Genomic DNA, 115,343 nt, shown 5'->3' on the forward strand with positions numbered 1-115,343 from the left:
GCCCGTGCTGGCGTTGCGCGGAGTCTCCAAGCGCTTCGGTGCGGTCCAGGCCCTCACCGATGTCGAGCTTGAGATCAATTCCGGAGAGGTGGTCGCCCTGGTCGGCGACAACGGCGCCGGAAAGTCCACGCTGGTCAAGACGATCGCCGGGGTTCACCCCATCGACGAGGGTGTCATCGAGTGGGAGGGCAGGCCGGTCAGCATCCACCGGCCGCAGGACGCCCAGCAGCTCGGTATCGCCACCGTCTACCAGGACCTCGCCCTGTGCGACAACCTGGACGTGGTGGGCAACCTCTTCCTCGGACGGGAGCTGATCCGCTTCGGCAGCCTCGACGAGGTCACGATGGAAAAGCGCGCCCGCGAACTCCTCAGCACCCTGTCGATCCGGATCCCCAGCGTGCGGATCCCCATCGCCAGCCTCTCCGGTGGCCAGCGCCAGGTCGTCGCCATCGCCCGCGCCCTGATCGGCGACCCCAAGGTCGTCATCCTCGACGAGCCCACGGCAGCCCTCGGCGTCGAGCAGACCGCACAGGTCCTCGACCTGGTCGAGCGGCTGCGCGAGCGGGGCCTCGGGGTGATCCTGATCAGCCACAACATGGCCGATGTGACCGCCGTCGCGGACACCGTCCACGTGCTGCGGCTGGGCAAGAACAACGGTGCCTTCCCGGTCAAGGGCACGACGAACGAAGTGATCATCGCGGCGATCACCGGCGCCACGGACAACGCCGTGACCCGTCGGCAGGCGCGCAACGTGGAGGCGGCCAAGTGAGCAGCGACAACAGCACCCTCGACACGTCGAAGCCGGCGGACGAGGTGCCTCCTCCCGCGGTCGAGGCGGTCGACCCGCGGCTGCTGATCCGCGAAGAGGGGCTCCGGGGCTACCTCACCGAGTTCAAGCGCCGCCTCAAGGGCGGCGAGCTGGGATCACTGCCGGTCGTCGTCGGCCTGATCATCATCTGGACGATCTTCCAGGTGAAGGACAGCCTGTTCCTCAGCTCGAACAACATGGTCAACATCAGCTACTTCCTGTCCGCCACGGGCATGATCGCCATCGGCCTGGTGTTCGTCCTGCTGCTCGGCGAGATCGACCTGTCGGTGGCCTCGGTCAGCGGCCTGTCGGCGGCGATCTTCGCGATCTTCGCCACCACCCACGGGATGAACCCGTGGCTGGCCGTCCTGCTGACCGTGCTGACCGGTATCGGCATCGGCGCGATCCACGGCTTCTTCTTCGCCAAGATCGGCGTACCGGCGTTCGTCGTCACCCTGGCCGGCAACCTCGGCTGGAACGGCCTGATGCTCTGGGTGCTCGGCTCCACCGGCAGCCTCTCGATCCAGGACCACGGCCCGATGCACCTCCTGGGCCAGCGCTCCTTCTTCATGAACCAGTCGATCGCCGGCGCGTACGTCCTCGCCACGGTCGGCGTGGCCGCGCTGCTGGTCAGCTCGCTCGTCGAGCAGTACCGCCGCCGACAGGCCGGCGTCCCGTTCCGGCCCACCAGCGAGATCCTGCTGCGCGTGGTGGCCCTCGCGGTGGTCTCCTACGTGGCCGCGTACGTGCTCAACAAGTCCTCCGGCGTGCCCAACGCGCTGGTGATCTTCCTGGTCGCCCTGGTGGTCTGCGACTTCGTGCTGCGCCGCACCACCTTCGGCCGCAAGGTCTTCGCGGTCGGCGGCGGCATCGAGGCCGCCCGCCGCGCCGGCATCAGCGTCGCCGCGATCCGGATTGCGGTGTTCGCCATCTCCGGCGGCTTCGCGGCCATCGGCGGCCTGTTCCTGGCCGGCCAGACCTACACCGCCACCCTGCAGGCCGGACAGGGCAACCTGCTGATGCTCGCCATCGCGGCGGCCGTCATCGGCGGCACCAGCCTCTTCGGCGGCCGCGGCAACGTCTGGTCGGCGCTGCTCGGCATGCTGGTCATCCAGTCCATCCAGACCGGCCTGGACCTGCTCAACATGAGCACCTCCATCCAGTACATGATCACCGGCGCGGTGCTGCTCGCCGCGGTCGTCATCGACTCGGTGTCCCGGCAGACCCAGAAGACCTCCGGCCGGGCCTAGGCCCCGCCGGCGGCCCGACGGCGCGCCCCCACCGCACCACCCCGACCGCCGGGCGGACCTGGATTTCAGGACCGCCCGGCGGTTTTGCCTGCCGGTACGTCCTGCTCCGTGCCCCGCCGGCGCCGGGATCCGGGCCGGGATTTGGGCCGGGATCCGCGGCGGGTGACATTCCTCGCACGGGTCGGCCGACGCGCCGGTAACCGGAACATTAGACTCATCCGAAGGCCGGACCGGCCCAGGCCCGGCGATGCGACAGAGGAGGAACGGGTGGCAGTGCTGACCCGTATCAACGGACCCCGCGACCTCGACCGACTCGGCCAGGCCGAGCTGGTGGAACTGGCCGGCGAGATCCGTGCCTTCCTCGTCGACGCGGTGTCCAAGACCGGTGGGCACCTCGGCCCCAACCTCGGTGTCGTCGAACTGACCATCGCACTGCACCGGGTGTTCCACTCCCCGAAGGACCGGGTGCTCTTCGACACCGGGCACCAGGCGTACGTGCACAAGCTGCTGACCGGCCGGCAGGACTTCACCGGACTCAAGAGCAAGGGCGGCCTGTCCGGCTACCCGTCGCGGGCGGAGTCCGAGCACGACGTGATCGAGAACAGCCACGCCTCCACCGTGCTGGGCTGGGCCGACGGCCTGGCCAAGGCCAACGAGCTGCTCGGACGGGACGACCACGTGGCCGCCGTCATCGGCGACGGCGCGCTCACCGGAGGCATGGCCTGGGAGGCGCTGAACAACATCGCCGCCGCCAGGGACCGGCCGCTGGTCATCGTCGTCAACGACAACGAGTGGTCCTACTCCCCGACCATCGGCGGCCTCGCTAACCACCTCGCCACCCTGCGCACCACCGACGGCTACGAGCAGTTCCTCGCCCGCACCCGCGAGCTGCTGGAGCGCACCCCGCTGATCGGCCGGCCGCTCTACGAGACCCTGCACGGCGCCAAGAAGGGCCTGAAGGACTTCATCACCCCGCAGGGCATGTTCGAGGACCTGGGCCTGAAGTACCTCGGACCGATCGACGGCCACGACATCGAGGCGGTCGAGTCCGCCCTGCAGCGCGCCAAGCGGTTCCGTGGCCCGGTCATCGTGCACTGCATCACCGAGAAGGGCCGCGGCTACCGGCCCGCCGAGCGCGACGAGACCGACCGCTTCCACGGCATCGGCCCGATCCACCCCGACACCGGACTGCCGGTCGCCGCCGCCGGCGCCGACTGGACCTCGGTCTTCGGTGACGAGATGCTCGAACTCGGCAGGGAACGCGACGACATCGTCGCCATCACCGCCGCCATGCTGCACCCGGTCGGCCTGACCAAGTTCGCCGCCGCCTTCCCGCACCGGGTCTACGACGTCGGCATCGCCGAACAGCACGCGGCGACCTCCGCCGCCGGCCTGGCCACCGGCGGTCTGCACCCGGTGGTGGCGGTCTACGCGACGTTCCTGAACCGGGCCTTCGACCAGGTGCTGATGGACGTGGCGCTGCACCGGTGCGGGGTCACCTTCGTCCTGGACCGGGCCGGCGTCACCGGCAGCGACGGCGCCTCGCACAACGGCATGTGGGACATGTCGATCCTCCAGGTCGTCCCCGGCCTGCGGATCGCCGCCCCGCGCGACGCCGAACAGGTACGGGCGCAGCTGCGTGAGGCCGTCGCGGTCGAGGACGCCCCGACCGTGGTCCGCTACTCCAAGGGCGCGGTCGGCCCCGCGGTCACCGCGCTCGGCCGGATCGGCGGCATGGACCTGCTCCGCGGCCCCGCCGACGGCACCGAGCACCCCGACGTGCTGCTGGTCTCGGTCGGCGCGCTCGCCCCGATGTGCCTGGAGATCGCCGGCCTGCTCGACGCCCAGGGCATCACCAGCACGGTGGTCGACCCGCGCTGGGTCAAGCCGGTCGATCCCGCGCTCCCTGAACTGGCCGCCCGGCACCGGCTGGTGGTCACCGTGGAGGACAACGGGCGGGTCGGCGGCGTCGGCGCCGCGATCGCCCAGGCGCTGCGCGACGCCGAAGTGGACGTGCCGCTGCGCGACTTCGGCATCCCGCCGCGGTTCCTCGCGCACGGCTCCCGCAAGGACGTCATGGCCGGCATCGGCCTCACCGCCCCCGACATCGCCCGCCAGGTGACCGGCGTGGTCGCCACCATCGACGGCCGGTTCGCCGACGAGGCGGAGCCCGGGGCCGCCGGACCGGCGGTGCCCGCCGACGGCGCCGAGGGCGCCGGGCGGCCGGACTCCGCGGCGGAGACCGCCCGCGACTGACCGGCCGCGACCGACCGCCTGCTGTTGTCGGCCGCGGCGGCCGAGCGCGCCGGCGGCCGGCCGGGGCGGCGGCCGGAGACCGGCGGCCCACGACCGGCCCGGGGCGTCACCCGGCGACCAGGGGGTCCACTCGAAAGGGTGGACCCCCTTCGCCATGGGCGTACGCGCAGGCGCGCCTGTAGGGGTGAGGCGACCCACCGCAGTGGAGTAACGCCTGCCGCCTCGAGCCCGGAGCCGGCCGACCCACCCTGGAGGTGCGCCCGTGACCACCGACACGCAGGACAACCCCACGACCCCGCATCCCCCGCCGCGGGGGCTGTTCCGCACCAAGAGCGTCGAGCAGTCCATCGCCGACACCGAGGAGCCCCGGCACGGCCTGCGCAAGACCCTGTCCGCGCTCGACCTGATGGTCTACGGCGTCGGCGTCATCGTCGGCACCGGCATCTTCGTGGTCACCGGCTCGGTCGCCAGGCAGTTCGCCGGCCCGGCCGTGGCACTGGCCTTCATCGCCTCCGCGGTCGTCTGCGGACTGGCCGCCCTGTGCTACGCCGAGTTCGCCTCCACCGTGCCGGTGGCCGGCTCCGCGTACACCTTCGGCTACGCCTCCATCGGGGAGCTGCCCGCCTGGATCATCGGCTGGGACCTGGTCCTCGAACTCGCCCTCGGCGCGGGCGTGGTGGCCGGCGGCTGGTCCGGCTACGTGGCCGAGCTGCTGTCCCACTTCGGCATCGACGTCCCCACCCGGCTCAGCCACCGGGGCGGCCACTTCGGCTTCGACATCCTCGCCTCGGGGCTCGTCCTGGCGCTCACCGGCATCGTGCTGGCCGGTATGAAGCTGTCCGCCCGGATCACCGGCCTGGTCGTCGCGGTCAAGGTCACCGTCGTACTGGTGGTGATCTTCGCCGGACTGTTCTTCATCACCGGCAGCAACTACTCGCCGTTCCTGCCGCCGTCCAGGCCCCACCCGGCCGGCGACTCCCAGCTGCACGCGCCACTGGTCCAGCTGCTGTTCGGCTTCACCCCGTCGTCCTTCGGCGTGATGGGCGTCTTCTCCGCCGCCGCGGTCGTCTTCTTCGCCTTCATCGGCTTCGACATCGTCGCCACCGCCGCGGAGGAGACCCGCAACCCCCAGCGCGACATGCCCCGCGGCATCCTCGGCTCCCTGGTGGTGTGCACCGTCTTGTATGTGTCGGTGTCGCTGGTGGTCACCGGCATGCAGAAGTACACGCGGCTGGATCCCGACGCTCCGCTGGCGTCCGCGTTCAAGTCCGTCGGCGCGCCCTTCTGGTCCGGTCTGATCAGCTTCGGCGCTGCGGTCGGCCTGACCTCGGTGGTGATGATCCTGCTGCTCGGCCAGACCCGGGTGTTCTTCGCGATGAGCCGTGACGGACTGCTGCCGCGGGCCTTCTCCCGGGTGCACCCCAGGTTCGGCACGCCCTACCGCACCACCGTCCTGCTGGGAGTGGTGGTGGCGCTGATCGCCGGCTTCTTCTCGGTGGGGCAGCTGGAGCAGATGGTGAACATCGGCACCCTGTTCGCGTTCGTCGTGGTCGCCGTCGGGGTGGTCGTGCTGCGCCGCACCCGGCCCGATCTGCACCGCGCGTTCCGGGCGCCCTGGGTGCCGGTGCTGCCCGTGCTGTCGGTGTGCGCCTCGCTGTGGCTGATGCTCAACCTGAGCGCGGAGACCTGGCTGCGGTTCGCCGCCTGGATGCTGCTCGGTCTCGCGGTCTACTTCGGCTACGGCCGCTCGCACAGCAGGCTGGGCCGCGGCGCCGGCCGCTGACCCCGCCGCTCCCGCCGAGCCCGCCCTCCCCGCGGGCCGTACGGGACCGGGCCCCGGCGCCCGCCGCCGGGGCCCGGCTTCGTGGAACGGACGGGACCGGTGGTAGAAATGCGCGGAGAGCAGTGCGGGATGATCGAGGTGGCGTAGTCATGACGGAGTCCAAGGGACCCGACAACCAGGACGGTACGGCGGTCCCTGGCAAGAAGAAGCGCGGCGGCCGGCTCCGGCGCCTGCGGCCGTACGCGTTCGCGGTGGTGTCCGTGGCCGTGGTGTTCGGCGTCTCGGCGGTGATCGGCGCGCACGTCCGGGCGGGCAAGGACGACAAGGTGAGCGAGCCCGCGAACGCGGTCGGCCCCGCCGCGGTGCCCACCGGCCCGGCCGACACCGCCTCGCCGACGCCGAGCGCCGCCGGCCCGAAGCTCGACATGCCGGTCCACCCGTCGGTCCCGGTCACCGTGACGATCTACGAGGACCTGCGCAGCCCGGTCTCCAAGGCGTTCGCCGACACGTACGGGCCGGTCCTGACACAGCTGCTGACCACCGGCCAGATGCAGATCCACTACCGGCTGGTCACCTCCTCCGACCGCAAGTACGGTGGCACGGGCTCGCTGGAGGCGGCCAACGCGGCGGCCTGCGCGCAGGACCAGGGCCGTTTCACGCAGTTCGTCGACCAGGTGTTCAAGAACCAGCCGGACCCGCAGACCGACTCCCTGGCCAAGGAGAGCGTGCTGAAGGAGCTGGCGCTGAAGGCCCACAAGATCCAGATGGGCAAGTTCGAGCCCTGCCTGGAACAGCACGACCACCTCGGCTGGGCGAAGAAGTCGCAGACCGACTACGCCGCCTCCGGTCTTGGCGCCCTGCCGGTGGTGCAGGTGAACCACACCACGATCAAGGACGTGGAGTCCTCGCTGACCCCGCAGAAGCTGCACAGGCTGGTGCTGGCGGAGGCCAAGCGCGTGATCGCCCTCCAGGACACCCCCTCCGCCACGCCCACCACGACGGGCTGACCCCTCGCCGATCCCCGCCGGGCGGTGCGCCCGGCTGCGCCGCTCCTCCGCGGTCGGGACGTTCACACCTTCAGCAGATGGCGCGACGCGTCTCGCCACTTTTGTGGCGAAACCGGGTACTGAAGGCATGTGACATCCGACCACAGAGGAGCGGCGTGTGCGTCGAGACCGGTGTTGGAGCTTTCCGCGGAGGCGCCGCCGACGGTCCGGTGGCCGCGGGGGCGAGCCGTCGGGGGTAACCGGAGCCCCGGGGGGTGCCGTCGGCGGTATCGGTACGGTGGGGCGGGTGCCCGCGGCGGGTGCCCGGTGGGGTGGGTGCCCGCCGGTGGGTGCCGTCGGGCGTCAGCGAGCCGTTGGGTGGGTGCCCGGCGGGGTGGGGGCGCCCTGGGGCGGGTGCCCGGTGGCGGTGGGGTGCCCGTGGGCGGGTGCCGTACGGCGTGGGGGTACTCATTCGTGGGTGCGGTTGGGCGTTGGGGCGCCGTCCGTCCCCCTTTTTTTGCCGCCTTCTCGCCTCCGGGCGCTTGGGTCCGGTGTCGACGGTCGACCGTGCTCATTCGCTCGTTCCTCGCTCGCTCCGCGCGCTCTTCCTTTCGACACCGGCGCGCCCTTCGGCTCACCGGCTACCCGGCGGACCGTCGAGCGGGTCGGTACCCCTGCGGGGTGCCGTACGGCGCCAGGCTGGGCAGCCCAGCCCCCGGAGCTCGGCCCCCTCGGGTGCCCTGACGCCCGACGGCACCCCCGTGGGGCACCGATACCGCCTGGGGTTCGGCCGGTAGCCGGTGAGCCGAAGGGCGCGCCGGGGGGGCACATGAACCGGTCGAGGCAAGGCGTCAGGGGCGCGTCGGGAGACGGCGACTGTGGACGGGCCATTCGGCTGGGGATATCGGGGCATCGCGGCTTGCCCGGGGAGTCGGCCGAGCTGGTCCGGACGGCGATTCGCGAGGTCGTGAGCCGTTGTCCGGCGGGCGGCTTGGTGGGCCTGTCGTGCGTTGCGGACGGGCCGGACGCCTGGTTCGCCCGGACCGGGATCGACCATGGCGCACGCCTCGAAGTGGTCGTGCCGGCCCGCGAGTACCGCGCGTCGCTGCCCGAGTGGCACCACGACACCTACGACGCCCCTCCCGCGCCAGGCGTCCGGAGTGCACGGGACCGGCCTTCAGCAGTCCGATCCCATGCGTACAGGGTGGGAAGCGAGGTGCTGGTCGGCTTGGCCGACGAGGTCGTCGCGGTATGGGACGGCCTACCGGCTCGTGGCTACGGGGGCACCGCCGACGTGGTGCGGCACCCCGCGTACCCGGGCGGGCCGGGCTCTCCCGGCCCGCCCGGGGCCGACCGGATCCCGCCCGAGGGGGAGGAGCCCGGCCCGCCGAGGCACCGCAGGGAGAGCCCGGCCCGCCCGGGTCCGGAGGGCCGGGCCCCGGGATCCGCTACGCGGGAACGCTCGCCACGCCCGGTGCGAGGAACGCCTTGCCGTTCACCCGTTCGGAGACGCCCTCGCGGTCGAGGTAGGGGGTGATGCCGCCGAGGTGGAAGGGCCAGCCCGCGCCGGTGATGAGGCACAGGTCGATGTCCTGGGGCTCGGCGACGACGCCGTCGGCCAGCATCAGGCCGATCTCCTGGGCCACCGCGTCCAGTACCCGGGTGCGAACCTGGTCCTCGGTGAGGACGGTGTCGCCCTGCTGGAGGAGGGCGGCGACCTCCGGGTCCAGTTCCGGTGTGCCGGAGTCGTAGACGTAGAAGCCGCGCTTGCCGGCCTTGACGACGGCCGCGAGGTTCGGCGAGACGGTGAAGCGGTCCGGGAAGGCGCCGTGCAGCGTCTGCGAGACGTGCAGGCCGATGGCGGGGCCGACCAGTTCCAGCAGGACCAGCGGGGACATCGGCAGGCCGAGCGGCTCCACCGCCCGCTCGGCGACGGCCACCGGGGTGCCCTCGTCGATGACGTTCTGGATCTCGCCCATGAAGCGGGTCAGGATCCGGTTGACGACGAACGCCGGGGCGTCCTTGACCAGGACCGCGGTCTTCTTCAGCTGCTTGGCGACGGCGAACGCGGTGGCCAGCGACGGGTCGTCGGTGGACTCGCCGCGGACGATCTCCAGCAGCGGCAGCACCGCGACCGGGTTGAAGAAGTGGAAGCCGACGACCCGCTCGGGGTGGTCCAGCTTCGCGGCCATCTCCGAGACCGACAGCGAGGAGGTGTTGGTGGCCAGGATCGCGTCCGGCCGGACCACCGCCTCCAGTTCCGCGAAGACCTGCTGCTTGACGCCCAGTTCCTCGAAGACGGCCTCGATCACGAAGTCCGCGTCACCGAACGCGGTCGCCTTGTCCAGGTGGCCGGTGACCAGCGCCTTGAGCCGGTTGGCCTTGTCCTGGGCGACGCGGCCCTTGACGAGCAGCTTGTCGATCTCGCCGTGCACGTAGCCGACGCCCTTGTCGATCCGCTCCTGGTCGATGTCGGTCAGTACGACCGGCACCTCCAGCCGGCGGGCGAAGAGCAGGGCCAGCTGGGAGGCCATCAGGCCCGCGCCGACCACGCCGACCTTGGTGACCGGGCGGGCCAGCGTCTTGTCCGGCGCCCCGGCCGGGCGCTTGGCGCGCCGCTGCACCAGGTTGAAGGCGTAGAGGCCGCTGCGCAGTTCGCCGCCCATGATCAGGTCGGCCAGCGCCAGGTCCTCGGCGGCGAAACCCTGTTCCAGGTCGCCGTTCCGCGCCGCCGCGATGATGTCCAGCGCGCGGTACGCGGCCGGGGCCGCGCCGTGCACCTTGCCGTCGGCGATGGACCGGCCGCGGGCCACCGCCTGGTCCCAGGCGGCGCCGCGGTCCACCTCGGGCCGTGCCACCTCGATCTCGCCCTTGAGGACGGCCGCGGTCCAGGCCAGCGACTGCTCCAGGAAGTCCGCGGCCTCGAACAGCGCGTCGGCGATGCCGAGTTCGTAGACCTGGGGGCCCTTGAGCTGGCGGTTCTGGTTGAGTGAGTTCTCGATCACGACGGTGACCGCGCGGTCGGCGCCGATCAGGTTCGGCAGCAGGGTGCAGCCGCCCCAGCCGGGGACCAGGCCGAGGAAGACCTCGGGCAGCGAGAAGGCCGGCACCGAGGCGGACACCGTGCGGTATGTGCAGTGCAGGCCGACCTCGACACCGCCGCCCATCGCGGCGCCGTTGTAGTAGGCGAAGGTCGGCACGGCCAGCGACCGCAGGCGCTTGAAGACGTCGTGGCCGCCCTGGCCGATGGCCAGCGCGTCCTTGTGCTCCTTGAGCAGTTCGACGCCCTTGAGGTCGGCGCCCACCGCGAAGATGAACGGCTTGCCGGTGATGCCGACACCGGCGATCACGCCGTCGGCCGCCTCCTGCGCCACCTGGTCGACGGCGGCGTCGAGGTTCGCCAGCGACTGCGGGCCGAAGGTGGTCGGCTTGGTGTGGTCCAGGCCGTTGTCCAGGGTGATGAGCGCGAAGCGGCCCGCGCCCGGCAGGTCCAGATGGCGTACCAGGGCACTGGTGACGACCTCGCCGGGGAACAGCTCGGCCGCCCCCTTCAGCAGCTCGGTGGTGGAACTCACTTGCCGCTCCCGTCGAAGTGGGGGTTCTCCCAGATGACCGTGCCGCCCATGCCGAAGCCGACGCACATCGTGGTGATGCCGTAGCGCACCTGCGGCTGCTCCTCGAACTGCCGGGCCAGCTGCGTCATCAGCCGCACCCCGGAGGAGGCCAGCGGGTGGCCGAAGGCGATGGCGCCGCCGTACCGGTTGACCCGCGGGTCGTCGTCGGCGATGCCGTAGTGGTCCAGCAGCGACAGCACCTGCACCGCGAACGCCTCGTTGACCTCGAACAGGCCGATGTCGTCGATGCCCAGGCCCGCCTTGGCGAGCGCCTTCTCGGTGGCCGGGATCGGGCCGATGCCCATCACCTCCGGCTCGACGCCGGCGAAGGCGTACGACACCAGGCGCATCCTGACCGGCAGTCCCAGCTCCTCGGCGACGTCCTCGGCGGCCAGCAGCGAGGCGGTGGCGCCGTCGTTGAGACCGGCCGCGTTGCCCGCGGTGACCCGGCCGTGCGGCCGGAACGGCGTCTTGAGGCCGGCGAGCTGCTCCAGCGTGGTGCCCGGCCGCATCGGCTCGTCGGCGGTGGCCAGGCCCCAGCCGGTCTCGCCGGCCTCGGGGTCGGTGCGGCGGATCGCGATCGGCACCAGGTCCTGCTGGATCCGGCCGTCGGCGTATGCCTTGGCGGCCTTCTCCTGGCTGTGCACGGCGAACTCGTCGGCGCGCTGCCTGGTCAGCCGCGGGAAGCGGTCGTGCAGGTTCTCCGCGGTCATGCCCATGAACATCGCGGACTCGTCGACCAGCTTCTCGGAGACGAACCGCGGGTTGGGGTCCACGCCCTCGCCCATCGGGTGCCGGCCCATGTGCTCCACGCCGCCGGCGACCACCAGGTCGTAGGCGCCGAAGGCGACGCCGCCGGCCGTGGTCGTGACCGCGGTCATCGCGCCGGCGCACATCCGGTCAACGGAGAAGCCGGGCACGGTGGTCGGCAGTCCGGCCAGGATGGCGGCGGTACGGCCCAGGGTCAGCCCCTGGTCGCCGATCTGCGTGGTGGCCGCGACCGCGACCTCGTCGATCCGGGCCGGGTCCAGGTCCGGGTTGCGCCGCAGCAGCTCCCGGATGCACTTGATCACCAGGTCGTCGGCGCGGGTCTCGTGGTAGATGCCCTTCGGGCCCGCTTTGCCGAACGGGGTGCGGACGCCGTCGACGAAGACGACATCCCTCACGCTACGCGGCACGATGGCTCTCCCTCTGCTTGGTGTTCGCTCGTCGGCGCGACCGGGGGAATGGTGAACGAGCGGGGCGACGTGACTCCGGGAAGTGAACGCGTTCCCCCGCCATGCTACTCGTCGGTAACCCGCGGGGACAGCCCGGCTCGGTGAAGCGGCGCAGGTCACACCGGAGGTGATGTTACTCCGGGTTACTCGGGGTCGGCCGGGCGGTCAGGGCGGCCGGCAGGACCGGGGTGATCAGGGCCGTCTGCCAGGGGCGCGCGCCGAGCGCGGCCAGGGTGGAGGCGATGATCTCGGGGGACGGTTCCGAGGGCGGTGACCAGCAGATACGGCGGACCGTGTCCGGCGAGACCAGGTTCTCCTGCGGGAGGTTGAGCTCCTCGGCGAGGGCCGAGACGGCGGCTCGGGCCGCGGACAGCCGGGCGGCGGCGGCCGGATCCTTGTCGGCCCAGGCGCGCGGCGGCGGCGGACCGGTGTACGCGGCGGCCGGCTGCGGCAGGTCCCGCTCGGGCAGCGCGCGGGCCCGGTCGATCGCGGCCTGCCACTGGTCCAGCTGGCGGCGGCCCATCCGGTGGCCGAAGCCGGGCAGTGTGGCCAGCGCGTGCACGTTCGGCGGGTTCTCCAGCGCCGCGGTGACGATCGCGGCGTCGGTCAGCACCCGGCCCGGCGAGATGTCCCGCTCCCGGGCGGCACGGTCCCGGGCCAGCCACAGTTCGCGCACCACGGCGATCTGCCGGCGGCGGCGCACCTTGTGCATCCCGGAGGTACGGCGCCAGGGGTCGACCCGGGGCGCGGGCGGCGGGGCGGCGGCGATGGCCGCGAACTCCTGCAGCGCCCACTCCAGCTTGCCCTGGACCCGCAGCTCCTCCTCCAGCGCGTCCCGCAGGTCGACCAGCAGCTCCACGTCCAGCGCCGCGTACCGCAGCCAGGGGTCGGGCAGCGGGCGGGTGGACCAGTCGACCGCCGAGTGCCCCTTCTCCAGAACGAAGCCGAGGACGTTCTCCACCATCGCGCCCAGGCCCACCCGGGCGAAGCCGGCCAGCCGCCCGGCCAGCTCGGTGTCGAAGAGCACGGTGGGCCGCATGCCCAGCTCGTCCAGGCACGGCAGGTCCTGGGTGGCGGCGTGCAGCACCCACTCGGTGTCCGCCAGCGCGTCGCCCAGCGCGGTCAGGTCGGGACACCCGACGGGGTCGATCAGCGCGGTTCCCGCCCCGGCGCGGCGCAGCTGGACCAGATAGGCCCGCTGGCCGTAGCGGTAGCCGGAGGCGCGCTCGGCATCGATGGCGACCGGACCGGAGCCCGCGGCGAAGGCCGCGACGACACGTGCGAGGTCCTCCGGGCTGGCGGTCACCGGCGGGATGCCCTCGCGCGGGTCCAGCAGCGGGACCGGCGCCGCGGTTGTCTGGGTTGCGGTCTCTCTCGCGTCGGTCACCCGTCAAGGGTAGCCGGGTAGGGCCTGGCCGGTGCTTCTCTACGCGACGCCGCGTAGAAGCGACGGCCCGCGCTTCATGCCGAGCGCCCGCCGGCGGAACGTTCCGCCGACGGGCGCGCGCCCGGCCCCGGGGCGGGGGTGCGGGCGGTGGTACGAGCCGGGCGGACTCGGCGGCCCCGGACGGCTCGGACGTCCGGGGGCGGCGCGGTGCCGCTCATGTGCTGTTCACGTGCTGCTCGGCGCCGTGCGGCGCCTGCTCGGGCCGCCCGCTACGGCTCCGCGCGGCGCGGCTTCGGGCCCCCGTGCCGTGCGGCGCCGCCCGGCGCGGCGCGGCGCGGCTTCGTACGGCTCCGCGCCGCCGGTTGCCGCTCAGTGGATGATGCCGGTCCGCAGCGCCACCGCCACCATCCCGGCACGGTCGCCGGTGCCCAGCTTGCGCGCGATCCGCGCCAGGTGGCTCTTCACGGTCAGCGCGGACAGGCCCATGGAAACGCCGATCGCCTTGTTGGACTGGCCTTCCGCGACCAGCCGCAGCACCTCCACCTCGCGGCCGGACAGCTCGCGGTAGCCGCCCGGGTGGCCGGGCGCCCCCGGCGGGCGGCGCTGCATCCGGGCCGCGGTGGCGCCCAGCGGGGCGAGGCCCGGTCGGCCGGCCAGCGAGCCGGGGCTGTTGCGGGTGCCGGTCACCACGTAGCCCTTGACGCCGCCGGCCAGCGCGTTGCGCACCGCGCCGATGTCGTCGGCGGCGGACAGCGCCAGGCCGTTGGGCCAGCCGGCGGCGCGGGTCTCGGCGAGCAGGGTCAGGCCGGAGCCGTCGGGGAGATGGACGTCGGCGACGCAGATGTCGCGGGGGTTACCGACCCGGGGACGGGCCTCGGCGATCGACGAGGCCTCGATCACATCGCGGACCCCGAGCGCCCACAGGTGTCGGGTGACAGTGGAGCGGACGCGGGGGTCGGCCACGACGACCATGGCCGTCGGCTTGCTGGGACGGTAGGCGACCAGGCTCGTGGGCTGCTCGAGAAGAACGGACACCGGGCCTCCTGTGGCAAAGGGGACTGAAACGGTCACAGTCTCCTTCGGCAGCAAACGCTCCGGGCTTTAGGGAAAGATCACGATTTATTGAGTAACAATTCCGGCAAATCGGACGGCCGATCGAACGGACGCACTGTCAGGGCACGGGCGTGCGTGCAATCGCCCGCCCGCCCGGCGCGCCTTCTTGCGTCCCGCGCTGCCGCCCCTACCGAAGGACCGCCCCCGACCGACCCCCGACCGGCTTCCGATCGACGCCGGCTGATCCGCCGGCCCGTTCCCGCCCCGGCCCCCGTCCCCGTACGCCCCCAAGTGACCGGTCCGCGGTTCAGGTACGCCGCTTGGGCAGCGGCAGCACCCCGGCCGCGCCCCGCGGCGGCACCTCCGGGCCCTCCGCGGGCGGCAGCCCGGCGCACGCGCACAGCAGGTCGCACCAGGCCACCAGATGTGCCGCCGCGTCAGGACCCGTGCCGCCCGGCCGGTCCCGCGGCGTCCACGACGCGCGGATCTCGATCTGCGTGTCGTCCCGCCGGTCCCCGATGGCCCCGAAGTAGTGCGACGAAGCCCGCGAGATCGTACCGCTGGGCTCCTGGTAGTCCGCGCCGCGCGTGGCCAGCGCGCCCGTCAGCCACGACCAGCTCACCTCGGGCAGCAGCGGGTCGCCGGCCATCTCCGGCTCCAGCTCCGCCCGCACCAGGGTGACCAGCCGGAAGTCGCCGTGCCAGGCGTCGTGGCCGTCCGGCTCGTGCAGCAGCACCAGCCGCCCGTCGGCCAGCTCCTCGCCGTCGGCCAGCACGGTGGCCTCCAGCGCGTACGCGTACGCGGCGAGCCGACGCGGCGCCGCGACCTCCTCGATCCGGACCTCCGGCCGCAGCCGCGCGGTGCGCAGGCTCTCCACCGCGTGCCGGAAAAGGAAGGGGGCCTCGTCGCCCAAGTGCCCGGTAACCGCTGCCATGCCCGGAAGACTAGGACCCGCGAGCCGCTCGCGCCCGCAGCAACACCCGACCGGGCCCGACCGGTCCGGCCACCGTGCGAAGATTCGGGGTGTGAGTGCGCACCAGCAGACCGCTGCTTCCCCTTTCGTCCGCGCCTGCCGGGGCGAGTCCGTGCCGCACACCCCGGTGTGGTTCATGCGGCAGGCCGGGCGGTCGCTGCCCGAGTACCTGAAGCTCCGCGAGGGCATCCCCATGCTCACGTCGTGCACGATGCCCGAGCTGGTCACCGAGATCACCCTCCAGCCGGTGCGCCGGCACGGCGTCGACGCGGCCGTCTACTACAGCGACATCGTGGTGCCGCTCAAGGCCATCGGCCTGGACCTGGACATCAAGCCCGGCGTCGGCCCGGTCGTCGCCGCCCCGATCCGCGGCCGCGCGGACCTGGCCCGGCTGCGCGACCTGGAGCCCGGCGACGTCTCCTACGTCACCGAGGCGATCGGCCTGCTGACCGCCGAACTCGGCCCGACGCCGCTCATCGGCTTCGCCGGCGCGCCCTTCACCCTCGCCAGCTACCTGGTCGAAGGCGGCCCCTCGCGCAACCACGAACGCACCAAGGCCCTGATGTACGGGGAGCCCGACCTGTGGCGCGACCTGCTCGACCGGCTCGCCGACATCACCGCCTCCTTCCTGAAGGTGCAGATCGAGGCGGGCGCGAGCGCCGTCCAGCTCTTCGACTCCTGGGTCGGCTCGCTCGCCCCCGCCGACTACCGGCGCTATGTCATGCCGTCGTCGGTCAAGGTCTTCGACGCGGTGGCCGGCTACGGCGTGCCGCGCCTCCACTTCGGCGTCGGCACCGGTGAGCTGCTCGGCCTCATGGGCGAGGCGGGCGCCGACGTGGTCGGCGTCGACTGGCGGGTGCCGCTGGACGAGGCGGCCCGCCGGGTCGGCCCCGGCAAGGCGCTCCAGGGCAACCTCGACCCGGCGGTGCTCTTCGCCCCGGCCCCGGTCGTCGAGGCCAAGGCCCGGGAGGTGCTGGACGCCGCCGCGGCCAGTGGCACCGGCCACATCTTCAACCTCGGCCACGGCGTGCTGCCCAGCACCGACCCGGAGGCGATCACCCGCCTGGTCGACTTCGTGCACCGGTCGACGCAGGTCTGAGCCTCACTCGGCGGCCGGCGGCTTCGCGGCCTCCTCCCCGTCCGGCTCCGCCGGGTGGCGCGGCAGCGGGACCGGGACCGGGACCCGCCGGGGCGTGCCGTCCGGGGCCCGCAGCGACGGACCGCTGCCGGGACCCGCGGGCAGCCGGCGCCGTACCACCCGGTAGAGGAACCAGCCGAGCGCCGCCACCGCCAGGAACGGCAGCGTCAGCGACAGTACGACCAGCACCACCCGCACCGTCACCGAGAACCCGTGCCAGCCGTCGCCCAGCGCGTGGCCGACCGAGGCCCAGAAGCCGTCGTGCCCGGCCGGCGCCGGCGGCACCGTCCGCGCCGCCGGCTCGGTCAGCCGCAGCGTGATCGTAAACAGCTCCGTCCGCGCCTTCAGCGACGCCTGCTGGGCCTCCAGCGCCTCCAGCGCCGACTCACGGGTGCTCAGCTCGCCCTCCAGCGAGACGATGTCGCTCAGCCGCGTCGCCCGGTCCATCAGCGCGCGGACCCTGGCCACGCTGGCCCGCTGCGAGGCGACCCGGCTGTCCACGTCGACCACCTGGCCGGTCACGTCCTCGACACTCGCGGTGCGGCTCAGCAGCGTGCCGAGCCCGGCCAGCCGGGCCACCACCTGGTCGTAGGCGGCGGCCGGCACCCGCAGCCGCAGGGTGGACGCGGTGTGACCGCCGACGGCCGTGGTGTCCTCGCCGCCCACGTAGCCGCCGGCCTGCACGGCGTACGCGCGGGCCTTGTCGAGCCGACCCTCGACGTCGCGGGTGCGGATGCTGAGCTCGGTCGTGCGGACCAGGTACGCCGCCTGCGCCTGCGCCTGCGCCTGTGCCTGGGTCTTGGCGCCGGGCGCGCCTCCGGTCGCGGCCGGGGCGCTCCCCGCGTCCTCGCCGTCGGCGGAATCCTGGCCGCCCGCCGCGGTCCCGGGCGCCACGGCCGGCGCCTTCGCCGCCGACGCGGCGCTGTCGGAACTCGCGCCGCCGGAGGAGCCGCACCCGGCCAGCGCCAGCGCGCAGGCCAGCAGCAGGGCGCCGGCCGCGCCCACCCGGCGCTCCCCGCGCCTTCTGCCCCATTGCTGGAATTGCTGGAAAACGGACGACTTCACCATCTCATCCCCCCGGGATCAGGGCCGTTGTACCTCTGACGCCCATTGGACGTACCACGCCGGAGACCGGTTGCCGCCGCCCGGTCCCGAAGGGGTCACGTTCGGAGCTCGATCCGGAGTCTGGGACAGTGGACGGCATGAGCCAGACGCACGGAGTGGCGGGCGGGCAGGGGCACGTGGTGGTCGTCGGCGGCGGGATCTCCGGTCTCGCCGCCGCGTACGACCTGGCGCGTGCCGGGGCCCGGGTCACGCTGCTGGAGGCCGGCGGCCGGCTCGGCGGCAAGCTCTGGGCGGACGAGATCACCGGTGTGCCGGTCGACCTCGGCGCCGAGTCGCTGCTGGCCCGCCGGCCCGAGGCGGTCGGCCTGGCCCGCGAGGTCGGCCTGGGCGACGACCTGGAACCGCCGGCCGCCCTCGGCGCCGCCGTGTGGACCCGCGGCCGGCTGCGCCCGCTGCCCAAGGGGCACGTGATGGGCGTCCCCGGCGACCTCCGACCGCTCGCCGCCTCCGGACTGCTGTCCGCCGCCGGTCTCGCCCGCCTGCCGCTCGACCACGTCCTGCCCCGTACCCCGGTCGGCGACGACATCGCGGTCGGCGCCTTCGTCGCCGCCCGGCTCGGCCGCGAGGTGGTGGACCGGCTGGTGGAACCGCTGCTCGGCGGCGTCTACGCGGGCGACGCCTACCGGATCTCGCTGCGCGCCGCCGTACCGCAGCTCTACCCGGCGGCCGGGCAGGGCCGCTCGCTCATCGAGGCGGCCCGCGCGGTGCAGCGCAAGGCCGCCGCCGGCGGCGCGGCCGGGCCGGTCTTCAACGGGGTACGCGGCGGCGTCGGCCGGCTGCCGCTCGCGGTCGCCGACGCCTGCCGGGCCGCGGGCGCCGCCGTGGAGACCGGGGCCCGGGTGACGGGGCTGCGCCGCACCGGAGCGCACGGCTGGCAGATCGCGGTCGGGGACCGGCGGCTCGCCGCCGACGCGGTCGTGCTCGCCGCTCCCGCACCGGCCGCCGCCGGACTGCTGGCCGCCGAGTCGCCGGCCGCGGCGGCCGAGCTGGACGGCGTCGACTACGCGGGCATGGCGCTGGTGACCATGGCCTTCCGCCGCCGCGACCTGCGGCACCTGCCGGTCAGCAGCGGATTCCTGGTACCCCCGGTCGACGGCCGGACCATCAAGGCGTCCACCTTCTCCAGCCACAAGTGGGGCTGGCTCGCCGACGCCGGCGGCGACACCTTCGTGCTGCGCACCTCCGTCGGCCGCTTCGGCGACGAGGCCGATCTCGCCTGGGACGACACCGACCTGGTCCGGCTGTCCCGGGAGGACCTCGCCGAGGCGGTCGGGCTGCGGGCCGCCCCCGTCGCGGCCCGCGTCACCCGCTGGGACGCCGGACTGCCGCAGTACGCGGTCGGGCACCTGGGACGGGTGGCCCGGATCAGGGAAGAGGTCGGCAAGCTGCCGGGCCTGGCGGTGTGCGGCGCCGTCTACGACGGCGTGGGCATCCCCGCCTGCGTCGGCAGCGGGCGCCGGGCGGCGGCGGCCGTACTGGCCACCCTGGTGCCGGACGCGGGCCGCGGCGCGCGAGAATAGCCGTATGACCGACCCGAACCCCGCCCCCGCCCACGGCTCAGCCGACGCCCCCGCCCGCGAGCCGAACGCGGGCAAGAAGGCCAAGGACCTCAACGACGTCATCCGCTACACGCTCTGGTCGGTGTTCCGGCTGCGCGACGTGCTGCCGGAGGACCGCACGGGCTACGCGGACGAGGTGGAGGAGCTGTTCGCGCAGCTCGCCGCGAAGGACGTCACCGTACGCGGCACCTACGACGTGTCCGGGCTGCGGGCCGACGCCGACCTGATGATCTGGTGGCACGCCGAGACCGCCGAGGCGCTCCAGGAGGCGTACAACCTCTTCCGCCGCACCCGGCTGGGCCGCGCCCTGCTGCCCGTGTGGTCCAACATGGCGCTGCACCGCCCGGCGGAGTTCAACAAGTCGCACGTCCCCGCCTTCCTCGCCGACGAGACCCCCCGCGCCTACGTGAGCGTCTACCCCTTCGTCCGCTCGTACGACTGGTACCTGCTGCCCGACGAGGACCGCCGCCGGATGCTCGCCGACCACGGCAAGATGGCCCGCGGCTACCCCGACGTGCGGGCCAACACGGTCGCGTCCTTCTCCCTCGGCGACTACGAGTGGCTCCTCGCCTTCGAGGCCGACGAACTCCACCGGATCGTCGACCTCATGCGGCACCTGCGCGCCTCCGAGGCCCGTTTGCACGTCCGCGAGGAAGTCCCCTTCTACACCGGCCGCCGCCGCTCCGTCCCCGACCTGGTCTCCGGCCTGGCCTGACCGCGGGGCCGCGGAGATCCACCCGGCGAGCCCTGGGCGCGGCGCAGGGCCGGGTGGTCGGCGATCACCGTGCAGGAGCCGGGGGCGATCTCGGTGAAGCCGGCGTCCCGGACGACCGGGAGGCCGGCGCCGAGCAGCCCGGTCCAGGCGGCGGCGGTCGGGGTGCGGGCGGCCAGCGGGAAGCCGGCCGCGCGCCAGGACAGGCGCCCGGCGGGGGACAGCTCCCACCACGCCAGCTGCGCGCCGTGCCCGGCCTGGGCCATCGCCTTGCCGGCCGACATGGCCACCCCGGGGTTCATCCACAGCACCGGGTGGGTCGGCTCGGGTGGCGGCGGGGGCGCGGGGTCGTCGAGTTCGGTTCCGGAGACCTGGAGGCGGGCCAGGTCCTTGGGCCAGCCGTCCAGCGGTATCGGCGGGAAGACCCGGACCTCGGCGGCGGCACCGGTCACGGTGATGCCGGGCAGCGTCCCGGCGCGCCGCCACTCCGCGCCGCGGGCCCGCCGGACCACCTTGCGGATGCGGGCGTCCTGCCAGTCCCGTACCGCCTCGGTCCACTCGCCGTCCTCGGCGGTCGCCCGCTCGTCGGACAGCAGCGTCAGCACGGCCCGGGCGGCGGTCTCCAGCGCGTCGGTACGGGGCGGGGGCGCGTCGCGTTCGATCCGTACCACCAGCGGGAGCACGAACTGGGGGGCGGCGTCCCGGTCGGCGGCCGCGCGCCGGGAGGGGTCGGCGCCGCCTCCGGTCGATTCGGCAGGTGTCTGGCTCACGGGGGCCAGTCTGCCATCAGGGGATCCGGCGGCCGGCCCAAACCGGGCGGGTACGCCCGAGGGCGGCGGCCCGGCGCGCGTCCGGGCCGCCTCGGGCGGCCCTCACTCCGCGGGGGCGAGCCGCAGCGAGATGGAGTTGATGCAGTACCGCTGGTCGGTCGGGGTGCCGTACCCCTCGCCCTCGAAGACGTGGCCCAGGTGGGAGCCGCAGGCCGCGCAGCGCACCTCGACGCGGAGCATGCCCAGCGTGCGGTCCTCGATCAGCTCGACCGCCCTGGAGTCGGCCGGGTCGTAGAAGGACGGCCACCCGCAGTGCGACTCGAACTTGGTGTCGGAGCGGAACAGCTCCGCCCCGCAGGCGCGGCAGGAGTACACGCCCTCGGTCTTGGTGTCGGTGTACTCGCCGACGAAGGGACGCTCGGTGCCGGCCTCGCGCAGGACCGCGTACTCCTGCGGGGACAGCTCCGCACGCCACTGCTCGTCGGTCTTCTTCACTTCATACGACATGGAGGTCCTTTCAGCTGTCGAGACGGGCGAGAATCAGCGGACCGAGGTCGGTCACGTCGCCCGCCCCCATGGTGAGAACGAGATCACCCGCCTTCGCCATTCCTGCCACCGCCTCCGGCACCGCCGCCGCGTCGTGCGCCGCGGTCACGTCGGCGCCCGCCGCCCGCGCCGCCCCGACGACGATCTCGCTGGTGACGCCCGGCACCGGGTCCTCCCGGGCCGGATAGACGTCCAGCACCACCGAGGCGTCCGCCAGCGCCAGCGCGCCGCCCATCTCGGCGCCCAGCTCGCGGGTGCGGCTGAACAGGTGCGGCTGGAAGACCACCAGCACCCGGGCGTGCGGCCCGGCCGCGCCGCGGATCGCCTCCAGGTCGGCGGCCATCTCGGTGGGGTGGTGGGCGTAGGAGTCGATCACCTGGACGCCCGCCGCCTCGCCCTTGAGCTGGAGCCGGCGCCTGACCCCGGTGTACCCGGCCAGCGCCGCGGCCAGATTGCGGGCCGGGACGCCCACCGCGATCCCGGCGGCCAGCGCGGCGACGGCGTTGTGGGCGTAGTGCCGGCCCGGTACGGAGACGGTGAAGGTCAGCAGCCGGCCGTCCAGCAGCACGGTGACCTCGCTGGTCAGCCCGCGCGGGTTGATCCGGGTGATCCGCACGTCGGCGTGCTCGGCCTCGCCGACGGTCACGACGCGCGGCGAGCCGGTGCCCCGGACCCGGGAGGTCAGCTCGACCGCGCCCGGCTGGTCGGCCGAGACCACCAGGGTGCCGCCCGGCCGGACCTTGCCGACGAACGTCTCGAAGGACCGGTGGATCTCCTCCAGGGAGGCATAGTTGGCGTGGTGGTCCAGCTCCACGTTCAGGACGACGGCGACCTCGGGGGAGTAGGCGTGGAAGCTGCGGTCGCTCTCGTCGGCCTCCGCGACGAAGATCCCGCCGTCCCCGTGGTGGGCGTTGGAGCCCGGCGCGTCCAGGTCGCCGCCGATCGCGTACGACGGCTCCAGGCCGAGGGCGGTCAGCGCCACCGCCAGCATCGAGGTGGTGGTGGTCTTGCCGTGCGTGCCGGCCACCGCGATCGGGCGGCTGCCCGCCATCAGCGCGGCCAGCGCGTCGCTGCGGTGCACCACCGGGACGCCGCGGTCCCGGGCCGCCGCCAGCTCAGGGTTCTCCGCGCGGATCGCGCTGGAGACGACCACCGCGGAGGCCTCCGGCGCCAGGTGCGCCGCGTCGTGGCCGATGTGCACGGTCACACCCAGCGCGCGCAGCGCCGCGGCGGTCTCGGAGTCCCTCGCGTCGCTGCCGGCCACCACCGCCCCGCGCTGGGCCAGGATCTTCGCGATGCCCGACATTCCGGCGCCGCCGATGCCGATGAAGTGCGGCCGGTCCAGGGCGGGCGGAATCGACGGGCTGGTCGGGCTCATGCGCGGTTCTCCCGGGTGCTTGCTGCGTCGCTGACTGGGCCTGATTCTCGCATCCCGCCCAGGTCCCCGGCGGGCGGCGCCGTCGGCGTCCGCCCGGACGCCTCCCGCGGGCCCGGCCCGCCGCCGCGTCCGCGGCGGTCACCGCCCGGCCCGCGGTCAGTCCTGCTCCGCGAACAGCTTCAGTACCGGGACGCCCACCTTGTGCCGGGCCCGGGAGGTCCAGTCGCGGTGGAAGAACTCCTCCACGAAGTGCGGCGCGGTCAGCACGATCACCTCGTCGGCCCCGGTCCGCTCGACCACCGTGCGCAGCGTGTCCAGCGGGTGCTCCTCCACCACCTGGCCGACCGCCTGCGCGCCGGCCTGCCGCAGCGCCTCCAGGGAGTGGGACAGCGAGCGCTCGGCGGGCGGGAACGCCTCCCGGCCCTCCGGGACGCCGTTCTCGCGGGCCGCGTCCTCCAGGTGGCCGAGCGCCACGTCGTCCACGGCCCGCAGGAGGCGGTCCTGGTCCCCGCGGGGCTGCATGAGGACGACGAAGGACACCTGCTCGTCGCCGTGCAGGGTGGTGACCATCTCCACATCGGCGTGGGCGAGCGGCTTCTCGATCATGAGTACGGTCGTGAACACGGACGCGTCCTTCTTTCTCATGGGCCACCGGCCTCATTCGGCCACCGGGCCGCCACAGCAACCATCCTGCCCCGATCTTCACGGGGCACCGGGATAAGTGTTCCCGCGTGCGGCGAAGCGGAACGGAAGAATCCGATTTTTCGGCGTGGCGCTCGCCCCGCCGGTGGTAGGGCGGGACTCCCCGGGTCAGGCCCGGACGTAGCGGGTGAACAGGAAGCCGTCCTCCTCCAGCACCGACACCGGGGCGAAGCGGGCCGGCGGCACGACGCCGGGGCCGTTCATGATCCGGGGGGCGTCCCCGCCGGTCAGCAGCGGGGACAGGGTCAGGCACAGCTCGTCGAGCACGTCCGCCGCCGCGAACTGGGCCAGGATCCGCGGCCCGCCCTCGTGCAGCAGCCGGGTGAAGCCGAGGGCGGCCACCTCCCGGACAACCCGGACCGGGTCCACGCCGTCGCCCTCACCGGTCACCACCACGCGGGCGCCGGCCGCGCGGGCGGCGGCGAGGGCGCGGTCCGGGGCCCCGGCGCCGGTCAGCACCAGGGTGGGCACCACCGGGTCGGCGAACAGCGGCGCGGTGAAGTCGAGGTCCAGCCGGCGGGAGACCACGCCGATCGCCGCGGCGGGCGGCTGCCCGGCCGCGGCGCGCCGGGCGGCGAAGGCGTCGCGCGCCCTGGCCGGCCGGTAGCCCTCCTGGCGGACCGTCTCGGCGCCCACCAGGATCAGGTCGGCGAGCGCGCGCAGCGTACCGAACAGGCGCATGTCGGCGGGCGAGGACAGCGGCGCGGACCTGCCGTCCGCCCTGGCGGCGCCGTCCAGCGAGCCCACCATGTTCGCCCGCAGGTACGGCGTGCCGGCCGGCCGGTCCGCGGGGTACGCGTAGGCGTCCGCCAGGCCGAGTACGCCGTCCAGCGCCGGCTCCGGCCTCGCTCCGGGCCCCGGACGGGGAAACAGCCGCTGCATGCCGGAAGTCTCGCACGCGCCTTCGCGACCCGCCCCCGGGCACCCCGCGGCCCTCCTCCGGCCGACATCCGCGCCCGCCCCCTGCCCGCCCTGGCGCCCGCCACCGATCGGACCGAGCGGGAGCGGCCGGGTCCGGGCCGCGGGCGGACCGGGCCGGTCCGCCCCCTGGTGCCCGGTAACCCCTGCCCGGGTGCTGTCCTGGCCCCGCGTCCGCCGGCGGCTGTCACACGTCCCGCCGCGGGTGGGTGGCGGGCGGCCGGGCATCGGCCGGGGACGAACCGGCGGCCCGCTGTCCGGCACCGTGCGGCCCTCCTCCTTCCGACCGGGGGCGGGGGCGGGGGCCGGGCGGGGGCCCGGCTCCCCCGCCCGGCTCCCCCGCCCCCGGTCCGGGACCACGCGGCCGCTTCCGGCCGGCCCTCCGGACCCGGCCCGGGTCCGTCCCGGCCCGCCCCGGCCCGGTGTGCCTCCGGCCGGCCGGCCGGCCGGAGGCACACCGGGCCGGCCGGGGACCGGGCACGGACGGACTAAGCTCGGCAGCCGTGTCCACCTCATCCTCCGCGGCGTCCTCCTCGACCTCCCAAGGGGGCCCGCAGACCGCCGGGCCCATAGCCCTCAGCGTCCGCAGGCCCGAGGTCGAGCCGGGACGGCTGGTCGCGGAGATGGTGCCGCCGCCGCGGTTCGACGGTGTGCGCTTCGACACCTACGTGCCCGACCCCGGGCAGCCGAGCCAGACGGCGGCGGTGCAGCGGCTCACCGCCTTCGCCGCGTCGCTGGGCGGGGCGCCCTCCGGCGGGCGCCGCAAATGGTTCCGGCGCGAACCGGCGGCGCCCCCGGCCCCGGGCGGGGTCTACCTCGACGGCGGGTACGGCGTCGGCAAGACGCACCTGCTGGCCTCGCTGTGGCACGCCACCCCGGCGCCGCGCGAGCAGAAGGCGTTCGGGACCTTCGTGGAGCTGACCAACCTGGTGGGCGCCCTCGGCTTCCAGCGGGCCGTGCGAGCGCTCCAGGGCCACCGCCTGGTCTGCATCGACGAGTTCGAGCTGGACGACCCGGGCGACACCGTGCTGGTCTCCACGCTGCTGGGCAGGCTCGCGGACGCCGGGGTACGGCTGGCCGCGACCTCCAACACGCTGCCCGGCCGGCTCGGCGAGGGCCGGTTCGCCGCCGCCGACTTCATGCGGGAGATCCAGGGGCTGTCCGCGCGGTTCGCCTCGCTGCGGATCGACGGCGAGGACTACCGCCACCGCGGCCTGCCGGCCGCCCCCGACCCGTACACCGACGAGCAGGTCACCGCGGCGGCCCGCCGTACGCCCGGCGCCTCGCTGGACGACTTCGGGGCGCTGGCCGCGCACCTGGCGACCGTCCACCCGAGCCGGTACGGGGCGCTGTGCGACGGGGTCGGCGCGGTGTTCCTGCGCGGGGTCGAGCCGATCACCGACCAGGCCACCGCGCTGCGGCTGGTCGTGCTCGCCGACCGGCTGTACGACCGGGAGGTGCCCGTGATGGCCTCCGGGACGCCGTTCGACCGGCTGTTCAGCGAGGACATGCTGGCCGGCGGCTACCGGAAGAAGTACTTCCGCGCGGTCTCCCGGCTGACCGCGCTGGCCCGCGACGCCGACCGACCGGGCTGAACCGGCTCAACCGGGCGACCGGCCCGGCGGCGGTGCCGCCGACGGCAGGTCCGGCGGGCCGCGGGCCGGCGGTCGGCCGCCAGGCCGGCCGCCGCGGCCCGCCGGGCGGTCAGCCCGAGCAGGCCGTGCGCTGCGCCTCCTGCCACTCGCACACCGGGCACAGCGTCGCGCCCCGGGCGCTCGCGGGGTGCTCGGTCGGCTCGCCGCACAGCACGCAGTCGGCGAACGGCTCTGTCTGCTGGGCCGGGGCTGCCGGCTCGGTCCGCGTCACCCCTCCACGGTAGCGCCCGCCACCCGCAGCACGGCCGCCCCGCGGGCCGGCAGTTGCACCAGGGGACCGGCGGCCAGCAGCTTGCACGCCGGGCGGGCCAGGACGACCTCGCAGGGCGCGTTCAGCGGCACCCGGGCCGGCGCGTCGGAGAAGTTGACCAGGATCCGGAACGGGCCGCGGCCGACCAGCAGCGTACGGCCGCCCGGCGTCGCCGCCACCGTCTCCAGCCGGGGGTCGGTCAGCGCCGGTTCGGCCCGGCGCAGCGCGATCAGCGCCCGGTACCACTCCAGCAGCTCCCGGTGCCCGGCCTTGTCCGGCTCCGCCCAGTCCAGGCAGGACCGGTCCCTGGTGGCCGGGTCCTGCGGGTCGGGCACCTCCTGGGCCGACCAGCCGTGCGAGGCGAACTCCCGCCGCCTGCCCTCGGTGATGGCCCGCGCGAGCTCCGGGTCGTCGTGGTCGGTGAAGAACTGCCACGGCGTGCTCGCCCCCCACTCCTCGCCCATGAAGAGCATCGGGGTGAACGGCGAGGTGAGCACCAGCGCGGCGGCGGTGGCGAGCTGATCCCGGGTCAGCCGGTCGCCGGTGGCCCGGTTGCCGATCTGGTCGTGGGTCTGGGCGTAGCCGACCAGCCGGTGCGCCGGGACCTTCGCGGTGTTCAGCGGGCGGCCGTGGTGCCGGCCGCGGAAGGACGACCAGGTGCCGTCGTGGAAGAAGCCGCGGGTGAGCACCCTGGCGACGGCGGCCGGCCCGGCGGCGGCGAAGTCGGCGTAGTAGCCCTGCTCTTCGCCGGTGACCGCGGTGTGCACCGCGTGGTGGAAGTCGTCGTTCCACTGGGCGTGCAGACCGAGGCCCCCGGCCTCGCGCGGGGCGGTGGTGCGCGGGTCGTTCAGATCGGACTCGCCGATCAGGAACAGCGGGCGGCCGACCGCCGCCGCCAGCGCGTCGACCGCGGCGGACAGTTCCTCCAGGAAGTGCAGCGCCCGGGTGTCGACCAGGGCGTGCACGGCGTCGAGCCGCAGCCCGTCGAGCCGGTAGTCGCGCAGCCAGGCCAGGGCGCTGCCGATGAGGAAGTCCCGCACCTCGTCGGAGCCGGGCGCGTCCAGGTTGACCGCGTCGCCCCACGGGGTGTGGTGCCGGTCGGTGAAGTACGGCCCGAACGGCGGCAGGTGGTTGCCGGCGGGCCCCAGGTGGTTGTGCACCACGTCGAGGACGACGCCCAGGCCGTGCCGGTGGGCCGCGTCGACGAACCGTTTCATCGCGGCCGGGCCGCCGTACGGCTCGTGCACCGCCCACAGCGACACGCCCTCGTACCCCCAGCCGTTGGTGCCGGGGAACGGGCAGACCGGCATCAGCTCGACATGGGTGATGCCGAGCCGCGCGAGGTGCGGAAGGCGTTCGGCGGCGGCGTCGAAGGTGCCCTGCGCGGTGAAGGTGCCGACGTGCAGCTCGTAGAGAACCGCGCCCGGCAGCGGGCGGCCCGGCCACGGCGCGGTCCAGGCGAAGGCGTCCTGGTCGACCACCGCGCTGGGCCCGTCGGGACCGTCCGGCTGGCGGCGCGAGCGCGGGTCGGGCAGCGGCGGGCTGCCGTCCAGCCGGTACGTGTACCGGGTGCCGTCACCGGCCGGCAGCTCGGCCTGCCACCAGCCGGTCCGGGCCGGGTCGGGGCCGAGCGCGTGGGCGCGGTCCTCGATCACGATCTCCACCTGTCGGGCGCTCGGCGCCCACACCTCGAACAGCACGCACGGCTCCCGTCGCTCGCGGTCGTGTCTTCCTGCGGTTGTCGCCGGCCGGGCCGGATCGCGCCGGCCCCCCGCGCACGCCTGCCCGGGTCCCGGACACATCCATGCCCGGGGGCGGGCGGGTTCAGACGAAGTTCACACGTGCCCGGCGGGCCGGACCGCCCGGTGTCCGGAAAACGGCGGACGCGCCGCCGCCGGGCGGCCTCCCGGCCGGTACGCGAGGCTACTCGACGGTGAGCAGGGCCACCGGGGCCTGGGCCAGCAGGTCCGGCAGCCGGACCCGGCCCTCGTGGACGGCGCCGCCGAGGCGGTCGCGCCAGCGGCCCGGCGGCAGCGGCAGGACGGTGTCCCGCCAGCCGCCCGCGTCGGCCAGCCGCCGCGAGAGCCGGGTGACCGCGGTGAGCGCGCCGCCGCCGCGAAGGTAGCCGACCAGGTGGCCGGCCGCCGGGCCGTCGGCGGCCAGCGGCTCGTAGCCGGCGGCCGGGCCGTACCACTCGGGGTGGTCGCGGCGCAGCCGCAGGGCGACCGCGGTCAGCCGCAGCTTGGCCTCGTCGAAGGAGCGCGGTGCGGCGCCCTCCGACAGCCGGCGCAGGGCGGCGGGGCCGGCCGGGTGCCGGGCGTCTTCGGCCGGGCCGGTCATCGGGCCGCGGTTGTCCGGGTCGACCAGGGTGTGCACCGGCCACTCGGTGCCCTGGTAGAGGTCCGGTACTCCCGGCATCGTCAGGTGCAGCAGGGCCGCGCCGAGGATGTTCGCCTCCTCGTACGGGCGCAGCGTGGCCGCGAAGGCGCCGACGTCGTACGCCTGGACGCCGCACGGGCCCTGCCCGGTGAAGTCGGTGACGGCCTTCTCGTACGTCTCGTCCTGCTCGGTCCAGGTGGTGCGCAGACCCGCCTCGCGGACCGCCTTGAGGGCGTTCGGCACCAGCCGCTCCCGCTGTGGGCGGCCGAGGCCGAGAGCGCTCTGGAAGACGGTGTACTCGGTGTGCCGGTCGGGCGCGGCGGCCACGCCGGACGCCGCGGCCCGCGCCTGGCGGGCGCCGAGCCACTCGGCCCAGGCGTCCGGCAGCTCCGACAGCACCGCCAGGCGCATCCGCAGGTCGGCGCTCCGCTTGGTGTCGTGGGTGGACAGCACGGTCCCGGTCGCGGGCCGCTCGCGCCGCACCCGGTCGCAGTAGGCGTGGAACTCGGCCGGCGTGGTGGCCGGCCGTCCCGGGTCGCGGCCCACCTCGCACAGCGACAGCAGCGGCACATAGCGGTAGAACCCGGCGTCCTCCACCGACTTGGCGTGCAGCGCGGAGGCGACCTGGGCGAAGCGGGCGGTGAAGTCGGCGGCGGCGGTGCTGCCGGCGGTGCCGGCCGCTGCCGGGGTGCCCGCGTCGCCGGCCGCCGCGCCGCCGGCCCGGCCCAGCGCCAGGTCGCGTACGAAGTCCAGCGCGCCCGCCAGTTCCGGGGCGCTCTCCCGCCGGGCCTGCTCCGCCGCCCGCTCCAGCATCGCGACGTCCCCCGCCCCGGCCGGGGTGCCCGCGACGACGTAGGGCCGGTAGACCGGCACCCGGACCAGCAGCGCGCGCAGGGCGTCGCCCAGCTGCTCGGGCCCGTACGGGGGGCTGCCGGGGACCGCGGCGCGGGCGCGCTCCGCGGTGCGCTCCAGGCGGGACACCTCGGCGGCCAGGTCGCGGGTCACCACCCGGTACGCGGCCCGGCGGGCGGTGGGCGCCCACCGCCCGCCCAGGTCGTCCTCGGCGCCGGTGAACGCGCGGTAGAAGCCGCTGACCGCCTCGACCCCGGCCGGGTCGGTGAACAGGCCGTCGATCCGGTCCAGCGCGTCGTAGCCGGTGGTGCCGGCGCACTCCCAGTCGGCGGGCAGCCACTCCTCGCGCTGGAGGATCTTCTCCACCACAGTCCAGCGCCCGCCGCTCGCCGCGGCGAGCCGCCGCAGATAGCCCGCGGGGTCGGCGAGGCCGTCGGGGTGGTCGATCCGCAGGCCGTCCGCCACGCCGTCGCGCAGCAGCCGCAGCACGGTCGCGTGGGTGGCCGCGAAGACCTCCGGGTGCTCGACGCGGACCGCGATGAGGTCGGAGATGGTGAAGAAGCGCCGGTAGTTCAGCTCGGTGCGGGCCTCGCGCCAGTAGGCGAGGCGGTAGTGCTGGGCCGCCACCAGCTCCTGCAGCGGCAGGTCCTCGGTGCCGGGCCGCAGCGGGAAGCGGTGGTCGTAGTACGCCAGCACCCTGCCGCCCGCCGCCTCGTCGTGCACCACCGACAGGCTGCCGAGCGCGTCCGGCAGCGGCTCGCCCAGCACCGGCAGCAGCACCCGGCCGTCCAGCGCCGCCCAGTCGACGTCGAACCAGGACGCGTACCGCGAGCCGGGGCCGTCCCGCAGCACCGCCCACAGCTCGCGGTTGAGGTGCTCGGGGACCGGTACCGCCATGTGGTTGGGCACGATGTCCAGGATCAGTCCGAGGCCGTGCGCCCGCGCCCGCCGGGACAGCTCCCGCAGCCCCTCCTCGCCGCCGAGTTCGGCGCGGACCCGGGTGTGGTCCACCACGTCGTAGCCGTGGGTGGAGCCGGGGACGGCCTCCAGCACCGGGGACAGGTGCAGATGCGTCACGCCCAGCTCGGCCAGGTAGGGCACCGCCTCGGCGGTGTCGGCGAAGGTGAAGCCGGGCTGCACCTGCACCCGGTAGGTCGAGCCGGGCGTCGCGGAGTGTGCGGTCATGGATCCTCTCTACCCCGGATCGGGAATTCAGGCGTGTCCGGCGGCCCCGTCTCAGTCCAGGGGCCGCCGGAGCACCACCATGCTGCGGTCGGCCAGCAGCAGCCGGTCCCCGGCCTGTACCCGCTCGCCGCCGCCCGGCGGCACCCCCTCGGGCCGCTCGGTGTCCACCACCAGGTGCCACTCCCTGCCGTGGTTGTCCGGCACCACGAACTCCTGGGCGCGCGGCGCGGCGTTGAACATCAGCAGGAAGGAGTCGTCGATGACCGGCTCGCCGCGCGGCCCCGGCTCGGAGATCGCGTTGCCGTTGAGGAAGACCACCAGCGTCCTGGCGTTCGTGGCCTGCCAGTCCCGCTGGGCCATCTCCTTGCCCTCCGGGGTGAACCAGGCGATGTCCGACAGCTCGTCGTGGGTGCCCTCCACGGGCCGGCCGTGGAAGAACCGGCGGCGCCGGAAGACCGGGTGGTCCCGGCGCAGCCACACCATGCTGCGGGTGAAGTCGTGCAGCCGCAGCGCCTCGTCGTCCTCCTCGGAGGTGCCCGGCTTGCCCGGCCAGGAAATCCAGGACAGCTCGTTGTCCTGGCAGTAGACGTTGTTGTTGCCGCGCTGGGTGCGGCCGAACTCGTCGCCGTGCGAGATCATCGGCACGCCCTGGGAGAGCATCAGGGTGGCGACGAGGTTGCGCATCTGCCGTGCGCGCAGCGCCCGTACCGCCCGGTCCTCGGTCTCGCCCTCGGTGCCGCAGTTCCAGGACCGGTTGAAGCTCTCGCCGTCCCGGTTGCCCTCGCCGTTGGCCTCGTTGTGCTTGTCGTTGTACGACACCAGGTCGCGCAGCGTGAAGCCGTCGTGGCAGGTGACGAAGTTGATGGAGGCCAGCGGGCGGCGGCCGTCGTCCTGGTACAGGTCGGAGGAGCCGGTCAGCCGGGAGCCGAACTCGGCCAGCGTGGCGCTCTCGCCGCGCCACAGGTCCCGCACCGTGTCACGGAACTTGCCGTTCCACTCGGTCCACAGCGGCGGGAAGTTGCCCACCTGGTAGCCGCCCTCGCCGACGTCCCACGGCTCGGCGATCAGCTTCACCTGGGAGACCACCGGGTCCTGCTGCACCAGGTCGAAGAAGGACGACAGCCGGTCCACCTCGTGGAACTGCCGGGCCAGGGTGGCGGCCAGGTCGAAGCGGAAGCCGTCCACGTGCATCTCGGTGACCCAGTAGCGCAGGCTGTCCATGATCATCTGGAGCACGTGCGGGCTGCGCATCAGCAGGCTGTTGCCGGTGCCGGTGGTGTCCGTGTAGTAGCGCCGGTCGGCGGCGAGCCGGTAGTAGGAGGCGTTGTCCAGGCCGCGCAGTGACAGGGTGGGGCCCAGGTGGCTGCCCTCGGCGGTGTGGTTGTAGACCACGTCCAGGATCACCTCGATGCCGGCCCGGTGCAGCGCGCGCACCGCCGTCTTGAACTCCAGCACCTGCTGGCCGCGGTCGCCGAGTGAGGAGTACGAGTGGTGCGGGGCGAAGAACCCGATGGTGTTGTAGCCCCAGTAGTTGGCCAGCCCGGCGTCCATCAGCCGGTGGTCCTGGATGAACTGGTGCACCGGCATCAGTTCCAGGGTGGTCACCCCGAGTTCCACCAGATGGCTGATCACCGCCGGGTGCGCCAGGGCCGCGTAGGTGCCGCGGATCTCCTCCGGCAGGCCCGGGTGGGTCATCGTCAGGCCCTTGACGTGGGCCTCGTAGATGACCGTCTTGTGGTAGTCGATCCGCGGCGCCCGGTCGTCCGCCCAGTCGAAGTAGGGGTTGACCACGACCGAGGCCATCGTGTGCGGGGCGGAGTCCAGGTCGTTGCGCGAGTCCGGCTGGCCGAAGTGGTAGCCGTAGACCGCCTCGTCCCAGTCGATGCCGCCGCTCATCGCCTTGGCGTAGGGGTCGAGCAGCAGCTTCGCCGAGTTGCAGCGGTGGCCGCGGGCCGGGTCGTACGGCCCGTGCACCCGGAAGCCGTAGCGCTGTCCCGGCATCACTCCCGGCAGGTAGGCGTGCCGGACGAAGGCGTCCGCCTCGCGCAGCTCCACCGCCGTCTCGGAGCCGTCGTCGTGCAGCAGACACAGCTCGATCCGCGACGCCACCTCGGAGAAGACGGCGAAGTTGGTGCCCGCCCCGTCGAAGGTGGCGCCGAGGGGATAGGACTGACCCGGCCAGACTTGCATGTTGATGACTCTTCCACTCCGTATAACCGGACTACACGGTCCGTTCCGCGTACCCAGAAGTCACGTTGCCGAAGACGCATCCTCCCATCCGGTCCCACCCGAGGGTGACACTGCCACAACAGGCAGCGACCGCAAGGGTGATGAGGTTGTCCGGTAGTAGTCAAGTAGGGTCGATACGGCTGCGACGCCCCCCGCACCGCAGTACCCTTCCTTGATCGTGGACGGGGGCGGGAGGCGGTGAGGTGGTGACGTCCGGAGGTCTGATGCTCCCTGGCGGCGGTGAGCAGGGTGACCGGCACGTCGCGGAGGGTGCCACCGTGGAGCCGCTGCCCGGCGCGGTCTCCGTCGCCGCGCCGCTGGAGATCGGAGCGGAGCTGGACTGGGGCTCCCGCGCCTGGGCCGAGGTGCGCACCCGCGCCCGCCGGGCCGGGCGGGCCTACGTATGGCTGAATCTCGTCGAGCAGCGCCTGCGCGCCGTCGTGAACGCGGTGCTGCGCCCGATCTACGAGCCCGTGCACGGAGCGGACTGGGTGGTCGCGGCGGCCGGACCGGCCGGACACGAATGGGTGCAGCGGGCCGTCGCCGTACGGGAGGTCAGCCGCCGCAAGGGCTTTCTGCTCGACCCCGCGGACGACAACGTGCTCAGCTTCCTGACGCTCCCCCAGCTGCGTGAACTCGTCGTCCAGCACTGGCCCTGCTTCGAGCCCTACTACGACGACCGGCGCGAGTTGGAACTCGCCCTGGACGAACTGGAAGTCGCCCGTCACGTGGTCTCCCGCAACCGGGCGCTGTCCAGGACCGTGCTGGACCAGGCGGAGCGGGCCTCGGCCCGGGTGCTGGAGCTGCTGGGCGCGGGTCCGGCCCGCACGGCGGCGGACCGGCTGCCGGTGGACGTGATGGAGGAACTGGTCGCCGACCGCTACTCCGACGTCATCGGCGTCTACCCCGATCGGGTGAGACTTCAGCGGCAGCTGCCCGTCGAGGACCTCTTCTCCGGCGCCCGCCGGCTGGACGCCATAGGGATCGGCCTCAACCTGCTGGTGCAGAACTTCTCCGGCCGCCGGCTGGTCCGGCTGGTGGAGGCCGGCTGCCGGGTGCGGCTGCTCTTCCTCAACCCGGCCAGCAGCGCCACCCGCCGCCGGGAGCGCGAACTGGGCCTGGGGCGCGGTGAGCTGAGCCGGTCGGTGGAGATGAACATCATGCACATGCGGCGGGTCCGGGCCCGGCTGCGGGACCAGGGCGCTTTCGAGATCCAGGTCTTCGACGAGATCCCGCGGTTCACCGCGTACCTCGTCGACGGGGACACCGCCGAGGGGCTCGCGGTGGTGCAGACGTATCTGCGCCGGGCCCGCGGCATGGAGGTGCCCGTGCTGGTGCTGCGCGGCGGCGCGCGGCGGGTGGTCGCCGACGACCGGCCCGCCGAGGGCGGGCTCTTCGACGTCTACCGCGAGGAGTTCGAGGGGATCTGGACGGACTCGCGGCCGGTCTCCTGACGGGTCCTCCGGCCGGACGCGCCCGGCTCGCGGCGAGCGACCCTGCCGGCCGGCTGCCGCGGGCTCCCTCCGGCCGGCCTCCGGGCGCGCTCGCGCAGCCGCCGGAGGCCGCGGCAGGCGTCCCCGGCGGGCTGCCGACGGTGCGTCACGGCCCGGCCCCGGGCGCAACTGTCGGTGCCCCACGGGATGATGGCAGCGCAAGGGCACGCGGGGGAATCGGGTGGGAAGGACTCGCCATGGCATGGCACGAGGATCTGCTGGTCGGCTTCGACCTGGAGACCACGGGGACGGATCCGCGGCAGGCGCGGATCGTGACCGCGGCGGTCACCGAGGTCAAGGCGGGGGAGCCGGTGCGGCACCGGGGGTGGCTGGCCGACCCCGGGGTGCCGATCCCGGCGGAGACCACCGCCATACACGGCGTCAGCACCGCGCGGGCGGCGGCCGAGGGGCGGCCGGCGCCCGAGGTGGTCGCCGAGATCGCGGACGCGCTGCGCGGCTACTGGGCGGCGTCGGTGCCGGTCGTCGTCTACAACGCGCCCTTCGACCTCACCCTCCTGGACGAGGAGCTGCGCCGCTACGCGCTGCCGCCGCTGGCCGCCCCCGGCGGGCGGGCCGGCCCGGTGGTGGACCCGCTGGTGATGGACCGGGCGCTCGACAAGTACCGGCGCGGCAAGCGCACGCTGGAAGCCGCCTGCGGCGTCTACGGGGTGCGGTTGGACGGCGCCCACGAGGCGGGCGCGGACGCGCTGGCGGCGGTACGGGTCGCCCGCGCGGTCGCGGCGCGGTATCCGAAGGCCGCCCAGATCGACGTCTGGGACCTCCACGAGGCCCAACGCGGCTGGTACGCCGCCTGGGCGGAGGACTTCGCCGCCTGGCTGCGCGGCAAGGGTTCCTCCGACGCGGACGTCGACACGGGCTGGCCGCTGCGGCTGACCGCGCCGCTGGCCTGACCCGGCGCCAGGCCCGCGCCGCGGCCCTGCGCGGGCGGCGCGTGCGCGGGAGTGGCGGGCCGGCGTCCGGCCGGGGATGCTGCCTGCGGCCGGTCCGCGGCGGCGTGCGGTGGCGTGGCCGCCGGGGTTGCTCCGGCGGGGCGGCCGGACCGGTGGCCGGACGGGGTTCGCCCCGTGGGGGCCGGAGGCCGGGCCGCTCCGGTCAGGCGGCCGGTCCGTCCCCACGGGGCCGGGGGGTGGGACGGGGCGGCCCGGCGGCGTACGGCGGGAATGGGGTCAGAAGCTGTACCAGCGGACGGTCGGGTCCTCGGCGCGCAGGGAGGCGACCCGGCGGCGGAACTCGGTGCGGGCCGCGGGGTTGGCGGGGGCGTGCTGGGCCACCCAGGCGCAGCCGGCGGTCTCCCGGGCGCCGCGCAGGATGTCGCAGCCGGACCACTCGGTGACGTCCCAGCCGTACGCCGCGGTGAAGGCGTCGTAGGCGGCGGGGTCGACGCCGTAGCGGTCGCGGCTGAGCACCTGGACCACGAGGTCGTGCTCGCGCAGGTCGGAGGAGAAGGTCTCCAGGTCGACCAGGACCGGACCGTCGGGGCCGATGTGCACGTTGCGGGGGAGCGCGTCGCCGTGGATCGGCCCGCGCGGCAGGCGCGGCACGAGACCGGCGGCGGCCTCGGCGAAGCCGTCCCTGCGGCGGCGCAGATAGGCCGCGTCGGCCGGGGCGATCGACTCCCCGGCGATCCGCAGCCAGCGCTCCACCCCGCCGAGCAGATCCCGCGGCGGCAGCCCGAAGTCCGGCTCGGGCAGCGCGTGCACCAGCTTGAGCAGCGGCGCCACGTCGGCGGGCTCGGCGGGCCGCAGCGACTCCGGCAGCCGCTGCCAGTACGTGACCGGGTGCCCGTCGATCAGCCGCACCTCGGACTCCGCCGACCGGACCGCGGGCACGTCGTGCTTGGCCAGCCAGTCCGCGGTGCGCACCTCGCGGCGCGCCCGGTCGAGCAGGTCTTCGCCGCGGCCGACCTTGATCACCAGCCGGCCGGCCGCGAAGACCGCGTTCTCTCCGAAGGAGAGCAGTTCGGCCGCCGGATGCCCGGCGGCGTCCAGGACCGCCCGTGCCCGGTCCTCGGTGAACACCGCGTCCGCCATGCCCCGCCTCTCCCTGGTCCGATGTCCGCCCCGCTGTCCCCCGCATATGCCCGGGTCAACAGCCATCCAGGATGGCCACCGTAAGTGTCCCATCCGCGCGCGGGGGTTTCACGCAGGGTTTCCCGGCCATCCGTCGCCAAACCTGTCCGGACCCGACCAGGCCGGCGCCCCGCCCCGACCCGGGGCGCGGCGCCGGCCTCCGCCGGTGTCCGGGCGGGCGGGGCGGGGGCGGTCCGGCGCCACCAGGCGGCCTGAACCGGCCGGAAAGCACGTCCCCCACCGGGTCAGGCCGCCTGGTGGCGCCGGACCCGGACGAGCGCCTCGTCGTAGCGGTCCAGCAGCAGCGCCGCCAGCTCGGGGGCGGCGCCGAGCACCGGGGCGAGCACGTCGGCGCCGGCCTCGCGGGCGCCGCGGGCGATCCGGTCCGGCAGGAAGCCGGGCGCGACGACGTAGGGCGCGACGGCGATCCTGCGCACCCCCTCGGCGCGCAGCGCCCGTACCGCGTCCTCGGTCCTCGGCAGCGAGGCGGAGGCGAAGGCGGGGCGCACCGCGGACCAGCCGGTACGCTCCCACTCCCGGGCGATGCCGTCGATCACCGCGCGCGCCTCCGGGTCGGTGGAGCCGGCGCAGGCCAGGACGACACCGGTCGAGGGGCGGTCACCGGGCCGCAGCCCAACCCCGCGCAGCCGCCGCTCCAGGGCCGCGGTCAGCAGCGGCGACGGGCCCAGTACCTCCGCCGTGCGCAGCCGCAGCGCGGGCACCGCGGCGGCGGACTCCCGCAGTACCGCGGGGATGTCGGTCTTGGCGTGGAAGGCCCGGGTCAGCAGCAGCGGCAGCGCCACAGCCTGCCGCACCCCGTCGGCGGCCAGGCGCCGCACCGCCTGCGGTACGGAGGGGGCACAGAAGTCCAGAAACGCGGTGTCCACCCGCAGCCCGGCCCTGGTCGCCGCCACCCGCCGGGTCAGCGCGCGGACGGTCTCGGCGTGCCGCGGGTCGCGGGAGCCGTGCGCGATGACCAGCAGCGGCGGGCGGGCGCCCGGCCGTGGTTCGCCCCGGTACACGCGGCCGGCGGTGTGCGCGGGATTCACTGGTTCGCGGCCGACAGGCCCCGGCTGCGCAGCACCCAGCGCTCCAGAGGGCTGAAGATGATCTGGTCGACGGCGATACCGACCAGCAGGATCAGCAGGATGCCGAGGAAGACGCCCGCCATGTCGGAGCCCTCCCGCATGTTCTCCAGGTACCGGCCCAGGCCCACCCCCAGATCGGGGGAGGACGCGATCAGCTCGGCGGCCATCAGCGACCGCCAGGAGAACGCCCAGCCCTGCTTCAGGCCGGCCACGTAGCCCGGCAGCGAGGCGGGCAGCAGGATGTACCAGGCGCCGCGCAGCCCGGTCGCGCCGAGGTTGCGGCCGGCCCGCAGGTACAGCGGCGGCACCTGGTCGATGCCGGCCACCAGGCCGTTGGCGATCGACGGCACCGCGCCCAGCAGGATCACCGCGTACATCGCCGAGTCCTCGATGCCCAGCCAGATCACCGCGGCCGGCACCCACGCCACCGACGGCAGCGACTGGAGCCCGGACAGGATCGGCCCGATCGCTGCCCGGACGAACGGCACCCGGGCCACCACCAGGCCCAGTGGGGTGCCGATGGCCAGCGCGGCCAGGAAGCCCAGCAGGCCGCGCTGCACGCTGGTCCAGATGATCGAGAACAGGTCGCCGGCGTTCCACCGGTCCACCAGCTCCTGCCACACCGCGTGCGGCCTCGGCAGCTTCGTCGGGTCGGAGAAGCCGGCCGACACCGCGAGCTGCCAGACCACCAGCACCAGCAGTGCGGCGGACAGCGGCGGCAGCACCTTCTTCAGCAGCAGCCGCCCCAGCGGCGCCCGCCGGACGACGACCGCGTCCAGCGCGTCCAGGCCCGCCTCCAGCCCGGACAGGTCCAGCTCGGCGGCGCTGTCCCGCGGTGCCGGGACGCCGGAGTCCCGCGGGCCCTTGTCGGCCGTGCCCGTGTCAGTGCTGGCCATGGCGGCGGATCTCCCCACGCAGTTCTTCGGTGATCTCGACGGACAGGTCCGCCACGGCCGCGTCCTCGATCCGGCGCGGCTGCGGGATGTCGATGACCCACTCGCGGTTGATCCGTCCGGGCCGCGACGACAGCAGCACGACCCGCTGGGCGAGCCGCACCGCCTCGCGGACGTTGTGGGTGACGAACAGCACCGACAGGCCGGTGCGCGCCCAGATCCGGGTCAGTTCGTCGTGCAGCACGTCGCGGGTGATCGCATCCAGCGCCGCGAACGGCTCGTCCATCAGCAGCAGCCGGCTGTCCTGGGCGAGCGCACGGGCCAGCGCCACCCGCTGGCGCATCCCGCCGGACAGCTCGTGCACCCGCTTGCCGTACGCCTCGCCGAGCCGCACCAGGGACAGCAGCCGCTCGGCCTCCGGGCGCCGCCGCTCGCTCGGCACCCCGCGCAGCCGCAGCGCCAGTTCGACGTTCCTGCCCGCGGTCAGCCACGGGAACAGCGCGTGCTCCTGGAACATCAGGGCCGGCCGGCCGCCGGGCGCGCTGATACTCCCCGCGGTCGGCCGGTCCAGGCCCGCGACCAGGTTGAGCAGGGTCGACTTGCCGCATCCCGAGGCCCCCAGCAGGCAGACGAACTCCCCGGGCCGCACGTCCAGCGTGATGTCGTCCAGCACCAGCTGCTGGACGCCGGGCCTGCCGAACGCCTTCGACACGTGGTCGAGCCGGGCCGCGTACGCGGCGGCTTCCCCGGTCTGCGCGGCGCCGGCGAGGGTGTCGGCCATGGGTGTCACCTCCTGGGGTCCTCGGGAACGGATGCGGGTGGGGATGGATGGGTGGAGCGGGACGGACGGGTACGGGCACGGGTGCGGCGGCGGGAGGCGGGAACCTCGGGCGCGCCGCTCAGCCGCGCGGCAACGTCACTGGGTACCGAGACCCGCCGCGTCCACGGCCGGCTCGCCCTGCTCCTTGAGGACCTTGTTCAACAGGGTCAGATCGTAGATGCCGTCCAGCTTGGGCGCCTTCAGCAGGCCGGCCGACACGGCGTGGTCCGCCTCCTCCTGCGCGGTGCGGGCCAGCGGGTCGTCCAGCACCTGGATGGACTTCCAGGCCGGGTCGAGGATGTCCGTCGGCAGCGCCTTCTGGGTCAGCTTCTCCAGCTGCGCGTTCGCGTCGGCCTTGGCCTGGTCGGAGTTGGCGTTGATCCAGGCGTTGGTCTTCACCGAGCCGCGCAGCACCGCCTCGACCACGTCGGGGTGGGCGGACAGGAACTTCTGCGACACGATCACGTTGGTGATCACGAACTTGTTGTCGGGCCACAGCGTGCTCTCGTCGAGCAGCACCTTCGCGCCTTCGCTGACCAGCTTGGACGCCGTGGGCTCCGGCACCCACGCGCCGTCGATGGAGCCGGCCTTGTACGCGTCGGGGGTGATCTTGTTGTCGGTGCGGACCACCGACACATCGCCCTTGCCGCTCTGCGCGTCGACCTTCCAGCCCTGCGACTCTATCCAGGCCAGCAGCGCCACGTCCTGGGTGTTGCCGAGCTGCGGGGTGGCGATCTTCTTGCCCTTGACGTCGGCCAGGCTCTTGATCTTCTTCGGGTTGACCACCAGCTTCACGCCGCCGGAGGCCGAGCCGGAGATGATCCGCAGGCTGGCGCCGTCGGACTTGGTGTAGCCGTTGATCGCGGGGGAGGGGCCGATCCAGCCGATGTCTATGGAACCGGCGTTCAGCGCCTCGATCTCGGCCGGGCCGGCGTTGAAGGTGGCCTCCTTGATCGTGGTGGTGCCCAGCGCCTGCTGGAAGAAGCCCTCCTTCAGCCCGACCAGCGCGGTGGCGTGCGTCAGGTTCGGGAAGTAGCCGATCCGCACCTCGTCGGCGGACAGCTTCGCGGCGCCCGCGCTGGTGGTGGTCGCGGCGGGCGCGGTGGTGGCGTTGTCGTCCGACGCGTCGTCGGAGCCGTAGCCGCACGCGGCCAGCGCGCCGAACAGGACCGGCAGGGCGACCGCGGCGGCGAGGGCTCTGCGGCGGGAGGTACGGATCAGGGCAGACACGGGGGTGTCCTTTCGTAAGGCCCGGCGTGTCGCGCGCTGGGGCGCGGCCGGAAGGTCGTCAGGTCTTCGAAAGCGGTGCAGCGGGGTGCGTGCAGCGCGGCGGGGACGTACGGGGGGTCCAGCCGCGGTCGGGGACCGCGGCCAGGGGCGTCAGCGCACACATCGCGCGACCCCGCCCGTACCGGAGCCGAGCGAGCCGCTGCCGACCCGCCCGCCCTCCTTGGCGAAGCCCGAGAAGGCGTCGGCCATGTCAGAAATCCCATCCGTCGTCGTCCGCCGCCGCGGTTTCGGCGCCGTCGTCGTCCGCCGTCGCCGCTGGCCCGGTGAACGCCTCGCCGGTCATGCCGGCGGTCAGCGTGGTGCCGTCGGCGGGGTCGATCAGCAGGAACGAGCCGGTCTGCCGGGAGTCGGCGTAGGCGTCCATCGGCAGCGGCTCCGCGGTCCGCAGCACCACCGTGCCGATGTCGTTGACGGCCAGGGCCGCCGGGCCGATCTCCCGGGCCAGCCCCGCGGACAGGTCGATCCGGTACGGCAGTTCCCTGACGATCGCCTTCACCGTCCGGGTCGCGTGCTTGAGCAGCACCCGGTCGCCGACCCGCAGCGGCCGCTCGTGCAGGTGGCAGACGGTGGCGCTGATGTCCTGGGTGACCGCGGGCGCGGTCGCGGTCGGCGCGATCAGATCGCCGCGGGAGACGTCCAGGTCGTCGGCGAGCAGCACGGTCACCGACTGCGGCGCCCACGCGGTGTCCACCGCGCGGCCGAGCGCGTCGATGCCGGTGATGGTGGTGGTCCGGCCGGACGGCAGCACGGTCACCGGGTCGCCGACCCGCAGCACGCCGGAGGTGATCCGGCCCGCGTAGCCGCGGTAGTCCGGGTGCCCGGCGCTCTGCGGCCGGATCACGTACTGCACCGGGAAGCGCGGCGGGCAGCCGGTGAGGTCGTGGCTGACCGGGACCGTCTCCAGGTGCTCCAGCACGGTCGGGCCGCCGTACCAGTCCATGGTGGCGGACGGCTCGACCACGTTGTCGCCGGCCAGTGCGGAGATCGGGATCGCGGTGACGTCGGACACGCCGAGCGAGGCCGCGTACGCGGTGAACTCCTCGGCGATGGCGGCGAACACCGGCTCCGCGTACGCCACCAGGTCCATCTTGTTGACCGCCAGCACCACCTGCGGGACCCGCAGCAGCGCGGCGACCGCGACGTGCCGGCGGGTCTGCTCGACCACCCCGTTGCGCGCGTCGACCAGCACCACGGCCAGCTCGGCCGTCGAGGCGCCGGTCACCATGTTGCGGGTGTACTGCACATGGCCCGGGGTGTCGGCCAGGATGAACCGGCGGCGGGCGGTGGCGAAGTAGCGGTAGGCCACGTCGATGGTGATGCCCTGCTCCCGCTCGGCCCGCAGCCCGTCGGTGAGCAGCGCGAGGTCGGGCGTGTCCTGGCCGCGGCTCAGCGACGCCCGCTCGACCGCCTCCAGCTGGTCGGTCAGCACCGACTTGGAGTCGTGCAGCAGCCGCCCCACCAGCGTGGACTTGCCGTCGTCGACGGAGCCCGCGGTGGCGAAGCGCAGCAGGGTGGTGGCCGACAGCTGCTCGGCGGTCAGCGGGCTCGTGGTGCCGGTCATGGCTAGAAGTACCCTTCGCGCTTGCGGTCTTCCATGGCGGCCTCGGACATCTTGTCGTCCGCCCGGGTCGCGCCCCGCTCGGTCAGCCGGGAGGCGGCTATCTCGGCGATCACCGCGGCGAGCGTGGTGGCGTCGGAGTCAACCGCGCCGGTGCAGGACATGTCGCCGACCGTGCGGTAGCGCACCCGCCGGGTCCGTACCGGCTCGCCGGGCTTGGGACCGCCCCACTCGCCCGCGGTCAGCCACATGCCGGACCGGCTGAACACCTCGCGGTCGTGCGCGAAGTAGATCTCCGGCAGCGCGATGCCCTCCCGCGCGATGTACTGCCACACGTCCAGTTCGGTCCAGTTGGACAGCGGGAACACCCGGACGTGCTCGCCGGGCGCGTGCCGGCCGTTGTAGAGCGACCACAGCTCGGGGCGCTGGCGGCGCGGGTCCCACTGGGAGAACTCGTCGCGCAGCGAGAACACCCGCTCCTTGGCCCGAGCCTTCTCCTCGTCGCGCCGCCCGCCGCCGAACACCGCGTCGAAGCGCTCCCGCTGGATCGTCTCGGTCAGCGGCACGGTCTGCAGCGGGTTGCGGGTGCCGTCCGGGCGTTCGCGCAGCCGCCCGTCGTCGATGTAGTCCTGCACCTTCGCCACGTGCAGCCGCAGGCCGTGCTCGGCGACGGTACGGTCCCGGTACGCCAGCACCTCCGGGAAGTTGTGGCCGGTGTCCACGTGCAGCAGCACGAACGGCACCGGGGCCGGCGCGAACGCCTTGCGCGCCAGGTGCAGCATGACGATGGAGTCCTTGCCGCCGGAGAACAGCAGTACCGGCCGCTCGAACTCCCCCGCCACCTCGCGGAAGATGTGCACCGCCTCGGACTCCAGGGTGTCCAGGTGGGTCAGTGCGTAGGGGCTGTCGGTGGCGCCGGTGGTGCCGACGGTCGCCGTCATGTGGTCAGGCCCTTCTCGACGAGCAGCCTGTGTACGGCCGCGGCGGAGTCCTCGACGGTGCGCCCTTGCGTCTCGATCCGCAGGTCCGGCCGCTCCGGTACCTCGTACGGGTCGTCCACGCCGGTCAGGCCGGTGAGCTCGCCCGCGGCCTGCTTGGCGTACAGCCCCTTGACGTCCCGTTCCGAGCAGACGTCGAGCGGGGTGGCCACGTGGATCTCCAGGTAGCCGGTGCCCTGCGCCTGGTGGCGTTTGCGGACCGCCTCACGGCTGTCGGCGTAGGGGGCGATCACCGGGACCAGGACCAGCACGCCGTGGGAGGCGAGCAGTTCGGCGACGAAGCCGATCCGCTGCACGTTGGTGTGCCGGTCCTCGCGGGTGAACCCGAGGCCGGCGGACAGGAACGTGCGGATCTCGTCGCCGTCGAGCACCTCGACCCGGCGGCGCTCGGCGCGCAGCCGGTCGGCGAGGGAGTACGCGATGGTGGTCTTGCCCGCACTCGGCAGACCGGTGAGCCAGACGGTGGCCCCGGTGCGCATTCCGTCCTCCTGGTGTGTGGTCCCGATCGTCCCGGTCGTTGCCCTGGTGGCCTCCGGCGTCGCGGCCGCCGCCCGCGGCCCGTCCGACGCCGGTGCCTTTGCCGTCCCGGCCGCCTCCGCCGCCCGCAGGGCCCGCGCCGTCACAGATGGATCCCGCACTCGGTCTTGCCCAGGCCCGCCCAGCGGCCGGCCCTGGCGTCTCCGCCCGCCGTCCGCCGGGTGCAGGGCGCGCAGCCCACCGAGGCGTACCCGTCCATGAGCAGCGGGTTGGTGAGCACACCGTGCTCGGCGGCGTACGCGGCCACGTCGTCCTGCGTCCAGCGGGCGATCGGCGCGATCTTGACCTTCTGCCGCCGGTCGTCCCAGCCGACCACCGGGGTGCCGGCGCGGGTCGGGGACTCGTCGCGGCGCAGCCCGGTGGCCCAGGCGTCGTAGCCGCGCAGGGCCTGCTCCAGCGGGGCGACCTTGCGCAGCGCGCAGCACCGGTCCGGGTCGCGGTCGTGCAGCTTCGGCCCGTACTCGGCGTCCTGCTCGGCGACGGTCTGCCGGGGGGTGACGGTCAGCACGGTGACGTCCATGACGGCGGCCACCGCGTCCCGGGTGCCGATGGTCTCCGGGAAGTGGTAGCCGGTGTCCAGGAACACCACGTCCACGCCGGGCATCGCCCGCGCGGCCAGGTGGGAGACGACGGCGTCCTCCATCGAGGAGGTGACGCACCAGCGGCTGCCGAAGGTGGCGGCGGCCCAGCGCAGCACATCGAGCGCCGGCGCCTCCTCCAGCTCGCGGCCGGCCCGGTCGGCCAGCCGCCGCAGCTCCCGCGCGGTGTGCGGCGCAAGGGTCACCGCTCGCCTCCGGCCGGGGGACCGGGCGTCAGCCCCCGGGCCAGCAGGCCCAGAAACTTCAGCTGGAAGGCCCGGTTGCAGGCCCGGCACTCCCAGGCGCCGTGCCCCTGCTCGGACGGGCGCAGGTCCTCGTCCCCGCAGTAGGGGCAGTAGAAGGGCGCGGCGCGCTCGGTCATGACAGCGCCTCCTCGGACGCGCGGGCCGCCCACTGGGCGAACCGCTCACCCGCGGTCCGCTCGGCCTGGAAGCGGGTCAGCAGCCGCTCGACGTAGTCCGGGAGCTCGGTGGCGGTGACCTTCAGGCCGCGGATCTTGCGGCCGAAGCCCGGGTCGAGGCCGAGGCCGCCGCCGAGGTGCACCTGGTAGCCCTCGACCTGTTCGCCGTCGGCGCCGGTGACGAGCTGGCCCTTGAGACCGATGTCCGCGACCTGGATGCGGGCGCAGGAGTTGGGGCAGCCGTTGACGTTGATGGTCAGCGGCTCGTCGAAGTCCGGCAGCCTGCGCTCCAGCTCGTCGATGAGCGAGGCGCCGCGGGCCTTGGTCTCCACGATCGCGAGCTTGCAGAACTCGATGCCGGTGCAGGCCATGGTGCCGCGCCGGAAGGGCGACGGGGCGACCTGGAGGTCCAGCGCCTCCAGGCCCGCGGTCAGCGAGGCGACCTCGGCCTCCTCGACGTCCAGCACGATCATCTTCTGGTCGGTCGTGGTCCGCAGCCGGTCCGAGCCGTGCCCGGCGGCGAGCGCGGCGATCTTGGTCAGCGTGCCGCCGTCGATCCGGCCCACCCGGGAGGCGAAGCCGACGTAGTAGCGGCCGTCGCGCTGCCGGTGGACGCCGAGGTGGTCCCGCCAGACCTGCCGCGGCTGCTCGGGCGCGGGGCCGTCGACCAGCTCCCGCTTGAGATACTCGTCCTGCAGGATCTGCCGGAACCTCGCCGCGCCCCAGTCCGCGACCAGGAACTTCAGCCGGGCCCTGGTCCGCAGCCGGCGGTAGCCGTAGTCGCGGAAGATGCCGATTACCCCGGCCCACACGTCCGGCACCTCGGCCAGCGGTACCCACGCGCCGAGCCGGACGCCCAGCCGGGGGTTGGTGGACAGGCCGCCGCCGACCCACAGGTCGAAGCCGGGGCCGTGCTCGGGGTGCTCCACACCGACGAACGCGATGTCGTTGATCTCGTGGGCCACGTCCAGCAGCGGCGAGCCGGAGATCGCGGTCTTGAACTTGCGCGGCAGGTTGGAGAACTCCTCGCTGCCGATGAACCGCTCGTTGATCTCGTCGATCGCCGGCGAGCCGTCGATGATCTCGTCGGCCGCGACACCGGCCACCGGCGAGCCCAGTACCACCCGCGGGGTGTCGCCGCACGCCTCGGTGGTGGACAGCCCGACCGCCTCCAGGCGGCGCCAGATCTCCGGGACGTCCTCGATCCTGATCCAGTGGTACTGGATGTTCTGCCGGTCGGTGAGGTCGGCGGTGCCGCGGGCGAACTCCTGCGAGATCTCACCGATCACCCGCAGCTGCTCGACGGTGAGCCGGCCGCCGTCGATCCGGACCCGCATCATGAAGTAGCGGTCGTCCAGCTCCTCCGGCTCCAGGATCGCGGTACGGCCGCCGTCGATGCCGGGGCGGCGCTGGGTGTACAGACCCCACCAGCGCATCCGGCCGCGCAGGTCGGCGCCGTCGATGGAGTCGAAGCCGCGGTGCGCGTAGATCGTCTCGATCCGGGTCCGCACGTGCAGACCGTCGTCGTCCTTCTTGGTCTGCTCATTGGCGTTCAGCGGCGTGAAATGGCCCAGCGCCCACTGGCCCTCGCCGCGATGGCGCCCGGCCTTGCGGCGCGCGGCGGCGCCCGCCGTGGGGGCGCTCCCCTCGGAGGTCTGGGGCTGGTCGGGGCTGGAAGCCATGGCGATGCGTCCTTCGGGCAGGCAGGGAAACGGTCGGTTCGGCGCGGAAGCACCCTACGGCCCGGCGGACGCGGAGCGGACACGCTCGGCGGCGCGGGCGGCGCTTTCCGCGCGTCCACGACGACGGGGACGGCGGGAGGTTCCGGGGGAGGCTGCCGCGGCGGCCGGTGCGGGCGTGGTCAGCCCGCCGGACAGTTCGCGCTGGACACGCGGCAGAAGTCGACGTGCGACCGGCCCACCAAGGTGATTCCCATGCGTGACATGTCGAAAGCGTGGCATGCGGGTCTCCGGCGAGTCCACCATGATCCAGCATGTGGACCAGTTTATCCCACTTGTCGAGACGTCGCGGTGGGGCCGCCCGCTGCCCGCGCCGCCGCCCGCACCACCCCCGGCGCGCCGGTCGGCGCCGCCGGTCCGGCGAACGGGCGTACGGCCGCGGACCCGGTACCGCGTGCCGCCCCGGCCGCCGTACGGCCGGCTCCCGGGCCCGCGCGGCACCGTATACGGTCCGTCAGCGTCGCGCGGCCACGACCGCCGGGGCCGTCGAGTGCGGCAGCAGGTCCGCCGGGCGGCGCGGGCGGACCAGCTCGACGTCCACCTCGTCGGCGAACCGGTAGGGGCGGTGCGCCAGCACCCCGGCGAGATTGCGCCGCAGCCGGGACAGCTCGGCGCGGACCGTCACCGTACGGCTCGGGTCGCCGAACAGGTCCGCCGCCAGCTCGGCCGCGGTCCGCCCCTCCGGGTGCAGCGCCAGGACGAACAGCAGTTCCGCGTGGCGCGGGGTGAGCTGCTGTGCCCAGCCGCCCGCCGGGCCCGAGACGGTCACCAGCCAGCCGCCCGGCCGGCTCACGTCGACCACCACCCGCCCGGCGCCCGGCGGGCGCTCCCGCCCGGTCACCCGGACCAGCCAGCCGCCCGGCAGCGGTTCCAGCGCGCACAGCCCCAGCGCCGGCAGCCACACCTGCCCGGCCGCCACCGCCACCGGCAGTTTCACCCGGTCGGTGGGCGCCATCCCGGTCACCGCCGCGGTCCAGCCGTTGCGGTCCACGGCCAGCGCCTGCCCCTTCATCCCGGACAGCAGCGGCGCCGCGATCGAGCGCAGCCGCTCCACCGCGGCCCAGTGCCTGCCGCGCAGCTCCCCCTCGGCGACCCGCGCCACCGCCGACACCAGCGACAAGGTGGCCGGGTGCACGGTGGCGGCCGGGCCGCTGACGTTCACCACCCCCAGCAGCCGCCCGTCGCGCGGGTCGAGCAGCGGCGCGGCGGCGCACGTCCAGCCGTGGTGGCTGCGCACGAAGTGCTCGGCCGAGTGCACCTGTAAGGGGGTACGGGTGACCAGCGCGGTGCCGATCGCGTTGGTGCCCACGGTGTCCTCGCTCCACGACGCGCCCTCGGTGAAGCCCAGCCGGTCGGCGCTCCTGCGGACCGCCACGCTGCCCTCCCGCCACAGCACCCGGCCGTCGGCGTCGGTGACCACCATGATGTGCCAGGCCGCGTCCGCCACCGGGACCAGGCCGTCGCGCAGCACCGGCAGCATCTCGGCCAGCGCGGTGGCCTGCCGGCGCTGCTCGATCTCGTCGGTGCTCAGCGGCGGGTTGGACCCTCCGGTGTCGGGGTCCACCCCCGAGCTGAGCGCCCGGTGCCACGACTCGCCGATCACCCCGCGCGGCGGCCGGGGCGGGGTGCCGCCGGCGAGGGCGGCCTCGCGTACCGCCGCCAGCAGATGCGCCGAGGTGCGGACGTCCAGGGTGTCCAGCCGTCCCAGCCCGATCGGAAGATGTGACACAGAACCCCCGCCCTGGATGAGCCGCTACCGCTTCCATGGTGCCGCCGCGCCGCACCGTCCGCGGGGAATGCGGCACATCGGGTACGGCCCATCGTATGCAACGGACTGCAACGGTTGCGAGAGGGCGCCCCGTGGACGGAGAGTGACGGCACGTCACCGCGCTGGTAGGCCAGTGACCGGTGGGCCGTGCCGAGCACGGCTGCGGACCGGGGGTGGTGCCGAGTCGGCGCGGCGCCACCCTCACCCGCCCGCGGCGGACGCCCTCGACCGGCCGCCGCCGACCCGCCCGCACGGGTCGCCCCTTGGTGTTCACCCGTGCGGGGCCCGCCCCTGATCCACCCGCGGGCCCGAGCCTGGTCCGGCCGGCGGTCCGCCGTACTTGCCGGGGCTCAGGGCAGCACCGGCCGGGCCCGGTCCACGATCGCCGCCAGGCCCAGGGTGTGCGGCAGCGTCCCGAAGGTGGCACCCCAGTCGCCGCCGAGCCGCGAGGCGCAGAAGGCGTCCGCGACCGCGGCCGGCGCGAACCGCACCAGCAGCGAACCCTGGAGCACCAGCGCCATCCGCTCCACGATCCGCCGGGCCCGCGCCTCCACGCCGTCCAGATCGGCCAGTTCGGCCAGCAGCCCCTTGACCGCCCGGTCCAGCCGGTGGTCGGCGCCGCGGGCCAGCCCGATCTCGCCCAGGAAGGCGTTCAGCGCCAGCGGCTCGCGCGAGAGCACCCGCAGCACGTCGAGCGCCTGGACGTTCCCCGACCCCTCCCACACCGAGTTCAGCGGCGACTCGCGGAAGATCCGCGGCATCCCCGACTCCTCCACGTAGCCGTTGCCGCCCAGGCACTCCAGCGCCTCCACGGCGACCGCCGAACACCGCTTGGTCACCCAGAACTTGGTGATCGCCACCGCCAACCGCCGAAAGGAGCGCTCCTGTTCGGTGTCGGCGTCGTAGGCCGCCGCCAGCCGCAGCGCGGTGGTGGTGGCCGCCTCCGACTCCACCGCCAGGTCGGCCAGCACGTTGCGCATCAGCGGCTTGTCCACCAGCGGCCCGCCGAACGCCTCCCGGTACGTGGCGTGGTGCACCGCCTGCGCCACCGCCTGCCGCATCAGCGCCGCCGAGCCCAGCACGCAGTCCAGCCGGGTCGCCGCCACCATCTCGATGATGGTCGCCACCCCCCGGCCCTCCGCACCCACCCGCCGGGCCCAGGTCCGGTCGAACTCCACCTCGGCGGAGGCGTTGGAGCGGTTGCCCAGCTTGTCCTTCAGCCGCTGGATCGCGAAGACGTTGCGGCTGCCGTCGGCCAGCACCCGCGGCAGCAGGAAGCAGGTCAGCCCGTCCGGTGCCTGGGCCAGCACCAGGAAGGCGTCCGACATCGGCGCCGAACAGAACCACTTGTGGCCGGTGAGCGCGTACGTCCCGTCCTCCGCCAGCGGCTGCGCCCGGGTGGTGTTGGCCCGTACGTCCGAACCTCCCTGCTTCTCCGTCATGCCCATCCCGAACAGCGCGCCCGGCTTGCCGCCCGGTGCCACCAGCCGCTGGTCGTAGATCCGCGAGCCCAGCCGGGGCTCCCACTCGGCGGCCAGCGCCGGGTCGGCGCGCAGCGCGGGCACCGCGGCGTGCGTCATCGACACCGGGCAGCCGTTCCCGGCCTCGGCCTGCGACCAGACCAGGAAGCCCGCCGCCCGCCGCAGGTGGCCGGCCGGCCGGGACCAGGCGTCGGTCAGCCCGGCGCCGACCGCGTGCCCGAGCAGCCGGTGCCAGGCCGGATGGAAGTCCACCTCGTCGAGGCGGTTGCCGTACCGGTCGTGGCTGCGCAGCACCGGTGGACACGCGTTCGCCTCGGTGCCCCAGGTCTGCGCCTGCGCCGACCCGGCGGCCCGGCCGAGCTCCGAGAGCTCCTCGGTCAGCTCCGGCAGCAGGGCCGGGTCGGCGTGCCGGGCCACCGCCTCGGTGAGCGCGTTGTCCGTTGTGTACACGTCATGGCCGACCAGGGGCGGCGGCTGGTTGTCGACGGTGTGAGTGGGGGTGCTCATGGCAGCTAACGTAAGGGGGTGCGAGCAGCAGAGGAAAGAAGTCACCGGCGGCCGAACCGGTGGCGCAGGGTCCGCGCCCTGTACCGGAACGTCTCCGCGCGCACGGTGGCCTGGCTGCTGCTCAAGGACACCGTCGACTCCTGCATGGAGTACCGGGTCACCGGACTCGCCGCCGAGGCCGCCTTCTTCGTCCTGCTGTCCCTGCCGCCGCTGCTGCTCGGACTGGTCGGCGCGCTGGGCTACGTGGACACGGTCATCGGCCTGGACACCATCGACCACATCCGGCAGAACATCCTCACCGCGTCCTCCACGGTGCTGTCCGACAAGGGTGTCAACGACCTGGTGAAGCCGCTGGTCGACGACGTCTTCCACGGCCGCCGCCCGGACCTGGTGTCCCTGGGCTTCCTGATCGCCCTGTGGTCCGGGTCCCGGGCGGTGAACGTCTTCGTCGACACCATCACCATCATGTACGGACTGGAGGGCCGCCGCGGCATCGTCAGGACCCGGCTGATGTCGCTGGTGCTGTACGTGGTCGCGCTGGTGCTGGGCGCGGCGGTGCTGCCGCTGGTGGTGGCCGGCCCCGACGCGGTCACCAACTGGCTGCCGGGCGGGGCGGGCGTGGTGCACGTGCTGTACTGGCCGACCGTGCTGCTGGCCTCGGTCGCCTTCCTCACCACGCTCTACCACGTGTCGGTGCCGGTGCGGTCGGCCTGGTACGAGGACGTGCCGGGCGCGCTCGTCGCGCTGCTGATGTGGGCGGTCGGCAGCTTCGTGCTGCGGATCTACCTGACCCACACGGTCGAGGGTCCGACCATCTACGGGTCACTGGCCGCGCCGGTCGCGGTGCTGCTGTGGATCGGGGTGTCGGCCTTCGCGGTCCTGGTGGGCGCGGCGGTCAACGCGGCGGTCGACCGGGTGTGGCCGTCGCTGGCCACCGCGGCGGCCCGTGAGGAGAACGCGCGGCTGCGCGAGGCCGCGGCGGCGGAGGTGGTGGCCCGCGCCGCCGCGGACCTGGCCGCGCTGGAGGGCGGCGAGGACGACGACCCCTTCGCCGAGGACCCGCCGTCGGAGTACCCCGAGCGGTGGGCCGGCTTCCTCCCCCCGACCGACATCCGTGCCCGCCTGCGCCCGCGCCGCCCGGCCCCGGGCCCCGTCGCCTACCCGATCCCGTCCCAGCCGCAGCCGCAGCCGCAGTCCCAGCCGCAGCCGCAGTCCCAGCCACCGGCGCAGCCGCAGTCCCAGCCACCGGCGCAGCCGCAGGTCTCCTCCCCGCAGCAGCAGCAGCAGCAGCCACCGCCACCGTCCGGGCCCGCCCGGTTCCCCCCGCCGCCGCCCGCCCCGCCGCCCCTGCCCCCGCGGATCCCCTGGTCGGACGGCGACCACTACACGTGACGTCCCCGCCGGCGGGGCCGGTCCGGTCGCCGCGCGGGCGCGGGCGCGGGTGCGGCGCGTGCCGCCGCGCGGCCTCCGGCATGACAGGGCGGGCGCCCGTCACCGTGAGGGAAACGGACACCCGCCCGTGCCGCCCCCGGATGTCACTCACACCCGGGTGGTCGCGTCGCCGCGAAGGCGCTCCCCGCTCCGCGGCGACGCGGTCTGCCGGCCGTCCCGCGGGACAGCCCGTCTCTGGTGCGGCGTTGCGGTGCTCTCTCCGGCGATGTCCGGGCGGTGTCCCGGTGACGTCCCGGTGGCTTCGTCCCGGTGCCGGCCGGAACCCGCCGCAAGGGCTCCGGCCAACCACTCAGGCTCAGCTCAAGCCGGCAGTGTCCACTGCTGGTTGGCGGCGCCGGCGCAGGTCCAGATCTGCAGCCGGGTGCCGTTGGCGGAGCTGGGGCCGGTGGCGTCCAGGCACTTGCCGGACTGCGGGTTGACCAGGGTGCTGCCGGACTGCTGCCACTTCTGCGAGCCGGTGCCGTTGCAGTCGTAGAGCTGGACGGTGCTGCCGTTGGCGGTGCCGGCCGCGGTGACGTCCATGCACTTGCCCAGCGCCTGGAGCGAACCGTCCGGCTCGACCGTCCAGTTCTGGGCGGTGGTGCCGTTGCAGTCGTAGAGCTGCACCGCCGTGCCGTTGGCGGTGCTCGCCGCCGCGACGTCCACGCACTTGCCCGCGTAGCCGGAGTGGACCGGTCCGGTCGGACCGGCGGCCGGCGGCGGCGAGGTGGGCGGCGGAGTGGTCGAACCGCCCGGGACCACATCGGGGTCGTTCGCGTTGGTCAGCGTCTCCCAGGCCACGAACAGGTCGTTGGTGCCGGCCGGGCGCCGCGACTCGGTGAGCGTCTGGGTGTTGGTCATCGCGATGCCCATCCGGTTGTGCAGCGCGTTGAAGCCGACCTCGGTGACCGGGCCGAGGCCCTTGTTGACCGAGCCGCCGCACAGCCAGGACGGCACCGCGGTGCCCAGCTCGTACTTCGACTGGAAGCCCAGCGCCTGCTGGAGCCGCGCGCCGACCTGCGGGTAGAGGTCCTGGCCCTGGATTGCCGCGGTCTCGGCCACGTCGGAGATCGACGCGATGCCGTACCCGGTGTGCACGAAGTCCCGGCAGGTCTCCTGGGTGAGCCCGTCCACGAAGGTGGACTGCCCCTGCCAGTAGGAGATGATCTGCGCCGAGGTGGTCAGCCCGCTGCCCGGCACCGTCTTGGGCAGCGCGCCGTCCGAGGACAGGTAGACGTACGCCGCGGTCCGGTTCAGGTAGCGGGTGATGGCCCGGTCGTAGTCGGCCGGGTCGTTGAGGAAGACGGAGATGCCGACCGCGGCCTCCATCATCGTCAGCTCCCAGTTGCCGTTGCTGTTCGAGCCGTTGATCACCTCGGGCAGGTACACGGTGCGCAGCATGGTGGAGAACCGGGTGATGTCCGCCGCCGCCCAGCCGGTGTAGGTGTAGCGGATGATCTCGGCGGCGCGCGGCCACACCGACCCGGCCCAGCCGGTCTGCAGCGGGGCGTTGCTGTTGGTGTGGGTGGTGATCGTCGTCGCCCAGGCGTTCATCAGCTGGATCGACTTCTGCGCGTAGGCGCTGTTACCGGTGATGTACCAGGCGAGCGCGTCGGTGTACGCGGCGATCGCGTCCTGGCGCTCGTCCGTACAGCCGTTGTTGGGATCGGAGTACGGGCCGCACTCGACGTTGGCGCGCGGCTTGGGGGTGCGCGACAGCGAGGCGTACGAGCTGCCGATCATCTGGTTGTAGGCGCTCCTCCACGGCTCGGCGTCGGCCTGCACCTGGCCGCGGATGAACTGGAGCTGGGGCAGGCTGACCAGCACGCCGGGGTGGGTGAAGGCAGCCGGCGCGGCGGCCACGGCCGGGGCCGCGGCGGGCCGCACGGCGGCCGGGCCGGCCGCGCTCGCGGTACCGGCGGCGGGCAGGTAGGCGAGCACGGTGCCGACGGCCGCCGCCACGGCGACCAGCACCGGGGCCCGCCGGAACCGTTTGCCGCCAGGACTCGAAGAGGGCGTTCTGCGGAGGAGGGTACGCATGGGGGGGACTCCTGGAACCGCGGGACGGAGGGGGGTCGTTCCTCTGAGATGGTATGGACCATAGGTCATTGACATGAACATCGTCTAGACCTTTGAATCCTCCGTGCAGGCGCACGCACCCCCCACCGTCGCGCACGAGGAAGGGACCTCCTCCCCATGACCGCACCCCGTACGGCAGTTCCCCGGCCCCGTACCCTGATCCGGCTGCTCGCCCTGATCGCGGTGGTCCTCGGCCTCCAGGCGGCCCCGGCCCACCACGCGCGGGCCGCCACCCCCTTCAAGGTGATCGCCTTCTACGACGGCACCTACGACGCCGCGCACATCAGCTTCGTGCACGAGGCGAACTCCTGGTTCCCGCAGCACGCGGCGCAGTACGGCTTCTCGTACACCTCCACCAACGACTGGAGCCAGCTCAACGCCGCCAACCTGGCCCAGTACCAGGTGGTGCTCTTCCTCGACAACTACCCCGGGACGGCGGCCCAGCAGAGCGCGTTCCAGACGTACATGAACAACGGCGGCGGCTGGATCGGCTTCCACGTCGCGGCGTACAACGACTCGTCGTCCAACGGCTGGTCCTGGTACCACCAGACCTTCCTCGGCACCGGACTGTTCCAGTCCAACAGCTGGGGGCCGACCGCCGAGACGCTGAAAATCGAGGACCCGGCGCACCCGGCGACCGCGGGGCTGCCGGCCACCATCCAGTCCTCGGTCAGTGAGTGGTACAGCTGGCAGAACGACCTGCGGCAGAACCCCGACATCGACATCCTGGCGTCGATGGACCAGTCGACCTTCCCGATCGGCACCGACCCCAACCAGACCTGGTACAGCGGTTACTACCCGATCGTGTGGACCAACCGGAACTACCGGATGGTATATAACAACTTCGGCCACAACGACATGAACTACTCCACCAACACGGCCCTGTCGTCGACCTTCGCCAGCGTCCAGCAGAACCAGCTGCTGATCCAGGAGATCCGCTGGGCGGCCGGTCAGTCGGGACCGGTCACCCCGCCGCCGGCCGAGCCCACCGGGGCGATCCACGGCTACGGCGGCAAGTGCGTGGACATCGCGGCGGCCAGCAGCGCCAACGGCACCGCGGTCCAGCTCTACGACTGCAACGGCACCAACGCGCAGAACTGGACGGTCGTCTCCGACGGCAGCCTGAAGGCGCTGGGCAAGTGCATGGACGTGACCAGCGCCGGCACCGCCAACGGCAGCAAGGTGCAGCTCTACGACTGCAACGGCACCAACGCCCAGAAGTGGACCCGCAGCGGCGGCACCCTGGTCAACGCCGGTTCCGGCAAGTGCCTGGACGCCACCGGTCCCAGCTCCGCCAACGGCACCCGGCTGCAGATCTGGACCTGCGGCACCGGCGCCAACCAGCAGTGGACGCTCCCGAGTTGAGTCGGCCGTAGCGAGCCGCCGGCGAACCGCGCCGAATCCGGCGGCCGGCGCCCGGGGCGGATGTCCCCCGGGCGCCGGGCGCCGGGCCCGGCCGGCGGGGCGCTCAGACCGGATAGGCGTGGACCCGGGCGGCCGGCACCTCGGCCCACACCAGCGCGCCGGTCTCCAGGCCGAGTTCGGCGACCGCGACCGTGGTCAGGTCGGCGGCCAGCGGCAGGCCGCCGTCGGCCGCCTCCAGCGCCACCCTGATCCGGTCGCCGTGCGACTCCAGCCCGGTGATCCGGGCGGGCCAGGCGCCGCGGGCGCCGGAGCCGGCGGGGCGAGCGCCGGACAGGGTCACCGCGTCCGGCGGGAAGGCCGCGAACACCGGTCCGGTGAGCTCCTCGGCGGTGGCCAGCTCCAGCCCGGGGCCGACCAGGACGCTGTGCCCGGCCGCCTCGCCCCGGTAGAGGTTGAGGCCCACCAGCCGGGCGATGTAGTCCGTACGCGGCCGGCGGGCGATCTCGGCCGGGCCGCCCTCCTGCACCACCCGCCCGTGCTCGATCACCACCAGCCGGTCGGCCAGCACCATCGCGTCCAGTGGGTCGTGCGTGACCAGTACCGCCACCGCCTCGAACGCGGCCAGGTGGCGGCGCAGCTCGGCCCGTACGTCCAGCCGGGCGCGGGCGTCCAGCGCGGCGAGCGGCTCGTCGAGCAGCAGCAGCCGCGGCCCGGTGGCCAACGCCCTGGCCAGCGCCACCCGTTGGGCCTGACCACCGGACAGCCGGCGCGGTTTGGCCGCGGCGTGCTCGGCCAGCCCCATCCGGTCCAGCAGCTCCGCGGCCCGTGCCCGCGCCCGTGCCCGCGGCATCCCGTGGCAGCGCGGCCCGAACGCCACGTTCTCCAGTGCCGTCAGGTGCGGGAAGAGCAGGTAGTCCTGGAAGATCACCCCCACCGGCCGGCGCTCGGGCGGCACCCGGCGCCGTACCCCGGGCTCCTCCAGCGTCTCGCCGTCCAGCCGCAGGTGCCCCCCGGTCAACGGCGCCAGTCCGGCCAGCGCCCGCAGCGAGGTGGTCTTGCCCGCGCCGTTCGGCCCGAGCAGCGCCAGCACCTCCCCGGGGGCGACCGCCAGCCGCACGTCGAGGTCGAACGCCCCCCGGTCCAGCACCAGGCGGGCGTCGAGCCCGGACCCGTCGCCGGTCCCGTCGCCGGCCGCGGCTCCACGCGGTGCCGCCGCCTCCTTCCGTCCGCCCGGTCTCACGCCGCCCCCGTCCAGCGCTCCCGCAGCCCGGTCAGGACCGCGACGGACACCGCGAGCAGTACCAGGCTGAGGGCGACGGCCGCCGCCGGGTCGTTCTGCAGGGCCAGGTACACCGCGATCGGCATGGTCTGGGTCCGGCCGGGGAAGCTGCCCGCGAAGGTGATCGTGGCGCCGAACTCGCCCAGGGCGCGAGCCCAGGCCAGCATCGCGCCCGCCGCCACCCCCGGCATGATCATCGGCAGGGTGACCCGGCGGAACGCGGTGAACCGGGAGGCGCCGAGGGTCGCCGCGGCCTCCTCGAAGCGGGTGTCGGCGGCCCGTAGCGTGCCCTCCACGCTGATCACCAGGAACGGCATCGCCACGAACGCCTCGGCCACCACCACTCCCGCGGTGGTGAACGGCAGCGTGACGCCGAACCAGGAGTCGAGCCAGCGGCCGACCACGCCGTTGCGGCCCAGCGCCAGCAGCAGCGCCACGCCGCCCACCACCGGCGGCAGCACCAGCGGCAGCGTCACCAGGGCCCGTACGACACCCCGGCCCGGGAAGCCGGTACGGGCCAGCAGCCAGGCCAGCGGCACCCCCAGCACCAGCGCGACCGCCGTCGCGGTCGTCGCGGTCTCCAGCGACAGCCGCAGCGCCTGCCACACCGACGCGCTGGCCAGCTGGTCCGGCAGGGTGCGCCACGGGGCCCGGATCAGCAGCGCGAGCAGCGGCAGCAGCAGGAACACCAGCCCGACCAGCGCCGGCACCAGCAGCGGCAGCGGCGGGCCGCCCCCCGGCAGGCGGCGCCCCCGGGCCCGTTCCCGCGGCGCCCGCCCGGGCACACGCGGTCGGCGCGTCCGGACCGCCGTGGGTCCGGGCGCGCCGCCCGCGGACGGATCGGTCGAACGGGGGCTCACGGGTTGAGGAAGCCCGCCTCGTTCAGCACCTTGTGGCCCTCGGCGGACTGCACCAGCGCGATGAACGCCTGCGCGCCGGTCGGATTGGGCGCGCCCTTCAGCTCAACGATCGGGTAGGCGTTGATCGCCTTGGCCGACTCCGGGAAGTCCACCCCGTCCACCTTGCCGCCGGCCGTGTTGACGTCGGTCTTGTAGACCACGGCCGCGTCGACCTCCTTGAGCTCCACCTTCGTCAGCGCCGCCTTGACGTCCTGCTCGTACGACACCGGGGTCAGCTTGAGGCTGCTCGCGGTCAGGGCGGTCTGCGCCGCGGACCCGCACGGGACGGTCTTGGCGCACAGCGCGACCTTGAGGCCGGGCTGCGTGAGGTCCTTCAGCGTGGTGATGTGCTTGGGGTTGCCCGGCAGGGTGGCGATCTCCAGCTGGTTGCGGACGAAGGTGGCCGGGGTGCCGTCCCCGTCGCCCGCGGCGGTGACGGTCTTCATGGTCTTGGGGCTGGCGGCGGCGAACACGTCGGCGGGGGCGCCGCCGGTGATGCTGGCCGCGAGCGAGTCACTGCCGGCGAAGTTGAACTCGACCTTGGTGCCGGGGTACGCGCTCTCGAACTCCTTGCCCAGTGTGGTGAAGCTCTCCTGCAGCGAGGCCGCGGCGAAGACCACGACCGTGCCGGAGACCTTCGGCGAGCTCGACGCCGACGTGGGTGCGGAGGTGGCCGCCGAAGGGGTGGCCGAGGACGCGTCGGAGGAGCTGTCGGAGTCCGACGAACAGCCGGTGAGCGCCAGCAGGGCGGCGGCGCTGCCGACTGCCAGGTATATGGTGCTGCGCCGTGCGAAACGGGTGGTCACAGGAAGTCTTCCTCTCTGCCGCGCGCGGTGGCGCGGATCCGCCTGTCTCGTTGGTCGCGACGATGATCCCGCATCTGCGAGGCCAATGGCCGCTGGGGCCTTGCACTGCCCGAACGATCCAGCCTTTCCCCTTCGCCTGTGCGATCACACGGACCGGGACCGGCCAACTTGCCGCGGATCCCGTCGCGGTCTTGCGCACGGGGCCGATCGGGCGCATATGAGAGGTATGACGGGAGTGACGGGCCGCATGTACGCGGCAGAAGACGCCGATCCCCAGCATCTGCGGCTACCTGAACCCGGGGCGGTCGTGCTGCTCGGCGATCTCGCCCGGCCGGACCTGCTCACCGTCGGAGCGCTGCGCGGTTGGCCCGAAAGGGCGGCCGAGGTCGGCTTCGAGTGCTCCGGCAGCGGCACCCGGCGGCACCGCTTCCAGGGCCCGCTGCTGTACGACGTGCTCACCGCGGCGGGCCCCGCCTTCGGGCCGGGCGGCCGTCGGGAGCGGCTGCGCTTCCCGGTCACCGTCACTGGTCGCGACGGCCATCGGGCCCTGCTGTCCTGGGCCGAGATCGACCCCGACTTCGGCGGCGCCCCCGTGCTGCCCGCCACCCGGATCGACGGCGTTCCGCTGGGCGCCGCGGGCCCGCAGCCGGTGCTACCGCAGGACCGCCGCGGCGCCCGCCACATCAGCGGTATCACCGCCGTCGGCGTCGAGGGATACCTTCCGGCCCGCTAGGGCCGGCGTGCCCGCGCTTCCCGGTCCGGGCCCGGACCGACCCCGGTCCGGCCGGGCCCGCCCGGCCTCACTCCGGTTTGTCGCCCACCACGGTCCCGCCGGGCACCAGCGCCAGTTCGGCGTGCGCGGGCTCGCCGTCCGTATCGCCGCGCGGGGTGCGGCCGGTGGCGGGTATCAGCAGCGCCGCCAGCGCGGCCACCACCAGCGCGCCCGCCAGCATCGTGAAGCCGTGCGTGTAGCCCGCCTCCCTGGGCAGGCCGTCGGCCGCCGGGCTCGCGGTGACGATGCTGGCCATCAGGGCGGCGCCGATGGAGCCGCCGATGGTGCGGATGTTGGCGTTCATGCCGCTGGCGACGCCGGTCTGCTCCGGCGGCACCGCGCTGACGATCAGGCTCGACATGGCCGAGAAGGCCAGCCCGAAGCCGACGCCCATGACCGCCGTCGCCACGAACAGCTCCCACCGCTCCTCGTGCGCGAAGGCCAGTACCGCCATCGACACGATGCCGACCAGGCAGCCGATGACCACGACCGCCTTGGCCCCGATCCGCCGGGCGAAACTGCCCGCCCACATGCCGACCAGGAACATCGTGACCGAAGACGGCAGCAGGATCAGCCCGGACTCGGTGATGCTGGCGCCGAAGCCGTACCCGGTGGACTTCGGGGTCTGCACGAACTCCGGCAGGAACGCGAAGACCGCGTACATACCGACCCCGATCAGCAGCGCGACCAGGTTGTTGGTCCACACCGCGGTTCGCCGCATCATGTTCATGTCGATGAGGGGAGCCGCGGAGCGCCGCTCCACCTCCACCCAGGCGACAGCCAGGACCGCCGCGGCGACCAGCAGACCGATCACCTTGCCCGACGCCCAGCCCCATGCCGGCGCCTCGCTGAGCGCGACCAGCAGTGCCACCAGCCACGCGGACAGCAGGACGGCGGGCAGCCAGCTGATCTTCCCCGCGGTCCGTACCGGCGACTCCGGTACGAAGAAGTGCGCGGCGACGGCGGCGGCGATGGTGAGGATCATCGGCAGCCAGAACAGCCAGTGGTAGTCCAGCGCGTTGACGATCGGGCCGGCCAGCACGATGCCCAGGCCCGCGCCGACCGCGCTGAGCGACGCGATCGCGCCGACGGCCCCGTTCAGCTTCTCCTTCGGGAACTCGTCCCGGATGATGCCGAAGGCCAGCGGCAGCACGCCGCCGCCGATGCCCTGGATGACCCGGGCGATGATCATCACCTGGACGTTGGTGGCGAGCGCGGCCAGCAGCGAACCCACGGCGAGCGCGGTGAGTGTCGCCACGAACACCCGTTCCTTGCCGATCATGTCGCCGATCCGGCCCATGATCGGGGTGAATATGGACGCCGACAGCAGATAGGCGGTCAGCACCCAGGTCACGGTGTTCTGGTCGGTGTGCAGGTCCACCGCGATGGTCGCCAGGACCGGCGTGACCAGTGACTGGAGCAGCGCGTACGCGGCGACGCCGGCCGCGAGCACCGCGAAGGTGACCTGATGGTGTGTGCGCCGGGTCTCTGCCGCCATGGGACTCCCTCGCCCGTCCGAAGAAACGGAATCATCATTCCGCCGATGGTTCACAGGTTAGCGCATGAGGAATTGCCATTCCGTTTCGGGTGTGCGGCGGTCGGCGGTCGGCATATGCTAAGGATGATCATGGGCTACCGGCTGGTCCAGGCCGTTCCGGTGGTCACCGTGGGCCGGCTCGGCGACATGTACGGCCGGGTGCGGATCTACAACTCCGGCTTCGCGGTCTTCACCTTCGCCTCCGTGCTCCTGTCCTTCGATCCGTTCGACGGCGGCCGCGGCGCGATGTGACTGATCGGCTGGCGGCTGCTGCAGGCCGTCGGCGGATCCATGCTGACCGCGAACTCGGCGGCGATCCTGACCGGCGCCTTCCCCGAGGAGCAGCGCGGCTTCGCGCTCGGCGTCAACCAGGTCGCCGGGCTCGCGGGGATGTTCATCGGCCTGGTGGCCGTCGGGGTGCTCGCCACCCGGGACTGGCGGGCGGTGTTCCGGATCAACGTGCCCGTCGGCGTCTTCGGCACCCTGTGGGCGTACCTCAAGCTGCGCGAGACCGGGCAGCGCGGCGGCGGCCGGATCGACTGGTGGGGCAACGTCACCTTCGCCGTCGGCCTGAGCGCCGTCCTGGTCGCCGCCGCCTACGGCCTCCAGCCCTACGGCGGGCACACCATGGGCTGGACCAGCCCGCTGGTGGTCACGATGATCACCGGCGGACTGCTGCTGCTGGCGGCCTTCGTCGTGATCGAGAACCGGGTCGGCGCGCCGATGATCACCCTCGGCCTGTTCCGGCTGCGCGCCTTCACCGCCGTCAACCTCGCGGGCCTGGACATCGCCATCGGCCGCGGCGGGATGCAGCTCGTGCTGATCATCTGGCTGCAGGGCATCTGGCTGCCGCTGCACGGCTACGACTACGGCGACACGCCCCTGTGGGCGGGCGTCTTCATGCTGCCGCTGACCGCCGGGTTCCTCGCCGCCGGGCCGGTCTCCGGGTACCTGTCGGACCGGCTCGGCTCCCGGGGCCTGGCCACCGGCGGCGCGCTGCTGTTCGGCGCCAGTTTCGTCGGCCTGCTGCTCCTGCCGATCGACTTCAGCTACTGGGTCTTCGCGCTGCTGATCGCGGTCAACGGGATCGCCAACGGGATGTTCGCCTCGCCCAACACCTCTTCGATCATGGGCAGCGTGCCAGCGCGGCTGCGCGGTGTCGCCGCGGGGATGCGGGCGACCTTCCAGAACTCCGGTACGGCGGTGTCGATCGCGGTCTTCTTCTCCCTGATGATCGCCGGACTGGCCAGCCGCCTGCCGCACACCCTTTCCAGCGGCCTCCAGCAGCAGGGCGTGCCCGCCGGTGTCGCCGGGCAGGTGGCGACGCTGCCCCCGGTCTCGACGCTGTTCGCCTCCCAGCCGGGCGTCAGCCCGATCGAGAGCCTGCTCCGGCTCACCGGGGTGCTGCCCACGCTGACGGCGGCGCAGCGGCGGAACCTGACCGGGCGCGAGTTCCTCCCGCACCTGATCTCCGGGCTCTTCCACTCCGGCCTGGTCATCGTGTTCGGCTTCGGCGCCGGGCTGGCCGTCCTCGCCGCCATCGCCTCCCTGCTGCGCGGCGGCCGAACCACCCCCTGAGCCGCCCGGGTACGCGGAAAGCCGCTGCAAACACTTGCGGTCGCGTAGGCTACCCGCCGCTGACAGCCGGGTAAAGGGTCCGGACGCGGCGAACGCCCCCGGCGGCGGAACGGGACAAGGACCGGACCGGACGGGACCGTACCGCCGGGCGAACGGCGTCGGCGGACCCGCGGTCCGGCCGCCCCGACGGCTCCCGAAACCGGCCGTATGGGGCCGTATCCCTTGCCGGTTCATGCGCCGCGTTACGGCAGTAGCACCATCTGCTGATCCTGTAAAAAGCTTCTTGCAAGGGCTTTCGCAAGCGGTTGCGGCGCTGTTACCTTCCTCGTCAGCCCGAGGCGGACGCCACCGGAAGGCGGCCGGAAGGCCGGCGGAGGCCGGCGCCCGCGCGGCGGGACCTGGACCGGGAGGAATCCATGAGCCAGCACCTCAGTGACGCGCCGGCCCCCGTTGCCGCCGTCCTCCCCGCTGTCGCCGGTACGGACCGGGACTGGTGGCGGGACGCGGTCATCTACCAGGTCTATCCGCGCAGTTTCGCCGACGGCGACGGTGACGGGGTGGGCGATCTGCCCGGAGTCACCGGCCGGCTGCCGTATCTGCGGGATCTGGGGGTGGACGCGGTCTGGCTGTCGCCGTTCTACGTGTCGCCGCAGGCGGACGGCGGGTACGACGTGGCGGACTACCGTGCGGTCGACCCGGTGTTCGGGGAGCTGGCGGACGCGGACGCCCTGGTACGGGAGGCGCACGGACTGGGCCTGCGGGTGATCGTGGACCTGGTGCCGAACCACTGCTCGGACCGGCACGAGTGGTTCCGGCAGGCGCTGCGCGAGGGACCGGGATCGCCCGCCCGGGCGCGCTTCCACTTCCGGCCGGGCAAGGGCGCCGACGGCGAACTGCCGCCGAACGACTGGGAGTCGGTGTTCGGGGGCCCGGCCTGGACGCGGACGGCCGACCCGGACGGCACACCGGGCGAGTGGTATCTGCACCTGTTCGCGCCGGAGCAGCCGGACTTCGACTGGGAGCACCCGGCGGTCCGCGACGAGTTCCGTTCGGTACTGCGGTTCTGGCTGGACCGGGGGGTCGACGGCTTCCGGGTGGACGTGGCGCACGGGCTGGTGAAGGCCGCCGGACTGCCGGACGTGGGCCGTACGGGGCAGGTCTCGCTGCTGGGCGCGGCGCGGGTGCCGTACTTCGACCAGGAAGCGGTGCACGGGATCTACCGCGAGTGGCGGCGGGTACTGGAGGAGTACGGCGGGCAGCGGATCGCGGTCGCCGAGGCGTGGACGCCCACGGTCGAGCGGGCGGCGCGGTACCTGCGCCCCGACGAGCTGCACCAGGCGTTCAACTTCGAGTACCTGACCACCGCGTGGGACGCGGAGGCGCTGCGTGCCGTGATCGACAGGTCGCTGCTGGCGATGGGCGCGGTGGGCGCGCCGGCCACCTGGGTGCTGTCGAACCACGACGTGACCCGGCACGCGACCCGCTTCGGGAACCCGCCCGGCGGCACCCAGTCGCGCGAGGCGGGCGACCGCGTCCTCGGGCTGCGGCGGGCGCGGGCGGCGACGCTGCTGATGCTGGCGCTGCCGGGGTCGGCGTACGTGTACCAGGGGGAGGAGCTCGGGCTGCCGGACGTGACGGACCTGCCGGACGAGGTGCGGCAGGACCCGTCGTTCTTCCGTGCCGCGGGGCAGGAGGGCTTCCGCGACGGGTGCCGGGTGCCGATCCCGTGGGCGGGAGCGGAGCCGCCCTACGGTTTCGGGCCGGAGCCCGGCGGGCCGAGCTGGCTGCCGCAGCCGGCCGGCTGGGCGGAGCTGAGCGTCGAGGCGCAGACCGGGGACCCGGAGTCCACGCTGGAGCTGTACCGGGCGGCCATCGCGCTGCGCCACGAGCACCCGGCGCTGGGCGCGGGCACCGCGGTGACCTGGATCGACGCCCCGGACGGAGTGCTCGCCTTCCGCCGCGACGGCCACGACCCCGAGGACGGGAGGGACGCCCGCGGGGCGTACGACGGGGAAGCGGCGCGGGAAGCGCGCGGGAGCGGGGCCGGGCGGCCGTACCGCGGCGGGCCGGACGCCCGCACCCGCCAGGACGCCCGCACCCGCCAGGACGCCCGCACCGGGCAGGAAGGGCGCGGCGTGGGAGACGGGCGCGGCTTCGTCTGCACGGTCAACCTCACCGCGTCCCCGGTGGTGCTCCCGGCGCCGGGGCGGGAACTGCTGAGCAGCGGCGCGCCCGCCAGGGCCGTCACGGCGCAGACCGCCGGCCGCCCCGCCGCCGTCCGAGCGACCGTACCGGGCGTCTCAGGACCGGCTTCGGGCAGCGTGCCGGACGTCCCGGGCGCCGCTCCCGGTCCCCGCGTCGTGATCGCGCCGGACACGGCGATCTGGTGGGCGGTCTGACGTGCCGGCGTCCCGTCCCCTAGCATCGCGGGTGTGACCGCACGGCTCGCCGACATCGCAGCCCAGGCGGGGGTCAGCGAGGCGACGGTCAGCCGGGTGCTCAACGGCAAGTCCGGCGTCGCCGCGGGCACCCGCCAGTCCGTACTGGCCGCCCTCGACCTGCTCGGCTACGAGCGTCCGGTGCGGCTGCGGCAGCGCAGCGCGGGCCTGATCGGGCTGATCATCCCCGAGCTGGAGAACCCGATCTTCCCCGCCTTCGCCCAGCTCATCGGCCAGGCCCTCACCCGCCGCGGGTACACCCTCGTCCTGGCCACCCAGACCCCCGGCGGCTCCACCGAGGACGAACTCGTCGAAATGCTCGTCGAACGCGGTGTGGCCGGCATCGTGTTCACCTCGGGACTCCACGCCGACTCCACCGCCGACACCGAGCGCTACGCCCGCCTGCGCGGCCAGGGCGTCCCGTTCGTCCTCATCAACGGCTTCTCGCCGAAGATCGACGCGCCCTTCGTCTCGCCCGACGACCGCGGCGCCGTCCGCCTCGCCGTCACCCACCTCACCGCGCTCGGCCACCGCAGGATCGGACTCGCCGTCGGCCAGCGGCGGTTCGTCCCCGTACAGCGCAAGATCGAGGGCTTCGTCGCCGCCACCCGCGACCTGCTCGGCCAGTCCGAGGAGGAGTCCCGGCGCCTGGTCCAGCACTCGCTGTTCAGTCTGGAAGGCGGCCAGGCCGCCGCGGGCGCGCTGCTCGCCGCCGGCTGCACCGCCGTCGTCTGCGCCTCCGACATGATGGCTCTCGGCGCGATCCGCGCCGCCAGGACACGGGGCCTGTCGGTGCCCGCGGACGTCTCGGTGGTCGGATTCGACGACTCGGCGCTGATCGCGTTCACCGACCCGCCGCTGACCACCATCCGGCAGCCGGTCGCGGCCATGAGCCAGACCGCGGTGGACGCGCTGCTGGAGGAGATCGGCGGCACCCCCACACCCCACAGCGAGTTCGTCTTCATGCCCGAACTCGTCGTGCGCGGCTCCACCGCCGCCGGACCGTCGGCCCGGTCCGCCCCGGCCCCCGCGGCCCCGGCCCCCTCCGCCGCGGACCCGCGGGGAGATCGGACGCCGTCGGCGTATTGACGCCGCCGACACGGGGAGCGATGGTCATGTCGCGTACCGCTCCGGCCGCGACCGCCGCCAACGCGGCAGGGCCGGACGCCGTCCGAGACGCGCGGACGGCGGCACGTCCCGCACCCGGCCGGCGGCCGACCACGGCTGCGGTCCCGGCCGGCTGCGGTCCTTCGGGGCGGGGGTCCGGCGGCGACTCGGCGCCGGACCCCTGAACGTCGCGCGGTGCTCGGTATGTCCGACTTCGTACCGACCGGGAGTGGTCAAGATGAGATTCGTCGGAAAGTCCCGCGCCGCGTCCTTGACCCCAGGCCGCCGACCGGCGTCCCTCGCGCGTTCCCTGCCCGGGGCGCTTCGGGAGCCGGCAAGTCCACGCTGGCCAACGCGCTGCTGGGGTGGGACGCGCAGGAGGTCCGGGCGGTCAGGGACGCCGACGGCAAAGGGCGGCACACCACGACCACCCGGGACCTGCTGCCGATGCCCGGCGGCGGGGTGCTGACCGACACACCGGGGCTGCGCGGGGTCGGGCTGTGGGACGCCGAGTCCGGGCTGGGCCGGGTCGTCGCCGAGACCGGGTGACTGGCCGGGGACTGCCGCTTCCACGACTGCTCGCACCAGTCGGAACCCGGGTGCGCGGTGCTCGCCGCGCTGAAGGACGGCATCTGACGCACCGCCGGCTGGAGAGCTACCGCAGGCTGCTGCGGGAGAACGCCTGGCTCGTCTCGCGCACCGACCAGCGGCTGCGCTCGGAACTGCGCCGCGAGTGGAAGCAACGCTCCGCGGCCGACCGGGAGATGTACGAGCGCAAGCGCGGCGGGGGCTGCGGACACCGCCGCACCCGCTGAGCCGACCGCGGGCCGCCAGGCCCTACGGCGGCGGTCGCCTGCCCCCCCGGCGGCCGCCGCGTCAGCGGGTGCCGCCCACCGGGCGGGCGCTCATCGGGCCCCGCCGCCGCGGCCGTGCCGGCGCCGGACGGCGATCGGACTGCCCGCGCTCCAGAACGACCCGATGACACCGGCGACCACGAGTGCGACGATCACGATCCCGAGAATCACGCTGTAGGCCATGCCGAACCCTCCTCGCCTCACGCGCGGTCTTCACCGCACTTTCACGTTCGCTGCCCGAACGTGACATTCCCGTTGCTCGGCGTTTCCAACCCACGGTTCGACGAGCGGAGTTCACGGGACTCACGGGACTCACGGGGTCCGCGGTTCGGCGGGTGCCGCAAGGGGCGGCAGCGCGGACCCGGCGGCCCGCCCCCGACGCCCGGCGCCGTCACCGCCGGCCCCAAGGCCCCGGCAGCGCCCAGAGGCATCCGGCGCGCCCGGCGCCGCCCGGCCGCCAGCTCAGCCGGCCCTCACGCCGAAGCCCGTATCACCAGCTGGGTCGGGGTCACGATCGACGACAGCGCCGGTACCCCGTCCGAGCCGTTCGCGGCGCTCGGCGGCGCCACCCTGCGCAGCAGCAGACGGGCCATCATCCGGCCCATCTCCTCGATGTTCTGCCGGACCGTCGTCAGCGGCGGGTCGGTCCACTCGGCGACCGACGTGATGTCGTCGAAGCCGACCACCGCCACGTCCTCCGGCACCCGCAGCCCCCGGTTGCGCAGCACCCGCAGCGCGCCCGACGCCATCACGTCGGACGCCGCGAAGACCGCGTCCAGGTCCGGGTGGCGGTCCAGCAGCTCGGCCATCGCGCGGGCGCCGCCCTCCGGGGTGAAGTCGCCCTCGACGATCAGCCCCGGGCCGATGTCCGGCAGCGCGTCGCGGAAGCCGTCCAGCCGGTCCTCCGAGGCGGTCTGGTCCAGCGGTCCCGCGATATGGCCGATCCGGCGCCGCCCGAGGCCGAGCAGATGGCGGACCGCCTGATGGGCGCCGCCCCGGTTGTCGCAGTCGACGTACAGCGTGTCGCCGTCCGACCAGCTCGGGCGACCGCCTATCACCGTCGGCACCCCCGCCTTGCGTGCCATCTCCGGCAGCGAGTCGTCGGAGTGCAGCGAGAAGATCAGCGCGCCGTCCACGTGGCCGCCCGCCAGATAGCGGCCCACCCGCCCGTAGTCCGCCGCGCCCTCGGTCAGCAGCAGCACCAACTGGTTGTCGTGTGCGGTGAGTTCACGGCTGATGCCGCGTACCTGCTGGGCGAAGAACGGGTCGGTGAAGAACCGGGTCTCCGGCTCGGCCACCACCACCGCGATGGCGTCGTTGCGCCGGGTGACCAGGGTGCGGGCGGCCTGGTTGGGTACGTAGCCCAGCTCGTCGACCGCCTGCCGGACCCGTTCGGCCAGCGGCGCCCGTACGCCGTCGCTGCCGTTGACCACACGCGAGGCCGTCGCCCGTGAGACGCCGGCCCGCGCCGCCACCTCCTCCAGCGTGGGGCGGGGCGCGAAGGACGGGTCGGACACGGAGGGCTCCTCGGCGCGCGGATAACAAAAACTTTCGAGTGAATAGCGGTGTGCACAGCGTATCCGGTCACCGGCTGGTGTGTGAGAGCGCTCTCCGGGTTGCTCCCAGTGGTGAAGCCCGGCCGCGGGCGCCGGAGCGGGTACCGCCGGTGGGCCGCGGTGGGAGCGCCGCCGGCGGGGTCCCGTGGCGGGTTCGGGCGGCGGGTTCCGGTGCTGGGTTCGGGCGGTGGGCTCCGGCGGCGGGTTCGGGTGGCGGGCTCGGGCGCCGGGGGCGTGCCGGGGAGGCTCGGGGCGCCCCTGCCCTCAGCCGGCCACCGCCGCGCCCAGCCAGGCGCCCGCCACCAGCAGGCAGGCCAGCAGCTCCACCAGGACCGAGCCGCCCACCGTGCGCATCACCCGGCGGGTGGCCGACCAGGCCGTACGGTGGCCGCCCAGCCGGTGGCGCTCGATCGCGTAGACCGTCCCGGTGAAGCCGAGCACCGCGCCCACCACCGGCAGGACGCAGAACCCGGCGGCCGCCACCCCGCTCGCGGCGAACACCGTCCCGAGGGCCACCCCCGAGTCGCGGATCCGGCGCGGCGGCAGCAGCCACAGGACCACCTGGGCCACCGCCAGCAGAGCGGTCGCCCCGGCGAGTACGCCCCAGGTCAGGCTGGTGTGCTCCGACGTGGCCCACCACACCACGGCCGCCCAGCACAGCAGCGTCCCCGGTACGCCCGGGGCCGGCACGCCGGCCAGCCCGAGCAGCATCACCGCGCCGATCAGGCACACCTGTGCGGTCCCCATGAGGGCAACCCTGCCCGAAGACCGCCGGGGACGCCCGCCCGGGGTGGGCATGAGGAGTCTGTGGGGGCATCGGACCAGGTCAGCGCGGGATCGGGGCGACCGGCGGGGGCCTGCGGCTGAACGGGCGACCGGGAGCCGGCGGCCCCGGACCGGGGGAGTCGGCGGCGTCCCGGCCGGCGCGGGACGCCGGCCGTTCGGGCCCCGGCCGGGAGACGGGGCCCGGCGGCCCGGCGCCCCTCACGTCCTACGTCCGCCACGCCCGCTCGGGCGCGGGACGTCGGCCCCCAGGCCGGCGGCCGGGACACCGACCCCGGCGGCGCGGCGCCTCTTCGTCCCTACGTCCTGCGGCCGCTACGCCCGCACGCGGGAGACCCAGCCGCGCTCGTACGCCTGCCAGCCCAGTTGCAGCCGGGTGGTCACCCCGGCGATCTCCATCAGCCGTCTCACCCGGCGCTGGACGGTCCGCAGGCCCAGGTCGAGCTGCTTGGCGACGGAGGCGTCGGTCAGGCCGGCGAGCAGCAGCGAGAGGATCTGCAGATCCGTTCCGTCCGGCTGCCCCGGGGCCTCCTCGACGAGCCGGCCGACGCCTTCGAGCCGCAGCGGCATCGCCTGCCGCCAGACCTGCTCGAACAGCCCCATCAGCGACTCCAGCAGTCCGCTGGCGTGCACCACCAGCGCGGCGGGCTCGGCGAGCCTGCGGGTCAGCGGTACCAGCGCCGTCGAGCGGTCGGCGACCACCAGTTTGGTCGGCACCCGGTCCACCACCCGTACCTGCTCGTTGCGGCCGAGCGCGGCGGCCAACTCGGTGAGACCGCCGGCGGCGGTGACCACGTCCCGCTCGACGACGACGCGGTACGCGACCCCGCGCCCGGCGCCGTCCTCCTCCGCCTCGTTCTCCGCCGCGGTCACGGCCACCGGGCGGTCGGTGACCAGGGCGCACACCTCGCGCTGCGCGCCGAACCAAAGCCGCAGGAACCGCTGGGCGACCGCGCCGGCGCCGGTCACCACCTCGATCAGGTCGTGCACGGCCGGTTCGGTGGCCTCCGCGCGGAACTCGGCGGCCAGCGCCGCCTGCTCCAGTCCGTGCCGCTGCCGGGTGAGCAGCGCGGACAGCGCGGCCCCCGGCGGCGCGGCGACCCAGCGGCCCGGCCGGGCGGAGGACCGCGCGACCAGGCCGTGGTCCTCGAGCCGGCGCAGCACCCGGCCGGTGTCGTCCTCCGGCAGGCCCAAGCGGTGCGACAGGTCGCCCACTTCGGCGGCGCCGAGGCCCACCAGGACCCGGTAGGCGGATTTTTGGACGTCGTCCAGGCCGATGGCGCCGAGCAACGAAGCCCCCCTCGTCGTAGTGCGTTGTCGTTCGTTGTCGTTCGTCGTGTCCGTCGTCATGTGGTGCGGTGCTCTGCGGTGCTCTGCAAGTTGTTCTACGGTGCGTGCCGCGCGTCCTCGTGGCGGTGCGGTGCGGTGCTGCTGTGCCGCCGTCCGGTGAGCGGTCGGACGTGGCGGGGTGCGGCGGGGCGGCGCTCGGCCCCGGTCGTGCGCCGGGGAGGCGGACATGGCGGGAATGAGCCACGGCGGTTTTCCGCCGCGGCCATCCTCTCCCTCCCGGGGCGGCCTCTGCCACTGTGATCCGCGCCGCACGCGGGGCCGGCAGGTCCGGGGAGGGCGTGCGGACCGGTGGAAACGGCCCTGACCGTGGGGGCAGGGCCGGCCCGGCGGCGTTTCGCGTTTCCCGTCGGGCCGGGCGGTGGACAATAAGGGCATGAGCCAGCAGGGCGACGAGCACGGTACCCAAGAAGACGACTGGTGGCGGCAGTTGTACGACGAGGGGACCGCGGCGGGCGGTAGGCCGCGCGCCGCCGGGCCCGGCGGCGCGTCGGTCGACGCGCACTTCGACTCGGCGCTCGACGCGATGACGCCGCCCCCGCCGCCGCGCCCGGAGGCGCTCCGCCTGCGGCGCCCCACCCCGCCCCCGCCGCCGCCTTCCTGGCCCCGCCCGACCCGCGACGCGCCACCCGCCCCGATCGTCCCGCCCGCGGCGCCGCATCCCGCCGCGCCTCCGGTGGCGCAGGAGCCGTCCGCGCCGGACCGTGGCGAACCGGTCCCCGAGGAGCGGCAGCCGGACGCCGCGGTGACCGCGGAGCCGTCCGCCGAGGGCTTCGAGCCGTGGGACGCGTGGAGCGCCCCGCCGACTTTCGGCGCGCCCCCGGCGTCCGTACCGCCGCAGGCCCCGCCGCCTGCGGAACCCGGGGCCGGAGCCGGTGCCCGCGAAAGCCCGGAGCCCTCCCCTTGGGACCCCTGGTCCGCTCCTCCCACCTTCACCGACGGCGAGGCGGAGGCGGACGCGGAGGTGGAAGCGGAGGTGGAAGGCGACACCGAGCGGCCCGGACCGCTGTCCCGCGGGGCCGCGCGGCAGTCCGCCGAGGGCGCCGAGGAGGAGCTACGGCCCTGGGACGCGTGGTCGGCCGAGCCGACGTACGGCGGCGGAGACGCTCCCGCCCGGCGGACGAGCGAGCCGCCGCCGGCCCAGCCGTGGGACGCGTGGGTCGCGCCCCGCTCACCCGCCCGGCCGAACACCGCCCCCGCGGCGGGGCCGAACCCGGCGCCCACGGCGCCGGTTGCCCCCACCGCCCCGCCCGCCGCCGAACACTGGGGCCCGCCGACCGCGCCCGCACCCCTGCCGGCGGCCCGGCCGTCACCCGCGCAGCCCGCGACGGCGGCCGACCCCGTGCCCGATTCCCCGACACCAGCGCGGTCCGACCCGGCGCCGCGGTCCGAGCCCGCGCCGGGACCCGACCCCGCGCCGGGGCTCCCGTCCGGGCCCGCGTCCTTGCCGGAACCCGTGCCTGGATCCGTGTCCTTGCCGGGGTCCGAGGCCGAGTCCGTGGCTGAGCCGGCGGCCGAACCCGGGCCCGAGCCCGCGCCTGAGCCCCCGTCCGGCCCCGCGCCGGGGCTCCCGCCTGTGGCTGGGTCCGTGTCCTCGCCGCGACCCGAGGCCGAGTCCGCGGCCGGACCCGGGCCTGAGTTCGCGCCCGCGCCGCCGCCTGTGGCTGAGCCTGTCTCCTCGCCGGGCGCGGAGCCCGCGCCTGAGCCCCCGTCCGGCCCCGCATCGGAACCCGCGGCTGAACCCGGGCCCGCGTCCGCGCCGGGGCCCGAGCCCGTGTACGAACCCGAGCCCGTGTACGAACCCGAGCCGACGCCGCACCCAGCGGCGCCGCCCGGTGCTGATCGGGGCTTCCCGGTGCCGTCGGGGCCCGGACCCGCGTCACCGCCCGACCCTCGCGCGGCACAGTGGGCCGAGTCCGCGGCGGTGAGGGCGCCCGATGACGTACCGCCGCCCGAGCCGGAGGGGGAGGGGGCGGCGCCGGTCGATCCGGTCGCGCCCGCCCGCGGAGACCTGGAACCCGAACCGGCGCCCGACGGTGTGCCGGAGGCGCCCCCGGCAGAGGCACCCGCGTCCGCGGCGCCTTCCGGCTCCGTACCGCGGCCTGTGCCGTTGCCTGAGGCCGGATCGCCGTCGGTGTCTCGGGGTGTGCGGGATGGCGGGCCGGTGCCGTCGCTCGGGGAGTCGGCGGGGTCCGCGCCCCGCGACGTACCGGCGCCCGGCTCCGTACCGCTGCCCGTGCCGTTGCCCGAGCCCGAACCGCCGTCCGCGCCGGAGGACATACGGCGTTCCGCACCCGTGTCCGAGGATCCGCCGGGGACGGTGGACCTCTTCCGGCCGGCTGCCGCCAGCGCGCTGCGGCCGGCCGAGGCGGCCGGGGTCGTGCCCGTGTCGCGTGCCGGGCGGGGGGAGACCGGGTTCGTGGAGGGCGAGGTGCGGTGGGCGCCGGAGCTGCCGCCCGGGTGGGAGCCCGCGTGGGAGTCGGGGGAGAGCGTGGGGGCGCCGGAGGTGGTGGGCGGCGGGCCGCCCACGTACAGCCCGGAGCCGACCGCCTGGCCGCAGGCGGATCCGGACGGACTGGACGGGCTGCTCGCGGACACCGTGCTGGACGGGGCGTCGTACGGGCGGCTGACGATCAGGACGGTGGCGACGCGCGGGGATTCCGCCCGGTACCGGGGCCAGCCGCGCCGGGACGCCCTGCTCACCGCCCGGTTCGGGGCCGGGGACGACGCGCTGCTGCTGGTGGCGATGGCGAGCGGGGCGCGGGCGGCCGACGACGCGCACCTGGCCGCGCAGGACGCCGTGCGGTGGATCGCGGCAGCGGTGGGGCGCAGCCGGCAACGGCTGGCGGACGACCTGCGGGCGGCGCGGCGCGGCTCGCTGAAGTCGGGCCTGCACCGGCTGACCGACCGCTGCTACGGGCGGTTGCGGGCGCGCGGCGCGGAGCTGGGCCTCGACGAGGGCACGTACACCGCGTCGCTGCGCTGCCTGCTGCTGCCCGCCGACCCGCAGTGCCGGATCCGGCTGGTCTTCGGGGTGGGGGAGGGCGGCCTCTTCCGGATCAGGGACGGGGCCTGGCAGGACCTGGACCTCGCCCCCGACGAGACCTCCGCGCCGTTCCGGTTCCGGGCCGCCGTCGCCCAGCCGGGTGACGCGCTGCTGATGTGCAGCCCCGGTCTGGCCGAACCGCTGCGCGGCGAGCCGAAGCTGGCCGCGCATCTGGCCGCCCGCTGGGGCGCGGGCAGGGTGCCGGGGCTCGCCGGCTACCTCGCGGACGCGCAGACCCGGGTCAAGGGGTACGCCGACGACCGTACGGCGGTGACCGTCTGGGACAGGTGAGCGCCGGCCCGCCTCCTCGCGGACCGCCTCTCCGCCGGCCCGCTCTTCCCTCGGCCCGCCTCTCCGCCGGCCCGCCGGGGTGCCGTCCGCCGGGATGCGGGGCGGCTGCCCCTGTGCGCAGATGGGTACATGCCGAAGCAGACCGTTGCCGAGCAGTTCATCGAGGTCCTGGTACGCGCGGGCGTGCGCCGCCTGTACGGGGTGGTGGGCGACAGCCTGAACCCCGTGGTGGACGCGGTACGCCGCAACCGTTCCATCGCATGGGTCCACGTGCGGCACGAGGAGACCGCCGCCTTCGCGGCCGGTGCCGAGGCGCAGCTGACCGGGCGGCTGGCGGCCTGCGCCGGCTCCTGCGGGCCCGGCAACCTGCACCTGATCAACGGCCTGTACGACGCGCACCGGTCGATGGCGCCGGTGCTGGCACTCGCCTCGCACATCCCCAGCAGCGAGATCGGCACGACGTACTTCCAGGAGACGCATCCGGACCGGCTGTTCCAGGAGTGCAGCCACTACAGTGAGCTGATCTCCAACGCCCGGCAGATGCCCCGGGTGCTGCAGACCGCGATCCAGCACGCGGTCGGGCGCGGCGGTGTGTCGGTGATCAGCCTGCCCGGCGACATCGCCGCCCACGAGGCGCCGCAGCGCAGTGTCGAGCACGCCCTGGTCACCCGGCGCCCGAGTGTCCGGCCCGGCGACACGGAGATCGACGAACTGGCCCGGCTGGTGGACGCCGCCTCCCGGGTCGCGCTGTTCTGCGGCAGTGGCACGGCAGGGGCGCACGACGAGGTGATGGCCTTCGCCGAACGCGTCAAGTCCCCGGTGGGGCACGCGCTGCGCGGCAAGGAGTGGATCCAGTTCGACAACCCCTACGACGTCGGCATGAGCGGACTGCTCGGCTACGGCGCCGCCTACGAGGCCATGCACGAGTGCGACCTGCTGATCCTGCTGGGCACCGACTTCCCGTACAACGCCTTCCTGCCCGACGACGTGACGATCGTCCAGGTCGACGTGCGGCCCGAACACCTCGGCCGCCGCTCCAAGCTGGACCTGGCGGTGTGGGGCGACGTGCGGGAGACGCTGCGCTGTCTGACCCCGAAGGTGCGGGCCAAGTCCGACCGGCGGTTCCTGGACCGGATGCTGAAGAAGCACAGCGAGGCCCTGGAAGGCGTGGTGAAGGCGTACACCCGCAAGGTGGACAGGCATCTGCCGATCCACCCGGAGTACGTGGCCTCGGTGCTGGACGAGGAGGCCGCGGACGACGCGGTGTTCACCGTCGACACCGGCATGTGCAACGTGTGGGCGGCCCGTTATCTGACGCCCAACGGCAAGCGGCGGGTGATCGGTTCGTTCTCGCACGGCTCGATGGCGAACGCGCTGCCGCAGGCGATCGGGGCGCAGTTCCTGGACCGGCGGCGCCAAGTGGTGTCGATGTCCGGCGACGGCGGCTTCACCATGCTGATGGGCGACTTCCTGACCCTGGTGCAGTACGAACTGCCGGTCAAGGTGGTGCTGTTCGACAACTCTTCGCTGGGCATGGTGGAGTTGGAGATGATGGTCGAGGGGCTGCCGGCCTACGGCACCACCAACCGCAACCCGGACTTCGCCGCCATCGCGCGCGCGGCGGGCGCGTACGGGGTGCGGGTGGAGAAGCCGAAGGAGCTGCGCGGTGCCCTGCGGGACGCCCTCCGGCACAAGGGGCCGGCGCTGGTGGACGTGGTGACCGACCCGCACGCGCTGTCCATCCCGCCGAAGATCACCGGCGAGCAGATCGGCGGCTTCGCGCTGTCGATGGGCAAGATGGTGCTGGACGGCGGTGTCGGCACGATGGTGCAGCTGGCCCGGTCCAACCTCCGCAACGTGCCGCGTCCCTGAGCCGGCGGGCCGGCCGCGCGGGGGCGGGGGCGCGGGGCGGGCGCGGACAAGGACGTGCCGCGCCCGTCCTGTCGCCGACGGGGCGGCACGTTCGCCGTACGGACCGGGGAAGGCCGCGCGGGCGGCCCGGCCTCAGTCGTTGATCAGGTCGGACTCCTCCCACGGCCCGATCGCGGTGCGGTTGGCGATCAGCGGCGAGGCGCCCGCGTTGTCGGCGGTCACGTACTGGCCGTTGGCGTGCGCCCGCGGTGAGATCACGGGGCTGCCGCCGGCCGGCTGGGTGCTGCCGCCGTCGAGCCCGATCTGTACGTTGCCCAGGTGCTTGGCGGCGGTCGCCGGGGTGCCGGTGACCTGCGCGTAGGGCAGCGAGGTGGTCAGGTTCGAGGTCCGTTCCACCAGGTAGGACTGGCCGGATGAGACCGGCACGTTCAGGGTGCGGCGGTGGTCGGCGCGACCACGACCGCGTTGCTGGGGCCGCCCACCACCTCGACCGACCGGCCGGGCCAGGGGTTGCGGACCCGCATGGTCTGCGAGGAGCCGGCCTGGATGGCCATGGTCACCGGGGTGCCGCCCTGGACCTGCACGTCGACCTTGGTGTTGCCCTGGACCGACACCGTGCCGCTGGCGTCCCAGCCGGCCGGCCAGGCCGGGGCGATCCGCAGCAGCCCGTCGTAGTCCTGCACCAGCGCCTCGTTCAGCGCGGTGGCGACACCGGACGCCTGCTCGATGTACGCCTCGGTGCCGACCGTGTTCCCGAGGTCCGCCAGGCCGTTGATGTACACCTGGTGTCCCTGCGTGATGGACGGCAGCCTGGCCGCGACCTCGCCGGACAGCCCGAGCCGGGCCGCGTCGATGGCGTCCATGCTCCAGTCGTTGCCGCCGGTCACCGCCCGGTGGTTGTACGTGCGCACCGCCAGGTCGTGCAGCGCGCCCGGGTCGTCGGTGATCAGGTTGTACGGCCAGACCGGTTCGAGGTCGAGGTTCTCGCTGTTCCGGATCTGCGCGGTGGGCTGGTACGAGTACGCGATGATGTCGTTGTTCGACGCGTCCGCGGACGGCGCCAGCACCTGGGTGCGGCCGTAGTCGGTCCGCGCCCACGGCGGGATCTGGCCGATCGCGGTGTTCAGCTGGCCGACGAACGCGCTGTCGGTGCCCAGCGGTTGGGCCGCCTGGATGACGACAGGGAAGAGCGCGGAGTCCGCCGCCAGGTCGGTGGTCGGGTCCTGCACCGCCCACTGCGTCTCGTGCGCGTTGGCGACCGCGTGCAGCTTCCCGTCCGAGCCGGCCTTCTGGTAGGCGAGCAGGAAGGTCGCCGAGTCCTTCATCAACGGGCAGTACGCCCGCAGGAAGTCGATGTCCCCGGTGTCCTGTACTGCTGCCAGACGTACAGGCTGATCTCGGCGCCGGAGGTGATGTCCAGGGCGTTCCAGTTGGGGCTGCCCGGCTGGCTGCAGGCGGCGTTGGCGCCCGCGCCGGGGTCGCCGCCGTTGCCGTTGCCGTTGCCGTTGAAGCGCATCACCTCCGGGACGCAGGCCCCCGGCAAACCGCCCATCTGCTGTCTGGTCCAGGTCTCGATGGCGGCGAGGTTGTTCTGGTACAGGTTGAAGATCGGGATGTTCAGCGCGAAGTCGCCGCTGCTCATGTTGGCCGAGATCTGGGTGCGCAGGTTCCACAGCCAGGTCGCCGAGGGTGTCCGGTTCTGGTGGTCCTGGCCGAAGTTGAACATGCCGGCGACGCCGGCCTGGCTGCCCGGGACGGTGCCGCGCATCGAGGCGGCCTCCATGAACAGGTAGACGGCGCGCAGCGACTCCGTGTACTGCGCCTCGCCGTCGGACGAGGTGGCCTCCAGCGTGCCGGTGTTGGCCCGGTAGTCGGCCCACCACGACTGCTGCGAGGACAGCAGCGAGGACTCGGCGTCGGTGGGGTCGGAGCCGAGCAGGTTCGACGCGGTGGTGGCCGCGTTGCCGCCGGTCCAGGTGGGCGCGCCCACGATCACCCGGTACGAGCCGTCGGTGTCTGGTGTGAACGTGGTCCCACCTGGGTGGAGTTGACCACCGCGGAGGTCACGCTGCGACCGCCGGCGGTGATCGCGGCCAGCGAGCAGAAGGTGCGGCCGGAGTGGCCGGCCTCGGAGTCGTCCACCCAGGTCTCGGCGAGGGTGCCGGTGGCACCGGAGACGGCGGCCTGCGGACTGCGGCCGGACCACAGGCTGACGGTGGCGGTCTGCTGGGCGCTGGGGTTGGCGCCGGTGACGTCGACGATCAGCTCGTCCTTGGTGGCCGACACCCACGCCTTGAGCGTCATGCCGCCGCCGGACTCGTTGAGCACTCCGGTGTAGAGGTCGAGGTAGCCCTTGAAGTCGGCGGCGCCGGTGAGCGTGGACAGGCCCGGGATCTGCACCTGGCCCGGCGACAGCCGGCCGGGCAGTGTGTCGGCCCGGTTGAGCTGGGCGGTGAACCCGCCCGCGGCCCAGGCGGCCACGCCCAGCGAGCCGTTGCCCAGCGGCAGCGACTGGGCGGCGGCCGGGTTCGGCCTGCCGAGCACGATGTCGGAGCGGCGGATCACATCGGGGGTGTCGACATGGAAACCGCCGCTCTGCCATGCCGTGGTGGGGGTGGCCGCCGAAGCGGACCGGGACACGACGGGCACCAGCAGGCCGGCCGCGAGCAGTGCGGCGGCGACGATGGCGGGTGGTCGGACCGTTCGGTGGCGTCCGAACGGACGATGCTGTGAGTACACGCCCCTCCCGAGGCAACGGGACATACGACACAGGCGACGCAACATGTGGGAAACACGTGGGATGAGTGCGCCACACAGGGGTGGCCGGGTGGGGGCATGTCAAGCGTTCCGGCAGTGTTTCGGTCTCAATACATCGGACGTATCGAGGGATCCGCCAGGGAATTGGTCCGAACCAGCCAGAGAGTCACCAGCCCCATGACTGGACCCCGCGGAGGTGGGGCATGCCTAATACCAGGGGATGCGGACCGGATTCGATCGGGGGAAGCACACGGACATCACGGGGCACAGACTGCGGTACGCGGTGGGACGGGCCGACCTTCCCGCCGTGTCCGAGACCCGCGGACTGCTGCGCGACCACTTGCGGCGCTGGGGCGTACCGGCACTGTCGGACACGGTGGAGCTGCTCGCCACCGAGCTCCTCACCAACGCGCTCCAGCACACCGGCGGCGGGGCCGTGCTGACGGCCATCCTGACGCCCGCGCCCGGACACCGGCTGCGGGTGGAGGTACGGGACTCCGTCGCCAGGCGGCCGCGGACGCCCGCGCCCGGCGCGGTCGAACGGGCCGTCGCCAGCGGCGAACACGGCACCTCCGGGCGCGGGTTGATCCTGGTCGAGGCGCTCGCCGACTCCTGGGGCGCGCAGGCGCAGGGCAGCGGCAAGGTGGTGTGGTTCGAACTCGACGCCCGCGCGACGGCGGCATGACCGGCGCCGGGGGAGCGGACACGGGAACGGCGTGACCCCCGGGGGAGGCCCTCCCTCCCGCCCGCGGTCACGCCGTCCGTGCTGCATCCGCGCCGGTTCAGGCGCGGCAGCTCGCCGACTTCCCCGAACTCAGCCGAACTGACGCTCCAGGTCCTGGAGTTTGCGCTCCAGCGAGTCCAGCCGGGGCAGTGTCAGCGTGTCGTCCTCTGCCGTCAGATCGACGGTGTAGGGGGCTTCGGCAGTCGCGGACCCGGTCGCCTCCGCGTCCTCGCGGACCGGCTGGAGGGCGGGCCTGGCGCGTACCGGCAGCTCGCCGGCCGGGAGTTCGGTGGAAACTCCTATGGCAGGCTCCGATGCGGGCTGGCCGCCGGCGGCGCTGGCCGCGGGCAGCTCCACCTGACGGCCGCCGCGGCCACCGCGGGGCCAGGGCCGGTGCTGCCGGTTGAACGCCTTGATGCGGGCCCGCTCCAGGCGGTCGTGGTCCCGGCGCCGCATCGCGCTCTGCTCGCGCTGCCGCTTGTCCTCGCGGACCTCTTCGACCGCCTCGTCCAGCGACCGCACGTTCTCCAGCAGCATCAACGACCAGGCGCCGTACGTCTCACGCGGCGCGCGCAGCCAGCGGACCATCCGGATCTGCGGCAGCGGACGCGGCACCAGGCCCTGCTCGCGCAGCGCGGCCCGGCGGGTCTGCTTCAGCGCCCGGTCGAAGAGCACCGCGGCGGACAGCGACATGCCCGCGAAGAACTGCGGGGCACCGGCGTGCTCTATGCCGCGCGGCGCGTGCACCCAGTTGAACCAGGCGGCGGCGCCGGCGAACAGCCAGACCAGCATGCGCGAGCCGAGCGCCGCGTCGCCGTGGCTGGCCTCGCGGACCGCCAGCACCGAGCAGAACATGGCGGCGCCGTCCAGGCCGAACGGTACGAGGTACTCCCAGCCGTTGGTCAGTCCCAGGTTCTGCTGGCCGAAGCCCACCAGGCCGTGGAAGGAGAGCGCGGCGGCGACCGCGGCGCAGCAGAACAGCAGCACGTAGGAGGCGCTGCCGTAGACGGCCTCCTTGCGCCGCCGCCGTTCCTCGCTGCGCTCCCAGGAGTCCGCCTGTGCATCCGCGCCGGACGCGCGGCGGTTGCGGACCACGACGACGCAGGCAGCCAGAACGACCAGGCCGACGGCGCCCGAGATCGTCCAGTTCAGCGAAATGTCGGAAAGTCTCATGTGCGAATCCTCGTGTCGCTTCCGTCGCGCTCGGGCCGCGGGACGGCTCACGACCGACATCGTTGCGAAGAGCGCGGATACGTGCAGACGTTATGACGCAAGAGCACGCGTACGGTACCGGTACTCGAACTCTCGTGCCACGACGGCTGAGTTGACCGGAATCGTAGCGTGAGCGGTCATGCGGCATGCGCCCGGCGGCCGATCCGGTCCGAACAACCGGCCGGTGAACAGCCCGGACAGGGGGCGGAGGGGTTGATGGGACGGAAGAAGTGGTGAGTTGGCGGACTTTTGGTCCGACGCTCCTTTGCGGCGGCGGTACGTGACTGGGTGACGTTATCCGATCGGCGCCGGTGGATGCGCGGCGTGGTGGGATCGGCGGGGTCGGACCGGCCGGACGACGCTGCGGCCGCGCACGGACGGCGGGTGGCCGCAGGGGGGCCGGCGCCGCCGCGGGGGGTGCGGTACGGCCGCGGCCCCGGGGACGCGGGGGACTAACCTGGCGGCAGCGCGCCGCCCCGGCCGGGGGCCGGCGCGGTGGACGACGGCGAGGGGACGGGATCCGGTGGAGCCAGCCGCTCGTGCCCGGGTACCGGACGCGCGCGGACCCGGGGCGGACCCGGCCACCGTGCCGCCGGGGCCTACCCGGCCGTGGCCGGACCCGCGCGAGCGCGGAGCCGGGCCGTCGCCGCGACGGCCGCCCGAGCGGCTCTCGGTACGCGACCAGGTCCTCGGGGCACTGCGCCAGGAGATCGTCGGCGGCGCGCTGACGCCGGGATCTGTGCACTCCGCGCCCGCGCTCGCCGCCCGCTTCGGGGTGTCGGCCACACCGGTGCGGGAGGCGATGCAGCTGCTGGCGCGGGAGGGGGCCGTGGAGGTGCTGCCCAACCGGGGGTTCCGGATCGCCGAGCGCAGCGCGCGGGACCTCGAGGAGCTGGCGGAGGTGCGGGCGCTGCTGGAGGTGCCGGTGGTGCTGGCGCTCGCGCGCAGCGTGCCGCCCGGCCGATGGGAGGCCCTGAGGCCGCTCGCCGCGGCCACGGTGACGGCGGCGGCGCGCGGCGACAGGGCCGCGTACGCCGAGTCCGACCGGGCCTTCCACCGCGCGCTGCTGGAGTTCTCCGGCAACCTCCAGCTGGTCGCCGTCGCCGACGAGCTCCACCGCCGCGCCCAGTGGCCGCTGTCCGCCCCCCGCGGCGCATCCCCGCCCCCCGCCCGCCCCGCCGCCCTCCTCGCCGACGCCACCGAGCACAGCGTCCTGCTCGAAGCCCTGATCGCCGGCGACGTCCGCACGGTCGAGTCCCTGGCCCGCGAACACTTCTCCGGCTCCACCCGGGGTTAGGGCCTGCCGTTCGGATCTGCCCGGGTGGCGGGGCGGGGCGGGGTCCGGTGCGGTTGCGGCTGCGCGGCGGAGGAGAAAGGCGGCGTGGTGCGCCGCCGCCCGGCGGGAAAGCGGTGGGCGCGCGTGCCGGGACCCGGAATGCCGCGCGGATCGCCACGACAGGCCCGCACCGCCCACGGGACACCCCGTGCCCCGCGCGGGCGGCTCCTCCGGGGGCGCCCCCGAGCGCGTAAACGTCTCCTGTCTCCGTGCGGGTGGGCCCGGGAATGCCCGGTGGTCCCGGGCCCGCGCGGGGGCCTGCGGACCGCCCCGGGTCTTCCGGAGGGGCCGCTACGCGGTGAAGGCCGGGGCGAGCCAGGCGGGGACGCCGCCCAGGAGTTCGTAGAGGCGGGCGGCTTCGGCGTGGAGGCGGTCGGCGGTGTCCTCCGGCTCGAGGTCGGCGAGGGAGAGGAGGGCGGGGGCGGTGCCGACGAGGTGGCCGAGGGCGACGCGGATCCGCAGCGACTCGGCGAAGCCGTGCCGCGCCTCGGCGAGGTCGCCGTCGGCCGCGGCGAGACCCGCCAGGTGGCGCCACGTGAACGAGGTCAGGAAGGTGTCGCCGTGGGCCACCGCGCCCGCGTGCGCCCGGCGGAAGGCGGCCCGCGCGGCAGCCGGGTTGACGGCGATGTTCTCGGCGACCAGCCCCCGCCGGAAGTCCAGCAGCGGCCGGCCGGGCGACCCCGGCGAGAGCAGCGCCGCGCTGCGCCCGAAAGCGGACCGCGCCTCGTCCGCCCGGTCCCGAACCGAAAAGAGCGTCGCCCCGTAGGCGAGATACCCCCGCTCCGAGGCCGCCGCCCCCCGCTCCTCGTCCGTGCCGGCCAGCGCCTCCGCGAGCCGCAGCGCGTCCTCCGCCTCGGCCCACCCTTCGAGCTGGTAGAAGCACCCCTCGACCAGCAGTTCCGCCCTGCTCAGCGCCGCCCGCGCGTCGTCGGCGCAGTAGGGGGCGAGCAGCGCCGCCGCCTCCGACCAGCAGCCGCGCGCCCGCAGCCGCCACACGTCCGGTACCCCGACCACAGATTCCGACAGGGCGGTGTCCGCCACAGCCTCTCCCCCAAGCGCGTCGTCGAGCCAGTGTGAGTGAGCACATACCCCTGTGGGTGTTGCACTTGTGCGTTGGTGCAGGCGGTCGACTGTGCAGTTGTCCCGGAGATGTCCGCCAGTTGACAGCCAGTGGCGGAAGTCCAGCACGGGGAGGGGGCCCGCGCCAAGGGGTCGGAGATCACTTCTTGTGAACGGGATCACTAATGCCCCGTGTCCGGACCCGCCGATCACCGGACCCCGCAGGCGCGCCGCGCCCCCGCCCCGAACGCCCCGCGCCCCCGGCACCCGGCCCCCTCGCCTCAGCTCATCCGCAGCGCCAGGAAGAAATCCAGCTTGTCCTCCAGCCGCGCCAGATCCCGCCCGGTCAACTGCTCGATCCGCCCGATCCGGTACCGCAGCGTGTTGACGTGCAGATGCAGCCGCGTCGCACACCGCGTCCACGAACCGTCGCAGTCCAAGAACGCCTCCAGTGTCGGGATCAGCTCGGCCCGGTGCCGCCGGTCGTACGCCCGCAGCGGGTCCAGCAGCCGGGCGGTGAAGGCACGGCGCACGTCGTCCGGTACGAACGGCAGCAGCAGGACGTGCGAGGCCAGCTCCTCGTGCCCGGCGGCGCACACGCGTCCGGGCCGGGCCGCCGCCACCCGCCGGGCGTGCCGGGCCTCCTCCAGCGCGCCGCGCAGCCCCTCCGGCGAGTGCACTGCCGCGCTGACGCCGACGGTCAGCCGGCCGTCCTCGCCCAGCCCCCGCGACATCGGCCCGCGCAGCACCTCCAGCAGCCGTTCGGCGGCCAGCGGCGCCGCCCCGCCGACCTCCCCCGCCGCGTCGGCCACCGTACCCGCCGCGCCACCCGTGCCGGCCGCAGCCGTGCCCGCCGTGCCCGCCGTCTCCCCGGCCGCCCGCGGCGGCAGCGGTACCAGCGCCATCGCCTCGTCGTCCGCGTAGGCGACCGCGAGCCGGTCGGCGGCGTCCGGGCCCGTCGCGGAGGGATCGGCCAGCGCCTCCTCCAGCAGGGCCTGCGCCACCGGCCCCGACGGCACCCCGCCGCCCGCCCAGTCCACCCGGGCCACCACGATCTGCCAGGACGGGACCCCGCCCGCGCCCGGCACCAGCACCGGGGCCGCCGCCCGCAGCCGCGCCCCGACCTCGGCCGGCGGCGCCCCGCCGCGTACCAGCTCGAAGACCTCCGCGGCCAGCCGCCGCCGTACCGCGCGGGCCGCGTCGCGCCGGTCCCGCTCGACCGCGACCAGCTGCGTCACCCCGCGCAGCAGGTCGAGCCGCTCGGCCGGCCAGTCGCCCGCGTCCGCGGCCACCGCCAGGAACCAGTCCGACAGCACCCCGGCCCGTACGTCCCCGGTCCCGGCGCCCGCCCGGACCGGGAAGAGCGAGTACGTACGGCCGCCCGGCGCGGACACCCGGTGCGGCGCCGGGCGGCCGGTCCGGGCCGCGGCCTGCTGGGCGCCGGCCAGCTCCGCGCGCAGCGCGGCCGGCAGCGGGTGGTCCGAGCCGCCGATCACCCGCCCGGTGGCCGACAGCACCCAGGCCCGCAGGTCCAGATCGCTGCCGAGCAGGTCCAGCACCGCGTCCGGGCCGCCGCCGGCCGGGCCCGGCGACATCAGCCGCCGGTGCCGGTCGACGACCGCCGCCAGGTCCCCGGCCCGCTCGCCGGAGACCTGCCGCACCACGTACTCGGTGATGCTGGCGAAGGACACCCGCTCGTCCACCGCGAACAGCGGCAGCCCGCTGCGGGCACAGGCCGCCACCAGGTCCGCGGGAACGCGGTGCAGGCCCGCCTCGCCGGCCGCGAGGGCGGCCACCCCGGCGGCGGCCAGGATCCGTACGAAGGGCTCGGAGTCGGCAGGTCCGTGCCACCAGGCGAGCCCGGTGAGCACCAGCTCGCCGCCGGCCAGGTAGCGGCTGGGATCCCGCAGGTCCGTCGTCATGACGCCGCGCACCGCGCGGTCCAGCTCCTCCTCGCCGCCCAGCAGCCGCAGGCCGAGGCCGTCGATCTCCAGCAGTGTGCGCAGCCGCATCGTCGCCGCCTTGTCGTGAGCAGTCCGTGGGCGTGATCACATCGTGAGCATCCCAGCGTGACCGGGCAGTCGTTCCATCGGTATTGCCGGTCGGATGCCGCGAGGTTTCCGAACGGGTCCTTTCGGAGGAATCTACAAGACCCGCCCGCCGGCCAGCGGCGCGCTTCGGGTTTTCGGTGACTGCGGCCGGGGGCGCCGACTGCCGTGTAATGGCCGTACGCCGTGTGCGCCGCCCGGCCGGAAGGCGTCCGCCGGGCCCGTACCGCGAGCCCGGCGGCCCCCGCGGATCCCGGTCGCGGTCCGCGCCGGCCGCGTCGCGAAGGACCGCCGGGCGACGGGGCGGCCCGGCAGCCCGTCGGTGAGGTGGCCGGGCGGTGAGGTGGCCGGGCGGCGAGGTAGCCGGTCAGCCGGTCAGCAGAGGGAGTTGAGCCACCGTGCTGGACATCGCCGACGAGCTGCACCGCTGGTGCGCGGACGGCCGGCCGTTCGCGGTCGCGACCGTAGCCGCCACCGGCGGCAGCGCCCCGCGGCAGCCTGGCGCCGCCCTCGCGGTGGACGGCGAGGGGACCGCGGTCGGCAGCGTGTCCGGCGGCTGCGTCGAGGGCGCCGTCTACGAGCTGTGCCGCGAGGTCCTGGCCGGGGACGCCCCCGGCACGCTGCTGGAGCGCTTCGGCTACTCCGACGACGACGCCTTCGCGGTCGGCCTGTCCTGCGGCGGCGAGATCGACGTCCTGGTCCAGCGGATCGATCCCGCCGCCCGCCCCGAACTGGCCGGGGCGCTGGCCGCCGCCGCCTTCCGCGAACCGGCCGCGGTGGCCCGGATCGCGGCGGGCCCGGCGCGGCTGCTCGGCCGGGCCCTGCTGGTACGGCGGCAGGGCCGTCCCGAGGGCTCGCTCGGCGACCCGCTCCTGGACCGCACCGGTGCCGGCGAGGCACGGGCGATGCTCGCGGCCGGCCGCACCGGTCCCGTCCGGATCGGCGCGGACGGCGGCCGCTGCGGGGTACCGGTCACCCTGCTGGTCGAGTCGAGCGTGCCGCCGCCCCGGATGCTGGTGTTCGGCGCGATCGACTTCGCCGCCGCCCTGGCACGCGTCGGGACGTTTCTCGGCTACCGGGTCACCGTCTGCGACGCGCGGCCGGTGTTCGCCACCGGGCGGCGCTTCCCCGAGGCCGACGAGGTGGTCGTGGACTGGCCGCACCGCTACCTCGGCGCCGAGGCCCGCGCCGGCCGGATCGACCCGCGCACGGTGGTCTGCGTGCTCACCCACGACCCCAGGTTCGACGTGCCGCTGCTGGAGCGGGCGCTGCGCCTTCCGGTCGCCTACGTCGGCGCCATGGGCTCGCGCCGCACCCACGTCCAGCGGCTGGACCGGCTGCGCGAGGCCGGCCTGGCCGCGTCCGACCTGGCCCGGCTGCGGTCCCCGATCGGCCTCGACCTCGGCGCCCGCACCCCCGAGGAGACCGCGCTGTCCATCGCCGCCGAGATCGTCGCCGCCCGCGGCGGCGGCACCGGCCTCCCGCTGACCGGCGCGGCCACCCCCATCCACCACGACCCGCCGCCGGCCTCCCCCCGGGCAGGTGTCCCGGCGGTGTGACCGGCGGGCCCGCGGCGGGCCGTCAGGGCCGTCCACGCCGCCGCGGACCGGGACTGTCGGTGGTGGCCCCTACCGTGGGCCCATGCCCGCCACCGTAAACCGCCGCACCCTCAACCGGACCCTGTTGGACCGCCAACTCCTTTTGGAGCGGGCCGATATGGGGATCGAGGAGGCGGTCAGCCACCTGCTGGGGCTCCAGTCGCAGGTGCCCGGCTCGCCGTACCCCGGGCTGTGGGGCCGGCTGCGCGGCTTCACGTTCGAGCGGCTCGGGCGGCTGCTGACCGAGCGGCGGGTGGTCCGGCTGGGGCTGATGCGGAACACCGTGCACCTGGTGACGGCGGCGGACGCGCTGCGGCTGCGGAGCTGGCTGCGGCCGAAGTTCGAACGGGATTGGCGCTCCTCGCCGTGGGCGGCGGGGACCACCGGCGTGGACATGTCCGCGCTGGTCGCGCTCGGCCGCCGGGCGCTGCGCGAACGGCCGCTCGGGCCCGCCGAGCTGAAGGCGGTGCTGGGTGAGCGCTTTCCCGCCGCCGACCCGGAGTCCCTCGTCGGCGCGCTCCGGACGGTGGCGCCGCTGGTGCAGCTGCCGCCGCGCGGGGTGTGGGGCGCGGCCGGCGGCGGCCTGCGGTACGCGTTCCTCGACGACTGGGTCGGCCGGCCGCTCGCCGGGGACCCGGGTCCGGCCGGTACGGTCCGCCGCTACCTGGCCGCGTACGGTCCCGCCACCCCCGCCGACATGCAGAAGTGGAGCGGGCTCACCGGCCTGGGGCCCGTCTTCGCCGGCATGGACCTGCGCACGTACACCGGCGAGGACGGGCGGCGCCTGTACGACCTGCCGGACGCGGCGCTGGCCGACCCGGCGCTGCCGGCGCCCGCCCGGTTCGTCGCCGACTTCGACAACCTCCTCCTGTCGCACGCCGACCGCACCCGCATCCTCGGCGACGTACCCAAGACCCGGGTGATCACCGTCAACGGCCTGGTCCGCGGCACCGTCCTGATCGACGGCTTCGTCGGCGGCACCTGGCGCTTCGAACGCACGAAGGGGGTGGCGGCCGCCGTCGCCGTCACCCCCTTCACCGCGCTGCGCGCCGCGGACCGCGACACCCTGGCCGAGGAGGGCGCCCGGCTGCTGGCCGCCGCCGACCCGGCCGCGGCGGCCTACGACGTCCGCTTCGAGCCCCCGGCCTAGGGCCGGTCGGGGGGCCTCCGCGGAGATGCCCCCGGCTGCCCCCGCCCTGCTAGCCCGCCGCCTCGAACGCCCGCCCCGCGGGCGTCTCCGCCGGGCCGCTGCGGAACAGCCCGCTGCTCGGCTCGCCGTCGTCGGCCGGCAGCCCGAACCAGGCGTACCGCTGGAGGTACGACAGTCCGTCCAGCATCTTCGCGGCCGACGTGACGAACGCGGCCTGCTGCTGGTCGGTCGGGAAGCGGGTGCCGTCGGAGAAGTCGATCAGCGCGAACTCGGTCAGCCAGATCGGCCTGTGGTACCGGTTGTAGACCGCCTGGAGGTACGACTTGAGCTGGGCCACCGCGTTCGCCGTGGTGAAGTCGCCGCCGTACCAGTGCAGGGTGATGAAGTCGACCCGGTAGCCCTTGGCCTGCGCGCCGGACATGAAGCGGTCCAGCCAGCCGCCCGCGGTGTCGCCGCCGTACGCCACCGCCGGGCTGCCCAGCACCTTGCCGGTGTCCATCAGCTTCGGCCACAGCGACAGCGCCTGGTCCACCGTCATGTTCGACTGCTGCGCCATGTCGGGCTCGTTGAAGCCCAGCAGGTACGGGCCGGCCGCCTTCGCCTGCGCCAGCGAGTTCGCGTCGACGCTGTTCGCGCCCCAGATCATCGGTACGAAGCCGGGGCCGCTGATACCGCTGTGGGTCGGCGACCAGGTGTAGTACCAGCCCGCGCCGGACCGGGCCAGCGCGGTGTTCACCCCGTTGAAGGACCACACACCGACGCCCTTGCGGACCGAGCTGACCGGGGGCGCGGGTGGCGGGGCCACCGGGGGTTTCGCCGGGGCGTGGGTGGTGGCCTTCGGGGTGGGCTTCCGGGCGGGCGGCTTCCTCGCCGGTGCGGGCGACTTCGCGGGCGTCGTCGTCACCGGCGGCGGCGTGGTGGCGGCCCGCAGCGTCGCGGCCGGCCGGGTGGCGGCCGCCTGGTGCGCGGCGGGCGCCGGGCTGCCGGCCGACAGGTGGACGGCCAGCAGGGCGCCGGCGGCGACCGCCGCGACGGCGCCCATGGCGGCCGCGGGCACCGCGAGCGGGCCGTGCAGCAACCGCGGCCGGGCCCTTCGCAGGCCGTGGGCCCCTCGTCGCGCACCGCTCCGCACCGGGGGGTGGGAGTGCGGAGCGGTGCGCGGGGCCGCTGGGGGAGCGGCCTGGGAGGGTGGTACCGGGGAGGCGGGCGAGTGCGCGGGCATCGGGACGAGGCCCGGGTGCGGGGTGGCGAACGGGGTGCCGATCGGCACCGGCAGCAGCGGCAGACCGCTGAGCAGCCGGTCCACCGGCAGCAGTACCCCGCCGACCCGGCCGCAGGTCCGGCAGTTGCGGACGTGCCGGGCGAACCGCTTGCGCCACAGCGGGCTGGGCACGCCGTCCCAGCCGCCGGCCAGCTGGTGCAGGTCGGGGCACTCCTCGGCGGCGCCGAGGGCCCGCACCACGGTCCTGGAGGTCTCCAGCTGCTCCTTCATCCGCTGGACCTTGACCGCCGCGTGCTGCCGGCTCAGGCCGAGCGCGCCGGCCAGCTCCGAGCGGCCGATGTCGCCGGTCTCCTCCAGCCACCACAGCGCCAGCAGCGTACGGTCGTCCGGGTCGAGCCAGCGGGTGGCCTCGGCGATCTCCCGGCGCTGGTCGGTCAGCCCGAGACGCAGGATCGTCACCGAGGCGAAGTCGGAGGCCGGGTCGGGTAGCAGCTCGGCGGTGTCCAGCGCGGTCTGCTGGTGCCAGGACGCCTTGCGGGCCTGCTCGCGGTCCCGGACCTGCCGGACCGCGATCGCCACCAGCCAGGACCGGAACGCGGCCGGGTCGCGCAGCTCGCCGAGCCCGCGCACCACCCGCAGCAGTGTCTCCTGCACCACGTCGTCGACGTCGTCGTGGCCGTCCAGCGCACGGCCCACGATGTTGTAGACCAGCGGCAGGCATTCCGCGACGAGCAGATCCAGTGCCCGCTGGTCGCCCGCCCGTGCCGCGACCACCATGCCGGGGTCGGGCCCGACCCGATCGCCTGCGCGCATCACAGCCCCATTCTTGTTCGCTTTCTCTGCCCTCGAACAGGAGACGGTCCCATGACCTGCGGATAACAGAAAAGTCCGGCACCGGAAAAGACCGCCGCCCGCACCCGGGAGCACCGGGTGCGGGCGGCGGGCGCGGGGCGCGGTCAGCTCGCCGGGACGGTGTCCTTGAAGGCGGTGCCGGCCGCGCGCAGCCCGGACACCGCGGACTGGACCTGCGCCGGGGTCAGCACCTGGTCCTTGAGGAAGTACACGTAGTCCACCCGCTCGTTGTACGAACGCGCGGTGCCGCCGGTCTGGCCCGCCAGGTCGATCAGCCAGTGGTTGAAGTCGATGAACTGGCCGACCTCCGGCAGGTACGGCTCACCGTGGGTCGCCACGGTTTGGCCGTCGACGGAGTAGGTGATGGCGGTGCCGTCGACGGTGATCTGGAGGTCGTGCCAGCCGTCCAGGCTCCCGTACTGCTGGCCGTGGGTGTTGACGGCGTTCCACGGGTCCGGGTTGTACGTCTCCCAGGAGGTCTCGTACATGATGTCCTGGGTCTCGCCCCAGCCGCCGTTGGGCAGGTACTCGAAGTCCTGCTCGCTGTAGTTCGGGTCCATCGGGGCGTTCAGCGGGGTGAAGTTGAAGAAGGTCTGGACGACGTGGTCGCCGTCCGGCCCGCCGGTCGGGGTGTCGTTGAACTTCACCCGGGCCGCGTAGGTGCCGTTCTTGAACTTCTGCGCGGTGGTCTGGATCTCGGTCTCCCGGGTGCCGGCCGCGGTGCCGTCCGTGGTCAGCTTCAGGTTCATCACCTTGTCCGAGCCGTCGGTGACGAAGGTGACGTCCTGCGGCGACCAGGTGGCGCCGGCCACCCCCGGGCCGCCCTGGCCGGACTTGACGGTCCAGCCGTGCTGCTGGATCGCCGGGTCGGAGCTCGCGGTGTAGCTGAAGTCGTCGAACAGCGTCGGCCCGGTGGGTACGGTGCCGCCGCCAGGACCGGTCGGCGGGGTCGTCGGCGGCGTGGTGGGGGGTGTGGTGGGCGGCGTCGGGTCGTTGCCGGCCGGCGCGGTGCCCCAGATCACCGCGCCGTTGTCCTGCACGGTCACCTTCGACCAGTCGGCGTACGCGGTCTGGGCGCCGTTGAAGGAGTAGTCGTCGGACTGGGTGAGGGTCTGCCAGTCGGCGCGGTAGAACCGCAGCTGCATGTCGCCGGTGTTCTGCCCCGGCGCCAGCGAGCCGGCGCCCGCGGTGAAGCCGATCTCCAGGTAGCGGTCCGCGGTCGCGGTGGGGTTGGCGAGCGTGCCGAACGTGCCGGTGACGTTGGCGCAGCCCCTGACCGCCCAGGAGCAGGCGAAGCGGTAGGTGATCGACGGGCCGTCGGACTTGAAGTAGTACCGCACGGTCACCCGGCTGAGCGGCACCGAGGTGCTGCCGGTGTCGGTGAGCTCCAGCCACGGCTCCGTCTGGTCGGCGGTGGCCCCGGAGGCGCTCGTACGGTACTGGGCGGTGAGCGAGTCCTGCGCGGCGGACGCGGGCAGCGCGGTGAGCGCGGCGCAGGCGAGACCGGCGGCCGTGCACACCGCTACGGCGGTACGGACCCTGGCGGACACCCGGAACTTTCCTGACACGGTGATCCCTTTCGACAGTGGGGGTTTCACGGGGACTTCAGTGAAAGCTGGGACGGGGGAAGGGGGCCGGGGCCCGGGAGCCCGGCGGCCCGGTGGCCGACGCCCAGTGCCACGAGGCGGGCCTCGTGGCGTGCCAGCGCCGGAAGGAAGTCGGCCGCCCAGTCGCTCGCCGGGTTCCACGCCCGGTCGGCGAGCGCGCACAGCCTGGGGAAGGCCAGGTACTCGATGTCCGCCGGGGTGCGGACGAACTCGCTCCACAGCTGCGCCTGCGTGCCGAGCACTTGGGCCGCCGCGGCCGGCTCCCAGGACGCGGGCGCGGGCTCCCCGCCGTGCACGGTCCGCAGGTCGACCACCGCCCCGGCCTGGCCGAGCGGTTCGCCCGGGGCGTCGGACTGCGGGTAGTCCAGGTACGTGGAGCGGTAGGGCGCCATGACCACCTGGTGGCCCCGGCGCGCGGCGGACAGGCCGTGCTCGGTGTCCCGCCACGGCATCACGGCGAACTCCGGCGGCAGCGCGCCGGAGTCCTCCGCCCAGCACAGCGGGGTGCGCCCGGCGTCCAGCAGGAAGCGGCCGATCCGGCCGAGGAACCAGCCGTGCAGCTCCTTCGGCGCGATCCCCAGCCCGGCCGCCCGGGACCGGGCCCGCGCGCTGGACTCCCACTCGGTGACCGGGCACTCGTCCCCGCCGACGTGCACGTACCGCGAGGGGAAGACGTCCAGCACCTCGCCGAGCACGGTCCGGCAGAAGTCCAGCACCTCGTCGTGGACGCCGAGGACGTTCTCGCTCACCCCCCACTCGGTCCACACCTCCAGCCGCCGTCCGGGGACGTTGCCCAGCTCCGGGTACGCCGCCAGCGCGGCCCGCGCGTGCCCCGGCATCTCGATCTCCGGGACGACGGTGACCCCGCGCTCGGCCGCGTAGGCGACCAGCGAGCGCAGTTCCGCGGCGGTGTACGCGCCGGCGTGCGGCTCGTCGTCGAACCGGCCGCTGCCGGCGCGGCCCAGCATCGACCGGGCCCGTACCCCGCCGACCTCGGTGAGCCGCGGATACGCCGCCACCGGCATCCGCCACCCCTGGTCGTCGGTGAGGTGCAGATGCAGCACGTTCAGCTTGTGCAGCGCCAGCAGGTCCACGAACCGGCGCAGGAACGACACCGGCTGGAAGCGCCGGGCGACGTCCAGCAGCACGCCCCGCCAGCCGAACCGCGGCACGTCGGTGATCCGCACGCAGGGCACCCGCCACGGCACCCCGGCCGCCGGCCGCGCCGACAGCGCCTCGGGGGGCAGGAGCTGGCGGATGGTCTGCACCCCGCGCAGCAGCCCCGCCGGCCGGGCGGCCCGCAGCAGCAGCCCGTCCGGCCGGACGGTCAGCTCGTATCCCTCGGCGCCGAGTCCGCCGGGCCCCGGGCCGTCGCCGCACGGGTCGACGGCCAGCACCACCTCGCCGGCCGGTGCCGGCCGCAGCGGCAGCCCGGTGGCCGGCGCCAGCAGCGTACGCAGCAGCCGGGCCGCGGCCGAGGCGCTGCCCTCGGCCCGTACGGCGGTGTGTTCGTCGAAGGTGAACCAGCCGGGCGTCCGGGCGAGTCGGGTGGGGCGCGGAATGATCACGGCGGTGGTCTCCAGGAGGCCGGGGAGCGGCGGGCGGGGGAGGGGACGGACGGGGGGCGCGGGTCCTGGGTGGTCGGCCTTCGACGGCACGGGCGGTCGTCGCGGAGGCGACCCGGTTCTGCGGCAGCGGGTGGACCGCCGGTACCGGCGGCGTGAACGGTGCCGGCGGCGCCGCCGTGGCGCCCCGGCCGGTGCCGACGGCGGTGCCGCACGAGGACGGCCGGGCCGGTGGAACTTACCACTTCGCTAACTGGTCTGGTACTGGTTGGAGAAGGTGGCATAGACCAGTGAGGGCGTCAAGGGGTTGCGCGATCCGCAGCCCACGGTCGTATACGTCCAGTCCCGGGGCCCTTCGCGGGTACTGCCCGCCATGGCCGCCGGACCGTACTGGCGTGCTGGTCAACAGTTGGCTAACCTGACTGGACAGCACTGGGCAGCGGAGCCGCTGGAGGGGGCACACGTCATGGACAGGGCACCGTCGCGCTCGGCACTGAAACGCGAACGGGTCCGCGACCACCTGATGGAGCTCGTGGAGTCCCGGGAGCCCGGCGACCCGATCCCCTCCGAGCGCGCCCTGTGCGAGCAGCTCGGCGTGTCCCGCCCCACGCTGCGCTCCGCCGTCGACGAACTGGTCACCACCGGGCTGCTGGTCCGCGAGCACGGCCGCGGCATGTTCGTCGCCCGCGCCAAGATCACCCAGGAGCTGGTGCCCGACGCCAGCGCGCACCGGCTGCCGCAGGCGTCCGGCAGCTGGGCCGGCCGGGTCCTGGAGTTCACCACCGTCCAGGCCGGCGCCCGGGTCGGCCGCAAGCTGCACATCTCGCCGGCCGCCGGGATCGTCTACATCGCCCGGCTCCGGCTGGTCGACGGCGAGCCGATGGCCATCGAGCACCTGCACGTCCCGGCCGCCCTCGTCCCCGGGCTCGGCCCCGCCGACATGGAGTCCGGCGACTTCTACGACGTGCTGCGCGACCGGTACGGCGTCCGCGTCCACGAAGCCGTCCAGTCCATCGAACCGACCGTCACCAACGAGGAGGAGGCCCGGCTGATCGGCGTCCCGGTGCTCTCCCCGGCACTGCTCTTCGAACGCCTCACCAAGGACGCCGCCGGCCGCCCGGTCGAGTACGTGCACTCCGTCTACCGCGGCGACCGCTACCGGATCGTCTCCCGGCTGTCCCTCAGCGGCGGCGCACCCGGCCCGGCCGCGCCCTTCACCGGCGCCCGCCATCACCCGGGCATCCCGCCGGGCGACCTGTCCGGCCGCGACGGCGTACCGGCGCTGACCGTCGGGGACGTGCAGCCGGCCGACTGAGCCCGAGGGACGCCGGGCCGGCCCCGCAGCAGGACCGGCCGGTGCCGCGGGGCGGTCCCGGACCTACGGGGCGGTGCCCGCCGGCTGCTGCGTGTGCGGGGCGCGGGTGGACGGTTCGACCCGGGCGCCGGGCTCTCCGGCCTGCGCCGCGGCGTCCGGCCAGGAGGCCGGCGGACGGGCGGTCAGCACCGGATCCACCGTCAGATGGACCGCGCCCAGCGGCTCGGCCATCCGGCGCAGCGCGGACTCCGACAGCCGGATCCACGGCTGCGTCGGGCCGAGCACCGACCGCAGCCGCTGGTCGCTGGTGAAGGCCACGGCGGTCCTGCTGCCGAAGGGGGTGCGCCACAGCCGCACCACCGCGCCGGCCGGGCCGCGCCTGACGGGGACATAAAGAGACCGCCTGGCAGGTGCGGGCGGTCGGTCGGCGGGGTCCTCGGTCGGCGCTTCCAGATCGGGAAGCGGCGGGCCGGAGCGCGCGTCGGTGGTGCGGGCGACGGGACGTTCGCCGTCGGTCGGCTCGCCGGGGGGCGGCTGATGCTGGCTCACGTGCATACACCAACCGTAACCCGGCCGGGGGGCGCCGCACCGGGTGCGCCCGATCCGTGGACAGCGGCCGGACCTGTGTCGGGGCCGCCCGGCGCCCTCGCGGCACCGCCCCCGGCGGTGCCCGCGGTGAGGACGTCCGGGCTGCTGGGAGCGGGTGCCGGCACCCGGTTCTGCGCGGTCGGCGGCGGACCGCGGAGCGTGCTTCCGTCTCCCGATCGGGTGGTATGACAAGGAAGGAAACATTCGGGAAACCCGCCGCGGGAAGCGCTACCGCCTGCCCGCGCCCCCGCGCTCCCGCGTGCCCGGCGCCGCCCGGCCCCGCCGCGGACGTACGGCCGGCTACGGGGCCGGGCGGTCGCTCATGGCGGCAGGGGAGGGGAAGGCGTAGCGGACCGCGGTGAGGGTCTGCGAGACCTCCCACAGCCGGGTGGCCGTCGGGCGGTGGCGGGCACGCGGCGCGGGCGGCAGCAGCGCGGGGGCCCCGCGCAGCGAGGCCGGGCCGCGCGGACCGAGGAAGGCCCCGCCAGGCAGGTCCGGCAGCGTGGCGGCGCACAGGATGGGGAGGGCGCCGGTGAGCGGGCGGACCGCGAGGAGGGCGTTCGGCAGGGCCAGCAGGGCGCGCAGCAGCGCGGGCCGGCCGGTGGTCAGCAGCGAGGTGGCCGCGTAGCCTGGGTGGGCCGCGTAACCGCGCAGCGCCAGGCCGGCCGCCCGCGCCCTGCGGTCCAGCTCGGCGGTGAACAACAGGTTCGCCAGCTTGGAGTTGGCGTACGCCCGCAGCAGTCCGTAGTGCCGCTTCGACTGCAGGTCGCGGAAGTCCAGCCGCCCCAGCGCGTGCAGGCCGCTGCTCACCGTCACCACCCGGGCCGCGCTCGCGACCGACAGCGCCGGCAGCAGCCGCCCGGTCAGCGCGAAGTGCCCGAGGTGGTTCGTGCCGAACTGCAGCTCGAAGCCGTCGGCGGTGGTCCGGCGGGCCGGTGCCATCACCCCCGCGTTGTTGACCAGCAGGTCCAGCGCCGGGTACTCGTCCAGAAAGCGGTCGGCGAAGTCCCGTACGGACGACAGGTCCGCGAGGTCCAGCCGGTGCACGTCCACCCGGGCGCGCGGCGCCGCCCGCCGGATCTCGGCCGCAGCCGCGGCGCCCCGCCCGGTGCTGCGCACCGCGAGCACCACGTCCGCGCCCGCCCTGGCCAGCTCCCGCGCGGTCGCCAGCCCCAGTCCGGTGTTGGCGCCGGTGACCACCGCCAGCCTGCCGCCGAGGCCGGACATCCGGTGCACGCCCCAGTCCTCGGGTATCGGGAAGGCGGTGGTGCCGAAGAGCGCTGCGTCGGTGCTGGCGGGCGACATGACGGCCTCTCGTGGACTACCGGGTCCGTGCCGTGATGCTGCTGGGCAACCGGTTTGTGGCGGTTCGCCGTTGACCGCCGCGCGGTGCGGCGGCCGAGGGCGTCGGCGGTCGTGCACGGGCGGTGCGGGGTCCTGCGTTCAGGGTCGCCGGGCCGCCGGATCGGTGTCAAGGTCCGCCAGGCGTCGGCTGTTTGGGCAACTCCAGCGCGGGGTGGGGCCGTTCACGGTCGTCGCGCGACCGCCGTCGGTGTGGCCGACCTGCCAGCGGAACGCGGCGGCGTCCTCCCGGACGAGCGGGAACAGCGGCAGCGGTCCGACGCAGCGGGACATGAAGGCGTGCACCTGCACCGCGGCGCTCTGCCGCGGCGCCAGGTCGCCGAGTTCGCACCACAGGTCCGCGGGGGAGGAGGCGTCCTGCCGGCTCAGACAGCGGCCGTCGGCCGAGCCGACGCCGTTGCCGTTCCCCTCGTCGTCCAGCAGCACCCGGACGTCGCCCGCGGTGGTGCTGCCGGCGTTCACCACGGTGAGGACGAAGTCGCCGTTCCGGTCCGCGGCCACCTCGGTGGCGAACGGGGTCACCGAGCCCGCCAGTACCGCGGTCCCGCCGCTGCCGGGCTCCGCCGGCACCGCCGGCACCGGCGGCACCGGCGGCACCGGCACGGTGTGCGCGTGCGGCGCCTTGGCGGCGGAGGAGGCCGCGCTGCCCAGCAGCAGCCCGCAGGCGAGGGCCAGGCAGCCAGGGACGCCGGCCAGCGCGCGCAGCCCGGTACGGGTGCGGGCGGTACGGGTGCGGGCGGGACGGTGGCGGGGGCGCGGGCCGGCGGGCAGCGGCTTCATGGCGGGCCTTCCATGGGGGTCGGGGTCCCAGCAGCCTGTCGCGCCCGGCCCCCGCTGGCGCGGAACCGGGCGGCGCGGGCCCGCCAAATGCACCCGCATGCCTCCCGCCGGAGCGGGTTCGGCCGACCGCCGGCCCCGGCTCGGCCGCCCCGGCCCGTGTGGCGCCCGCTCGCCCGTCACCCTCAATGCCGCCCGCGCGCCGGGCCGATCATCGGGTCGTCGGTCACGGGTCGTCGGTCACGGTCTGCCGCCTGCCGCCTGCCGCCTGCCGCCTGCCGCCTGCCGCCTGCCGCCTGCCGCCTGCCGCCTGCGCCGCGGGCCGCCCTGCCGCCCTCTCCGGTGGCCCGTGCGCCTGCCCCCTCGGCCTGTCGGGACGCCGGCTCGGGCGCCGCTCCCGGCCTTCCTCCGTCAGGACCTCCGTCAAAACCGCCGCCAGGACCGCCGTGCACGTTCCGCCGGATCCGGGGCAGACGCCAGCCGAGCGGGGAGCGCAGACGGCCGCCCCGCCGGTGCACACGGGGGTCGTGCACCGGCGGGGCGGCGGCGCGGGGGGCGGTGGTCGCCGGGTGTCCCGTCCCCACGATCTCCCGGCTGTCGCCCCCCTTTCCCCGGCCGTTCCCCGCTCGGAAGCGGCGCGGGGAGCCGGGGAACCTACATGTGGACCGCGGCCGGAGCCCCTTCGGCGGGCAGCGCGGGGCGGCCCGAGCGGAAGAGCAGCAGCGCCAGCACCGCGCCGACCGCGAACAGGCCGGCCGACCACCAGTACGCCGTCGAGTAGCTGTGCAGCTGTGCCTGGGCGAGCGCCGAGGCGGTGGGCCTGCGGCTGGCCAGGTAGCTCGTCGCGGCGCTCGCGGCCAGCGTGTTCAGCAGCGCGGTGCCGATCGAACCGCCCACCTGCTGCATGGTGTTGACCGCGGCCGAGGCCACGCCCGCGTCCCGGGCGTCGACCCCCGCGGTGGCCACGCTCATCGCGGCCGGCATCACCATGCCCAGGCCGAAGCCGATGACCAGCAGCGGCGGCAGTACGTCCCCGGCATAGCCGCTGCCCAGGTCGAGCGCGGTCAGCCAGGCCATGCCGGCGCCCGCCAGCGCCATGCCCAGCGGCACGATCGGGCGCGGGCCGAGCCGCGGCAGCAGCGTGTTGGTGACCAGCTGCGCGGCGACCATCAGGATGCCGATCATCGGCAGGAAGGCCAGCCCGGTCTTGACCGGCGTGTAGTGCAGCGAGGACTGGAGGTAGTAGGTCAGGAAGAGGAAGACGCCGAACATGCCCGCGCCGGAGATCGCCAGCACCGCGAAGGACGCGCCGCGGTCCCGGTCGAGGATCACCCGCAGCGGCAGCAGCGGGTGCTCCGCCCTGGTCTGCCACCAGCTGAAGGCGGCCAGCAGGATCCCGCCGCCGAGCAGGAAGCCCCAGGTCAGAGGGGAACCCCAGTGGTGGGTCTCGGCGTTGGAGAAGCCGTAGACCAGGCCGAACAGGCCGATGGTGACCAGGACCGTGCCGGGCAGGTCCAGCCGGGGCCGCTCGGCGGGCGCGCCCTTGCGCAGGAAGACCAGACCGCCGATGAACGCGATCACCGCGAAGACCAGGTTGACGTACAGCGTCCAGCGCCAGCTGAGGTGCTCGGTGAGCACGCCGCCGAGCAGCAGCCCGACGCCGCCGCCGGCGCCCGCGATGGCGCCGTAGATGCCGAACGCCTTGGCGCGTTCCCTGGCGTCGGTGAAGGTCGTGTTGAGCAGCGACAGGGCGGCCGGGGCGAGCATCGCGCCGAACAGGCCCTGGAGGGCGCGGCCGGAGACCAGCACCTCGAAGTTCTGCGCCGCGCCGGCCAGCGCGGAGGCGCCGGCGAAGCCGACGACGCCGACCAGGAAGACGGTCCTGCGGCCTATCAGGTCCGCGAGCCGCCCGCCGAGCAGCAGCAGGCTGCCGAAGGCGAGGGAGTACGCGGTGACGATCCACTGGCGGTTGCCGTCGCTGAAGCCGAGCGTGTGCTGGGCGGAGGGCAGCGCGATGTTCACCACGGTGGCGTCGAGGACCACCATGAGCTGGGCGAGCGCGATGACGGCCAGGACCCACCAGCGGTGGTTGGCCCGCTCGGCGGGCGGGTCCGCCGCGGTCCGGTCGGCCGTGGGTTCGCCCTGCGCGGTCTTCGGGGGGACGGGGTCGCCGACCGAGGTGCCGGCGGTCGAATGAGTCGACATTAGTGTGACTCCCGTGTGGGACGGATGAACCTCAGGAAGAACGAAACGGTTTCGTACCTGCTCGACCGTACGAGCGCTCTTATCGAAACGCAAACGTTTCGCAGGGCGTCGGGGTGTGCCTCTCCTCACACCCGTCCCGCTCAACCCTCGCGGGGATCCGCCGCGTCTTCGCCGGGCCGCCGGGCGGGCGCGGCGCGGCCCGGGACCGTCCCCGGGCGGGCGCGGCGACCACGCCTCCGTCGCCTGCTGTGCCGGGACCGGTGATCGGGCGGCCCCGGGCGCGGCACCCACCACGGCCGCGGGCGCCGCGACGACGACGCCCGGGGACGGTCAGGGCAGCAGGCCCGCGCGCCGGGCCGCGACCACCGCTTCCAGCCGGGTGTGCGCCCCCAGCTTCCGCATCGCCGACCGCAGGTAGCTCTTCACCGTCTCCGGCCGCAGCCGCAGTCGGGCCGCCGCCGCGGAGTTGGTGGCCCCGGAGGCGACGGAGGACAGCACGTCCAACTCCCTTGGGGTCAGTTGCGCGGGCGGGCCGGCCGGCGCCGGGGCGGCCTCCCGGCCGGCGGCCGGCCCGCCCGCGGCGGCCAGCCGGGCGCAGGCGGTCAGCAGCTCCTGCCGCAGCCTGGCGTCGGGGATGCGGACCGCCAGCGCCCGCAGCTCGCTGTGCGCCGCGCGGACCTCCTCCCAGGCCCGCGGGTCCGCGGCCAGCGGGGCCTGCGCGAAGGACAGCAGCCGCTGCGCCTCGTCGCGTACCGCCAGCGACTGCTCCAGCTCGCGGGCCGCGTCCAGTGCCACGTTCAGCGCCCGGTCGCCGAGCGCGAACGGCTGCCGCAGCGCCCCGTAGAGCACCCCGCGCACCCGCCGGTGCACCACCACCGGCACCGCCAGCACCGAGTGCAGGCCCTCGACGGCGACCGCGGCGTCGTACTCGTGGCTGATGGCGCGCGAGGAGCTGTAGTCGGTGACGGCGTACGGCCGCCCGGTCGCCAGCGTCTTGCCGCCGAGACCGGTCCCGGTGACGATGCCGAGGCCGCGCAGCTCCTCGGTGGCCGTGCCCGTCAGCTCGGTGATCCGGAACCGCCGGGTGCCCCCGCCGGCCGGCGCGCCCGCCGCGCCCGAGGCGCCCGCCACCAGGCCGCCGAACGCCACCTGAAGCAGCCCCGACCTGCGCATCCGCAGCAGCGCCGAACGCACCTCGATCGCCTCGCCACGCGCGTCCATACCAGAACACCCTCCCTCGGCGTCCCTCACCCTCCCTCACCCCCGTCCGGGGGTAGTGAGACCCAGGTCACTCCCCCACGATGCTACGTGGGGGTTCATCGCGATGAGGAGGGCACATGGCGGCATCGGAGGAGACCGGGGCTTTCCGGGCCGCCCGGGACTTCCTGATGCGGCACCGTGAGGACTATACGTCCGCGGTGGAGGGCTTCCGCTGGCCCCGGCCCGAACATTTCAACTGGGCCCTCGACTGGTTCGACGTCATCGCCGCCGACCCCGCCACCGCCGACCGCCCCGCGCTGTGGATCGTCGAGGAGGACGGCACCGAGACCCGGATCTCCTTCCGCGAGATGGCCGAGCGCTCCTCCCGGGTCGCCAACTGGCTGCGTGAGCAGGGCGTACGGGCCGGCGACCGGGTGCTGCTGATGCTCGGCAACCAGGCCGAGCAGTGGGAGACCGCGCTCGCCCTGACGAAGCTGCGCGGCGTGGTCATCCCCGCCACCCCCCTGCTCGGCCCCGCCGACCTGACCGACCGGGTCGAACGCGGCGCGGTCCGGCACGTCGTGGTCCGGGCCGCGGACGCCGCGAAGTTCGCCGGGGTGCCCGGCGGCTACACCCGGATCGCGGTCGGCGGCGCGCCCCCCGGCTGGCTGTCCTACGAGGCCGCGTACGACGCCGAACCCGGTTTCACCCCCGACGGAATCACCCGTTCGGATGAAACCCTGATGCTGTACTTCACCTCCGGCACCACCGCCCGGCCCAAGCTGGTCGAGCACACCCACATCTCGTATCCGATCGGGCACCTGGCCACCATGTACTGGATCGGGCTGCGCCCCGGCGACGTGCACCTCAACATCTCCTCGCCCGGCTGGGCCAAGCACGCCTGGTCCAGCCTGTTCGCGCCGTGGAACGCCGAGGCGACGGTCTTCGTGCACAACTACGGCCGCTTCGACGCCGGCCGGCTGCTGGCGGAGATGGCGCGGGCCGGGGTGACCAGCTTCTGCGCCCCGCCGACGGTGTGGCGGATGCTGATCCAGGCCGACCTGAGCGGGCTGCGCACGCCCCCGCGCGAGGTCGTGGCGGCCGGCGAACCGCTCAACCCCGAGGTCATCGAGCACGTCAAACGGCTCTGGGGGGTCCTGATCCGGGACGGCTTCGGACAGACCGAGACCGCCGTACAGGTCGCCAACACCCCCGGCCAGCTGGTCAAGGCCGGCTCCATGGGCCGCCCCACCCCCGGCTACACCGTCACCCTGCTCGACCCGGTGACCGGTGTGCCCGCCGACGAGGGCGAGATCTGCCTCGACCTCGGCGAGCGGCCGGTCGGCCTGATGACCGGGTACGCCGGCGAGCCCGAGCTCACCGAGGAGGCGATGGGCGGCGGCTACTACCGCACCGGGGACATCGGCCGCCGCGACGCCGACGGGTACATCACGTACATCGGCCGCTCCGACGACGTCTTCAAGTCCTCGGACTACAAGATCTCGCCGTTCGAGCTGGAGAGCGCGCTGCTGGAGCACGACGCGGTCGCCGAGGCCGCGGTCGTGCCCGCCCCGGACGAGCTGCGGCTGTCGGTGCCCAAGGCGTACGTGGTGCTGGCCGCCGGCTGGGCGCCGGACGGCGAGACGGCCAAGGCGATCTTCACGCACTCCGGATCGGTACTGGCCCCGTACAAGCGGATCCGGCGGCTGGAGTTCGCCGACCTGCCCAAGACGGTGTCCGGCAAGATCCGCCGGATCGAACTGCGCGAGGCGACCGAGCACGACGGCAGCAGGGAGTTCCATGAGGAGGACTACCGGTGACGGCACGGGTTCACCCACCGACTTACCGACCCGCCCGGTCGGCGCCCGCCTCCGGGAGCGCGCCGTCGTACGCGCACGGGACAGGGGGTACCGCCTTGCTCGGTGACACCATCGGCCGCAACCTCGACCGGGCGATCGCCGCCCACCCCGACCGGGAGGCCCTGGTCGACGTGCCCAGCGGCAGGCGCTGGAGCTACGCGGAGTTCGGCCGCGCGATCGACGAGGTGGCCCTCGGACTGGCCGGCCGCGGTGTGCGCAAGGGCGACCGGGTCGGCATCTGGGCGCTCAACTCCCCCGAGTGGGTGATGGTGCAGTACGCCACCGCCCGGCTCGGCGCGATCATGGTCACCATCAACCCGGCCTACCGCGTCCACGAGGTGGAGTTCGTGCTCAACCAGGCCGGCATCGAGGTGCTGGTCGCCTCCACCGAGTACCGCGGCAGCGACTACCGGGCGATGACCGCCGAAGCCCGCCCGCACTGCGCGCGGTTACGCGAGGTCGTCCACATAGGCGACTCCTCCTGGGACGACCTGCTCGCGGCCGGAGCCGCTCTGCCGGCGGACCACCTCGCCGCCTGCGAGGCCACGTTGAGCTGCGACGAACCGGTCAACATCCAGTACACCTCGGGCACCACCGGCTTCCCCAAGGGCGCCACCCTCTCGCACCACAACATCCTCAACAACGGCTACTTCGTGGGCGGTACGGTCGGCTACACCGAACAGGACCGGATCTGCCTGCCGGTGCCCTTCTACCACTGCTTCGGCATGGTCATGGGCAATCTCGGCGCCACCTCGCACGGCTCCTGCATCGTCATCCCGTCCCCCGGCTTCGACCCGGCGGCGACGCTGCGCGCGGTCCAGCAGGAGCGCTGCACCTCCCTGTACGGCGTCCCCACCATGTTCATCGCCGAGCTGGGCCTGCCGGACTTCGCCGACTACGACCTGACCTCGCTGCGCACCGGCATCATGGCCGGCTCCCCGTGCCCGGTGGAGGTGATGAAGCGGGTGATGGCCGAGATGCACATGGCCGAGGTGTCCATCTGCTACGGGATGACCGAGACCTCCCCGGTGTCCACCCAGACCCGGATGGACGACGACCTGGAGCACCGGACGGCCACCGTCGGCCGGGCGCTGCCGCACATAGAGGTCAAGGTGATCGACCCGGTCAGCGGTGTGACGGTGCCGCGCGGCACCACCGGTGAGCTGTGCACCCGCGGCTACTCGGTGATGCTCGGCTACTGGGACGAGCCGGAGCGCACCAGCGAGGCGGTGGACGCCGGGCGCTGGATGCACACCGGGGACCTGGCGGTGATGCGGGAGGACGGCTACCTCGCCATCGTCGGCCGGATCAAGGACATGATCATCCGGGGCGGCGAGAACATCTACCCCCGGGAGATCGAGGAGTTCCTCTACACCCACCCCAAGATCTCCGACGTGCAGGTGGTCGGGGTGCCGGACGGGCGCTACGGCGAGGAGATCCTCGCCTGTGTGATCCCGCGCGACCCGGCCGACCCGCCCACCCTGAGCGAGGTCGCCGAGTTCTGCGCGGACCGGCTGGCGCACTTCAAGATCCCGCGCCACCTGCGCGTCCTCGACGCCTTCCCGATGACGGTCAGCGGCAAGATCCGCAAGGTGGAGCTGCGGGACGGCTTCCGCCGCGGATAGCCGCCGGCGGCCGGTCCCGCGGTCGGGCGGCGTCCGGTCCGGCGGGACGACCCCGGCGCGACGACCCCGGCGGGAGGGCGGCCGTCCCGCAGGCGGTCGCCGCGGTCACCCGGTCGCGGCCGGGCCCGAGCGGATCAGGGTGTCGGCCGCGTCGTTGACCGGCTGCGGAGTGCCGGTGAGGTCCAGGACGAACAGCGGTACGCCCAACTGGTCGGCCCGCAACCGCGCCTCCTGCGCGTACCCGGCCAGTGAGAAGAACGCGCCGTCGGCCTCCTCGTTCGCGCAGTTCAGCCACAGGCACTCCACCTCGCGCGACGCGGTCGGCAGCGTCGTCGGATCGACCTGTGCCACCAGCCCGTCCGCGCGCAGGTCGACACCGCTCGCGGTGCGGTCGCCGGCCGGCCGCACCCCGGCGAAGCCCAGCCACGTCAGATACTGCGCGGCGGCCGTCAGCGCGTCCCGCGCGGTACGGATGGTGACCGGCCGGAAGGGCGGCCGTACGGCCGGCGGCGGCACCTGACCGTCCGGCCGCGGCACCCGGCCGGGCCCCGGCGGCGCCCCGGACGGCGCGGGAGCCGCCTCGGCCTCCACCGGCAGCCGGACCAGCGCGCCGCAGGAGCAGTCGAACTCCGGCTGCGGCCAGTGGTCGCGGCGTCCGCAGGACGGGCAGCGCACCCGTACCCAGGAGTCCTCCCACGACAGGTGGCGGATCTGCACGGGGTGCCCGCCGCGCCGTACCGGCGGCGTCAGCGGGGCGCCGCACGCGCACGGGAACGTCGGCGCGGTGTAGCGGTGCTCCCGCCCGCAGGCCGGGCAGCACACCGGCGTGCTCTCTGCCATGGTTCGCCAACTCCCGGTCCGGCCGCGGCGGCTGACGCCGAAGGTGTCCACTCCCATAGTGCAGGAACTTCGCGGCCCTGTGACCGGTGCCGGACACTGCGTCACCCGCGCCGGCCCCCGTCACCCCGCCGAGGCGGTGCGGCCGCCCGCGCGGGGTGACGGCGGCCGGCCGGGCGGACGTCGGCCCCGGCGGCCGCCCGGACCCGGACGGCGGAACCGTGTCCCGCCGTGTCCCGTGAGACCGGTCCCGGCGAGCCGCCGGTGCCGGCGGTCGGCGCGCCGCGGGCGGGCGCTGCCGGGCCGTTCCGGACCTGGCCGCTGTGGAGGCCGCCCTTCGGGCCTTCGAGCCCGCCACCTTGGAGCGGGCGCCGTCGGCGGCCCGCCGGATCGTCCGCGCCGAGTCGGCCGCCTCCGGCGCCGAGGGTGAGCCGCAGATCCGCGAGCCGTCCCGCTCCGGGCCGCCCGTCTTCGAGCCCGCAGCCTCGGCCGCCGTCCGGCGGGCGCACGAGGCGCCCTTCGGCATCGAACGGGTGGCGCGCCGACGGTCCTCGGCGGCCACCGAGGACTTCCCGCTGCTCGCCCGGCGTCGGCCTGCACGGGGTGCCGGGCATCCGCACCGCCTACCGGATGCTCGGCGCGACCGGCCCCGACCAGTGGGCGGCGGGCCGCACGGCCGCCGAGCGGCTGGCCGCGGTCCCCGGCAACCACTCGGCCGGCTTCCGGCCGCGCGTCCGGCTCACCCGGGACACGGGCGTACGGGCGCCGGCGGCCGCCGCGTACGCGCACCTCGCGGCGCCGCCCGCGTCGGTTAAGGTCGCCTCCGAGCAGCCCTCCGCGGGGAGGGCGCGGACCTCGCAGCCGCCGTGGGAGCCCTGGTGAGACTGAGGCTGGAATTCACGACCGAGCCGTTCGACCTGGAGGAGCCGCCCGCGCACGCCCTGGTGGCCCGCGAGGTGATCCAGGACGGCACCTTGTCGGCGGTGGACGTCGGGCCGTTCGGCAACACGGCCGAGGGCCCGGCCGACGCCGTGGTCGCGGCGGTCGCCGAGCTGCTGCGGCGCACCCTCGCGGCCGGTGCCACCCGGGTGTCGTTGCAGGTCAACGTGCTCGGCGAGGCGGCGGCCGGCGAGGCGGCGGCCGGCGGCGGGGACCCGCGGTGAGCGCCCCCGACCCCCACCCGCTCGCGGTCGCCGTCAAGCCGCTGGCGGACGCGATGGGCGCGGAGATCCTCACCCCCGGCGACGCCCGCGGCGACGACGTGGTGCTCAGCTGGGACGGTGAACCGGTGCTGGCCGTCCGGCTCCCCCGTCTGGCCGACTCGCTGGACCACATCCTGGCCGACCTGGAACGCCGCCACGGGCCGCTGGCCGACCTCGGCCGCAAGGAGAAGCAGACCGTCGTCCGCATCCTGGAGGAACGCGGCGCCTTCTCGGTCCGCCACGGCGTGGAGACCGTCGCCTCCGCCCTCGGCGTCAGCCGCTTCACCGTCTACAACTACCTGAACAGGGAGAACGCCGCCCGGCCGGCCGAGTGAGCGCCCCCTCGCCGGCCGGGCCGGCGCGGCCCGTCCCCGCCCGCCGTCCCGCGGGCCGCGGCCCGTCCGGCCCGGCCGGCGAGGGCCGGCCACCCCGGCCCGGCCGACCGGTGAACCGCCCGCGCCGACCGTCCCACCGGCAACCGTAACGGAGAGTTTTCAACAAACTGTTGACGCCTGCCGCCGGGCCTCCTAGCGTGCGGATGTGACTTCCAGCGCCCCGCCGGACCCGAGCCGGCTGAACGAAGCCCCGCGGCCGGTCCTGGCCGGGCTGCTGCGGGAGGTGTGCACCAGCACGGCGTGGGGGACCGCGGTGGCCGGCGGGCGGCCGTACGGGCGGCTGGCGGAACTGCTCGCCGCGAGCGACGCGGCCATGGCCGCGCTGACCGCCGCCGACCTGGACGAGGCGATGGCCGGCCACCCGCCGATCGGCCGCCCCGCGCCGGGCGATCCCACCTCGGCGCGGGAGCAGAGCGGCGTACGCGACCAGGAGCGGGCCGAGCTGCTGCGGCTGAACCTCGCCTACCAGGGCGCCCACGGGCATGTCTTCCTGATCTGCGCCACCGGCAGGACCGGCGCCGAGATGCTGGCCGCGCTCAAGGAGCGGATCGGCAACGACGCGGCGACCGAACGCGAGATCGTCCGCGCCGAACTGGGGAAGATCAACCGCATCCGGCTCACCGCGCTGGCCGAGCGGCTGGCCCGGGAGGAGGCGCCATGACGTCCGTGTCCACGCACATCCTCGACACCAGCAGCGGGCGCCCGGCCGCCGGAGTCGCCGTCGAACTCGCGGCGCGCCCGGCCCCCGAGGCCCCCTGGACCCCGCACGGCGCCTCGGCGACCGACGCGGACGGCCGCTGCAAGGACCTCCCGGCGCTGCCGGCGGACACCGCCCACGTACGGCTCCGCTTCGCGGTCGGACCGTACTTCCGGGATCCCCGGGAGCCGTCCGGCGGCGGCCGGGACCCGCTCCCCGCCGCGGCCGCGGACCGGCACGGCGCCCCCGGTCCGGACGCCGACGGCGTGTTCTTCCCCGAGGTGACGGTCGTCTTCGCCGTCACGCCGGGCGAGCACTACCACGTACCGCTGCTGCTCAACCCGTTCGGCTACTCCGTATACCGAGGGAGCTAGCGCCCATGACCGCCGAATCCCGCCCCGCCCGCGTGACCCGCCTCGGCCAGAACCAGTACGGCAAGGCGGAGTGCCGCGTCGTACGGATCGTCCGCGACGGCGCCACCCACCACATCAAGGACCTCAACGTCTCGGTCGCGCTGTCCGGCGCCATGGACGACGTCCACCTGTCCGGCTCCAACGCCAACGTGCTGACCACCGACACCACCAAGAACACCGTCTTCGCGTTCGCCAAGGAACACGGCATAGCGTCCGCCGAGCAGTTCGGCATCCACCTGGCCCGGCACTTCGTCGGCAGCCGGCCGTCCGTCCACCGGGCCCGGATCCGGATCGAGGAGTACGGCTGGGAGCGCATCCCCACCGCCGAGGAGGGCGAGCACTCCTTCGTCCGCACGGGCCAGGAGACCCGCACCACCGAGGTCGACCACGACGGCGGGCAGTGGCAGGTGGTCTCCGGCCTGAAGGACCTGGTGGTGATGAACTCCACCGACTCGGAGTTCCGGGGCTTCGTCAAGGACCCGTACACCACGCTCAAGGAGACCCGCGACCGCGTGCTGGCCACCGAGGTCACCGCCCGCTGGCGGTTCAACTGGACCGGCGACGCGCAGCCCGCCCCAAACTGGGAGGAGTCGTACGGGCAGGCGCGCCACCACCTGCTGACCGCGTTCGCGGACACCTACTCGTACTCGCTCCAGCAGACCCTGTTCGCGATGGGCACCCGGGTCGTCGAGAACCGCCCCGAGATCGACGAGATACGGCTGTCGCTGCCCAACAAGCACCACTTCCTGGTGGACCTGGAGCCGTTCGGCCTGAAGAACGACAACGAGGTCTACCTGGCCGCCGACCGCCCGTACGGCCTCATCGAGGGCACTGTGCTGCGGGACGGCGCCGAGGCCGGCATACCGGTCACGGACTGAGGGGCCCGCCTTGACCACCAGCGCACCCGCCACCAGCGCACCCGCCACCGGGCGGACCGTCATCGAGAACTGCGCCGTCGCCACCGTGGACGCGGCCGGCACCGAGTACGCCTCCGGGCACGTCGTCGTCGCCGGGAACGTCATCGAGTCGGTCGGCCCGGGACCCGCGCCCGCCGGCCTGGAGGGCGTCACCCGCCGGATCGACGGCACCGGCCACCTGGCCACCCCCGGCCTGGTCAACACCCACCACCACTTCTACCAGTGGCTGACCCGCGGCCTCGCCCAGGACAGCAACCTCTTCGACTGGCTGGTCGAGCTGTACCCGACATGGGCGCGGATCGACGAGCCGATGGTGTACGCCGCCGCCTCCGGGTCGCTGGCGATGATGGTCCGCGGCGGCGTCACCACCGCCATGGACCACCACTACGTCTTCCCACGCGGCGCCGGGGACCTGCTGGGCGCCGAGATCAGGGCCGCCGCCGAGCTCGGCGTGCGCTTCACCGCCGCCCGCGGCTCGATGGACCGCGGCGAGAGCGACGGCGGGCTGCCGCCGGACTTCGCAGTGGAGACCACCGAGGGCGCGCTGCTGGCCACCGAGCAGGCCGTCGACACCCATCACGACGCATCCTTCGGCTCGATGCTGCAGATCGCGGTCGCACCCTGCTCGCCGTTCTCCGTCTCCACCGAACTGATGCGGGAGGGGGCGGCGCTGGCCCGGCGCAAGGGCGTCCGGCTGCACACCCACGGCAGCGAGACGGTGGAGGAGGAGAAGTTCTGCCACGAGTTGTTCGGGATGGGCCCCACGGACTACTTCGCGTCCACCGGCTGGCTCGGCGGCGACGTGTGGATGGCGCACTGCGTCCACATGAACGACTCCGACATCGCCGCGTTCGCCCGCACCGGCACCGGGGTCGCGCACTGCCCGTCCTCCAACGCCCGGCTGGCGGCCGGGATCGCCCGGGTGCCGGACATGCTCACCGCCGGGGTGCCGGTCGGCCTCGGCGTGGACGGCACCGCGTCCAACGAGTCGGGCGAGCTCCACACCGAGCTGCGCAACGCGCTCCTGGTCAACCGCCTCGGCGCCGGCGAGAAGGCGCTGACCGCCCGGCAGGCGCTGCGGCTGGGCACCTACGGCGGCGCGCAGGTCCTCGGCCGCGCCGCCGAGATCGGTTCCCTGGAGCCGGGCAAGCTCGCCGACCTGGTGCTGTGGAAGCTGGACGGGCTCGGGCACGCGTCCATCGCCGACCCGGTCGCGGCCCTGGTGCTGGGCGCCCCCGCCCCGGTCACGCTGTCGCTGGTCGGCGGCACCCCGGTGGTCGAGCACGGTCGGCTCACCCGGGCCGACGAGGACGCGGTGGCCCGGCTGACCCGCAGCGAGGCACGGCGGCTCGCGCGGATCGCGGGCCTGGCCTGACCGGCTTGGACAGGCGTCCCCGCCGCCCCCGGTCCGCCGCGCACCCACGACCGCGTGCGCGGACCGGGGGCCACGCGTCGGCGCCCGGTGCCGGCCGGCCGGTTCAGCCGGCCAGCTGCTCGTAGGCGGGCAGCGTCAGGAACTCGACGTACTCCGCGTCCAGGGCGGTGCGCAGCAGCAGTTCGTGCGCCTCGGTCCACTTGCCCGCCGCGAACGCGTCCTCGCCGACCTCGGTCCGGATCGCCACCAGCTCGTCGGCGGCGACCTGCCGGACCAGCTCCGGGGTCGCCTTCACCTCGGGCTCGCCCTCGAAGACCACGCCCGCGTTGGTCCACTGCCAGATCTGCGAGCGGGAGATCTCGGCGGTCGCCGCGTCCTCCATCAGGTTGAAGATCGCCACCGCGCCCGAGCCGCGCAGCCACGCCTCGATGTAGCGGATGCCGACCTGGACGGCGTTGCGCAGCCCCTCGTAGGTGGGCCTGGCCTTCAGCGAGGCGATGTCGATGAGTTCGGCGGCGGTGACCCGCACGTCCTCGCGCAGCCGGTCCTTCTGGTTCGGCCGCTCGCCGAGCACCGCGTCGAAGGAGGCACGGGCGATCGGCACCAGGTCCGGGTGCGCCACCCACGAGCCGTCGAAGCCGTCGCCCGCCTCGCGGTCCTTGTCCGCCTTGACCTTCTGAAACGCCAGCTCGTTGACCGCAGCGTCCCGCCGGGACGGGATGAACGCCGCCATGCCGCCGATGGCGTGCGCGCCGCGCTTGTGGCAGGTGCGCACCAGCAGTTCGGTGTACGCGCGCATGAAGGGGGCGGTCATCGTCACCGCGTTGCGGTCCGGCAGCACGAAACGCTCGCCGCCGTCACGGAAGTTCTTCACGATCGAGAACAGGTAGTCCCAGCGGCCCGCGTTGAGTCCCGACGCGTGCTCGCGCAGCTCGTAGAGGATCTCCTCCATCTCGTACGCGGCGGTGATCGTCTCGATCAGCACGGTGGCGCGCACCGTGCCCTGCGGGATGCCGAGATGGTCCTGGGCGAAGACGAACACCTCGTTCCACAGCCGCGCCTCCAGGTGCGACTCGGTCTTCGGCAGGTAGAAGTACGGGCCCTTGCCGAGGTCGATCAGCCGTTGCGCGTTGTGGAAGAAGTACAGCCCGAAGTCGACCAGGCCGCCCGGGACCTGCTCGCCGTCCACGGTCAGGTGCCGCTCGGCCAGGTGCCAGCCGCGCGGGCGGGCGACGACGGTGGCGAGCTCGGCCGCGTCCTTGAGGGCGTACGCCTTGCCCTCCGGCGAGGTGAAGTCGATCCGCCGCTCGTAGGCGTCGATCAGGTTGACCTGGCCGCCGATGACGTTCTCCCAGGTGGGGGCCGAGGCGTCCTCGAAGTCGGCGAGCCAGATCCTGGCCCCGGAGTTGAGCGCGTTGATCGTCATCTTGCGGTCGGTGGGGCCGGTGATCTCCACCCGGCGGTCCTCCAGCGCGGCCGGCGACGGGGCCACCTGCCAGTCGCCGTCGCGGATGTGCGCGGTCTCCGGCAGGAAGTCCAGGGTGGCGGTACGGGCGATCTCCGCCCGCCGCCGGTGGCGCAGCTCCAGCAGTTCGGCGCGGCGGGGCGCGAAGCGGCGGTGCAGCTCGCCGAGGAAGGCCAGCGCCTGCGGCGTCAGCACCTCCTGCGCGCGGGCCACGGGCGGGGCGGCCTCGGAGACGACGGCCGGGGACGGTGCGCTTGCGGACATGCGGGTCACTCCTCCAGAGCGCGTGGGTGTCTGGCGTCCGCCGGGTTGCGGCCGGCGGGCGCCCCGCGCGGCGGCGGGGCCGCGGTGAGGGCACCAGGTGTCCGGTCGCGTCGAGACACGGGCGCATTCTGCACAGCGGAGTATAGTTTTCGCACTGCGGAAGTTCAACCTACGGTGCCGGGTCCGCCCGGTCCAGCAGGCGCAGATCGGCCGGGGTGTCGATGTCCGCCGGATCGCCCACGTCCCCGCACTCCACCAGGACCGTCTGCTCCGCGTGCGCCCGCAGATACGTCCGCGCCCCGCGGTCCCCGTCCGCGCTGCCGGCCACCCCCGCCCAGCGGGCCGCCCCGATCAGCACCGGGTGCCCGCGCCGCCCGCCGTACGTCGCCGCCGCCAGGGCCGCCCCCAGGCCGCCGCCGGCGCGGGCCGCCGCCAGCACCCTGGCCACCGACGCGGCGCCCACGCCCGGCTGGTCCACCAGGCCGATCAGCGCCGCCAGGGCGGGGGAGTGCGCCGGCTGCCCGCGCCGGGCCGAGGAGTCCGCCTGCCGCGCCGCCAGGGACGCCAGGCCCGCCCGCAGCGAGGAGCCCATCCCCTCCTCCCAGCGCGGGTTCGCCACCACCACGCAGCCCGTCAGGTCGGCCCGCTCGCGCACCTCGTCCGCCGCCGCGCCCAGCACCACGTGCACGCGGGCGCAGCCGCCCGCCCGCAGCTCCCGTACCGCGTGCTCCACCAGCGGCCGGCCCCGGTACGGCAGCAGCGCCTTCGGCCGGCCGCCCAGCCGCCGCCCCCCGCCGGCCGCCAGCAGCAGACCGGCCACCTCGCCTTCGGTGTCCATAAACCCTGCATACCGTGTGCCGCCCGTTCGGGGAACAGGCCCCTGCCGGCGCCGTGCCGTCCGGTATCGTCGAGCCGTGTCCCGGGCGGGGGCCGTACCAGCGGGAAACGGGGGCCGATGGCCGTGTCGCACACCGGCCCGCTCCTGCCCGAACCGGCCTTCCGGCCGCTGTCGGCCGAGGACCCGGCAGCCGTCGCGGGACACCGGATCAGCGCACTGCTCGGGGACGGCGCGCTCGGGCGGGTCTACCTCGCGCACGCTCCCGGCGGGCGGCCCGTCGCGCTCACCGTGGCCCGCCGGGACGCCGCCGCGCCGCCCGGCTTCGCCGCCCGCTTCCAGCTCGCCGCGCAGGCCGCACGGCGCGTTCCCGGCGGCCCCCACACGGCCGCGGTGCTCGGCGCCGGCGTCGACGGCGACCGCTGCTGGCTCACCACCGGCTATGTGCCCGCGCTCTCGCTGCGGGCCGCCGTCGCCGGGGCCGGCCCGCTGCCCACCAGGGCGGTGCTGCAGCTGGTGGCCGGCATCGCCGAGGGCCTTCGGGCGGTGCACGCCGCCGGCGTCGTGCACGGCGACCTGCGGCCCGCCCAGGTCCTGCTCACCGCGGCCGGGCCGGTGCTCAAGGGGTACGGTCTCGCGTCGGTCGTGGCGGATCCGGCGGCCGGCGGCGGACCGGTCTTCCTCGGCCCCGAACAGGCCGGCGGCACGGCGCCCTCGCGCGCCACCGACGTCTTCGCGCTCGGCCAGATCGCCGCCTACGCCTCGATCGGCGCGGCGCCCTTCGGGGAGGGCGCGGCCGGCGCGGTGCTGTCCCGGGTCCGGCAGGAGGAGCCGGACCTCAACGAACTGCCGGGCGAACTGCGGGAGATCGTCACCCGCTGCCTGATCAAGGACCCGGCGCTGCGCCCCTCGCTGGCCCAGGTCACGGCGATGTGCGCGCAGGCCGCCCCGGCGGCCTCCCGCCGCTTCCACCGGCACCCCGGGCCGTGGCTGCCGGCGCCGCTGCTGGCCGCGATGGTGCCGGCCCTGCCGCCGTCCGCCGCCGGGGCGCTGCCGCCGTCCGCCGCCGGGGCGCTGCCGCCGTCCGCCGCCGGGGCGCTGCCGCCGTCCGCCGCCGGGGCGCTGCCGCCGGCCACCACCGCCGGGGCGCTGCCGCCGGCCACCACCGCCGGGGCGCTGCCGCCGGCCACCACCGCCGGGGCGCTGCCGCCGGCCACCACCGCCGGAGCGATGCCGCCGCCGCAGGGTCCGTCCCGGCCGGGACCGCCGCCGGCGCCGCCCGCTCCACCGGCGTACCGCCCCGAGCCGCCGGCCGGGCCCGGCGCCCGGCGCCGGACGGCCGTGGCGGGCGTGCTGATCGCGCTGGTGCTCGCCGTCGGCGCGGCTCTGGCGTTCACCGGCGCCCTCGGCACCGGCGGTTCGGGGCACCACCGGGGCGCCGGGTCCGCCGCTTCCACCGGCCCGAGCGTGTCCCCGCGCCCGAGCGCGCCCGCCGCCCCGGGCGCGGCAGGCACCTCCGGCGCGCCCGCCGCCCCGGGGGCCCCGAGCCCGCCCGCCGCCTCCGGCGCGCCGGCCGTTCCGGGTGGCGGGGGAGCCGCGGGTCCGGTCGCGCCCCCGCCGCGGACCGACTACCAGGGGTTCCGGCTGCCGGCCGGTGACGCCCTGTCCTGGCGGGGCGGCCCGCCGGTGGTGCGGCCGGGCCCGTACAGCGGCGACTTCGGGTACACCGGGCGGGCCGACGCCTTCGCCACCGACGCCCACCGGGGCACCCTGGCACTGCTCGCCCCGCGGAAGCCCGGCACCCGCGAGGAGTGCCGGGCGGGCACCGCCGGGGCCGCCGTCATCCCGCGGCGGCTGGTGACCACCGGCGCGCGGGTCTGCGTGCGGTCGGCCGACGGCACCACCGCGCTGCTGACGATCCGTCAACTGACCTTACCCGGAGCCCCGTTGCCGTCCGCCACGGTCGACGTGACGATCTGGCGGGCGGACGAAAGTGCCGAGAGTGGCCAGATGGGCATCGACCGGCCTCCGCCCGCACCGAATTCCGCGTGATTTTCCACGGCCCTGTAGCGCAATGCCGCCGAGTCGCGTTTACTGATCCGCCCCGGGGGGTGAGGGCCGGGGGCCTTCGGGAGCCGGTACAACTCAATGGGGCAGGAAGTACGTGGTGGTGGGGGAGACTCAGGTGCTCAACGACGACCGCAGCGGCACGGCCGCACGGCCGGGCGGGGGCGGCGCGCCGGGGGGTGCGGTAGCGGGCCTGCACGACGCGGTGGCCTGGCTGCGGCGCGAACTGGCCGCGTACCGCCCGCTGTTACCGGACCGCGCGGTGGCGGAGGACGAATTGGACGAGCTGGCGGTGCAGGCGGCCGCGGCCGGCCGGGCCGGCATGCTCCCGGAGACCGAGCGCCTTCGGCACTCCTTGCTCCTGGTGGCTGCCGCGCTGGGCTCGGTCAGCGCGCTGACCGCCCCGCTGGACGCGCTCCGGCAGGCGGTGGAGATCCTGGCGCCGCCGTACGGGGGCCGCCGCTGATCCGCGGCCGGGCCGTCCGACCGGTGGTACGGGCGGTCCGGCGCCGGCCGCGTGCGCACCGGGCCGCCCGCCGGACCGGGCGGCCCTGCCGCGGCCGGGCCTCGGCCGGCCGGCCCTCCGCGGCGCGCCGCCGCGGGTCAGTCGGCGGCCGTCCCGGCGTCGCGCAGCGCCAGGGCGAGCCGGCGCGCCACCGCGTGCAGGACCGGGACGATCTTGTCCGTCGCGCTGTCCGTGACGCGGCCGGCCGGGCCGGAGATGGAGACGGCCGCGGCGGTGGGGGAGTCGGGGACGGTGACCGCGAGGCACCGCACGCCCACCTCCTGCTCGTTGTCGTCCACCGCGTACCCGAGGGCGCGGGTGCGCTCCAGCTCGGTGAGGAAGGCGTCCGGGTCGGTGATGGTGCGGTCGGTCGCGGCCGGCATGCCGGTGCGGGCCAGCAGGGCGCGCACCTCCTCCGGGGGCAGTTCGGCGAGCAGTGCCTTGCCGACGCCGGTGGAGTGCGGCAGCACCCGCCGCCCCACCTCGGTGAACATCCGCATCGAGTGCCGGGACGGCACCTGCGCCACGTACACCACCTCGTCGCCGTCGAGCAGCGCCATGTTCGCGGTCTCGCCGGTCGCCTCCACCAGCTCCGCGAGATAGGGCCGGGCCCAGGTGCCCAGCAGCCGGGACGCGGTCTCGCCGAGCCGGATCAGCCGGGGCCCGAGCGCGTACCGCCGGTTCGGCTGCTGCCGTACGTATCCGCAGGTCACCAGGGTGCGCATCAGCCGGTGGATGGTGGGCAGCGGCAACCCGCTGCCGGCCGACAGCTCGCTCAGCCCCACCTCGCCGCCCGCGTCGGCCATCCGCTCCAGCAGGTCGAAGGCGCGTTCGAGCGATTGGACGCCCCCGGTGCGGTCAGCGGACACGTGCGTTCCCCTCGGTCTTCTCGGTCTTCGCGACGGCTGCCTTCGGGCTGCTCGACGGGTCGGCAAGCGGAAGGAGCCTTTCGCTGTGTGGAAGAGTACCGCCCTTGACGTCCGCGCGAACGATACCCACCATGGCCGTCAACAGAGCGTTGAACATCAGCGATCGGGAGGTCGTACGGTGGCGGAACCGGTGCTCGGCAGGGGCGACGGCGACGACAGGCGGCTGCTGCGCTCGACCCGGGTGGTGACCCCGGACGGCGAGCGGCCGGCCGCCGTCGAGGTCACCGGCCGCACGATCACCGCGGTGCTGCCCTACGACACCCCGGTCCCGCCCGGCACCCGGCCCACCGACCTCGGGGACGACGTGCTGCTGCCCGGCCTGGTCGACACCCACGTGCACGTCAACGACCCCGGC

The 115,343-nt window shown here is 74.6% G+C and carries 94 protein-coding genes and 2 pseudogenes (2 of these 96 running past the window's edge); 38 read left to right on the plus strand and 58 right to left on the minus strand.

What is annotated here, in order from left to right; genetic code table 11:
• From RLT57_RS25090 to RLT57_RS25110, 5 genes are all read left to right on the plus strand, one after another.
• Positions 1–769 carry the 3' portion of an ATP-binding cassette domain-containing protein gene (locus RLT57_RS25090; protein ID WP_311299520.1) on the plus strand. 20 nt of this gene lie to the left of the window's left edge, so the window shows 769 of its 789 coding nt (coding positions 21–789); the start codon falls outside the window, past its left edge; the stop codon is at positions 767–769.
• Entirely contained in the window at positions 766–2,058 is a 1,293-nt protein-coding gene (locus RLT57_RS25095; RefSeq protein WP_399129345.1) for a sugar ABC transporter permease, read from the plus strand. Before RLT57_RS25090 ends, RLT57_RS25095 begins: the two co-directional genes overlap by 4 nt.
• A 267-nt stretch (positions 2,059–2,325) precedes the next feature.
• On the plus strand, positions 2,326–4,314 hold the full coding sequence (gene dxs / locus RLT57_RS25100; protein ID WP_311299521.1) for a 1-deoxy-D-xylulose-5-phosphate synthase: 1,989 nt from the start codon (positions 2,326–2,328) through the stop codon (positions 4,312–4,314).
• Positions 4,315–4,576: 262 nt separating this feature from the next.
• Entirely contained in the window at positions 4,577–6,097 is a 1,521-nt protein-coding gene (locus RLT57_RS25105; protein ID WP_311299522.1) for an amino acid permease, read from the plus strand.
• 149 nt (positions 6,098–6,246) lie between these two features.
• Positions 6,247–7,104, plus strand: coding sequence for a DsbA family protein (locus tag RLT57_RS25110; RefSeq protein WP_311299523.1), 858 nt, complete (start codon positions 6,247–6,249; stop codon positions 7,102–7,104).
• Positions 7,105–8,531: 1,427 nt separating this feature from the next.
• Here RLT57_RS25110 and RLT57_RS25115 read toward each other — a convergent pair.
• From RLT57_RS25115 to RLT57_RS25135, 5 genes are all read right to left on the minus strand, one after another.
• Positions 8,532–10,658 (minus strand): 3-hydroxyacyl-CoA dehydrogenase NAD-binding domain-containing protein, encoded by a 2,127-nt coding sequence (locus RLT57_RS25115; RefSeq protein WP_311299524.1) that lies wholly within the window; start codon positions 10,656–10,658, stop codon positions 8,532–8,534.
• Positions 10,655–11,875, minus strand: coding sequence for a thiolase family protein (locus RLT57_RS25120; RefSeq protein WP_311299525.1), 1,221 nt, complete (start codon positions 11,873–11,875; stop codon positions 10,655–10,657). The genes RLT57_RS25115 and RLT57_RS25120 overlap by 4 nt, the downstream gene beginning before the upstream one ends.
• 172 nt (positions 11,876–12,047) lie before the next feature.
• The gene (locus RLT57_RS25125; protein WP_311299526.1) at positions 12,048–13,301 is read right to left on the minus strand and encodes a ribonuclease D; all 1,254 of its coding nucleotides are present in this window, start codon (positions 13,299–13,301) and stop codon (positions 12,048–12,050) included.
• Positions 13,302–13,670: 369 nt separating this feature from the next.
• Positions 13,671–14,336: a response regulator transcription factor gene (locus RLT57_RS25130; protein ID WP_093738920.1), complete on the minus strand. Its 666-nt coding sequence runs from the start codon at positions 14,334–14,336 to the stop codon at positions 13,671–13,673.
• Positions 14,337–14,661: 325 nt separating this feature from the next.
• On the minus strand, positions 14,662–15,288 hold the full coding sequence (locus tag RLT57_RS25135; RefSeq protein ID WP_311299527.1) for a DUF3000 domain-containing protein: 627 nt from the start codon (positions 15,286–15,288) through the stop codon (positions 14,662–14,664).
• 91 nt (positions 15,289–15,379) lie between these two features.
• On the opposite strand from RLT57_RS25135, the gene hemE reads away from it, so the two are divergent.
• Entirely contained in the window at positions 15,380–16,426 is a 1,047-nt protein-coding gene (gene hemE, locus RLT57_RS25140) for a uroporphyrinogen decarboxylase (protein ID WP_311299528.1), read from the plus strand.
• A 3-nt stretch (positions 16,427–16,429) separates the two neighbouring features.
• Here hemE and RLT57_RS25145 read toward each other — a convergent pair whose 3' ends face one another.
• Complete coding sequence (locus RLT57_RS25145; protein WP_311299529.1) at positions 16,430–17,530, minus strand: DUF4349 domain-containing protein; 1,101 nt, start codon at positions 17,528–17,530, stop codon at positions 16,430–16,432.
• A gap of 137 nt (positions 17,531–17,667) precedes the next feature.
• Here RLT57_RS25145 and hemG point away from each other — a divergent pair, with 137 nt between their 5' ends.
• Both hemG and hemQ read left to right on the plus strand, forming a co-directional pair.
• Positions 17,668–19,110, plus strand: coding sequence for a protoporphyrinogen oxidase (gene hemG / locus RLT57_RS25150; protein ID WP_311299530.1), 1,443 nt, complete (start codon positions 17,668–17,670; stop codon positions 19,108–19,110).
• 4 nt (positions 19,111–19,114) lie between these two features.
• Positions 19,115–19,864 carry a hydrogen peroxide-dependent heme synthase gene (gene hemQ, locus RLT57_RS25155; RefSeq protein WP_311299531.1) on the plus strand — a complete coding sequence of 250 codons (750 nt, stop codon included), beginning with the start codon at positions 19,115–19,117 and terminating at the stop codon, positions 19,862–19,864.
• Here the strand turns inward: hemQ and RLT57_RS25160 are convergent.
• The 5 genes from RLT57_RS25160 to RLT57_RS25180 form a co-directional block, all read right to left on the minus strand.
• Entirely contained in the window at positions 19,813–20,631 is an 819-nt protein-coding gene (locus RLT57_RS25160; protein ID WP_399129350.1) for a peptidyl-tRNA hydrolase, read from the minus strand. The genes hemQ and RLT57_RS25160 overlap by 52 nt on opposite strands.
• A gap of 102 nt (positions 20,632–20,733) precedes the next feature.
• Positions 20,734–21,138: a peptide-methionine (R)-S-oxide reductase MsrB gene (msrB, locus tag RLT57_RS25165; protein WP_311299532.1), complete on the minus strand. Its 405-nt coding sequence runs from the start codon at positions 21,136–21,138 to the stop codon at positions 20,734–20,736.
• A 10-nt stretch (positions 21,139–21,148) separates the two neighbouring features.
• On the minus strand, positions 21,149–22,555 hold the full coding sequence (gene murC, locus RLT57_RS25170; protein ID WP_311299533.1) for a UDP-N-acetylmuramate--L-alanine ligase: 1,407 nt from the start codon (positions 22,553–22,555) through the stop codon (positions 21,149–21,151).
• A 156-nt stretch (positions 22,556–22,711) separates the two neighbouring features.
• On the minus strand, positions 22,712–23,200 hold the full coding sequence (locus tag RLT57_RS25175) for an indole-3-glycerol phosphate synthase (protein ID WP_311299534.1): 489 nt from the start codon (positions 23,198–23,200) through the stop codon (positions 22,712–22,714).
• A gap of 165 nt (positions 23,201–23,365) precedes the next feature.
• Entirely contained in the window at positions 23,366–24,139 is a 774-nt protein-coding gene (locus tag RLT57_RS25180) for a pyrimidine reductase family protein (protein WP_311299535.1), read from the minus strand.
• A 539-nt stretch (positions 24,140–24,678) separates the two neighbouring features.
• Here RLT57_RS25180 and zapE point away from each other — a divergent pair.
• Entirely contained in the window at positions 24,679–25,770 is a 1,092-nt protein-coding gene (gene zapE, locus RLT57_RS25185; protein ID WP_311299536.1) for a cell division protein ZapE, read from the plus strand.
• Positions 25,771–25,879: 109 nt separating this feature from the next.
• Here the strand turns inward: zapE and RLT57_RS25190 are convergent, their stop codons facing one another.
• From RLT57_RS25190 to glgX, 4 genes are all read right to left on the minus strand, one after another.
• Positions 25,880–26,041, minus strand: a complete 162-nt coding sequence (locus RLT57_RS25190; RefSeq protein ID WP_311299537.1) for a hypothetical protein — start codon at positions 26,039–26,041, stop codon at positions 25,880–25,882.
• Positions 26,038–27,780, minus strand: coding sequence for a malto-oligosyltrehalose trehalohydrolase (gene treZ / locus RLT57_RS25195; protein ID WP_311299538.1), 1,743 nt, complete (start codon positions 27,778–27,780; stop codon positions 26,038–26,040). The genes RLT57_RS25190 and treZ overlap by 4 nt, the downstream gene beginning before the upstream one ends.
• Positions 27,781–28,003: 223 nt before the next feature.
• On the minus strand, positions 28,004–30,496 hold the full coding sequence (gene treY, locus RLT57_RS25200; RefSeq protein WP_311299539.1) for a malto-oligosyltrehalose synthase: 2,493 nt from the start codon (positions 30,494–30,496) through the stop codon (positions 28,004–28,006).
• A 51-nt stretch (positions 30,497–30,547) separates the two neighbouring features.
• Entirely contained in the window at positions 30,548–32,686 is a 2,139-nt protein-coding gene (glgX, locus tag RLT57_RS25205; RefSeq protein ID WP_311299540.1) for a glycogen debranching protein GlgX, read from the minus strand.
• Between the two features lie 245 nt (positions 32,687–32,931).
• On the opposite strand from glgX, the gene RLT57_RS25210 reads away from it, so the two are divergent.
• Together RLT57_RS25210 and RLT57_RS25215 are read left to right on the plus strand one after the other, a co-directional pair.
• On the plus strand, positions 32,932–34,179 hold the full coding sequence (locus tag RLT57_RS25210) for an SAV2148 family HEPN domain-containing protein (RefSeq protein ID WP_311300859.1): 1,248 nt from the start codon (positions 32,932–32,934) through the stop codon (positions 34,177–34,179).
• Between the two features lie 236 nt (positions 34,180–34,415).
• Positions 34,416–35,129 (plus strand): 3'-5' exonuclease, encoded by a 714-nt coding sequence (locus RLT57_RS25215; protein ID WP_311299541.1) that lies wholly within the window; start codon positions 34,416–34,418, stop codon positions 35,127–35,129.
• A gap of 276 nt (positions 35,130–35,405) precedes the next feature.
• On the opposite strand, the gene RLT57_RS25220 is transcribed toward RLT57_RS25215, so the two are convergent.
• The 13 genes from RLT57_RS25220 to RLT57_RS25280 all read right to left on the minus strand — a co-directional run bounded on the left by RLT57_RS25220 (position 35,406) and on the right by RLT57_RS25280 (position 49,986).
• Positions 35,406–36,269 (minus strand): aminoglycoside phosphotransferase family protein, encoded by an 864-nt coding sequence (locus RLT57_RS25220; protein ID WP_311299542.1) that lies wholly within the window; start codon positions 36,267–36,269, stop codon positions 35,406–35,408.
• Positions 36,270–36,553: 284 nt separating this feature from the next.
• Positions 36,554–37,330, minus strand: a complete 777-nt coding sequence (locus RLT57_RS25225; RefSeq protein ID WP_311299543.1) for a sirohydrochlorin chelatase — start codon at positions 37,328–37,330, stop codon at positions 36,554–36,556.
• 23 nt (positions 37,331–37,353) lie between these two features.
• Positions 37,354–38,292: an ABC transporter permease gene (locus RLT57_RS25230; RefSeq protein WP_311299544.1), complete on the minus strand. Its 939-nt coding sequence runs from the start codon at positions 38,290–38,292 to the stop codon at positions 37,354–37,356.
• A complete protein-coding gene (locus RLT57_RS25235) occupies positions 38,279–39,079 on the minus strand; it encodes an ABC transporter ATP-binding protein (protein ID WP_399129357.1) in 801 nt (266 codons plus the stop codon). The genes RLT57_RS25230 and RLT57_RS25235 overlap by 14 nt, the downstream gene beginning before the upstream one ends.
• Before the next feature lie 126 nt (positions 39,080–39,205).
• Positions 39,206–40,339 (minus strand): aliphatic sulfonate ABC transporter substrate-binding protein, encoded by a 1,134-nt coding sequence (locus tag RLT57_RS25240; protein WP_311299546.1) that lies wholly within the window; start codon positions 40,337–40,339, stop codon positions 39,206–39,208.
• A 250-nt stretch (positions 40,340–40,589) separates the two neighbouring features.
• Positions 40,590–41,960 (minus strand): sulfate adenylyltransferase subunit 1, encoded by a 1,371-nt coding sequence (locus RLT57_RS25245; RefSeq protein ID WP_311299547.1) that lies wholly within the window; start codon positions 41,958–41,960, stop codon positions 40,590–40,592.
• Between the two features lie 2 nt (positions 41,961–41,962).
• Positions 41,963–42,898: a sulfate adenylyltransferase subunit CysD gene (gene cysD / locus RLT57_RS25250; protein ID WP_311299548.1), complete on the minus strand. Its 936-nt coding sequence runs from the start codon at positions 42,896–42,898 to the stop codon at positions 41,963–41,965.
• On the minus strand, positions 42,895–43,434 hold the full coding sequence (cysC, locus tag RLT57_RS25255; RefSeq protein ID WP_311299549.1) for an adenylyl-sulfate kinase: 540 nt from the start codon (positions 43,432–43,434) through the stop codon (positions 42,895–42,897). Before cysC ends, cysD begins: the two co-directional genes overlap by 4 nt.
• Before the next feature lie 140 nt (positions 43,435–43,574).
• On the minus strand, positions 43,575–44,276 hold the full coding sequence (locus RLT57_RS25260; RefSeq protein ID WP_311299550.1) for a phosphoadenylyl-sulfate reductase: 702 nt from the start codon (positions 44,274–44,276) through the stop codon (positions 43,575–43,577).
• Positions 44,273–44,452 carry a hypothetical protein gene (locus RLT57_RS25265; protein ID WP_311299551.1) on the minus strand — a complete coding sequence of 60 codons (180 nt, stop codon included), beginning with the start codon at positions 44,450–44,452 and terminating at the stop codon, positions 44,273–44,275. The genes RLT57_RS25260 and RLT57_RS25265 overlap by 4 nt, the downstream gene beginning before the upstream one ends.
• Positions 44,449–46,173 (minus strand): nitrite/sulfite reductase, encoded by a 1,725-nt coding sequence (locus RLT57_RS25270; RefSeq protein ID WP_311299552.1) that lies wholly within the window; start codon positions 46,171–46,173, stop codon positions 44,449–44,451. Before RLT57_RS25270 ends, RLT57_RS25265 begins: the two co-directional genes overlap by 4 nt.
• 511 nt (positions 46,174–46,684) lie before the next feature.
• On the minus strand, positions 46,685–47,959 hold the full coding sequence (locus tag RLT57_RS25275) for a helix-turn-helix domain-containing protein (RefSeq protein WP_311299553.1): 1,275 nt from the start codon (positions 47,957–47,959) through the stop codon (positions 46,685–46,687).
• 389 nt (positions 47,960–48,348) lie between these two features.
• On the minus strand, positions 48,349–49,986 hold the full coding sequence (locus RLT57_RS25280) for an acyl-CoA dehydrogenase family protein (protein WP_311299554.1): 1,638 nt from the start codon (positions 49,984–49,986) through the stop codon (positions 48,349–48,351).
• Between the two features lie 18 nt (positions 49,987–50,004).
• Between RLT57_RS25280 and RLT57_RS25285 the strand changes: the two genes are divergently transcribed.
• Positions 50,005–51,378 (plus strand): YihY/virulence factor BrkB family protein, encoded by a 1,374-nt coding sequence (locus RLT57_RS25285; protein ID WP_311299555.1) that lies wholly within the window; start codon positions 50,005–50,007, stop codon positions 51,376–51,378.
• A gap of 360 nt (positions 51,379–51,738) precedes the next feature.
• Here the strand turns inward: RLT57_RS25285 and RLT57_RS25290 are convergent, their stop codons facing one another.
• Positions 51,739–52,179 (minus strand): ricin-type beta-trefoil lectin domain protein, encoded by a 441-nt coding sequence (locus RLT57_RS25290; RefSeq protein ID WP_311300860.1) that lies wholly within the window; start codon positions 52,177–52,179, stop codon positions 51,739–51,741.
• A 3-nt stretch (positions 52,180–52,182) separates the two neighbouring features.
• Positions 52,183–53,457 (minus strand): annotated as a pseudogene (locus RLT57_RS25295) (alginate lyase family protein); the annotation flags it as partial.
• 156 nt (positions 53,458–53,613) lie between these two features.
• On the opposite strand from RLT57_RS25295, the gene RLT57_RS25300 reads away from it, so the two are divergent.
• Positions 53,614–54,861: a ThuA domain-containing protein gene (locus RLT57_RS25300; protein ID WP_311299556.1), complete on the plus strand. Its 1,248-nt coding sequence runs from the start codon at positions 53,614–53,616 to the stop codon at positions 54,859–54,861.
• 103 nt (positions 54,862–54,964) lie between these two features.
• On the opposite strand, the gene RLT57_RS25305 is transcribed toward RLT57_RS25300, so the two are convergent.
• The 3 genes from RLT57_RS25305 to modA all read right to left on the minus strand — a co-directional run bounded on the left by RLT57_RS25305 (position 54,965) and on the right by modA (position 57,845).
• Positions 54,965–56,101 carry an ABC transporter ATP-binding protein gene (locus tag RLT57_RS25305; RefSeq protein ID WP_399129363.1) on the minus strand — a complete coding sequence of 379 codons (1,137 nt, stop codon included), beginning with the start codon at positions 56,099–56,101 and terminating at the stop codon, positions 54,965–54,967.
• Complete coding sequence (gene modB / locus RLT57_RS25310; RefSeq protein WP_311299557.1) at positions 56,098–56,925, minus strand: molybdate ABC transporter permease subunit; 828 nt, start codon at positions 56,923–56,925, stop codon at positions 56,098–56,100. Before modB ends, RLT57_RS25305 begins: the two co-directional genes overlap by 4 nt.
• 71 nt (positions 56,926–56,996) lie before the next feature.
• Entirely contained in the window at positions 56,997–57,845 is an 849-nt protein-coding gene (gene modA / locus RLT57_RS25315; RefSeq protein ID WP_311299558.1) for a molybdate ABC transporter substrate-binding protein, read from the minus strand.
• A gap of 247 nt (positions 57,846–58,092) precedes the next feature.
• Between modA and RLT57_RS25320 the strand changes: the two genes are divergently transcribed.
• Positions 58,093–58,578: a hypothetical protein gene (locus RLT57_RS25320; protein WP_311299559.1), complete on the plus strand. Its 486-nt coding sequence runs from the start codon at positions 58,093–58,095 to the stop codon at positions 58,576–58,578.
• Positions 58,579–58,645: 67 nt separating this feature from the next.
• Here RLT57_RS25320 and RLT57_RS25325 read toward each other — a convergent pair whose 3' ends face one another.
• Positions 58,646–60,115, minus strand: coding sequence for an MFS transporter (locus RLT57_RS25325; RefSeq protein WP_311299560.1), 1,470 nt, complete (start codon positions 60,113–60,115; stop codon positions 58,646–58,648).
• A 129-nt stretch (positions 60,116–60,244) separates the two neighbouring features.
• Here RLT57_RS25325 and RLT57_RS25330 point away from each other — a divergent pair, with 129 nt between their 5' ends.
• The 5 genes and pseudogenes from RLT57_RS25330 to rsgA form a co-directional block, all read left to right on the plus strand.
• Positions 60,245–60,406 carry a hypothetical protein gene (locus RLT57_RS25330; RefSeq protein WP_311299561.1) on the plus strand — a complete coding sequence of 54 codons (162 nt, stop codon included), beginning with the start codon at positions 60,245–60,247 and terminating at the stop codon, positions 60,404–60,406.
• Between the two features lie 39 nt (positions 60,407–60,445).
• Positions 60,446–61,732, plus strand: coding sequence for an MFS transporter (locus RLT57_RS25335; protein ID WP_399129366.1), 1,287 nt, complete (start codon positions 60,446–60,448; stop codon positions 61,730–61,732).
• Between the two features lie 416 nt (positions 61,733–62,148).
• A complete protein-coding gene (locus tag RLT57_RS25340) occupies positions 62,149–64,131 on the plus strand; it encodes a glycoside hydrolase family 13 protein (protein WP_399129368.1) in 1,983 nt (660 codons plus the stop codon).
• A 33-nt stretch (positions 64,132–64,164) separates the two neighbouring features.
• On the plus strand, positions 64,165–65,259 hold the full coding sequence (locus RLT57_RS25345; protein WP_311299562.1) for a LacI family DNA-binding transcriptional regulator: 1,095 nt from the start codon (positions 64,165–64,167) through the stop codon (positions 65,257–65,259).
• A 336-nt stretch (positions 65,260–65,595) separates the two neighbouring features.
• Positions 65,596–66,092, plus strand: a pseudogene (rsgA, locus tag RLT57_RS25350) (ribosome small subunit-dependent GTPase A); the annotation flags it as partial.
• A 90-nt stretch (positions 66,093–66,182) separates the two neighbouring features.
• Here rsgA and RLT57_RS25355 read toward each other — a convergent pair.
• The 4 genes from RLT57_RS25355 to RLT57_RS25370 form a co-directional block, all read right to left on the minus strand.
• Entirely contained in the window at positions 66,183–66,314 is a 132-nt protein-coding gene (locus tag RLT57_RS25355; protein WP_311299563.1) for a hypothetical protein, read from the minus strand.
• A 290-nt stretch (positions 66,315–66,604) separates the two neighbouring features.
• The gene (locus RLT57_RS25360; protein ID WP_311299564.1) at positions 66,605–67,648 is read right to left on the minus strand and encodes a LacI family DNA-binding transcriptional regulator; all 1,044 of its coding nucleotides are present in this window, start codon (positions 67,646–67,648) and stop codon (positions 66,605–66,607) included.
• A gap of 303 nt (positions 67,649–67,951) precedes the next feature.
• Complete coding sequence (locus RLT57_RS25365) at positions 67,952–68,434, minus strand: DUF456 domain-containing protein (protein WP_311299565.1); 483 nt, start codon at positions 68,432–68,434, stop codon at positions 67,952–67,954.
• 351 nt (positions 68,435–68,785) lie between these two features.
• A complete protein-coding gene (locus RLT57_RS25370; protein ID WP_311300863.1) occupies positions 68,786–69,760 on the minus strand; it encodes a helix-turn-helix domain-containing protein in 975 nt (324 codons plus the stop codon).
• Positions 69,761–72,113: 2,353 nt separating this feature from the next.
• Here RLT57_RS25370 and RLT57_RS25375 point away from each other — a divergent pair.
• Together RLT57_RS25375 and RLT57_RS25380 are read left to right on the plus strand one after the other, a co-directional pair.
• Positions 72,114–73,154 carry a protein phosphatase 2C domain-containing protein gene (locus RLT57_RS25375; protein WP_311299566.1) on the plus strand — a complete coding sequence of 347 codons (1,041 nt, stop codon included), beginning with the start codon at positions 72,114–72,116 and terminating at the stop codon, positions 73,152–73,154.
• Positions 73,155–73,283: 129 nt separating this feature from the next.
• A complete protein-coding gene (locus RLT57_RS25380) occupies positions 73,284–75,026 on the plus strand; it encodes a pyruvate dehydrogenase (protein ID WP_311299567.1) in 1,743 nt (580 codons plus the stop codon).
• A 132-nt stretch (positions 75,027–75,158) separates the two neighbouring features.
• On the opposite strand, the gene RLT57_RS25385 is transcribed toward RLT57_RS25380, so the two are convergent.
• Genes RLT57_RS25385 through RLT57_RS25400 form a run of 4 tightly spaced genes read right to left on the minus strand, consistent with a single transcriptional unit; the run spans position 75,159 to position 77,765 of the window.
• Positions 75,159–75,452, minus strand: coding sequence for a fascin domain-containing protein (locus RLT57_RS25385; protein WP_311299568.1), 294 nt, complete (start codon positions 75,450–75,452; stop codon positions 75,159–75,161).
• A 2-nt stretch (positions 75,453–75,454) separates the two neighbouring features.
• Positions 75,455–76,351 carry a hypothetical protein gene (locus RLT57_RS25390; RefSeq protein ID WP_311299569.1) on the minus strand — a complete coding sequence of 299 codons (897 nt, stop codon included), beginning with the start codon at positions 76,349–76,351 and terminating at the stop codon, positions 75,455–75,457.
• Positions 76,351–77,016, minus strand: coding sequence for a hypothetical protein (locus RLT57_RS25395; RefSeq protein ID WP_311299570.1), 666 nt, complete (start codon positions 77,014–77,016; stop codon positions 76,351–76,353). Before RLT57_RS25395 ends, RLT57_RS25390 begins: the two co-directional genes overlap by 1 nt.
• Before the next feature lie 2 nt (positions 77,017–77,018).
• Positions 77,019–77,765: a hypothetical protein gene (locus tag RLT57_RS25400; RefSeq protein ID WP_311299571.1), complete on the minus strand. Its 747-nt coding sequence runs from the start codon at positions 77,763–77,765 to the stop codon at positions 77,019–77,021.
• A gap of 238 nt (positions 77,766–78,003) precedes the next feature.
• Here RLT57_RS25400 and RLT57_RS25405 point away from each other — a divergent pair, with 238 nt between their 5' ends.
• On the plus strand, positions 78,004–78,468 hold the full coding sequence (locus tag RLT57_RS25405) for an ATP-binding protein (protein ID WP_399129373.1): 465 nt from the start codon (positions 78,004–78,006) through the stop codon (positions 78,466–78,468).
• Positions 78,469–78,597: 129 nt separating this feature from the next.
• Here RLT57_RS25405 and RLT57_RS25410 read toward each other — a convergent pair whose 3' ends face one another.
• Complete coding sequence (locus RLT57_RS25410; RefSeq protein ID WP_311299573.1) at positions 78,598–79,680, minus strand: DUF2637 domain-containing protein; 1,083 nt, start codon at positions 79,678–79,680, stop codon at positions 78,598–78,600.
• 496 nt (positions 79,681–80,176) lie between these two features.
• On the opposite strand from RLT57_RS25410, the gene RLT57_RS25415 reads away from it, so the two are divergent.
• On the plus strand, positions 80,177–81,016 hold the full coding sequence (locus RLT57_RS25415) for a GntR family transcriptional regulator (RefSeq protein WP_432759761.1): 840 nt from the start codon (positions 80,177–80,179) through the stop codon (positions 81,014–81,016).
• 330 nt (positions 81,017–81,346) lie between these two features.
• On the opposite strand, the gene RLT57_RS25420 is transcribed toward RLT57_RS25415, so the two are convergent.
• On the minus strand, positions 81,347–82,096 hold the full coding sequence (locus RLT57_RS25420) for a hypothetical protein (RefSeq protein WP_311299575.1): 750 nt from the start codon (positions 82,094–82,096) through the stop codon (positions 81,347–81,349).
• Positions 82,097–82,395: 299 nt separating this feature from the next.
• On the minus strand, positions 82,396–84,126 hold the full coding sequence (locus tag RLT57_RS25425; RefSeq protein ID WP_311299576.1) for a helix-turn-helix domain-containing protein: 1,731 nt from the start codon (positions 84,124–84,126) through the stop codon (positions 82,396–82,398).
• A 434-nt stretch (positions 84,127–84,560) separates the two neighbouring features.
• Between RLT57_RS25425 and RLT57_RS25430 the strand changes: the two genes are divergently transcribed.
• Positions 84,561–85,721, plus strand: coding sequence for an XdhC family protein (locus tag RLT57_RS25430; protein WP_311299577.1), 1,161 nt, complete (start codon positions 84,561–84,563; stop codon positions 85,719–85,721).
• An 82-nt stretch (positions 85,722–85,803) separates the two neighbouring features.
• Positions 85,804–86,910, plus strand: a complete 1,107-nt coding sequence (locus RLT57_RS25435; RefSeq protein ID WP_311299578.1) for a winged helix DNA-binding domain-containing protein — start codon at positions 85,804–85,806, stop codon at positions 86,908–86,910.
• Between the two features lie 49 nt (positions 86,911–86,959).
• Here RLT57_RS25435 and RLT57_RS25440 read toward each other — a convergent pair whose 3' ends face one another.
• From RLT57_RS25440 to RLT57_RS25455, 4 genes are all read right to left on the minus strand, one after another.
• Entirely contained in the window at positions 86,960–88,945 is a 1,986-nt protein-coding gene (locus RLT57_RS25440) for a sigma-70 family RNA polymerase sigma factor (protein ID WP_311299579.1), read from the minus strand.
• Positions 88,946–89,088: 143 nt separating this feature from the next.
• A complete protein-coding gene (locus RLT57_RS25445; protein ID WP_311299580.1) occupies positions 89,089–90,534 on the minus strand; it encodes a cellulose binding domain-containing protein in 1,446 nt (481 codons plus the stop codon).
• Positions 90,535–90,578: 44 nt separating this feature from the next.
• Positions 90,579–92,159 (minus strand): beta-N-acetylhexosaminidase, encoded by a 1,581-nt coding sequence (locus RLT57_RS25450; RefSeq protein ID WP_311299581.1) that lies wholly within the window; start codon positions 92,157–92,159, stop codon positions 90,579–90,581.
• 246 nt (positions 92,160–92,405) lie between these two features.
• Positions 92,406–92,531 carry a hypothetical protein gene (locus RLT57_RS25455; RefSeq protein WP_311299582.1) on the minus strand — a complete coding sequence of 42 codons (126 nt, stop codon included), beginning with the start codon at positions 92,529–92,531 and terminating at the stop codon, positions 92,406–92,408.
• Positions 92,532–92,622: 91 nt separating this feature from the next.
• Between RLT57_RS25455 and RLT57_RS25460 the strand changes: the two genes are divergently transcribed.
• On the plus strand, positions 92,623–93,471 hold the full coding sequence (locus RLT57_RS25460; RefSeq protein ID WP_311299583.1) for a GntR family transcriptional regulator: 849 nt from the start codon (positions 92,623–92,625) through the stop codon (positions 93,469–93,471).
• A 63-nt stretch (positions 93,472–93,534) separates the two neighbouring features.
• Here RLT57_RS25460 and RLT57_RS25465 read toward each other — a convergent pair whose 3' ends face one another.
• The 5 genes from RLT57_RS25465 to RLT57_RS25485 form a co-directional block, all read right to left on the minus strand.
• Positions 93,535–94,026, minus strand: coding sequence for an SAV_915 family protein (locus tag RLT57_RS25465; RefSeq protein WP_311299584.1), 492 nt, complete (start codon positions 94,024–94,026; stop codon positions 93,535–93,537).
• A gap of 333 nt (positions 94,027–94,359) precedes the next feature.
• Positions 94,360–95,364: an oxidoreductase gene (locus tag RLT57_RS25470; RefSeq protein ID WP_311299585.1), complete on the minus strand. Its 1,005-nt coding sequence runs from the start codon at positions 95,362–95,364 to the stop codon at positions 94,360–94,362.
• Positions 95,365–95,502: 138 nt separating this feature from the next.
• A complete protein-coding gene (locus tag RLT57_RS25475; protein WP_311299586.1) occupies positions 95,503–96,201 on the minus strand; it encodes a hypothetical protein in 699 nt (232 codons plus the stop codon).
• A 651-nt stretch (positions 96,202–96,852) separates the two neighbouring features.
• Positions 96,853–98,403: an MFS transporter gene (locus RLT57_RS25480; RefSeq protein WP_311299587.1), complete on the minus strand. Its 1,551-nt coding sequence runs from the start codon at positions 98,401–98,403 to the stop codon at positions 96,853–96,855.
• A gap of 330 nt (positions 98,404–98,733) precedes the next feature.
• Positions 98,734–99,624 (minus strand): helix-turn-helix transcriptional regulator, encoded by an 891-nt coding sequence (locus RLT57_RS25485; RefSeq protein WP_311299588.1) that lies wholly within the window; start codon positions 99,622–99,624, stop codon positions 98,734–98,736.
• Between the two features lie 116 nt (positions 99,625–99,740).
• On the opposite strand from RLT57_RS25485, the gene RLT57_RS25490 reads away from it, so the two are divergent.
• On the plus strand, positions 99,741–101,423 hold the full coding sequence (locus RLT57_RS25490; RefSeq protein ID WP_311299589.1) for an AMP-binding protein: 1,683 nt from the start codon (positions 99,741–99,743) through the stop codon (positions 101,421–101,423).
• A 95-nt stretch (positions 101,424–101,518) separates the two neighbouring features.
• Positions 101,519–103,087, plus strand: coding sequence for an AMP-binding protein (locus RLT57_RS25495; protein ID WP_311299590.1), 1,569 nt, complete (start codon positions 101,519–101,521; stop codon positions 103,085–103,087).
• Positions 103,088–103,192: 105 nt separating this feature from the next.
• On the opposite strand, the gene RLT57_RS25500 is transcribed toward RLT57_RS25495, so the two are convergent.
• Positions 103,193–103,927 (minus strand): hypothetical protein, encoded by a 735-nt coding sequence (locus RLT57_RS25500; protein WP_311299591.1) that lies wholly within the window; start codon positions 103,925–103,927, stop codon positions 103,193–103,195.
• A 600-nt stretch (positions 103,928–104,527) separates the two neighbouring features.
• Between RLT57_RS25500 and RLT57_RS25505 the strand changes: the two genes are divergently transcribed.
• From RLT57_RS25505 to RLT57_RS25535, 7 genes are all read left to right on the plus strand, one after another.
• Positions 104,528–104,806, plus strand: coding sequence for a hypothetical protein (locus RLT57_RS25505; protein ID WP_311299592.1), 279 nt, complete (start codon positions 104,528–104,530; stop codon positions 104,804–104,806).
• Positions 104,803–105,087: a hypothetical protein gene (locus tag RLT57_RS25510; protein WP_311299593.1), complete on the plus strand. Its 285-nt coding sequence runs from the start codon at positions 104,803–104,805 to the stop codon at positions 105,085–105,087. Before RLT57_RS25505 ends, RLT57_RS25510 begins: the two co-directional genes overlap by 4 nt.
• A 53-nt stretch (positions 105,088–105,140) precedes the next feature.
• Complete coding sequence (locus RLT57_RS25515; protein WP_399129937.1) at positions 105,141–105,461, plus strand: helix-turn-helix domain-containing protein; 321 nt, start codon at positions 105,141–105,143, stop codon at positions 105,459–105,461.
• Positions 105,462–105,666: 205 nt separating this feature from the next.
• Positions 105,667–106,182 carry a 2-oxo-4-hydroxy-4-carboxy-5-ureidoimidazoline decarboxylase gene (gene uraD, locus RLT57_RS25520; RefSeq protein ID WP_311299595.1) on the plus strand — a complete coding sequence of 172 codons (516 nt, stop codon included), beginning with the start codon at positions 105,667–105,669 and terminating at the stop codon, positions 106,180–106,182.
• Positions 106,179–106,592 (plus strand): hydroxyisourate hydrolase, encoded by a 414-nt coding sequence (locus tag RLT57_RS25525; RefSeq protein WP_311299596.1) that lies wholly within the window; start codon positions 106,179–106,181, stop codon positions 106,590–106,592. Before uraD ends, RLT57_RS25525 begins: the two co-directional genes overlap by 4 nt.
• 5 nt (positions 106,593–106,597) lie before the next feature.
• Positions 106,598–107,509 carry a factor-independent urate hydroxylase gene (gene pucL, locus RLT57_RS25530; protein WP_311299597.1) on the plus strand — a complete coding sequence of 304 codons (912 nt, stop codon included), beginning with the start codon at positions 106,598–106,600 and terminating at the stop codon, positions 107,507–107,509.
• A 10-nt stretch (positions 107,510–107,519) separates the two neighbouring features.
• Positions 107,520–108,923, plus strand: coding sequence for an 8-oxoguanine deaminase (locus tag RLT57_RS25535; protein ID WP_311299598.1), 1,404 nt, complete (start codon positions 107,520–107,522; stop codon positions 108,921–108,923).
• A 103-nt stretch (positions 108,924–109,026) separates the two neighbouring features.
• On the opposite strand, the gene aceB is transcribed toward RLT57_RS25535, so the two are convergent.
• Positions 109,027–110,652, minus strand: coding sequence for a malate synthase A (gene aceB / locus RLT57_RS25540; protein ID WP_311299599.1), 1,626 nt, complete (start codon positions 110,650–110,652; stop codon positions 109,027–109,029).
• Positions 110,653–110,821: 169 nt separating this feature from the next.
• Positions 110,822–111,490, minus strand: coding sequence for a nucleotidyltransferase family protein (locus RLT57_RS25545; protein ID WP_311299600.1), 669 nt, complete (start codon positions 111,488–111,490; stop codon positions 110,822–110,824).
• Between the two features lie 117 nt (positions 111,491–111,607).
• On the opposite strand from RLT57_RS25545, the gene RLT57_RS25550 reads away from it, so the two are divergent.
• Together RLT57_RS25550 and RLT57_RS25555 are read left to right on the plus strand one after the other, a co-directional pair.
• Complete coding sequence (locus RLT57_RS25550; RefSeq protein ID WP_311299601.1) at positions 111,608–113,539, plus strand: protein kinase domain-containing protein; 1,932 nt, start codon at positions 111,608–111,610, stop codon at positions 113,537–113,539.
• A gap of 115 nt (positions 113,540–113,654) precedes the next feature.
• Positions 113,655–114,020 carry a DUF5955 family protein gene (locus tag RLT57_RS25555; RefSeq protein ID WP_311299602.1) on the plus strand — a complete coding sequence of 122 codons (366 nt, stop codon included), beginning with the start codon at positions 113,655–113,657 and terminating at the stop codon, positions 114,018–114,020.
• 137 nt (positions 114,021–114,157) lie between these two features.
• Here the strand turns inward: RLT57_RS25555 and RLT57_RS25560 are convergent, their stop codons facing one another.
• Positions 114,158–114,928 carry an IclR family transcriptional regulator gene (locus RLT57_RS25560; RefSeq protein WP_311299603.1) on the minus strand — a complete coding sequence of 257 codons (771 nt, stop codon included), beginning with the start codon at positions 114,926–114,928 and terminating at the stop codon, positions 114,158–114,160.
• Positions 114,929–115,106: 178 nt separating this feature from the next.
• On the opposite strand from RLT57_RS25560, the gene allB reads away from it, so the two are divergent.
• A protein-coding gene (allB, locus tag RLT57_RS25565; RefSeq protein WP_311299604.1) for an allantoinase AllB crosses the window boundary here: on the plus strand, positions 115,107–115,343 show its 5' portion. 1,152 nt of this gene lie beyond the right edge of the window; only the first 237 of its 1,389 coding nucleotides appear in the window; its start codon is at positions 115,107–115,109; its stop codon lies beyond the right edge, outside the window.

The organism is Streptomyces sp. ITFR-21, from assembly GCF_031844685.1.
In the GTDB taxonomy this organism is placed as follows: Bacteria; Actinomycetota; Actinomycetes; order Streptomycetales; family Streptomycetaceae; genus Actinacidiphila.

Coding starts and splice junctions, on each gene's coding strand:
- RLT57_RS25475 (WP_311299586.1), bottom strand. CDS start 96,201: ATGAAGCCGCTGCCCGCCGGCCCGCGCCCCCGCCACCGTCCCGCCCGC.
- RLT57_RS25500 (WP_311299591.1), bottom strand. CDS start 103,927: ATGGCAGAGAGCACGCCGGTGTGCTGCCCGGCCTGCGGGCGGGAGCAC.
- RLT57_RS25355 (WP_311299563.1), bottom strand. CDS start 66,314: ATGGCCTACAGCGTGATTCTCGGGATCGTGATCGTCGCACTCGTGGTC.
- RLT57_RS25280 (WP_311299554.1), bottom strand. CDS start 49,986: ATGAGCACCCCCACTCACACCGTCGACAACCAGCCGCCGCCCCTGGTC.
- RLT57_RS25480 (WP_311299587.1), bottom strand. CDS start 98,403: ATGTCGACTCATTCGACCGCCGGCACCTCGGTCGGCGACCCCGTCCCC.
- RLT57_RS25410 (WP_311299573.1), bottom strand. CDS start 79,680: ATGAGACTTTCCGACATTTCGCTGAACTGGACGATCTCGGGCGCCGTC.
- RLT57_RS25425 (WP_311299576.1), bottom strand. CDS start 84,126: ATGCGGCTGCGCACACTGCTGGAGATCGACGGCCTCGGCCTGCGGCTG.
- RLT57_RS25320 (WP_311299559.1), top strand. CDS start 58,093: ATGTACGCGGCAGAAGACGCCGATCCCCAGCATCTGCGGCTACCTGAA.
- RLT57_RS25455 (WP_311299582.1), bottom strand. CDS start 92,531: ATGGCGGGCAGTACCCGCGAAGGGCCCCGGGACTGGACGTATACGACC.
- hemG (WP_311299530.1), top strand. CDS start 17,668: ATGAGCCAGACGCACGGAGTGGCGGGCGGGCAGGGGCACGTGGTGGTC.
- msrB (WP_311299532.1), bottom strand. CDS start 21,138: ATGTCGTATGAAGTGAAGAAGACCGACGAGCAGTGGCGTGCGGAGCTG.
- RLT57_RS25300 (WP_311299556.1), top strand. CDS start 53,614: ATGACCGCACCCCGTACGGCAGTTCCCCGGCCCCGTACCCTGATCCGG.
- RLT57_RS25335 (WP_399129366.1), top strand. CDS start 60,446: ATGCTGACCGCGAACTCGGCGGCGATCCTGACCGGCGCCTTCCCCGAG.
- RLT57_RS25515 (WP_399129937.1), top strand. CDS start 105,141: ATGGGCGCGGAGATCCTCACCCCCGGCGACGCCCGCGGCGACGACGTG.
- cysD (WP_311299548.1), bottom strand. CDS start 42,898: ATGACGGCGACCGTCGGCACCACCGGCGCCACCGACAGCCCCTACGCA.
- RLT57_RS25550 (WP_311299601.1), top strand. CDS start 111,608: ATGGCCGTGTCGCACACCGGCCCGCTCCTGCCCGAACCGGCCTTCCGG.
- cysC (WP_311299549.1), bottom strand. CDS start 43,434: ATGCGCACCGGGGCCACCGTCTGGCTCACCGGTCTGCCGAGTGCGGGC.
- RLT57_RS25390 (WP_311299569.1), bottom strand. CDS start 76,351: ATGAAGGACTCGGCGACCTTCCTGCTCGCCTACCAGAAGGCCGGCTCG.
- RLT57_RS25435 (WP_311299578.1), top strand. CDS start 85,804: ATGCCCGCCACCGTAAACCGCCGCACCCTCAACCGGACCCTGTTGGAC.
- aceB (WP_311299599.1), bottom strand. CDS start 110,652: ATGTCCGCAAGCGCACCGTCCCCGGCCGTCGTCTCCGAGGCCGCCCCG.
- RLT57_RS25215 (WP_311299541.1), top strand. CDS start 34,416: ATGGCATGGCACGAGGATCTGCTGGTCGGCTTCGACCTGGAGACCACG.
- RLT57_RS25365 (WP_311299565.1), bottom strand. CDS start 68,434: ATGGGGACCGCACAGGTGTGCCTGATCGGCGCGGTGATGCTGCTCGGG.
- RLT57_RS25180 (WP_311299535.1), bottom strand. CDS start 24,139: ATGCAGCGGCTGTTTCCCCGTCCGGGGCCCGGAGCGAGGCCGGAGCCG.
- RLT57_RS25340 (WP_399129368.1), top strand. CDS start 62,149: ATGAGCCAGCACCTCAGTGACGCGCCGGCCCCCGTTGCCGCCGTCCTC.
- RLT57_RS25440 (WP_311299579.1), bottom strand. CDS start 88,945: ATGCGCGCAGGCGATCGGGTCGGGCCCGACCCCGGCATGGTGGTCGCG.
- RLT57_RS25525 (WP_311299596.1), top strand. CDS start 106,179: ATGACGTCCGTGTCCACGCACATCCTCGACACCAGCAGCGGGCGCCCG.
- RLT57_RS25490 (WP_311299589.1), top strand. CDS start 99,741: ATGGCGGCATCGGAGGAGACCGGGGCTTTCCGGGCCGCCCGGGACTTC.
- glgX (WP_311299540.1), bottom strand. CDS start 32,686: ATGCAAGTCTGGCCGGGTCAGTCCTATCCCCTCGGCGCCACCTTCGAC.
- RLT57_RS25270 (WP_311299552.1), bottom strand. CDS start 46,173: ATGGCTTCCAGCCCCGACCAGCCCCAGACCTCCGAGGGGAGCGCCCCC.
- RLT57_RS25465 (WP_311299584.1), bottom strand. CDS start 94,026: ATGCACGTGAGCCAGCATCAGCCGCCCCCCGGCGAGCCGACCGACGGC.
- RLT57_RS25220 (WP_311299542.1), bottom strand. CDS start 36,269: ATGGCGGACGCGGTGTTCACCGAGGACCGGGCACGGGCGGTCCTGGAC.
- RLT57_RS25110 (WP_311299523.1), top strand. CDS start 6,247: ATGACGGAGTCCAAGGGACCCGACAACCAGGACGGTACGGCGGTCCCT.
- RLT57_RS25325 (WP_311299560.1), bottom strand. CDS start 60,115: ATGGCGGCAGAGACCCGGCGCACACACCATCAGGTCACCTTCGCGGTG.
- RLT57_RS25175 (WP_311299534.1), bottom strand. CDS start 23,200: ATGAGAAAGAAGGACGCGTCCGTGTTCACGACCGTACTCATGATCGAG.
- RLT57_RS25230 (WP_311299544.1), bottom strand. CDS start 38,292: ATGGCCAGCACTGACACGGGCACGGCCGACAAGGGCCCGCGGGACTCC.
- RLT57_RS25405 (WP_399129373.1), top strand. CDS start 78,004: ATGCGGACCGGATTCGATCGGGGGAAGCACACGGACATCACGGGGCAC.
- RLT57_RS25135 (WP_311299527.1), bottom strand. CDS start 15,288: ATGGCAGCGGTTACCGGGCACTTGGGCGACGAGGCCCCCTTCCTTTTC.
- RLT57_RS25485 (WP_311299588.1), bottom strand. CDS start 99,624: ATGGACGCGCGTGGCGAGGCGATCGAGGTGCGTTCGGCGCTGCTGCGG.
- RLT57_RS25470 (WP_311299585.1), bottom strand. CDS start 95,364: ATGTCGCCCGCCAGCACCGACGCAGCGCTCTTCGGCACCACCGCCTTC.
- treY (WP_311299539.1), bottom strand. CDS start 30,496: ATGACCGCACACTCCGCGACGCCCGGCTCGACCTACCGGGTGCAGGTG.
- RLT57_RS25460 (WP_311299583.1), top strand. CDS start 92,623: ATGGACAGGGCACCGTCGCGCTCGGCACTGAAACGCGAACGGGTCCGC.
- pucL (WP_311299597.1), top strand. CDS start 106,598: ATGACCGCCGAATCCCGCCCCGCCCGCGTGACCCGCCTCGGCCAGAAC.
- RLT57_RS25265 (WP_311299551.1), bottom strand. CDS start 44,452: ATGACCGAGCGCGCCGCGCCCTTCTACTGCCCCTACTGCGGGGACGAG.
- RLT57_RS25330 (WP_311299561.1), top strand. CDS start 60,245: ATGGGCTACCGGCTGGTCCAGGCCGTTCCGGTGGTCACCGTGGGCCGG.
- hemQ (WP_311299531.1), top strand. CDS start 19,115: ATGACCGACCCGAACCCCGCCCCCGCCCACGGCTCAGCCGACGCCCCC.
- RLT57_RS25380 (WP_311299567.1), top strand. CDS start 73,284: ATGCCGAAGCAGACCGTTGCCGAGCAGTTCATCGAGGTCCTGGTACGC.
- RLT57_RS25545 (WP_311299600.1), bottom strand. CDS start 111,490: ATGGACACCGAAGGCGAGGTGGCCGGTCTGCTGCTGGCGGCCGGCGGG.
- murC (WP_311299533.1), bottom strand. CDS start 22,555: ATGAGCCCGACCAGCCCGTCGATTCCGCCCGCCCTGGACCGGCCGCAC.
- RLT57_RS25245 (WP_311299547.1), bottom strand. CDS start 41,960: ATGACCGGCACCACGAGCCCGCTGACCGCCGAGCAGCTGTCGGCCACC.